Below are 115,343 nucleotides of genomic sequence, written 5' to 3'. Positions count from 1 at the left end.
GTTCAACAACTGGACCCGCTCTACGTCGACCTGACCCAGTCCAGCAGCGAGCTGCTGCGGCTGCGCAAGGAGCTGAATGCCGGGACGCTCAAGAACACCGACAGCACGCCGGTGACGCTCCTCCTGGAGGACGGCAGCCGCTACGAGCATCCCGGTTCGCTGACCTTCTCCGACGTGACGGTGGACCCGGGCACCGGCAGCTTCGCGCTGCGCGTGACGGTGCCCAACCCCGACCAGTCATTGCTGCCCGGCATGTACGTGCGCGCGCTCGTCGGCAACGGGCTGCGCCAGCAGGGCATCCTCGTTCCCCAGCAGGGCATCGCCAGGGACGCGAAGGGCAACGCCTCCGCGCTGGTGGTGGGCAAGGACGGCAAGGTCGAGCCTCGCGTCGTCCAGGCCAGCAGGACGGTGGGCGACCGGTGGCTCGTCGACAGCGGTCTGGTCGAGGGTGACCGGGTGATTGTCGAAGGCCTCCAGAAAATCCAGCCGGGGATGCCCGTCCAGGCGACGGAAGCTCCACCGGCGGTCGCGAAGCCAGGGGAATCAGAGCCCCTGGTTCCCGCGAAGACGCAGGAGTGACGGGACCTTCACATGGCACGATTCTTCATTGACCGTCCGATCTTCGCCTGGGTCCTGGCGATCATCATCATGATGGCGGGCGCGCTCTCCATCACCCAGCTCCCCATCGCGCAGTACCCCGTCATCGCGCCTCCCACCGTGACGGTGGCGGCCATCTATCCCGGTGCCTCCGCGAAGGCCATTGAGGACTCCGTCACGCAGGTCATCGAGCAGAGCCTGAAGGGACTCGATGGGTTGCTCTACATGTCGGCGACCAGCGAGTCGAACGGCACGGCGACCGTCACCCTGACGTTCAAGAACGGCACCGACCCGGACATCGCGCAGGTGCAGGTGCAGAACAAGCTGCAGCTCGCGATTCCGCTGTTGCCGCAGACGGTGCAGCAGCAGGGCATCGCGGTGAGCAAGGCCGCCTCGGGCTTCCTGCAGGTGATTGCCTTCGTCTCCGAGGACGGCAGCATGGGCGGCGACGACATCCAGGACTTCGTCGCCACGAACCTGGTGGACCCCATCGCGCGCGTCCCCGGCGTGGGCAACACCCAGGTGTTCGGCACGATGTACGCGATGCGCATCTGGCTGGACCCGAACAAGCTGGACACCTACGCGCTGACTCCGAACGACGTCATCGGCGCCATCCGGGCCCAGAACCAGCAGGTCGTGGTGGGGCAGCTCGGTGGGACGCCGTCGGTGCCGGGCCAGCAGTTGAACGCCACGGTGACGGCGCAGGACCGGCTCCAGACGCCAGAGCAGTTCCGCGACATCATCGTGCGAGGCAACGCCGACGGCTCCGTGCTCCGGCTCGGAGACGTGGCCCGGGTGGAGCTGGGGTCGGAGAACTACAGCATCATCAGTCGCTACAACGGCAAGCCCGCCACCGGCATCGCCGTGTCGCTGGCCGCCGGCGCCAACGCGCTGGACACGGCGCAGGGTGTCGCCGCGGCCCTGAAGGACCTGGAGCCGACGCTGCCCAAGGGCATGAAGGCGGTGATTCCGTTCGACACCACCCCGTTCGTGCGCGTGGCCATCATGGGGGTCATCTCGACGCTGCTCGAGGCCATCCTCCTGGTGTTCCTGGTGATGTACCTGTTCCTCCAGAACTTCCGCGCGACGCTGATTCCGACGATTGCCGTGCCCGTCGTCCTGTTGGGGACCATCGGCGTGCTCACGGCGCTGGGCTATTCGGCGAACATGTTGACGATGTTCGCGATGGTGCTTGCGATTGGCCTGCTCGTCGATGACGCCATCGTCGTCGTCGAGAACGTCGAGCGACTGATGAGCGAGGAGGGGTTGTCTCCCGTGGAGGCCACCCGCAAGTCGATGGACCAGATCACCAGCGCGCTGGTGGGCATTGGCGTCGTGCTCTCCGCGGTCTTCATTCCCATGGCGTTCCTCGGAGGGGCCACGGGCGTCATCTACCGGCAGTTCTCGGTGACCATCGTGACGTCCATGGTGCTCTCCGTGCTGGTGGCCATCGTCCTCACCCCGGCGCTCTGCGCGACGCTGCTCAAGCCGATTGCCAAGGGACACCACGTGAAGGAGACGGGGTTCTTCGGCGCGTTCAATCGCGGCTTCGACAAGGGCAATGCGGGGTACCAGCGGGTGGTGCGTGGAATCCTCTCCCGGACCAGGCGCTTCATGCTCATCTTCGTGGTGATGGTGGCGGTGATGGTGGCGCTGTTCCTGCGGCTGCCCAGCTCCTTCCTTCCCTCCGAGGACCAGGGCTTCCTGTTCGCGCTGGTGCAGACGCCCGTGGGCGCGACGCAGGAGCGCACCATGAAGGTGATTGAGCAGGTGGAGCGGCACTTCCTGGAGGACCAGAAGGACGCGGTCGCCGCGCTGTTCAGCGTGCAGGGCTTCAGCTTTGGCGGCAGTGGCCAGAACTCCGGCATCGCGTTCATCAACCTCAAGGACTGGTCCGAGCGGAAGTCGCCCGAGCTCGGCGTCAACGCCGTGGCGGGCAAGGGCATGGGGGCGCTGTCGCAGATCCAGGATGCGCTCGCGTTCGCCTTCCCGCCGCCCGCGGTGTCGGAGCTGGGCAACTCGGCGGGCTTCGTCTTCTACCTCAAGGACAACGCCGGTCAGGGCCACGAGGCGCTGACGGCCGCGCGCAATCAGTTCCTGGGCGCGGCGGCGCAGAACGGGTTGCTTGCGAACGTGCGGCCCAACGGGCAGGACGACACGCCGCAGTTCCGCATCGACGTGGATGTCGCGAAGGCCTCCGCGCTGGGGCTGGCGACGGCTGAAATCAACAACACGCTCTCGGTGGCCTGGGGTGGTCAGTACATCGACGACTTCATCGACCGGGGTCGCGTCAAGCGGGTGTTCGTCCAGTCCGACGCGCCGTTCCGCATGGTGCCCGAGGACTTCAACCGCTGGTCGGTGCGCAACATGAAGGGCGAGATGGTTCCCTTCACCTCCTTCGCCAGCTCGCGCTGGGGCTCCGGCTCTCCGCGACTGGAGCGCTTCAACGGCGTGTCGGCGATGGAGATCAACGGCGAGGCCGCTCCGGGCGTGAGCTCCGGCGTGGCGATGGCCGAGGTCGAACGGCTCGTCTCCCAGTTGCCTCCCGGCTTCGGCCTGGAGTGGGCGGGGCAGTCGTACCAGGAGCGCGCGGCGGGTGCTCAGACGCCGTTGCTCTACACGCTCTCGCTGCTGCTGGTCTTCCTGTGCCTGGCGGCGATGTATGAGAGCTGGACGATTCCCACGGCCGTGCTGCTCGTGGCGCCGCTGGGAATCCTGGGGACGGTGCTGGGAAGCGCGCTGCGGGGAATGGACCGCGACGTGTACTTCCAGGTCGCCATGCTGACGACGGTGGGACTCTCCAGCAAGAACGCCATCCTCATCGTCGAGTTCGCGAAGGAGAACCTGGACAAGGGGATGGAGTTGATTGAGGCGACGCTGACGGCGGTGCGCTCGCGTCTGCGGCCCATCCTGATGACGTCGCTGGCGTTCGGCTTCGGCGTGACGCCGTTGGCGATTGCGTCCGGCGCGGGCTCGGGCGCGCAGCGGGCCATTGGCACCGGCGTGCTCGGGGGCATGATTGTCGGCACGCTGCTGGGCATCTTCTTCGTGCCGCTGTTCTTCGTCGTCGTCCAACGGGTGTTCAGCCGACGCCAGCGCGTGTCGGATACGCCGCCCGCTGGCTGAGTTCCATGCTTCCTGGCTGGAGTCCGTCCCTGGTGGCGGGCTCCAGCCTCGGAAGTAGAGTCGGGACCTCCGCGACTTTCTCGGGTGTCGCGGGTTGAGAGGGAATGCGCTCTCTTCTCTTGCTGCTCCCCGTTGTCCTGACCTGTTCCGCCTGTGGTGAGGCGGAACCTCGCCACGTGCCCCTCTCCGAGGCGGGCGTCACGGACCCGTCGCTCGAAGCCGTGGCGACGGCGTGTGTGCCTGGAGCCTCGGTATCCTGCTCCTCGCTGGCGTCCGCCTGGGCTGGAGGGACGGCCACCTGTCGGCCCTCGGGCAATGGCTACAACGTCACCGCGTGCACTCGTGCTGGCAATCCCGCACGACGGCTGACGGAGACGGTGCGCCCGGCGCTTCGAGATGCCCGCTGGACGGATGCCCGGTGCAACCTGGGCGACGAGTTCGTCCTGGAGGTCACCTTCCCTCCGGTGCCCCCAGGTGGAGCCCTGCCGACGCAGTGGGTGCTGCGCCTCGAAGGCGGGGGCTTCTGCGCGTTCGACAGCGAGAGTCCGCTGGGGGGCTGCGGCAATCGGGGCATCGACCTGGTGTCGTCGGTGAACCTGCCCGCGGACAGGGCGCTGCGGGAGAGCGCTCCCGCGAGCCCTGATGACTTCAGTGGCGCCATCGATGTGCTCGGCCACTACTGCTCCAGTGACTTGTGGACGGGCACGGCCCTGGATGCGCCCGACATCACCTACAAGGGGACGCGGCGGGATTGGCGCTTCACGGGGGCGCACAACGTGGAGGCGATGCTCGCCGTGCTCGTCGAGCGATATGGCCTGGATGACAACAAGGCCCTGCGAGTGCTGTGGCGGGGAGGCTCGGCGGGAGGCTTTGGTGCGTTCAACAACACGCATCGCGTGGTGAGGCACCTGCCCAAGGCCGCGAAGGCGGGGCGGCTGCTTGTCTTCCCGGGTGCCGGGTACCTGCCGCTCGACTGGAATCACCCGGACTATCCCGTGCTTGGGATTGGCTCGGGGCTGGAGGCGTTCGAGGAGCTGACGAGCATCTGGAAGTCTTCGCTCACACCGTCCTGTGTGGCCGCGCGGACGCCGGGGGACCCCGTGCATCCTCCGCACGAGTGCATCAGCGGTCCGGTGCTCTACGACATCATCACCGCGCCCGTATCGGAAGGGGGCTTCGACCTGCCCACGCTCGTCTGGCAGAACCGCCAGGACCAGCTCTACATGTCGAACGCCGGGCTGCCGTATCTCTCCACGACGAATACCCCGGCGGAGCGCGCGGCGCGTACCGAGTGGGTGCAGACCATGAACCGGGCCATGGGAGTCACCGGCAGGAACGCCTCGTCGCGCATGAAGTGGCTCTACGCGCCGAGTGACCCTGTCGTGCTCCGTGCCAATGGCTCCGTCGAACCGAACGTGCACGGGGCGCAGCTCTACAGCAATGACCCGCCGACAGGTCCCACCCACTCGCTCAACTCGGTGCTCTCGCGGTTCTGGAACACGATGCTCAACTCGGCGCCTGGGCGCGGTCGTGCCACGGGAGAGGTGCACACCTTCGATTGCAACTGGGTGCCCTCTCGCGACGCCACGGGCTGCGACTGAGCCTCGCTAGAGCGCCGATGTCGAAACGACGCCCTGACACAGGCTCGTCGCGGTGAACGGAATGGCGCCGTTGGGTGGCGCCGCGCGACAAACGCGTCTCCTCGCGTATCATCCAGCGATGAGCGATAATCCGGTCTCGGACCGATACCATGCTTGCATCGCGCCCCTCGCGGCTTCCTCGGTGGCGAAAGCTGGTCGGTGCGTGCTGTCGTATGGCCACAATGGCGCCGACCTCGCCCGCGTACGACAGACTCTGACACTGCCCGCGGCAATCGAGCGCTTCTACGGGCGGGCTGATTCCATGCAGATCCGATGGCGTTTGCAACAAGGCGCCGCAATCGAGTACCTCGACCGCGAGATCGACATCGTTGGGGGAGAGGCGAACGTCCTCCCTGTTTCCACATGCGTCGACGGCATCGACGGCCGACGTGGAGCGGAACTACTCGACCCGTACGGCTCCTTTCCGGAGGCGCGTGAGTTGCTCGACCGCCTCGCGCCCTTCGATTACTGCGAGGGCGAGTTCGCGGTCTGCCTCGAAATGGAATCGGGCCGGGTCCTCGACCGGCTGCATTTCGTGCCACTCGACGGAGTCGGAGAGATCCGGCCGCTGCCCGTGGGCGTCGAGGACTATTTGCAGCGCGGCTTTGCCATGCGTTTCATACACCACTGGGTCGAGGCAGCATTCTTCGACAGTCCTGACTGGACGGCGTTCTCGAAGCACTATCTCGCGCAGGTCTTCGGTTCGGAGTAGGCGACCGATTACTCGCTCTTCGCCGGAAGTCGGGACGTGAAATCTCGTGAGATTTCCGTGTGCTGCTGCCGAAGGTCCGACGCGCAAGAATCCTTACACATATCGCGGGCGTTCGCGGCTTCAAGGTCATCGGCCACCGATGGGTGGGCGCCGACGGGCAGCTCGTCGTGCCGGTCATGGGCTTCGATGTCCCACCGAGCGTGTTGGCGGTCATCGCGGAGCGCGGAAATCTGGTCATCAGTACGCGGGCTCGGCCCACGGGGCGTCTTCCTCCAGGATGGATGTCGCGTCCTCGACGAGGTCATAGGCGCGGTCAGCCAGGATTCCGTGGGCGTAGCTGGTGGGGTGGATTTCATCCCAGAACAGATACGTGTCCGGGTTGACCGCCTTGCCCTTGGCCGTGGACGTCACGTTGGTCAGCCCATACGCGGACGGGCGCGAGGTGATGTCCAGGAAGAGGGCATACACATCCATGCCGCCGAGCGTGAGGCCCGGGAACTCCGTCCGGAGCCGGGCGAGGGACTGGGCCCACAGCGTGTTGAAGTGCTGCGAGGGCGGCTGGAGCACGGCGGTGCCCAGTCCGCCCGGAATGGACAGCGCGGCGGGCGTCTTGTGCAGCGGCGGCATGTTGACCCAGAGCACGTACTTCGCGCCGGCCCGCGCGAGCAGGCGAATCTGGGACTCGATGTTGGAGACGGCCGTGGCGGCCGTGTTCTTGAGGCCCGTGGCGTCGAAGGGGTTTGCCTGGGCCCGGTAGTTGATGTCATTGCCGCCGCCCCAGAGAACATAGAGGGCGGTGGCCGACGCGGTGGGATGCGCGGTGAGATAGCTCCGGACCTGCGTCGTCATGCCGCTGGTGACGGCGCCACCCCGGGCGTAGTTCGTCCCGCCGTCATCGGAGGCCACGAGCGGAAGGGCGAGCTGGTTCGCCAGTTGCTTTACCCAGACACCCGTAATCTGACTCCTGGGATTGGAGGTCGGGCTGCTGGTGGCGATGCCATTGTTGCCGTAGTCACTGAGGCTGTCGCCAAACACGACGAGCTGGGTCTGCGCGCCCGCGTGGACGGGGACCAACACCGTCAGGACGACGGCGGCGAGGAGAAGGCGGAACGACATCAAGGAAGACTCCAGAGCAAGGATGGAACGTCTTCCTGTTTGTCGGGAGTCCGCGAAGCAAGTTTCTTGTTAGTCTCGTATTTCGTGGTTCGAATAATTTTCTACGTCACAGCGTATTCAGCCAGTCCTGAGTGCCTCGCGGATCTCCCACTCGTAAACAGAAAGGCCGTCGCGGCGCAGGCTGGGAAGCAAGTCTCCAAAGGCATTCGCCTCCACCACGCGGTGTCCGGAGAAGTACTCCTCGAACATCAGGTCGATGCCCACGTGAAGACAGTCATGGGCGCGCGCCACCACGCGGCAGCTCTCCATCGCCGCCTTCCATTCGTTGCGCGGCACCGCTGCCTGCAACTCCGCCGGCTCCCCGCGCCAGCCGCCCAGGTGCAGGTTGGTGATGGGGCCCCGGCTCTGGCGCACCACCATGAAGGCGGGCTCTCCGCGCACCGCGAGCACCCGACAGTCGAAGTAGTCGCCGTCCAGCCGTGCCTTGGGAATCGAGCGCTCCACCTGCGAGCCCTCGCGCAGCAGGAAGTCCAGCACCTCCTCCACGCGCTCTGGCTCGGTGACTCGGCGCACCTTCAGTGAGTTGTACCAACCCGTCGGCGCCTGCTCGATGGTGGTGACCAGCGACTCACGCCCACGCTGTCTGCGGAAGATGGCCAGACACGACGCCGACGAACCGCACGACACCTTCACGAACACCTCGCGCCAGTCCTCCTCGTCCATCCGCTCGCGCAGCGACTCCACGTCCGTCACCCCGTCCAAGGGCTCCGGCACGGGCACGCCGAGCGCCGCGTACCTCCGCGAGGTGATGCGCTTGTCGAACAGGTCCGCGATGCTCGCGGTGGACTGCAACACCCTCCAGCGGGGCCGCTCCCGGAACACCGCCTCCAATTCGGAGAGGACCCGTAGGAACCCCAGGTGTCCCTGTCGCGGCGCGAGAATGCGCCCGTGGTCCTCGACGAGCGCATCCACGACGTCCGGTGCGAGCACCTGTCCGCCGTACTCCCGCGCGGCTTCATACCCGCGCTTCAGCAGCGCCTTCTCCACCTCCCAGCTCTCACCCGCGGAGTCGATGCGGACGAGGGCGTCCGTATCGGGCAGCTCCGCGAGGAGGGCAGGGCGCTTCACCAGCTCCCGCCAGGGCACCACCCTCGCGGGCGGAAGGCCCTGGCGGGCCAGCGCGTCCTGAAACAGGGTGACGCGCCGGTTCTCAGCGTTGCCGATGAGGATGAAGTCAGCCGCCGCCGTCATGCGGCGCTACTCGCCCACCGCCGCGTAACGGTATTCCTCGTCGTAGTCACGCTGGCTGCCCGCCGCCACCGTCGCGGCCAGCTTCGCCACCAGCTTCTCGCCGGCCTTGGTGAGCGTGTTCTCCGTCACGTCCAGGTGCTTGAGGTGCTTGAAGGCCGCCGCGTTGTCCGCGAGCGTCTGCGCGCCCGTGTCAGACAGACAGCCCCTGGACAGGTCCAGCTTCTCGAGCTGGGGGAGAATCTTGGCCGTGGGCAGCACCTTCGCCAGCTCGTCCGTGAACTCCGAGTTGCACAGGCCCAGCACCTTGACGTTCGCCAGACCCTTGCCGTCGAGGATGGGCTGGATGTCCTCCAGACCGCCCTCCGCGCCGTAGTTCTCCGAGCCGAACCAGACCTCCAGCTTCTCCAGCTTCGGCCACTTCGCCGCGGCGATGGACTTCACCGCGCCCAGCGGCAGGCCGCCCGTCTCCATCGTGAACTCACGCAGCTCCGGCAGGTCAATCTTGCCCAGGTCCGCGGACCCACCGCGCAGCCGCAGCGAGCGCAGGTTGGGCAGCACCTTGTAGAGCCCGGAGACGTCGTTGATATACGACCAGGAGATCTCCGTCTCGTCCGGGTACTCGAAGTCGCCGAGGAACAGGCTGCGCAGCGTCGGCAGGCTCTTCATCTTGACGATGGCCTTGATGGGCTCGTCGTAATAGTTCTCGCCCTCCATATCCACCATGCCGATGGTGAGCGATTGGAGGAACCGCGCAGACGGGTGCGCGAGCAGCTTCGCCAGCGTCTCGGCGACCTCCAGCTCGGAGTCGTAGTCCTTCTTGCCCAGCCGCGCGTCGCGGATGAAGCCCAGGTGCCACTCCACCTTGAGCTCGTCCTCGGACCACGCCTTCGCCAGTGAGCCGAGCAGCAGCGCCTTGTGCTTCTTGATGTGCGCGTTGATCTGCCGCTTGAGGTTGGAGGCCTCGGTGCCTTCGGCCTTCGACAACGCATTCTGGAAGGCGACGAGCTCGCCGCGCGGGTCGCCCTGGCTCTGGAGCCAGTCGCCGTAGACGAGGTACGCGTCCGCGTTGTCCGGGTCCTTCAAGATGGCGGCTTCAAGCTCCGGGTTGGACTTGCCCTCGACGCTCGGCGCCTCGTCGTCCCCGTCCTCGCCCCCTTCACCGTCCCCCACCAACTCGTAGCCCTTTTTCTCCTTCTCGCGGACGAGCTTGTCGTACTCCTTCTGGGCCGCTTCGGCGGAGTCGAAGGACTGCGTCTTCTCCTGGCCGTCGGTGTCGATGCGCCCCCAGTGCGTCGTGAAGGACTTTCCCTCGAGCTTGATCTCCCAGAACTTGTTGGAGCTGCCTTCCTTGAACTCATACCGCGGCATGGCCCGTCCTCTCCTGCGCCCAGCGTGGCGCTTCCCGGACCGGACGCTAGAGAAGCCCTCGCGCAAGCTCAAGCGTCGCGCCCGTCCAGGCCTCCCAAGGTGTCTCTCGGGGACTCTGCCCGGAGTCGGCTTCCTGGATTCCTGGCCCCCGTGACGCAGTCCCCGGGCCCACGACTTCGAGGCTCGGGTTCGACTCGCTCAAGTCCAGGTGATGCAGCCCCACCCGGGCCGGCAACTTTTGTGTGTCGAGTCGCGCTTGACGGGCCGCGTCGAGCAGCAGCACGTCCACCCGGGCCCGCTTCGATTGCGCCGCCGCGCCCTCCAGCACCTCGTCGAAGTCTCGTGGGGTGAGAATCTCCACGGTGCCTCGGGCGAGCCACTCGCGCAGCAGCAGCTCACACAGGCCGCGCTCGGCCTCCAGCGGGTGGGGCCCCTCGCCCTGCCAGGGGAAGGCAACGTGGAAGCGCAGGTCCTGGTCTCCAAGCCACGTGGACAGCCGGCGCACCAGGCACAGCACCAGTCCCAGGGCCAGCACGGCGCGCTGCCAGCGAACGCCCGGGTCCTTCACACGCGCGTCCGCGAGGCTCGGCGGAAGGACGAACGTCACCACGCGGCGGCGTCGCACCGCGAGGCTCTCGTCGCGGGTGTAGTAGAGCAGCTCGCCCTCGACGTAGCGCACGTCGAACAAGTCCAGCGTGGGTTCGTCCTCCATGTAGACCAGCTCGGAGGTGACCAGGTTCTCCAGGCTGCCCACGTTGGAGACGGAGGAGAACCCGCCCTGCGGAAAAGAGGCGTCGTCCTCCATCGAGGTGGGCGCGGGGCCGGTAGACACGGAGCGCGCGCGGAGGCGGGGCGGGAGGGCGCGAGAGAGGGCCTCGGCGGCTTCCACCGCCTGCTCCAACGCGAGCCGCTGTGCCTTGCCCTGGAGGTGCTCCAGGTTCTCCAGCGTGAAGGCCTCCGCGTCGCCCAGCAGGGCACTCGCGCGCCGGGCCCCGGTGCTCAGGGCCTCGTAGCCCTGGGCCAGTTGCTCCAGCGCGGGGCCGGGCTCACGCAGCGAGATGTATCCAGATGACAACAGTTCCCCAGGTGGACGTTCGAGGACTCGCCGCGCCACGGCGGGGCTCACGGAGGTGCCGGCGGTGAAGCCCAGGCGGGAGAGGAGGCGGGCCACGAGGAAGGCCACGCCTCGGGGCCGCAGCGGCTCGGGCAGGCGGGCGAGCGCGGCGGAGACGGGTTCGAGGTGAGGCTCGGCGGCGAGCCGCGCGAGGACATGGTCGTCATACGCGCGGACCGCGGCGCGCAGGCGGGGCAGGGTGTCGGGGACGGGCAGGGAGGAGGCCAGGGGGAGGCCACAGACGAGCCGTCCCAGGTCCGCCACCAGCGCGGGAGGAGGCAGCGTGGGTGTCTCCGCGAGCGTGGCCAGGAGCCAGGGCACGCTCGTGGCGAGGGCCTCCGCGTCGAGGCCTTCCTGTCGCGCCAGGGCGAGCCCGGCGCACAACCAGCGCTCCATGTCCTGGGGGCCTCGCGGCTCCGCTGCTGCCATGCGTCCTTCCTGTATCACTTTCGGACGCGCGTCACGTCAGGCCGAGCAACCGGGGCACCTTCTCCTCCAGCAAATCAATCTCCTCCCGCGTCTCTCCCAGATAGGAGAGGAGCTGGAGGTCCTGTCGCTCCACCGCGCCGCCGTGGAAGATCCAGGCGCGCGTGCGCAGCAGCCGGTAGAGCTTCACCAGCTTGCGGTCGCTGATGAACACGCCGTCCTCGCGCGTCAGCGTCTGCACCACACGGCGGAACTCTCGCAGCAGCTCGTCGCGGAAGAACAAGTCCCGGTCCTTCAGCTCGCGCCCGTCCGGTCCCATCTCCTTGCGCCCCATCATCAGCGTCAGGTAGCGGTGCGCCTTCAGGATGTCCTCCAGCGTCGCGTGCCCCTCCGCCCACGGCTTCTGGTTCATCTCGCGGTGTGTCTGCGACTCCAGGCCGGAGTCGAGCAGCTCCAGGAAGTAGCGGTCCTGCACCGGGCGGCACGCGGCCTTCAAACAGAAGCGGTCCTTGAGGGCGCCCAGCTCCGCGTGCTCGGGCAGCTCGTTCGTCGCGGCGAAGAGCACCTTGAGCTTCACCGGCTGCGGCGCGCCGTCCTGGTAGAACTTGCGCTCGTTGATGACCGTCAACAGCGCGTTGAGGATGGCCGAGCTGGCCTTGAACACCTCGTCCAGGAACACCAGCTTCGCGGTGGGCAGCTTGCCGCCCTCGCGGCGGATGTAGCGGCCCTGGCGCAGGAGGTTGATGTCGATGGGGCCGAGGACTTCCGACGGCTCGGTGAAGCGCGTGAGCAGATATTCGAAGTAGTCCTCGTTGGGGATGCGCAGCGCCTCGCGGAACTTGAGCACCAGGTCCGACTTCGCCGTGCCCGGAGGACCCACGAGCAGCAGCGGCTCCTGCGCCACCGCGGCCACCGTCATCAGGTCCACCAGCGTCTGCTTGCCCACGAAGTGTCGCCCTAGCCCCTGTCGGAACCGGTTGAGCCGCTCGCGCAGCCCCTGCGCCTCGCGTGACAGCGCGTCGAACGTCAGCGCGGAGATGGGGTCGGCGACGGGCTCCTCCCGTCGGGGAACACTGCTCATGTACGGTCCTCCAACTCCTGATGGATGCGTCGCCGCACCAGGAACTCATCCTCGTCCAACCAGCTTCGTGCCCGCTCGCTGGAGCCCTGTGCCACTTCAATGTGGCCCAGCACCAGTGAGTCCGCCAGCTCCACCACGGACAGACAGAAGTGGCTGTTGGTATTGAAGCTGTCCGTCACCGTGGCGAGCCCCTCGGACAGCCTCGCCAGTCCCGGCAACGCGATGTTCGTCGGCGTGTGCGCCAGCGCTCTCGCCAGGCTCCGCGTCAGGGCCATCCGCTCCTGGGGCGAGCCCTTCGCGGCGGCCAGCGCGTCGAAGGCCATGTTGAACACCGGCAGCGCTTCGTCCACGTGCCCGAGCATCGCCATTCCCGACGCCACTCCCAGCCGCGCCGCCAAGGGCGCCTTGGCCCGCTTGAGCAACCCGCGCGTCGCCTCCACCAGTTCGCCCGTCTCGCGAGACAGGCCCACGCGACGCAGGCCGCGCAGGCTGGCCTCCAGGATGCCTTCTCCCCACGCGGGAGACTCCGGAGCCAGGCCGGACAACACCAGCCGCAGCCGACCCGCCAGTGACGTCGCGCGGTCCGCACGGCCGAACAGCGCCGCCAGCGTGAGCGCGTCACCCAGGAGCCGGGCCTGGGACTCGCCCGGGAGCCCCTCCATCGCGGAGACCAGGTCATCCATCAGCGGCAGCGCCCTCGCGGGGGCCAGTCGAGGCAATGTCTCCAGCAATCCGCCGATGAGGCGCAGTCGCTCGGGCGCCTGCACGCGGGCTCCCGTGGCGCGCCTCACCAACTGGACCACCTCATGCGTCACCGTGGCCGCGTCGCGGATGTCTCGCAGCGCCGCGAACTCCTCGCCTCGCAAGTCCCGTGTCCCGCGCCCGAAGGCCCGGGCCGGGTCCAGTCGCTCGCTGGGTTCCAGCAGCGCCGAAGCCTGGCGCAGCCGGTCCACCTTGTACCGCTGGAAGGTGGCCAGCGCGTTGAGCTCCGCGGAGATGTCCGCCGGCAGCGGGCTCTCCAGCGGCTCGCCCTCCAGCGCTTGTGCCACGCGCGCGCCATAGGCCCGCGACAGGAAGCCGTGAATGGGCTCCTTGGGGTCGAGCGCCGCCGTGGCGGAGGCCACCAGCTCCCGCGCCCGGTCCGACTGTCCCAGTCGCGCGAGGCCACAGGCGAAGACGAGGCGGACATAGGCCTGCGTCAGCTCCGCGGGGGCTTCGACGGAGGAGCGCCGCCGCGTCGTGCGCTCGAAGCGGTCTCTCAGCGCATCGAGCTGTGACGCCAGCTTTGGCAGCGCCGAGGCATCCGCGCCACCGCGCAGGAAGCGCGGGACATCGCGCGAGAGGGAGAGCCCCCGCTGGAGCATCTCCAGCAGTCGGTCTCCCGTCCTCGCGAGGCTCAATGAGTCGCCCCCCACGAGCGTGTCCAGCGCGGCGCGCGAGAGCCACAGCGTGCGCACGTCGAGCGTGGCGTCATGGCGGTCCAACCAGCGCTGGAGCGAGGGCACATCCTTCGGGGGCGTCCGTGGCGACGTCAGCGCCCCCAGGACGAGCCCGCTCGCGAGGCCTCGCACGTCGTCCTCGGAGGGCGTCGCACGGGCCAGCAATTCGGCCTGGGAGACACCGGCGCGAGACTCCGCCTCCGCCCAACGCACTGCCAGTTCGGTGGCCGCCTCTCCCGAGGCGTTCCAGAGCGCACGCGTCCAGCACAGCGCCGCGTCGCGTCCCCGTCCCACCTGGCCATTCAGCTCGGCCATGCGCACCCAGAGCGCCTGTCGCTCGGGGGAACTGGCGGGCGCCTCCAACTCGAGGAAGGACTTCTCCGCGCGCGCGAGGGCTTCCTCGGCGGCGCTGAGCTGCGCGGGAGTGAGCGGCTCCAGGCTGGTGCCCGAGCCTCGGGACCCCGAGCGCTTCGCCGTCTCTGACAGCTCGGGCTCGACGGGCTCTGGTGGCGTGGGCTTCTGTCCCCTACGCGTGCGACGGCTGCTCCGGGTCGACGCGGTGTCCGGGTCCTCGCTCTCCTCGGTGGGCGCGGGGTTCTCCGCGCCGGGCATCCATTCTCCCTCGGTGGCTTCGAGGGCGCCGAAGTCGAACGTGGCCCCCTTCACCCACGGCTCCAGGGCCGAGGCGGCGGTGTCCACCACGTAGTCCACCCAGGATTCGAGCGGCTGGAAGGCCTGCTCCGGGATTCGCTCCGCGCGGAAGCCGCCAGCGCCCGTGGGATGCAACCAGGTGACGGTGTCCGGCACGGGCGCCAGCAGCGCGCGCAGCCGGTCTCTGCGCACGGGAGGCTCCAGCAGCCCGTCACAGGGCAGGTAGAGGTCGGAGAGCTGGGGCAGCGGCGCATAGGCCATGGCGGACAGGCCCAGCTCCGGCGGGCGCTCTCGTCCGTGGCGCGCGCGGAGGATGATGCACGGCGCGTCGGCGGGGCCCGTCACCGCGAAGCGAAGCTGCGCGAGCAGCGCTTCCGGCAATGTGTGGACCAGTGACTCCACCTGCGCGACGGCATTCTCGCGCAGCACCCAGAGGCTCGCGGCCTCCGTGCGAGCGGCACGCGTGAGCTTCAAGTGGACGGAGAGTCGCCCCGGCGCGGCCGTGGATGTCCAGTCCTCCGCGGGCTCGGGGAGCCGCAGGTCCGTGAGCTGATACAGGTCCGTCCACGGGCCATCCGGCGCCGTCAGCCACGGGCCCTCTCCGGGAATGAGCAGCACGGTGCCAGGCGCGGGGACGAGCGTGCGCGCGAGCGGATGCGCGTGGCCCAGCTCCACCCATACGGAGTGCTGCCCCGGCACCGCGGGCACGAAGGCGAGCAGGCCGCCCACGCGGTCCATCGCACCGGTGAGCGTGAAGTAGGGCGGAGCGGACGCGCGCAACAGGGCTCGCCGTCCCTGCTTCTCCTCGGCGAAGCAGACCTCCTGCCGGTCACACCCCAGGCGCAGCAGCTCACCCGCGAGCGACAGCAGCCCGTCACCATCCACGGGCATGAACAACACTGGCCCCTGGGGCGCGTTCTCGACGGGCACCCGGCGCGAGGTCAGCAGCTCCGCCCAGCACGACACGGAGTCCTCCGGGCGAGGCGCCTTCGCATCGGTCTTGATGCCGAACGTGGCCAGCTCCGCGAGCACGGCCTTCGACAAGGGGGCCTGGGAGGTGACGTGGAGCACACCTTCGGCGGACCGACGGTAGCGGGCCGGCGTGGCCTGGACTTCCGGAGGGACGAGGCGGGAGGTCAGCGCGAGGTGGAGCGCTTCCTCGGTGGGAAACACGAGCGTGGACATCAGGCCTTCTGGCTCACCTTCTCGGCGGTGCTCTCGGACGTGGACTCGGGCTCGGCGACCTGGCCGGACGGGGTGTCGCGCTGGACGATGATGCGGCCCACCTCCGAGGCCTTGAGCGCGCCCCCGGCGATGAGCTGATCCACGAGGCGGCGGTGCTCCTCCTCGTGCTCCATGGGCAGCGCGTCGGAGTCGCTCTCATACTGGATGACGACGTCCTTGCGACCCGTCTGGGGATTCACCAGGAGGCGGAGGATGAGACTAGCCATGGGCCGGCTCCTTCTGCGGCGCCACCGTGGGCGCCAGGTGGACGAATGCCTCGCGGTCCAGCACCTTGCGCTCCAGCAGCAAGTCCCGCAACGCGACCAGGTGGGCCTTCTCGCGTTGGAGGATGTCGCGAGCCCGCGCACGCTGTTCCTCCAGCAGCGTATGCACCGCGACCTCCATCGCTGTGCGCATGCCATCGGAGAGCGCATGCCGCTCAGAGTCCCGTCCGGGGGCGTCGAAGCGCCGCACGGGCATTCCATCGCCGCCCATGCCAAGCATCTCCACCAGCTCGCGAGCAATCTCCGTGGCGCGCTCCAGGTCGTGCGCGCTGCCGATGGACAGGTCGTTCAGGAGCAACGCCTCCGCCTCGCGTCCGCCGAAGAGCATGCAGATGCTGTCGAGCAACTGGCTCCGCGTGACGACGTAGCGATGCGCCGGGTCCGCGTACTGCACGAAGCCGAGCATGCCCGCCAGGTCTCCGCGAATGCTGATGCGGTCGATGGCGGGAGCGCTGGGACAGAACAGCGCGCACACGGCGTGGCCGGCCTCGTGCGTGGCCACGACCTTCTCCTCGGCGGAGGTGAGCTCCGGCCGGTCCAGGAAGTCCGTGAGGGCCTTCTCCACGTCCACCGCCTCGGTGGGCGCCTGCGTTCCCTCGCGCAGCCTGCGTCGCGCCAGGGCCCGACACAGCGCCTGGATGTGGTCGCCGGAGAAGCGCGTGCCCGTGCCCTCGACGCGGTCTCCGGTGCGCTTCACCGCGTAGTCGAGCGCGCGCTCCGTCATGCCCAGGGCCAGCTTCTGGTTGTAGATGGACAGGATGGCCCGGCGGTCCGCGCTGTTGGGGTAGGGGATGCAGAGCTGGAACTCGAAACGGCCCGGGCGCAGCAGCGCGGCGTCCAGCGACTCCACGAAGTTGGTGGTGCCCACCACGAAGACGAGCTCCTCCTTGCGGAAGCCGTCCATCTCCGTGAGGAGCTGGTTCACCATGGAGTGCTCCACGCCGGAGCCAGTGTACGTGCCGCGCGCCGCCGCGAAGGAGTCCAGCTCGTCGAAGATGATGATGCTGGGCGCGGCCTGTCGGGCCCGCACGAAAATCTGGCGGAGGTTCTCCTCGCTCTCGCCCACCCAGCGGCTCTTCAGCTCCGGGCCGCTCACCACAATCACGGCCGCGCCCAGTGACGACGCCATCGCCTTGGCGAACAGCGTCTTGCCGGTGCCCGGTGGGCCCCAGAAGATCATTCCCCGGGGCAGAAGGCCCTCCACGCGCTTCACCGCCTCCGCGTCCGTCAGCGTCTCCTTGTGCGCGAGCACGTCGAGAATCTCGCGCTGGAGTCGCTCCTTCACCTTCGCGTAGCCGCCAATCTCCGTGTGCAGGTCAATCTCCGGCACATTGAGCGAGCCGCTCAGCGTGGCCGAGCGGAGCTGCGCGAAGGCGGGGCGCGCGTCGCTGGGATAGTCCTCGCCGGTGATGGCCCCGAGCAGCCGTCGCAGCCTCACGGCATTCACTCCGGACACGTGCTTGTAGAGCGAGTACGGCTGGAGGCCCCGGCCGAACTTGCGGCACTCGCGCTGGGTGACGAGGTAGCGCAGCCGCTCGCGACTCACGCCGAGGATGCTCTCCTTGTGGGGGAACAGGTTCTCGATGACGCGCGGCAGGGGGAAGGACGGGTCCTTGAAGCCCACCCAGAGCATCTCCGGGTTTTCATACAGCAGCGGAATCACCTCGCGCGCCTCGGAGGTGAGGCCACCGCTGCTGGTGGTGAGCAGGTCGAGGTGGGGCAGCACGACGATGCGCTCACGCACCGCGCCTCGCACCGCGTCGCGGAGCTGGCCGATGAGCGTGGCCATCATGCTGGGCGCGGGCATTCCAGGGGGCGGCTCCGCGGCGGCGCGGCCGTCCAGGTAGAGGAACTGCTTGCCGTCCTTCTTCAGCCTGTCTCGCAGGCACTTGTAGAAGTACGGCGTCAGCTCCTTGTCCGCCTCCACCATGACGGGCAGGCCCCGCAGCAGCGCCTCGCACAAACGGCCCAGCTCCGCGGGATAGGCGGCCTCCACCGCCGCGAAGGGCGTCAGCTCCGTGGGCAGGGACTCCTCGGGGATGCGCTGGCTCATACGCGCACCTTGATGGTGAGCGAGCCTGTCGCCGCGTCCTCGTGGATCTCCTCCACCGTGCCCAACTGCGACGCGCGCACCTTGAGGGCCTCGCCCGTCACCTTGTTGGCGATGGAGTCCAGCTCCGACTTGAGGTCCCTCAAGCGCCCTTCCAGCCTGCGGGTGATGTCCTCGCGGAGCGACTCGGTGGCGTCCTGGGTCCGGTCCTCCAGCTTCGCGCGGGCCTTCTCTCGCGCCAGCTTCTTCGTCGCATCGGAGCCGTCCGGGGTGTGGGAGAGGACCTCGCCCGTCGCTCTCAGCTCCACCTCCTCCGCGTCCGACAGCGTGACGCTGACCTCGCCAGTCGTGACGTCCACGGCCACGCGCACGCCGTCGGCCTCGAGGCGCACCGCCACGTCACCTTCCTGCTTGAAGCCACGGTTCGCCAATTCCGCGGCGAGCAGGCCCGCCGTCTCCTCGCGAGACAGCAAGGGCAACAGCTCCAGCTTGGAGCACACGCCGTCTTCCGCCTGGACGATGCGGTTGAGGGACTCGGAGACGGAGACTCGATAGGCGCGGCTCATGGGGCGCTCTCGGCGGAAGGGAGGGGGAGGGTATCCGGAATCGTTTCGACAGGCGTCGCCAGGTCCGTGGTCAGCTCCCGCTCGCGGTCCGATGCGAGGCGGAAGCCGGGCTCACCGAAGGACGCCCACGCGGAGAGCAGCAACTGCGCGCCCTCGTAGCCGTCGTCGAAGAAGCGCACCGCGCGGTGCTCGGCGTCCCAGCGCGCCAGCCGTCCGAGCGCGCGCAGGCTCGCGCCCGCCGCCCGGCGTGCCTCGGCCTTCACACTCAGCGACGCGCGAGGAGACAGGCTCGACACCCACCGCGACGCGGGCTGGTCCACCAGGGGGCGCAGCGCGTCCAGCACGAAGCCCGCGAGGTCCCTGCGGCCCGCGCCGTCCACGGCATCGAGGAACGCGTCCAGCACTCGCTCCTGCGCGGTGCCCAGGTCGACCAGTTGCTTGGGCTCGATGAGTCGTCCCTTGGCTTCCTCCAGCCGTCGCCACCGAAGCGCCAGTTCGTCCTGGAGCGCCTCCAGCAACCATCCGCCCCCCGCGAGCAGCGGCGCGAAGCCCTCCGCGTCGAGGGCGCCGGGCGCGGCGACGAACAGGTCGGGGAACGCCAGCCGGCAGAGGATGGAGCGCTGGAACTGCGGCTGAAGGCTGACCGTGGGAGCGCAGGCCGTGCCCGCCACCAGCCGGCAGCACAGGAAGAGGAACAGCTCGTCGGCGAGCGTCGGCGGTGCGTCCACGTCCAGGGGCCGGTGGCCGGGCACCACGAGCGGCTGCTCCACGAGCCAGCGCAACGTGTGAAAGCACAGCGCGGAGAAGCGCAGCTCGGGGGCACGGTGTCGCTCCCAGAGCCGTGAGGGGCCCGACTCTCCAGGCTCGCCGGAGTCGGAGGACAGGTGACGTCGCCGGTGCGCCCCTCCGCAGCGGGCCAACGCCAGGACGGTGCCCCGGGCCAGCGTGTCGCGCAGCGAGGCGAGGGCGCCGGGGCTCAAGCGCGCGGCGATGGTGTGGCGCTCGCGCAGCAGGTCCTCCACGGGCGCGTACTGGCCCAGGCCCATGACGGCGCGCGCGAGCGTGAGCAGCCGGCGCTCGGAGGGCGAGACGCGCGTCATGGACGGAGTCGGTCCGCGAGGTCGGGCCAGCCGTTGACGATGAGCCGGCCCTCGACGAGGTGCATCTCCGCCGTGTTTGGCGCGGTGAACGTCGGGTCCTCGGGCAAGTAGCGCGGGGTGAGGAAGTGCATGATCTGGTTGCTGGAGCCAATCCACCGCCGGCGCGTCTCCGGCAGGTCCTTCTCGTAACGCCCATCCACCAACAGGTCCAGGCTGGCGAGCAACCGCTCGACGTCCGGGTTCGCCTGGGCCTTCAGCTCCGCGAGCGTGTAGCCGCTGAAGACCATGGTGCTCAAGCCGCCCGCGCGCAGGCGCTCACAGAGGTCCGCGGCGGGGCCGGGCTGGGAGAAGGGCTCGCCTCCCAGCAGCGAGAAGCCCTCGATTCCGGGCGTCGCGAGCACCCGGGCCGCGAGGGCTTCCACCGTCACGACGGTGCCACGCTCCATCGCGAACATCTCCGGGTTGCAGCACCCGGGACAGCGCAGTGGACACCCCTGGAGCCAGAGCGCGAAGCGGCGCCCCGGCCCTTCCGCCTCGGTGCGAGGAACCTGCTGGGCGACCCGGAGCACCGGGCCAGGAGAGGACGCGTCCGCGGTCGAAGACATGGGAGCCGTCCGCAGCATGCCAGGAACGGCGAGGACCGCCCATCATCCCAGCCGGGAAGGGACCTTGCCGCCGTCGCGCTGGATGCCTGGTTCCATGCGTGGAGCGCTGGAGTTCCCGGACCCGAGCACCCCGCGAAGCGAGTCCCTCATCCGTCCGCCGAGTCGCAAGTCCAACGCCCTGGCCACCGGAACGTCCGCACGGCACTTGGGACAGCGCGAGGCCTCCTCGCGAATCTTCGCACCACACCCGGCGGGACACGCGCGTCTCGAGCGCGCTTCCAGCCGGTACGCCGCGAGCCCCGCCACGCCGCATGCGAGGGTGAAAAGCAGCACGAGCGCCAGCGACAGAGGAGCCCAGAGGATGGCCACCGCCGCCAGCCCCAGGCCGACGAAGTCCTCGGTGCGCAGGAGCCAGCGCCGGGGATGCAGCACCTCTGTCTCGAGCTGGTCCACGCGCGTGTGAAGCCACTGCCGCACCGACAGCGTGGACACGGCGACGAAGGCACCCACCGCGCCCACGGCCCATGGAGGAAGCTGCTCCGTCCCCACGCCCAGCGAGGCGAGCGCCACCGTGGCGCCGCTGCCCGCGCTCAGCGCGAACTGCGCCAGGCCCAGCACCATGCGCAAGTCGCTGTCGCGCTGGGTGTACATCTCGAACGCGAGCAACGCGACGAAGGCCCCGAGCGCCTGGGGCGTCGCGAGCCACATCAGCTCCGGTGGCAGCGACAGGTAGTGGTAGTGCGCGGCGAGCGCGAGCAGCAGCAGGCTGCCTCCCGCCCGGGTGCCGGACGCGCCGCTCAGGCCGATGACCTGGGAGGCGAGGGCGAACGTGAGCATGGTTCAGCGCCCTCCCATGGGCGCGGCGAGGAAGCCCTGCGCGAGTCCCAGCGACTGGAGCACGTACAGCACCAGCAGCACCGACGCGGCGGTGAAGGTCAGCAGCATCAACATCCACCCCACCAGGAGGCCCATCTCCCAGAAGGCGACGGAGACACCGCGCGCCTCGCGCTCGGTCTGCCACGCGAGGTAGCGACGCGCGAAGAGGCCGGCGAGCGCGACCTGGCCCGCGCTGATGGCGACCTTGGCCAGCGCGCCGAAGGCCGGAATCAGCGTCAGCAATTCGAGCACGAGGACGGACAGCGCCACGAAGCAGCCCGCGGCCAGGCGCAACGTCCACCGGGAGACCAGCCGCCGCTGGGGCGTGAGGAGCTGGAGCGCGGGCGTCACCAGCGTCACGCGCAGCCACACCAACGCGGCCACCAGCAGCAGCGACGTGAGCAGGGGCACCCAACTGGCGACCAACGCGGCGAGCGCGACAAACGCCACGGCGATGCCCAGCCTCACCGTGGCCCGCTCGGAGGCGAGCTGGTGGAGGACCTCGCGGTCCGTGGGGTTTGGCAGCGTCTGCTCGGCGCACCGGGGACACGGCCGACCGCGCAGCGCGGTGCCGCCTGGAATCCGCTCGGCGCACCGGCGACAGCGCCCGCTCAAGAGCAGCGCGAGCTCGTGCTCCTCGCTCCGGGTGCTTCGAGCGGTCGCGGTCATCGTCAAAGGCATCGGCCCCCTCATCGGCGTGTCCACATCATGCCCCGGGCGCTGAAGCGAGTCAGGTACGGTGAAGGCCCCATGCCCGGTCGCCCGGCCGTCGTACTCGAAGGTCCTGTCCATGCGTTTCCAGCCAGTCCCGCTGCTGCTTCGTGACGGTCGCTCCGCCCTCGTCCGGGAGGCGACGCGAGAGGACGGGGCCGCGCTGCTCGCGCTGGAGCGCGCCCAGGTCCTGGCCCGGCACGGCGTCGTGAAGCGCCTGGACGAATTGCCCGAGGACGCGGAGGCCTTCCTGGCCCAGCGGGAGGCCGCGGGGCTGCACCGGCTGGACGGCCACGCGTTCCCCCTCGTCGTGACGGACGCGCACGGCGCGCTCCTGGGCGAGGCCTCCATCCTCCGTCAGGGCTTCCAGATGCTGCGCCACTCGGGCGTGCTGGGAATCGGCGTGCATCCGTCAGCCCAGGGACTGGGGGTCGGCCGGGCCTTGATGGACCACCTGCTCACCTGGGTGCGCACCCACCGAGACCCGGATGGGGGCGCCGTCACCCGCGTGGAGCTCCACGTCCGGGCCGACAACGCCAAGGCCCTCGCGCTCTATCGCTCTCTGGGCTTCGTCACCGAGGGCACCCAACGGGAGCACCTGCGCGTCGACGAAGGCACCTATGTCGATGGCATCCTCATGGGCCTGCTGCTCGACGCGCCGGAGGCCTGAGTCGACTTCAACCCGCTTGCTCGCTTCCGGGCCGGTGCTCTCCTGCGCCTGGCGCCGGAATGGTCGGTGGCGAATCTTCTGGCGCCGCAATTTCCCAGCAAGGCTTCATCCCTGCAGTAGAGTGCCGGAGTCATGACGCGGCCTGTGTCCGCCTACGCCCCTCGAAGCGAGCGCAAGCCGTTGTACGTGAAGGTGGTGACGCAGCCCGCCCTTCCGGGGTGCTGGGCCGTCAACATCAGCGAGACGGGTATTGGCCTCATCGCCACGCCGCGGGGCCCGCAGGAAGGGCCGCGCGAGGGCGAGTCGGTGGAGCTGTCGTTCTCCCTGCCGGACTCGAACGAGCACATCCGCGCGCGAGGGGACGTGCGCTGGCGCCACGAGTCGGGCGGCGCGGTGACGGCGCTCGGCGTCTTCTTCCACTCGTTCGAGGGCTCCGACGGGGTGAAGCTGGCGCGCTACCTGTCGATGGCACGCCTCCAGGTGGTGGTGGCGTTCGCCAGTGACGAGGAGGCGAGGGACATCCGCGCGGCGCTGGAGGGGCAGGCGGTGCCGCACTTCGCGGCCAGCGCGGAGGAGGCCCATGCGCTGCTGGCGCGCGGTGACGCGTCCGCGCTCCTGGTCTGCGGACGCGAGGAGGCTCGGGCGCTGGCGCTGGTGGAGGGGCTGGCCACCGCGAGCGCGGACGTGGAGCTGTCCGGCGCGGTGCCTCCCTCGGACCTGGCTTCGCGAATCATCTACTGCGCGCCCGCGGCCCCGGAGCGACTGGTGGCGCTGTTCAACGCGGGCCTCGTGTTCCGGACGCTCGGCGAGTCGCCCTCGCGAGAGGCCGTGCGGCAGGCGGTGCTCCAGGCCGGGCGCGAGCGCGGGGTGCGCACCGAGCAGTGGCGGATGACGCTGGAGCTGGAGCGCAACCTGCTGCGGGAGCGCGCGCTGTCACAGGCCCGGCCGCAGGAGCCGGGCGGGCGGGGCGAAGAGGACGTGGGGCTGCGCAGCGAGGCCATGCAGCGGGTGATGGAGATGGTGCGCCTGGTGGCCCCTCACCACGTGGCGGTGCTGCTCCAGGGCGAGACGGGCACGGGCAAGGAGGTGCTCGCGCGCATCCTCCACCGGCACAGCGGACGGGAGGAGCTGCCGCTGGTGGTGCAGGACTGCGGCGCGCTCACGGAGACGCTGCTGGAGAGCGAGCTGTTCGGCCACGTGAAGGGCGCCTTCACCAACGCGGTGGCGGACCACCCGGGCCTGTTCGTCCTGGCCAACGGCGGCACCATCTTCCTGGACGAAATCGAGAACACGACGCCCAACCTCCAGGCGAAGCTGCTGCGCATCCTGGAGACCGGCGACGTGCGTCCGGTGGGCGGCACCCAGGTGCGGCACGTGGACGTGCGCGTCCTGGCCGCCAGCAACAAGGACCTGGGCGAGGAGGTGCGCGCCGGACGCTTCCGCGCGGACCTCTTCTATCGCCTCAACAGCTTCACCATCGACATCCCCCCGCTGCGGGAGCGGCCCGAGGACGTGCCGGAGCTGGCGCGCTACTTCCTCCAGGTGTTCAACCGGGGCCTTCGCCGCACCGCCAGCGGCATGTCCCAGGACGTGGAGGACCTGCTGCGCGCCTACCCCTGGCCGGGCAACGTGCGCGAGCTGCGCAACGTGCTGGAGCGCGCCGTGCTGCTGTCGCGTCCGGGAGAGGTGGTGTCGCGTCGCCTGCTGCCCCCGTCGCTGGTGACGGTGTCCCCGGTGCGCAACGAGATGGCGGGAGACGGCTCCTTGCGAGCGCGCCTGGAGCGGGTGGAGCGCGAACTCATCCGCGAGGCCCTGGAGCGCCACGGCGGCGTGCTGCGCCGGGCGGCCGTGGCGCTGGGCATGGACCCCGTGACGCTGGGCCGCAGGGCCCGGCGCCACGGGTTGTGGAAGGCGGACTGAGTCCCGCCATCCCTAGTGGGCGCGCACCCATTGGAGGATGGGCTGCCACACGCGCTGGCGGGCCGTGTTCGCCAGGAACAGGTCCGCGTGCCCGAAGTCGAGCGCGCGCGACGACGTCGGCAGGTCGCGCACGACGAGCGACGTGACGTCGGTGCTGCCCAGGAGCGTCGCGGAGTGCACGCCGTACTCACCCACCCCGCCGCCCGCGCCCACGTACAGCACCGGCACCTTCACGCTCTTGAGGTGGTCGTCGTAGGGCACGTTCAGCCCGCACGTCCACGCCTCCGACTCCACCACCTCGTTGAGGCTCTGGTAGGGCGCCGCGCGCTGGGCGTACTCGTAGAGGTAGGGCTCGGACGTGTACTTCAGGCTGCCCGGCAGGCCCGACGCGTCGGGGATGCCCGCCATCAGGTGGTAGCCCGGGGTGAGCGGCTGGAGCGGCGCCAGCAGCGCGTAGGTGGCCGCCGCGGAGACGATGGCGGCGCGCCGGTTGGAGGGACGGCCGGTGCCCGGGCCGAAGACGTCATCCGGCAGCAGCGGGGAGGGCGCGTCCGGCGCCGTGGCGGCGAACATTCCGATGTACTGGAGGGTGATGCCGGGCGCGGAGCCCAGGAGGCCGCCCTCCGTGACGCCCGAGTCGCGCCGGGCCTTCAACGCCGTGTGACGCTCACACGCCCACTGCTGCTGCTGCGCGAACTGGGGCGCATGGCGCACCGCCATGTCCACGGGGATGAAGCCGTCCACCTGCCGCAAGAGCTTGGGCAGCCGCGCCTCCGAGTTGAGATAGGCATAGGCCACCATCGTCCCCCGGCTCCACGAGAGCAGGTTCATCGAACCCAGGTTGCCGCCCGCGAGCCGCAGCGTCCGCGCCAGCAAGAGGCCCGTGCCCACATCCTTCGCGTGCGTGCCCAGGTTCCACCCCGCCATGAAACCGAAGTCCGTCGTGCCCGCCGGCACCCCGACCCACCGCATGTCGATGCCCCACACGTCCACGCCCTCCTGGGCCAGGTACGCGGCGATGGACTGGTTCACCGGCACGTACGCGGAGTCGACGCTGGAGAGGAACGCCGCCTCGAAGCCCCACGCATCGCCATGCACCATGAACACCGCCCGGCTCGCCCTGGCGGGCACCCACGGCGCGCGCTCCTTCACCACCCGGTGCACCGTGATGGTGTCGTGCACCCCAGGACCTACCTTCAGCTCGAAGCGGTAGTGCGCCACATCGCCAAACACATGCTGGCGTGAAGCCTGCTGGGTGGAGGCCGTGCTGGCCACCCCGTCCAGCGCGGAGGCACCCGACACCAGCGCCGCCGTCGCGCTGTCGCGTAAGTCCTCCGAGGCCTCAGGCGACTCGGAAATTCCACAACCCAACGACAACAATGTCAGGCCAACAAACAGGCTGAACCACGAACGCATAGGGACCTCGAATCGAAGAAGAGAGGGTTCGGAGGAAGGCGCGTGTTGACTGGCCTTGGGACCCGCCCCGCTGTGTCACCCGCAGAGCAGAATCCGCGCCAGACATTGAACACATGAATCCCTTGGAGTGTCGTCTATCCCTGGACTCCACGCTTGTTGTCCACTGTGAAGCACCCGTCTGACATGCCCTGCCAGGTGTGGCGCCGATGACCCCGCTTCACGACTGAAGCAGGGGCATCACGGCTGTGCCGCCAGAGGTCCTGGCGCGGTGGTGCGGGCCCGTTCGAACCGAGTCACGCGCTGGAGGACGTGGGGAGTGCCGTGCTTTGGACAACGTCCTGGGGGGAGGGGAGAGTGCTGAACACCCGGGGTCGCGGTGGCCTCCCGGGGACGGAACGCCGGGTCCACATCCAGGTGTCCCCGCCGGGCGGTGGGCGGCGCGTCCGACGAGCCGCTCGACGCCCCGCGGGCAGAAAGTGGAGGCGTCATGGTGGAGCCCCGTTTCGAGCGCAACCTGGGCGTCATCAGCTCGGAAGTGATGGCGCGGCTGGCCCGCACGCACGTCGTCGTCGCCGGGGTGGGGGGCGCCGGAGGCCAGTGCGCGGTGGACCTGGCGCGGCTGGGCCTGGGGTGCCTGACGCTGGCGGACTTCGACATCTACGAGCGCCACAACATGAACCGGCAGGTGGGCTGCTTCGAGAGCACGCTGGGCCAGTCCAAGGTGGACGTGGTGGCGCGGATGTGCCTGGACATCCACCCGGCGCTGCGGCTGCGGCGGGTGGAGGCGGGTATCACCGAGGCCAACGTGGACGACGTGCTGGCGGGCGGCGAAGTCCTGCCACCGGTGGACTTCGTGGTGGAGGTCATCGACATCGCGGGCGCGGGCGCGAAGCAGGCGCTCCACCGCGCGTGTCGTGAGCGCGGCGTGCCGGCGATGACAGGGCTGATGCTGGGGTTTGGCGCCGCGCTGCATGTCTTCCAACCGGATGCGCCGCTGTACGAGCAGCTCTACATCCTCCCGGATGGCCGCGTGGACCTGCCGGCCATCATTCCCCACCTGGGGAGTTATCTGTTGCAGGACGCCATGGACGCGTGCTTCGCGGGACGAGGGCACGCCCCCACGTGCGTCGTCGGAGCGACGACGGCCGCGGGGATGATGGTGAGCGAGCTGATGCGCGGGGTGATGCTCGGCGCGCGCGCGATGGTGTCCTGGCCGGAGTACCTGTACGTGGACCTGTTCGACCACCGCTACGTGCGAGCGGCCGTCAGTCCGACGAAGCAGCCAGCGCGTCAGCCCATGTGAGTCAGGCTCGGGGCCGACGCGCCGCGCCTGCCAGGCTCACACCACGCCGCGCCTGCGCGCCTCCTCGATGACCTTCGAGCCATCCACGCCCAGGCTGTCGGAGAGCAGCGGAGCGACCTGCTCGGCGCGCTGGTGCACGCGCTGGAGCGTCTCGTCGTGGGTGCGCGTGACGATGTTGATGCCGGCGATGATGACGCGCTGGAGGTTGTACTGCAGGTCGTTGCCCTCGACGATGGCGTGAATCTGGGTGAAGAGCGGGCGCGCGTCGGTCTGGAAGGCGGACAGGTTGTTGCGCTGTTCGCTGTTGGGCACCGCGGACTTCGAGGACAGGCTCGCCACCAGCACCAGGGGCGGTTTGAGTCGCTCGTGCGTCTCGCGCATCTGCTGGAAGACGGCGTGGAGGTCTTCCCGGTTGGGTGGGGACTCCCAGCGCAGGAAGAAGACCCTGTCGATGATGGCGGTCTTGTAGACGGGTGACGTCATGGCGAACTGCCGCTCCTTCGCAGGACCGTTGCCCCCGGGGCCGTTTCACCGCGTGCTGCCATGCGGTGCCGGGCGGTCTGCCAGGGCATCCTGGGTTCGCCGCGTCACGGCGGAAGCCTCCCCAAAGGGCGGGCATCGCCGGGCGGACAGAGGCCTCCCCTCCAGGCGTCACCGACTGTCCGCGCCAAAGCAAAAGCCCCCGCCGGAGCAGGGGCTTTAGGGGTACTGGGCGAGGCTCCCCTCAAGTGAGGAGAGGAGCCTCGCGGGACGTCAGTTGCCGGAGATCTTCTTCTCCTCCACCTGGGTGGCCGCGATGGCCTCCTCGGTGAAGACGATGGGCCGCCACTGCTTGTTGGAGAACAGCTCCGTCTGGTCGAAGAAGTACGGCGACGCGGGGTCGCTGGACTCGCTGTAGGTCAGCACCGCGCGGCCATTGATGCCCGTGGGGGTGAACTCCATGGCCATGATGAAGCTGCTGCCGTTGTTGACGTTGTAGCCGGTGCTGGTGAGGTTGGTGCGGGAGTTGAGCGGCGTGCCGCGCACCGCGCTGAAGTCGGAGTCGGGCGTGGTGGACTTGAGCGTGCCCCACGAGACGACGTTCGCCGTGCCGTCGTAGGCGCCGCCGCCGTGGATGGGAATCTTCCGGCCGTTCACGCGGGTGGTGTACTGCGACTCACCCAGCGGCGCGTCCACGGGGATGCCGGCGACCTGGAGGCGGTACACCGCCGCGGCCAGGGCGAGCATCGACGGGTCCGAGCCCGTCTGGGGCTCGGCGACCAGCGTGTGCGGCGTGGCGATGGGCTGCGCCACGTCGAAGGGCACCGCGAACGGCGTGCCGGTGCTGGACGGGGAGCCGGGGCCGTTGGAGAGGGCGGCCATGCTGAAGTGGCCGCTGAACTCGCGCCACAGGGCCGCGCCCTTGCTGCCCACGTCGTAGCGCATGTCCCAGGCGGCCAGCGCCGCGCAGCCCGCGCGGATGTCCACCACGGTGGTGTTGTAGAGCACCGTCGTCTTGCCCGTGCAGCGCGCGACGACCTGGTCCCTCAAGAGCTCCGCCATCATGCCGCGGTTGCCGAGGATGGCGTTCTCCAGCTCCGCGGTGGTGAACTTGTTGTCCGAGCCGGACGCGCCGTTCTGCTCCATCAGCAGCACGGCGTTCATGCGCGTGCGCGGCGACTGGCCCACGTCCTCCAGGCCATGCAGCGGCGAGTAGCCGGTGAGCGGCGCGTTCGGGTTGGCCAGCCAGTAGCTGTCGTTCGCGTTGAAGACGAAGTCGCGGCGGGCCAGCTTGGGAACGCCGCTGAAGGGCACCAGGCCGGGCCCGCGGGCACCGGCGGCGTCACGCCACTCGTTCTCCGGGTTGCTGCCGTCGAGCAGCACCAGGCCCATGCCCTGCCAGATGGCGGTGGTCGTCGGGTCCAGGCCGCCGGAGGCCGCGCGCCACGTGCCGATGGCGGTGGGGGTGAGGTTGGGGGTGGGCGTCGCGTCCGTGTACCAGACGTTGCCGGCCCGGTCCGCCGCCATGGTGTTGACCCAGGGGATGCCCTGGATGTTGGCATAGACGTTCTGGAACTCCTCCAGGTTCTTGGCCCGGTTCATCCCGACGAACTGGGTGACGAGCTGGGTGTTGTCCAGGTTGGCGTCGCGGTAGCTGAGCACCGTCTGCTGGGTCCACTCGGCGGTGCCGGGGATGACGATGATGGGGCCGTAGTGGCTGCTGTAGAAGCGCTGGGTGATGTTGGTCACCGAGCCCTCCGGCAGCTTCACCAGGATGGTGATGTCGCGGGAGCTCATGGCCCGCTCCTCGGTGCCGTACTTGTACCGGGTGGGGTTGCCGGGCACGAGCTGCAGCCCGTAGAGCGTCATGCGCTGGCCGGAGGAGAACGTGTGCGTCCACGCCACGTTCTCGTTGAAGCCGATGAGCACCGCGGGCACGCCCAGGAGGCCCACGCCGTACACGTTGAGCTGGCCGGGCACGGTGAGCTGGCTCTCCCAGAGCTTCAGCTCGCCTTCCCAGGGGAAGTGCGGGTTGGCCACCACCATGCCGTGGCCGGACGCGGAGCGCTCCGCGCCAATGGCCCAGCCGTTGCTGCCGACCTGGCTGAAGTCCGGACGCTCCACCTTCCAACTGCCCGGGACGGGGCGGCCCTCGGAGCCCGCGCCGGGGATGGGCGGGGTGGCCGCGGCGATGGCGAGGATGAGCTGGTAGCTGCTGGCCGCGAGGCCCACGCTGATGTCGTAGGCGAGCAGGTCCACGCCCTGGATGGGCTTGACCCAGGGGGCGTTGGTGCAGGGCGCGGGGAGCTGCGCCGCGGGCGTCTCCGACAGGTACTTGTTGAAGCCCGCCGCGTAGCCGTTGAACATCTCCTGGATGTCGGCCGGCAGGGTGGGGAAGGCCGCCTGGGCCTTCTCCTGGAGCTGGAGGACGCGGTAGCCGAAGTCGCTGCCCGCGTAGGTGTTGCCGGGGCCCGGCCCCAGGTAGCGCGCGCGCTCACCGCGGACCTTGATGATCTGATCCGACAGGATGCAGACGTGGTCCTTCGCGAACGCGTAGCCTTGCCCGTACGACAGGCTGCCCATGTCGTTGGCGATGATGTGCGGGATTCCGTGCGACGTGCGCCGGATGGTGGCCTCGTACTTCGGAGGGCCTTCTTCCACGGGTGGCGTCACCGGGCCGCCGTCATCATCCTCACCACATGCGGTGGCGAAGACGAGGCTCAGTCCGGCGAGAAGGGGGAGGTGCCAGCGGGAGCGCCCGGACTTCCAGGTCGCCCCCCGCGAAGAGGACACGGAATGGTTTGGAGGCATGGATGACAATGAGCGTAGGAAGGGGCTGATCCGCACGTCAAAAGTTTTCTGAGGTTTGACTTTTCCTGGGAGCCTGGAGTCAGACGCACCGCGGCACGAAACGCCGCAGTGAGGGACGGGCAGTGAGGATTCACTGTGCTAGGAGAGCGCGAATATGACGACCGAGCAGCCGCGTGCCCGCCGCCCGCGCCGCCACTTCTCGATGATTCGCACCTTCGTGCTCGCCGACTTCGTGACGCTCGGCAACGGCTTCGCGGGAGCGGGGACCATCCTCGCCGCGATGCAGTACCTGGCCACGTGGCGTGTGGGCTTCCTGTGGGTGGCCTTCGCGTTGATGCCGGTGGCGCTGGTGATGGATGTCCTGGACGGGAGAATCGCCCGGTGGCGCTACAAGAAGTCGCCGCTGGGGGCCGACCTGGACTCCCTGGCGGACGTCATCTCCTTCGGCATGGCGCCCGCGGCGCTGGCCTTCGCGGTGGGGATGCGGGGGGCGCTGGACGTGGCGGTGCTCCTGTACTTCGTCGCGTGCGGCATCAGCCGGCTGGCGCGCTTCAACGTCACGTCGGCGGAGCTGGCGGACGCGACGGGGAAGGTGAAGTACTTCGAGGGGACGCCCATTCCCACCAGCCTGGCGCTGGTGATGGTGCTGGCGGCGGCCACGTGGATGGGGCGCATTGGCGACACCCTGCTGGGTGGGGCGTGGGACGTGGGGCCGGTGGTGCTTCATCCCCTGGTGCTGCTGTATGCGGCCAGCGGCAGTGCCATGATCAGCAAGACGCTGCGAATCCCGAAGATTTGAAAGTGAACGGGGCGGCCCCCCCTGACACCGGGATTGCCCTTCGTGGGTGGTTGCCCGCCCACGGGTGGGTGCCTAGCTTGGCCAACTGATCCGCTCCAGTGCCTCGTTCGAGGCTTGCGGGGCGGAACCGGGCGATGGGCGTGGGGAAGGGGTGGAGGCCATGACGGGGCGCTGGGGCATTTGGGCCCTCGCGGTGTTGGGGCTGGTGGCTGCCGCGGGGTGTGCTGATCGTGAACGGTCGTCCCTCGCGGACGGTCGGCTGACGGCGACTCCGGGCGGGATGGACTTCGAGAAGGTCGCCCTCTTCGATGCGCGCGAGACGGAAATCTCGCTGCGCAACGTGGGCCGGGCCCCTGTCGATGTGAACGAGGTCTGGGTGGAGGGCCCGGAAGGGGCCTACCGGGCGGAGTTCACGCACGAGGGGCCACACAGCCTGGCGCCTGGCAGCGCGTGCGCCCTGCGCGTGCGCTTCGCGCCCATGAAGGCGGGCGGCCAGGATGCGTTCCTCGTCGTGCGCTCGGACACGCGCATCGAGCCGCTGATGCGCATCCCCCTGGCGGGCCTGGGCATCGACGCGTGGGCTCGGGTGTCGCCCCGCATGCTCGACTTCGGGCGGATTGAAGCGGACTCGACGAAGACGCTGGTGCTGACCTTGGAGAACCCCACGGAGCTGCCCGTGGAGGTGACGCCCCGCCTGGTCGGCGCGGACCGGGCGGAGTTCGTCGCGGGCCCCGTCGTCGTGGCCCCGGGCGGTAGCGCGGAGCTGCCCCTGACGTTCAACCCCGTGCGCGTGGGCCGCAAGCAGGTGGCGCTGGCGGTGACGCCGTGCCGGGGCTGCGCGGATGTGACGGTGCAGGTGGCCGCGGAGGCGCTGGAGCAGGCCGTCATCGCCGAGCCGCCCGTGCTGGACTTCGCGGCGGTGCCGGTGGACCGAGAGGCCTTCCGCGAGTCTCGCATCCACAACATCAGCACCGAGCCGATGACCGTCACGCGGCTCACGCTCGACGGGCTGGATGCCTCCTTCTCCCAGGCGAACGCGGGCTTCCCGCTGGTGCTCCAGCCCGGCGAGGTGCGCGGCTTCCAGTTCCGCTACAGCCCCGGCCACATGGGCCCCGCGGACGACATGGCCCGCTATCACGTGGTGAGCAAGCGGCACCCCACCACCGACGTGAAGCTCAGGGGCTTCGGCGGCGCGTCGGAGCTGTGCGTGTCGCCGATGACCTACGACTTCGGCACCCAGCCCCTGGGCTCGAAGACGCGCGTCATCGTCAACGTGAAGAACTGTGGCTCCTCCAACGCGGGAGCGCTCACGCTGGAGTCGCTGGCGTGGCAGCCGGACCCCTCGGGCGCGCTCCAGTTCAACAACACCCCGCTGGCCATGCCGCTCACGCTGCAGCCGGGGCAGGAGGTCAACATCTCCGTCTTCTACGAGCCCATGCGTCCGGGCGCGGCGACGGGCGTGCTGGTGCTGACGACGAACGCGTACTCGGCCGCCACGGTGGAGCTGGACTTCCAGGGCACCGCGCAGGAGCACGCGCCCTGCGACCTCACGGTGACGCCGCTCGCGCTGGACTTCGGCACGGTGCCTCCGGGCCGGGGCGCGGTGCTGGGCGTGAAGCTGGAGAACAAGGGCACGGACCTGTGCCCGGTGAAGAACATCCAACTTCGCGACAACGGCGGCGGCAGCTTCCGCATGCCGGGTGGGGACCTCTTCGGCGTCATCATCTACCCGGGGGACTGGTTCAGCTTCCAGGTGGCCTTCCAGGCGCCTCATGACGGCGGAGACTTCACGGGCATGCTCCAGGTGGAGCAGATGGACCCCGTCAATCCCGTCATCTTGGTGCCGCTCCTGGCCCACTCGCAGGCGACGTGTCTGATGGCGTCGCCCTGGTACGTGGACTGGGGCGTGGCGCGGCGCGACTGTCCGCCCGAGCCGCGCGAGGTGAACTACCTCAACGCGTGCACCATGCCGGTGACGGTGTCCAACGTGTGGATTGGCCCGGGCACGACGGACGGCGAGTTCACCCTGGGCGGGGTGCCCGCGCCCATGCCCTTCACGCTGCAGCCCGGCGACGCCTTCACGGTGGACCTGGACTACGCCGCGCAGGTGTACGGCATGAACCTGTCGCCGCTCTACGTGAGCTCCAGTGATTTGCCCGCGCCGCTCTTGGTGCCGCTCATCGGCGAGTCCTCCAAGCGCACGGACAAGACGGACACCTTCACCCAGCAGGACGTGAGCAAGGTGGACGTCCTCTTCGTCGTGGACAACACGGCGTCCATGGTGGAGGAGCACCCGCGCCTGGTGTCCGCCATCCCCTCGTTCGTGGACGCGGCGCGCGCCAAGCAGGTGGACATGCACGTGGCCGTCACCACGACGGGAATCACCCAGGTGGCGGCGACGTGCCCCGGCGGCGCGCAGGGCGGCGAGGCGGGGCGCTTCTTCCCCGTGGACAACGCGCGGCCTCGCATCCTCACCAACGGCATGCCCAACCTGACGGCGCTGCTCCAGCAGAACGTGCAGGTGGGGCAGTGCGCCCAGGTGGAGCAGGGCTTCGAGGCGATGCGCCGCGCGCTGTCTCCGCCGCTGGTGAACAACGCGGATGATCCCCGCACGCCGGCGGCGCAGGACGGCAACCTGGGCTTCCTGCGTGACTCGGCGGCCCTGGTCGTCGTGTTCGTGGGCGACGAGGATGACCACTCGCCGGACGCGGTGGATACCTACGTGCAGTGGGCGCAGCAGCGCAAAGGGCAGAACCAGCCCCAGCGCGCGACGTTCTACGCCATTGCCCCCACGGCGACGGCGTGCGGAACGGCGGGCGGCACCGGCACGCGCTACGCGGAGGCGACGGCGCGCACCGGTGGCGAGGTGATGAACGTCTGCGCGGCCAACTACGGGCCGCTCCTGGCCGCGGTGGCCAACAAGGCCTTCTCCGCGCAGGACCGCTTCCCGCTCAGCGACGCTCCGGAGCCGGGGAGCGTGACGGTGACGGTGGACGGCGCCCCGGTGACGACGGGCTGGCGCTACGACGCCCCCACCAACAGCGTCATCTTCACCCACGTGCCCGCGCCAGGCGCCAAGGTGGCCATCTCCTACCGTCGCTCCTGCGACGCGGGCTGAAGCAGGGGAGCAGGCGCGTCGTGTGCGCCAGTCGAAGGGCCGGTCATCCGGCCCTCGACGTTCATGTCGGTCCCGGGTGCTACAGGTCTGGCTCCGCCTGTGCGGATGACCAGAAAATTGGAGGGCTCCTCACGGTGTGTACCCTGAGGTCGTACCCGCGCCCGCCGAGGAGGCACCCGGTGATGTCCCCAGACTCCGAAAACACGAAGACGACGAGCGTGGCTCGCTCTTCCCCGGCGCGCGCCCCGGGCCTGCGGGTGATTCAGGGCGAGGGCCGCCGACAGCAAGAGCCGCTCGCTTCCCGGGATGCCGTCGCCCGCGCGTTGATGGAGGCGGGAGCGGACATGCTCCTGCGACGGATCACGCCGGCCCGAGCCCAGGAAATCGAGCGTAAGGTGGACCGGGTCCTGGACCTGTTCGACAGGGTGGATGCGGCCCCGGTGCTGATGCCGGTGCTCAAGCGCCACCTGGACGAACTGGAGGCGCTGATGCGGGAGTCGCGCGAGGTCCGCGCCGCCCGGCGGTAACCACGGAGGGGGGCACGGGTTCCGCCGTGTCTACAAGGGTTTGACCCCCCTGTCGTGTGCGCTTACGCTCGGGGCTTCGCCGCGCCCGGATTCCGGAAGGCCACGGGCCGTGGGTTTTCCCCGTGGGTGGGGTGCGGTCGGGTCGCCGTGACCATTGAAACGTATGGCAGGTACCAGCTCCTGAAGCGACTCGCCATGGGCGGGATGGCGCAGTTGTATCTCGCGCGCCAGCCAGGTCCGGAGGGCTTCGAGAAGCTGGTGGTGGTGAAGCGAATCCTTCCGCACCTCGCGGAGAACGACGACTTCGTGAAGATGTTCCTGGATGAGGCGCGCATCGCCGCGCGGCTCAACCACGCCAACGTCGTGCAGATTTTCGACCTGGGCGCGCAGGACGACTCGTTCTTCATCGCCATGGAGTACATCCATGGCGAGGACATGCGGCGGGTGTGGAAGCAGTCGGAGGCCATGGGGCAGCCCATCCCCGTGCCGCTGGTGTGTCGCATCCTCATCGAGGCGTGCTCGGGCCTGGACTACGCGCACAAGCGCACGGACCCGACGACGGGCAAGCCGCTGGACATCGTCCACCGCGACGTGTCCCCGCAGAACATCCTCGTCACGTTCGAGGGCGGGGTGAAGGTGGTGGACTTCGGTATCGCCAAGGCGGCGGACCAGGCCACCGTCACGCGCTCGGGCGTGTTGAAGGGGAAGTATTCGTACATGTCGCCGGAGCAGGCGGCGGGGCAGCGCGTGGACCGGCGCTCGGACATCTTCGCCCTGGGCGTGGTGCTGTACGAACTGCTCACCAGCACGCGCCTGTTCAAGCGCCCCAGCGACATCCAGACGCTGGCCGCGGTGGCGGAGTGCAAGGTGGTGCCGCCGTCGCAGGCGTCCCCGCGCGTGCCGCAGGACCTGGATGCCATCGTCCTCAAGGCGCTCTCGAAGGACCCGGCGGACCGCTACCAGGAGGCGGCCCACCTTCAGCTCGCGCTGGAGGACTGGCTGACGGAGCGGCGGCTGCCCTCGTCGACGGCCCACGTCGGCGCGTACATGAAGGAGATCTACGCGGAGCGGCTGGCGTCGGAGGCGCGCTCGGGAGAGCTGCTGACGGAGGACTCGGACCCTGTTTCGGGCTCCGGGCGCCAGGATGCGAGCTCGCGGCGGTCGGGGCTTCGGCCCGCGCTGCCGCGCTCCACCGGGGCGCAGGAGGGGGAGACGGCGGCGCTGCGGCCTCGCGGCACGGGCAAGACGGGCCGCATCGAACTGGAGTCCCCCAGCGGCCGGCTGACGGGCCAGCGCCGTCAGGTGGACCCGGCGCCGCCGGAGCGCTCCTCGCGCTCGGGACTGGGCGCGGTGCAGGCGCCGCCTCAGGTGGAGGAGGACGCGCCGACGATGGACGGCCGCGCCGCCTCACGGGCGACGCTGACGGACGTGAAGATCGCCACGGAGCCGAAGCCGGCCGAGGGACGGGCCGCCTCGCGCGTGGCGAACCCGCAAGCGCGGGAGCAGGAGTCGCACGGCCCGGAGGGGCGCGCCGTCACGCGGCCGATGCCCGCCGTCACGCACCATGTGGAAGAGGACGCGCCGACGCTGGCGATGCCGGAGATGGCGGGCCCCCTGCCGCGCCCGTCACGGCTGTCGTTGCCCCTGCCTCGGGGAGCCGAGGAACTGGAGGAGCAGGAGGAGGACGCGCCCACGTTGTCGCTGGGCATGTCGCGACCGGGCCGCAAGAAGGGCGCGGCCGGGCGCCAGGCGGAGGCGTCGCCCCCGGCTTCCCGGCTGGGGTGGTGGATTCCCACGGTGGGGTTGGGCCTGGTGGTGCTGGTGCTGCTGTGGGGCTGGCTGAAGCCGGGGTCCGCCGTGCAGGCGCCGGCGCGGTTGGAGTCCGTGCCCGTCGGGGCGCGAGTCATGTTCGACGGGCAGGAGCTGGCGGATCGCACGCCGGTGACGCTGCCCGGGATGCCCGAGGGGCGCTATTCGCTGGTGTTGTCGCACGAGGGCTACCAGGAGCTGAGGACGGAGCTGGAGGTCCAGGCGACGGGGCCGGTGCCGCTGGGCGTGCTGCGGCTGGTGCCGGTGGCGCAGCAGGCTCCGGTGGAGAAGACGGCGCCGGTCCAGGTGCCCGTGGAGCCGGTGGCCGTGGCGAAGGTGCGGTTGCGCGTGGAGGCGCAGCCCGCGCAGGCCGTCGTCTTCGTGGATGGGCGGCAGCAGGGCGCGGCGCCGGTGATGCTGGAGGCCGAGCCGGGCGTGGCGCTGGCCGTCCGGGTGGAGGCCGCGAAGCACCAGTCGAGCGAGCGCACGGTGACGGTGGGCTCGGGGCCGGAGCAGGTGGAGCGCTTCACGCTGAATCCGGAGGCTCGGGTGGTGGCTCCCACGCCGCCGCCGTCGCGTCCTCCGAGGCCGGAGCCTCGCGCGGAGACTCGCACGGCGAAGGTCCGCTTCGCGGTGCGGCCCTGGGCGGAGGTGACGTGCGGAGGCAAGAAGCTGGGGGAGACGCCCTTCGAGGCGGTGGAGCTGCGCGTCGGGACCTATGACTGCAAATTCTTCAATCCCGACCTCAAGAAGACGCTCAGTCGACGTATCGAGGTGAAGGCCATCGACCTCAACGTGGTGAGCGTGAAGTTCGAATAGCGCATGTTCCCGAAGCCCATGACGCTCGTCGCCGGTGCGCAGATCGGCAAGTACGTCGTCCGCCGCAAGCTCGCGGAGGGCGGGATGGCGGAGATCTACCTGTGCACCGCGCGCGGGGTGGAGGGTTTCGAGAAGGAAGTCGTCATCAAGCGGGTGCGTGCCTTCCTCGCGAGCGACCCGGAGTTCGTGGAGATGTTCATCGCGGAGGCGCGGCTGGCCTCGCGGCTGAACCACGAGAACGTGGTGCAGATTTTCGACTTCGACAAGCACGAGAACACGTACTACCTGGCGATGGAGTACGTGCGTGGCTGCTCCTTGTGGGAGCTGCGGCGCAAGTCCAAGGAGCTGATGGACCCGGTGCCGCCGGTGCTGGTGGCGCACCTGGGCGCGGAGGTGGCCCGAGGGCTTCACTACGCGCACCGCCTGAAGGTGAACGGGCAGCCGCTGGACCTGGTGCACCGGGACGTCACGCCGCACAACGTGCTGCTGTCGTATGACGGCGCGGTGAAGCTGACGGACTTCGGCATCGCGAAGGCGGGCAAGAAGCTGACGCAGCCCGGGGTGCTCAAGGGCAAGTTCGCGTACATGGCCCCGGAGCAGGCGCGCGGAGAGGCGGTGGACGCGCGCACGGACCTCTTCGCCCTGGGCGTGGTGCTGTGGGAGATGGTGACGGGCGGGCGGTTGTTCGACGGGGACTCCGAAGTCGCGGTGCTGCGCGCGGTACAGTTCAGCGTCATTCCGCCGCCGGCCCGGCTCAATCCGGAGGTGCCCCCGGAGCTGGACGCGGTGGTGATGCGCGCGTTGGAGCGCGACCCCGCCGCGCGGTTCCAGACGGCGGGTGAGCTGGAGCGGGCGCTGGCCCAGTGCGTGCTGAAGCACGCGAAGTCGGTGGATGACACGGACCTGGGTGCCTTCATGCGGCGCCTGTTTCCCGGGAGCCTCACGCAGGCGATGCCCGCGGTGCAGGAGCGCACGCACGTCGTCGACGGGGCACCGGTCCCCGATGACGATGATGAAGAGGACCTGGTGCCTCCGCCGCGAAGGGACCCCACGGCGGTGATGCGGGCGGGGCGCGCGGGGATGGCGCCGCCGTCGTCACCGGATGAGGACGTGGATGCGTCCACCTTCGTGCTCCCGCGTCGGGGGGAGGACGTGGAGGCGCTGTCCGTGCCGCTGCCGCCCATGGCCACGCCGATGATGCCGTTGCCCGCGGTGGCTTCGTCCCCCGTGCCGCGCGCGAATGCGCCGCTGCCGCCGCTGGCCGCGCCCATGGCCTCCGTGCGGCCGAGCCGCCCGGAGGGGACGCCCGCGGTGGCTTCACCGGAGGAGAGGCCGCGTTCCGACATCACGCCCGCCGCGCCCACGAAGACGCCGAGCCGTTCGAGTGGCCTGGCGCCCGTGTCGAGGGAGGGCGCCGCCGGGGCTTCGCCTCGAGAGGCCGAGTCCGAGCGCTCGTCGATGCCAGGGGGGGATGCCGCGCGTAATGTCATCGAGGCGGAGGAGCGCGCTGCCGGGTTGGCTCGGTCCTCGACGTCTGAGGCGGATGCCTCGCATGGTGCCTCCGAAGTGGAAGGGCGCGCTGCCGGGTTGTCGCGGTCCTCGAGTCATGGGGAGGAGCCGGGGCAGGGGGCTGACGAACCGTCGCAGCGCGGCGCGGTGGTGGGCTCCTCGGCTCATTCAGAGGGAACGTCACCTGACGTGGAGGCGGTAGACGGCGCCAGGTCGATGCGGCTCACCGCCGCGTCGGAAGCTCCAGCCTCGACGCGCGGCTCCGAGGACCGTGACGCCGGGATGGCCTCCAATGTCCGCGATGCGAGCGCGCGGCCGCACGTGCCCGGCGCGCGAGAGGGCGGCCCTCAGTCACTCTCGGGCAGCGAGGTCCCCACCGTCACCGAGTCCTCGCCTGGACAGCCGAAGCGCTCGGGATGGCTCAGGCCGCGTCGCATGGTAGGCGCGACGATGGCCCTCGGATTCCTGCTCATCGTGGGCGCCGGGGTGATGAATGGGCTCCGCTCCGACCAGTCCGCGGAGACGCCGAGTCCCACCCACGCACCGCCGACCGTCGCATCGACGCCGACTGACGCTCCCGCCACCGCCCGGCCTTCGGCACCCGCCGCCGGCTCCGTCGGAAGTGTCGTGAAGGAGACGAAAGACACGGCGCCCGCTCAGCCCGAGCCGCGCCCTGTCTCCCCGGGCAGCACTCCCTCCGCCGCGAACCCCGAGCCGGAGCCCTCCGATTCGGACGCGGAGGTGGATGGGCTGAAGCGGGAGGCCGTCCTCGGCACGGCACCGAAGTCAGTCGACGCTCCATCGGACCTCGCGCCGCGAGCCGCCGCCGCGACAGGCCTGCTCCAGCTCCGGGCAACCCCGTACGCGACGGTGTTCCTGGACGGCCGCCGCCTGGGTGAAGTCTCGGGCCGCGCCTCGTACAAGCTGGCTCCGGGTACCTACAAGCTCCTCTTCCAGCATCCCTCGGGAGAGAAGCGCTACGACGTCACCATCACCGCCGGCGCCACGGTGACGCGCGAGTTCCGCCCGCCGCGCGGCCGCTGACCCCGCGCCACCTCGGCGCATCCCCCGTCTCACTGCTACTCCCGCGCTGACACCCGCGCGGCGCCCCCTGGGGCTCCGCCGTGCGCGCGGACCCGGGTTCCATCACACCCCGGGCACCACCACACGCCAGCGCTCCGGGTCTTCCTTCACCCCGTGGTGAGGCCGCGCCGTGCCGCCTGGCGCGTGGCGCGCGCGCCCGTTTTCGAAGCGTGAACCGGCCGACACCGCAACGGACCTGTAGCGGTCTTCCTTGACACCGAAGGCCCATTTCTGGCACTCAGTGTCCTCCTCTGAGTAGCTTATATTCAATGGAATCGATGGACCTGCTGGCTCCCGACGAGATTGCTCGGATTGAGCGCGAGAACGCGGGAGGACTCCCCGCGAGCGCCATTCTGGAAATCTTTCGTCCGCGGGGCGTGCGTCTGTCGGAGGCGACCTTCCGCAAGTACGTCCAGGCGGGGTTGCTACCGAGGAGTCGCCGGGTGGGGCGGAAGGGGAAGCACCAGGGGAGCCTGGGGCTCTACCCGGTGGAGGCAGTGCGCCGCATCAACGTCATCAAGAAGATGATGGCGGAGGGGCACACCCTCGAGGACATCAAGAAGTCCTTCGTGTTCCACAGCAATCACATCGACCAGGTGGAGCGGGACCTCGGCGGTCTATTCGACGGGCTGCGGGACGAGTTGGGAGAGCGGGCCTTCGGGGGGGAGCACCGACGTTCGCTCGAAGCACAGTTGGCAACGCTGCGGCAAAGAGCGCAGGATCTGGTCCGGGACGTGGCCCGGCTGGGCAGCGCAGTCACCGCACGCGAAGACGAAACGATGAGTTCGCAATAAGATGCCGGCCCTGGAGCCGGTGGACCCGGTTAGACTGGCCTCACGTGGAGGGGACATGTCGGAAGTGAAGCAAGTGGAGGAGGGCGGAGACCAGGCGCAAGAGGACCTGAGCCAGGAGCGCCGACGGTCCAAGACGATGTCGCGCAAGGAGATGGCGCGTGATTTGCGCCGTCGACGTCTCACGGGTCAGGTGGACCCGGAAGAGGCGGACCTGCTCAAGCAGATGGACGACACGCGTCCGCGCACCCGCGCCGACTGCGTCAACGGTCCTCGCCCGTGCATGTTCGTCTCCTGCAAGCACAACCTCTATCTGGATGTGAATCCGGAGACGGGGTCCATCAAGCTGAACTTCCCGGACAAGGAAATCTGGGAGCTCGAGCACACCTGCGCCCTGGACGTGGCGGAGAAGGGTGGAATCACGCTCGAGGAGGTGGGGGAGATCATGAACCTCACCCGCGAGCGCATCCGCCAGGTGGAGACGCGCGGGTTGATGAAGCTGCGCGAGGCCACCGAGGCCGAGCCGCCTGTTTCGGCCCGCAAGCCGATGTGACTGGCGGCTCGCCGCCGCCGACGGAGCGCCGACGTGTTGCGTTGACACCCCAGGGGGTGGTTGCTACTACCGCCGCTTCCCGCACACCGAGGCGCACACGTGCTGGCTCTCCTCAGCGTTTCCGATAAGCGAGGTCTGGTTCCCTTCGCCCAGGGGCTGGTTGGCCTGGGCTACCGCCTGCTGTCGACGGGTGGCACGCTGGAGGCGCTCAAGGGCGCTGGCATCGCCGCCACGCAGGTGTCCGAGCACACACACAGTCCGGAGATTCTCGGCGGCCGTGTGAAGACGCTCCACCCGCGCATCCATGGCGGCATCCTCGGTCGCCTGGAGCTGGAGGCGGACCGCGAGGAGATGAAGGCTCACGGCATCGAGCCCATCTCGCTGGTCGCCGTGAATCTCTATCCGTTCCGCCAGACGGTGGCCTCGGGCGCGGAAGAGGCGGAGGTCATCGAGCAGATTGATATCGGCGGGCCGGCGATGGTGCGCGCCTCCGCGAAGAACTTCCGGCACGTGGCCGTCGTCGTGGACCCGGACGACTATCCCGCGGTGCTCGCGGAACTGGAGCAGCACAAGGCGGTGGGCGAGACCACCCGGCGCAAGCTGATGCGCAAGGCGTTCGCGCACACGGCGGCCTACGACGCCTCCATCTCCGCGTGGCTGTCCGCCGAGGCGGGCGACCCCTTCCCCGGAGAGCTGTCGCTGTCGTTCCGCAAGGCGCAGGACCTGCGCTACGGGGAGAACCCGCACCAGCGCGGCGCCTTCTACCGCGAGCACTCGGCGCCCTCGGAGCCGACGGTGGGCTTCGCGCGGGTGCTCCAGGGCAAGGAGCTTTCGTACAACAACATCCTGGACCTGGATGCCGCGCTGGGCCTGGTGCTCGAGTTCCCCGAGCGTCCCGCCGCCGTCATCATCAAGCACAACACGCCGTGTGGCGTGGCGGTGGATGACGCGCTGGTGAAGGCGTACCGCACGGCGCGGGCGGTGGATGAGACGTCCGCGTTCGGCGGCATCGTCGCGTTCAACCGCGAGGTGGACGAGGCCACGGCCCAGGCCATGGCGGAGACGTTCCTGGAGGCGGTCATCGCGCCGTCGTATTCGCAGGCGGCGCTCCAGGTGCTCGCGGCGAAGAAGAACCTGCGGCTCCTGGAGGCGGGGGCGTCGCTGGCCTCGCCGACCGTCCGGCCGAGGGCCCAGCTCGATGGCCGGAGCGTGTCCGGAGGCCTGCTCCTGATGGACCGGGACGCGGTGGAGCCGGAGCTGAGCTGGAAGGTGGTGTCCAAACGAGCACCCACACCGGACGAGGAGCGGGCCCTCCGCTTCGCCTGGAAGGTGTGCAAGCACGTCAAGAGCAACGCCATCGTCTTCGCCTCTGGGAGCCAACTGCTGGCCCAGGGCGGCGGACAGACGAATCGAGTGGATTCGGTCCGAATCGCGATGCAGCGCGGCGGGCAGGCCCTCCAGGGGGCCGCCGTGGCGTCGGATGCCTTCTTCCCCTTCCGGGACGGCCTGGACGAGGCGGCCCGGGCGGGTGCGACCTGTGTCATCCAGCCTGGCGGCTCTGTTCGGGATGCGGAGGTCATTTCGGCCGCCGACGAACATGGGATGGCCATGGTGGTGACCGGAGTGCGACACTTCCGGCACTGACTCATGCGCATCGTCTGCCAGAAATGCGCGGCCGCCTATGCCATCGATGATCGACTGATCACGGCAAAGGGTGTCCGCGCGCAATGTCCTCGTTGCCGGAACTTGCAGCTCGTCCGGCGCGATCCTTCGGCCGTGCCCTCTGGGGACGCTCCGGCCGCACCGCCGCGTCCCTCGGCGCCCACCCCCGCGTCGTCAGCGCCACCTCCGGCGGATGACCTGTTCGGCGACTTCGGCAATCCGCCCGCGGAACAACCTCCCGCCCCACAGGCCCGGCCCGCGAAAGCCGCGGCGCCGGAAGCGGACCTGTTCGCGGACTTCGGCGCGCTGCCGTCGCCGACTCCCGCCACGGCGCCCCCGGTGGATCCATTCGCGGAGCTGGGGCCGCCGCCAGGGCCTCCCTCGGCGGGAGGAGATCCGCTGCTCGACTTCCTCGGCCCCGCGCCCGCGGCGCCGCCCGCTCCCGTCGCGCGCATCTCCTCGGAGCCCGGCGCGGTGCCGGTCTCCGTGAAGCCTCCGACTCCGGCGGCTCCGCCGCGCACGGCTCCCGCGCCCGCACCGGCGCCCGCCGTGGTCGCCGCGCCCAAGCCCGCGACCATGGGCTGCCGCAACTGCGACAAGCCGCTGACGGATGCGTTCGACCAGGCGCTCGGCATCTGCGACGACTGTCGTCAGCGCGAGCCCGCGGGCGGACCCGCGCCCAAGGCGGAAGCCCCGGTTCCCGTCACCGCGCCCGGGAATGTGGACTTCCTGCCCCCGCTCTCGTCGCCGGATGAGGGTGGCGCGGACTTGCTGGAGCTGATGCCCCGGGATGGCTCGGGCCCGCGCGCCGCGCCGGGCGTGACTGGCGCGGCGCCTTCGCTGGGCACGGAGCCCCGGAGCAATCCCCGCGCGGCGGCGGGAGGGGCTCGAACCACCACGTCCTCCAGCCTCCGCTCCGGTTCCGCGGAGAAGCAGGGTGGGCGTGGTTCCCCGGGTGGAGGCCGCTGGGCCCTGGTGGGTGGGCTGACGTTGCTCGTCGTCGGCACGGGGGTGGGCGGCTTCTTCTTCGTGAAGCACCAGGAAGCGGAGCGCCGTCGGACGGAGGTGGTTCCGGTCGCTGCGATTCCCGAGGCCGTGCAGGCGGTGCTGCCTCGGTGGAAGCTGAAGTACCTGGAGCTGGAGGGCACCGGCGCGGAGCGGCTCGCGGAGGGTCAGAAGCAGCTCGCCCGTGACGAGCGCTTCGCCTATGCGGAAGCGGAGGAGTCCTTCCAGCAGGCGCTGCTCCTGGACCCGCGCAGCGACGAGGCCATCGCCGGCTATGTCCAGGCGCTGGCGCTGGGACGAGGCGCCGGGCTGGACGACTCCACCTTCGCGGAGGCGAGCGCGCTGGTCGAGGCCTCGGAGTCTCGCGCGGGGCGCACCCCGCTGCTGCTGCTGGCTCACGCCAACCTGCTCCTGACGCGCTCACGGCAGGCGGAGCCGCTCAAGCAGGCCAAGGAACTGGCGGACGAGTCGCTCAATCAGGCGCAGGCGACGGACGCGCAGAAGGCCGAGGCCCACCTGGTGCTGGGCCGGTGTTTCCTGTCGTCCTCGGGGGCGCTGGCGCGCAATCACTTCGACTCCGCGGAGAAGCTGGCGCCCGAGCTCAAGCGCATCCAGTACTACCGCGCGCTCGCGCACGAGTCGGCCGGCGAGTACTCGCTCGCGCTGGACACGCTGCGCAAGCGACTGAAGGCGGACCCCAGGGACTGGGACAGCCTGTCGGCCACCTCGCGCATCTACCAGGAGGTGGGTGAGCCGGGCGAGGCGCGCAAGCTGTACGAGGCGCGCGTGAAGGCGGACCCCGGGGAGCTGCGGGCGCTGCTGCCGCTCGCGGTGTTGCGCTACCAGTCCGAGGGCAATCCCGCCGCGGGCGTGCGCGAGCTGCGCGCGCTCTTGAAGGCCCGCGAGCGCCATGGCGACCGCGACGTGGCGGAGGTGCTCGTGCACCTGGCCGCCGCGGAGCGCGCCGCGGGCAACAGCGAGGCGGGAGTGAAGTTCGCGGAGGAGGCGCTCGGGTTGGCGAAGGAGCTGCCCGAGGCACACCTCCAGGTCTTCCTCGTCGCCCTGGAGCAGCGCGACGCGGCGAATGCCCGCAAGCACCTGGAGGGCTTCAAGGGACGGCTGGAAGACCGCGCCCTGGAGATGGTGCTGGAAGGCCGCGTGCTGCTGCTGGAGAAGAAGCCCGCGGAGGCGCTGGAGCGCTTCCAGGAGGCGGTGTCGCGGGATGAGCGCAGGCTGGACGCGCAGCTCCTGGCGGGCGTGGCGGCGGCGGGGGCGAAGCGGCGCGAGGATGCGTTCCGCGCGCTGAACCTGGCGCTGCGCGCGGACCCGATGCGGCTGGAGCCTCGGCCCCTGGTGACGCGCTTCTGGATGCGGCCGTCGGAGACGGTGAAGGGCGTGGAGGACGTCATCCTCTCGCTCGCGGTGAACGCGGACGACCCGGGGCCGTACCTCTACGAGGGCCTGCTGCGCTTCCACCAGGGAGAGCTCGACGCGGCGGACCGGCACTTCCGGGACGTGCTGGAGTCGGACGCGAACAATGCGGGTGCGCTGGCGTACCGGGCGCTCATCGCGCTGCGACGAGGGAACCTGAACGAGGCGCGTGCGCTGTCGACGCGCGCGGTGTCCGCGGGGCGGCAGTTGCCCGTGGCGCATCTGGCCCAGGGGCTGGTGCTGGCGGAGAGCCGTCAGGTGGAACCCGCGAAGCGCTCCTTGCGTGAGGCGCTGGGGCTGTCTCCCACGCTGCTGTCGGCCAAGGCGCGGCTCGCGGAGCTGGAGGCGCCGCAGCGTCGTGACGGCGCGCGTGCTCAGTTGGTGAGCGTGGTGGGGTTGGACCCCGCGTACCTCCCGGCCAAGCGGATGCTCTACCTGTTGGAACGGTGAGGTGGATGTGAAGGTCCTGTTGCTGGGTTCCGGAGGCCGTGAACACGCGCTGGCGTGGAAGCTCTCCCAGAGTCCCCGGCTCACGCGGTTGTTGTGCGCCCCGGGCAACCCGGGCACGGCGAAGCTCGCGACCAACGTGCCCGTGAAGGCCGACGCGCCGGACGAGGTCGTGGCGCTCGCCCGGCGGGAGCGGGTGGACCTGGTGGTGGTGGGGCCGGAGGCACCGCTGGTGGCGGGCGTGGCGGACGCGCTGGCGAAGGCGGGCATCCCCTGCTTCGGGCCGGTGGCGGGCGCGGCGCTCATCGAGGGCTCCAAGGCCTTCGCCAAGGAGATCATGGCCGAGGCGGGCGTTCCCACCGCGGCCTTCAAAACCTTCACCGACGCCGCCGAGGCGGAGGCCTACGCGGTGGCGCAGGGCCGCATCGTCGTCAAGGCGGACGGGCTGGCCGCGGGCAAGGGCGTCATCGTCGCGCACGACGTGGACTCCGCGCGCGAGGCGGTGCGAGCGGTGGCGGCGCTGGGCTCGTCGGGGCAGCGCATGGTGCTGGAGGAACTGCTGGAGGGCGAGGAGGTCTCCGCCATGGCGCTCTGTGACGGCGAGCGCTACGTCATGCTGCCGCTGTCTCAGGACCACAAGCGCGTGGGAGATGGAGACACCGGCCCCAACACCGGCGGCATGGGGGCCTACAGTCCCGCGCCGTTTCTCGACGAGGCGCAGCTGGCGGAGGTGGGGGAGAGCGTCATCGCCCCCACGCTGGCGGTGCTTCGCCGTCGTGGGCTTCCCTTCAAGGGCGTGCTGTACGCGGGGCTGATGCTCACGCGCGGCGGGCCCAAGGTGCTGGAATTCAACGCGCGCTTCGGAGACCCGGAGACGCAGGTGTTGATGATGCAGTTGGGCGAGGACCTGCTGCCGCTGGTGGATGCGTGCGCGCGCGGCCAGTTGGAGCCGCGTGTGCTGGTGACGGCGCCGGGCGCCTCGGTGGGCGTGGTGCTGGCGGCGCAGGGCTATCCGGACGCGCCTCGCAAGGGGCAGCGCATCGACGGGCTGGACGCGGTGCCGACGGACGCCACGGTGTTCGTCGCGGGCGCGGAGGCGCGGGACGGCGCGCTGGTGACGAGCGGCGGGCGGGTGCTGACGGTGTGCGCGCGGGGCGAGGACCTGTCGCGCGCGCGGGAGCGGGCGTACGCGGCGGTGGAGGCGGTGCGCTTCGAGGGCATGCACTTCCGTCATGACATCGGCGCGAAGGGGATGAAGGCCGCGCCGTGACGCGCATCTCCCGCTATCTCCTCAGTGAGCTGCTGGTCCCCCTCGGTGTGTGGGTGGCCTTCATGTTCCTGCTGCTGTTCGTGATGCAGTTCCTGCGAGGCACGGACGTGCTCCTGGGCTCGTCGGTGACGGTGCTGGACCTGGGTCGGCTGGTGGCCTACCTCACGCCGCACTTCCTGATGATGGCGCTGCCCATTGCGTTCCTGCTCGCCATCCTGCTGGGGCTCGGGCGACTGGGAGAGGACCGCGAGCTGACGGCGCTCCAGGCGCTGGGTGTGGGCCCCACGCGCCTGCTCTTCGCTCCGATGGGCGTGGCGGTGGCGCTCAGCGTGTTGATGCTCATCATCACCTCCACCGCGCAACCCTGGGGCCTCACGGGCGTGAAGGAGCTGGTGAGCGAGGTCATCCGGAAGAACGTCGTCGGCGACGTGAAGTCCGGCACCTTCTACGAGGACCTGAGTGACTTGACGCTGTACGCGGAGCAGGTGTCCTCCCAGGATGGCAAGTGGACGAACGTGCTGTTGCACGATGACCGCGAGGCGAACTCACCCCTGCTGGTGCTGGCGCACCGGGGCCAGGTGGGCACGTCCAGCGGTGGAGAGGTGCTGCGCTTCGCCCTGGAGGATGGCGAGGTGCACCGCTCCGGTCGCGCGTCCGAGGACTACAGCGTCATCCACTTCGACCGGGCGGAGATCAGCGTGGGCGTGGGCGCGTCCATGGGCAAGCGGGGCCGCTTCACCTCCGCCAAGGAGGAGCTGACGCCGTCGGAGCTGCTCCAGGCCGCGAGCGAGGCGGAGGCGAGTGGTGGGGATGCGCGCGGCTTCAGGATGGCGCTGCACAGCCGCCTGGGGGGCGCGCTGGCGCCCATCGCCTTCGCGTTGCTCGGCACGCCGCTGGCCATCGGTCGCCGACAGGCGGGCCGCGCGTGGGGCTATCTCCTGACGCTGGGCGGTTACGTCCTGTACTACCTCTTGAGCCGCGCCTTCGAGCAGCTGGGCCAGCAGGGCAAGCTGCCGGCGCCGCTGGCGGGACAATTGGCGAACGTCATCTTCATGCTGGTGGGCGCGGTGGCCCTGTACCGGGTGAGCCGCTCGGGGACGGTCCGGTGAGACTGACGCTCTTCGGGTACGTGCTGAAGACGTACATCCGCTTCGCGCTGGGCATCCTCGGCGGGCTGGTGCTCGTCTTCGTGGTGGTGGACTTCGTCGACCGCGCGAAGACGTACACGGGGCCGGGCTGGGTGATGGATGCGGCGAAGCTCTACGGCTACAAGGCGCTGATGGCGGTGCAGCAGCTCGGGCCCGCCGCGCTGCTGCTGGCCGCGGGCACGACGGTGTCCGCGTTGCGCAAGCAGGGCGAGGTGACGGCCATCCGCGCGCTGACCTTCGGTCCCACGGCGCTGTACGCACCCGTGCTGGCCTTCGGACTCATGGCGTGCACGGGGCTCATCGCCTTCGACGAAGTCATCGCGACGCACGCGGGACGGCGCGTCGATGAAATCACCACACAGCGCTTCAATCGCTGGGGCGACTGGCGCTTCTACTACACGCCGAAGCAATGGTTCCGACGCGGCGACCACATCTTCTTCCTCCGCGCGGGCAGCGCGCAGGAGGGCTTCCAGGACGTGTCCATCTTCACCCTGTCGCGGGAGTTCAAGCTGGAGCGGCGGCTGGACGCATCGCGGATGGAGTGGCTGGACGGGACGCGCTGGCGGCTGACGGAGGTGGTGGAGCGCTCCTTCGCCGGAGAGAAGCACACGTCGGTGAAGAGCCTGGAAAGCGCCGAGTACGAGCTGGGCATCGCCGCCTCGGCCTTCCGCATCCGGCCAGGACGCCCGGAGCAGATGCGGGTGAGGGAGTTGCGCGAGCAGATTGTCGCGCGCCGCGAGGTGGGTCTGGCGACGAAGCAGTTCCAGCTCGCGCTGCACAATCGCTTCGCCTATCCGCTCGCGGCGCTGCCGGCGGCGCTCCTGGGGGTGGGGTTGGCGCTGCGCACCAATCGCCGGGGGCACCTCACCGCCGCCATCGTCGAGGGCCTGCTTGTCGCCGTGGCGATGTGGGGGTTGATGATGGTGTGCCGCACGTTGGTGCTCACCGAGCGATTGACCCCCCTGGTGGCGGCGTGGACTCCCCCCGTCCTGCTGGTGCTGGCGGCAGGGGCGCTGTGGCTGCGTCGCGAGGGCTTCCTCCACCTGCCCCGCCGTTGGCTCGCGGTGAGGTAGCGTGAGTCCATCCATGGACCATCCCTCCCAGCCCCGGCTGGAGATCTTCCTTCGTCGCGCCGTGGCTGGAGTCCTGCTCGTCTGGGCGGTGGGCCTGGTGCTGGCCGAAGTCGTGTTGCAGGTGGCCGCGTCCGCGGCGGTGCTGCTGGCACTGGTGCTGGCGGCGCGGCGTCAGCTGAAGCTGGCCTCCGACGTGCGCGCCTACGTGCTGGCCAGCGTGGCGCTGTGTGCGTGGCAGGTGGTGTCCCCCGGGCTGGCGCTGCTGACGGGCGCGGCGAGCGGGTGGCCTCGAAGCTCGCGCTACGGACAAGTCCTGGACTCGGTGGCGGGCGCCGCCGTGGCGTGCGTGGGCTCGGTGGGCGTGCCGTGGCTGGCGCTCGCGAGCACGGTGGCGGCGGGGTGGTTGTTCGACGCTGCGCTGGGCATGTTCCAGAACCGGGTGCGCTGGCCGTGGGAGCCCTTCGCGTTCCTCAAGCTGAATCCGGGCCGGCTGCACGAGAACTTCGGCACGGAGGCCTCTCCGCGCTACGCGGCCGGGGGCATCTTCTTCCACCGGCTGCGCTTCGCGCATGGCGCGATCGCCGCGCTGGGCCCCGCGCTCGCGGTGCTGGGCAGCTCCGAGGTGGCTCGGCGGCGCATGCTGGCGGGCGCGGTGGTGCTGGGTCTGCTGGTGTCCATCTACAACGCCTTCGCCCGCGCGGCGCTGGGCGCGGCGCTGCTGGTCAGCGTGGTGGCGCTGCTGCTGCTGGTGAGTGGCCTTGCGCGCAAGGCGGGCCTGGCGCTCATCGCGGTGCTGGTGGTGGTCGTCCTCACGTCACCTGCGTGGCGCGCGCGCCTGGAGAAGGCCGTGGGCAACATCTACGGCGGGGAGCGCGAGCTGGCCATGAAGGTGGGCTGGAGCCTGGTGCGCGAGCATCCGCTCCTGGGCGTGGGCTTCGGCAACCACAAGGCCGCCGTCCTCGCGAGGCAGGGGGAGTCTGGCATCACCGACTTGCTGGCCACCGACTCGCACAACCTCTGGTTGACGGTGTGGGCCGAGACGGGGCTGGTGGGCCTGCTGCTGACGCTGGCGGTGCACGGCCTGCTGGGCTGGGCTCTCATCCGTCGCTACCGCGCGGGCTCGCTGGCCGCCACGGGCGCGCTCTTGTCCTTCGTGGGCTTCCACATCCTCGCGATGGTGCACTACCTGCCGTTCCACTCCAGCGTGCACCTCTCCTTCGCCCTCATCTGGGGCCTGGGGCTGTGCGAGGGCAGTGACGTGCTGCGCGGGCGTCCGGCGCCGCGCTAGCGGGCCTGCGCTCCCTCCGGTTCAGCGAGGAGGCAGCGGGCGCGACTCGAGCACGCGCCGGTACACGGCAACCGTCTTGCGCGCGCATTCGTCCCAGGTGAAGCGCGCGGCGCGCTCCCGACCCAGCTCCACCAGCTCCGTGCGCAGGCCGTCGTCTCGAAGCACCCGCAGTGTCGCCTCGCGCCAGGCCACCGCGTCGTCCGGTGGGAGCCTCAGCGCCGCGCCGCCCACCACTTCCGGGAGCGCCGTCGCGTCCGCGGCCAGCACGGGACAGCCCGCCGCCATCGCCTCCAACGCGGGCAGCCCGAAGCCCTCGTACTTCGACGGCAGGAGCAGCGCCGCCGCCGCCCCGTAGAAGAGCGCCATCTCCGATTCGGGCAGCTCCTCCAAATCAATCACGTTCTCGTGCAGCCCCAATTCGTGCGCCACCGCGCCCTTGCCCGCGAGCAGGACGATGGGCACCGGCAGGTCCGCCGCGAAGTGCCGCAAGAGCTCCAGGTTCTTGAAGGGCTTCGCGTTGCCCACCGCCGCCACGTAGCGCGCGGGCAGCTCCTGTCGCTCCCGGAACTCGCGGGCCTCCGCGGCCGAGGGCGGCTGGAAGCGCGAGTCCACGCCATTGGGAATCACCTGCAGCCGGTAGGGCGACAGCTTGAGGTGCTTCGCCAATTCCTCGCGGGAGAATTCGGACACCGTCACCAGCGCGGAGGCCCGCCGGGCGCGAGGCCCCACCACCACGCGGTAGTACAGGCTCTGCGCGGGCGAGTACTGGTGCGAAAGCGCCATGTGGTTGGCGTCATGCAGCGTGGCCACCAGCGGGCCGCTCCAGAACAGGGGCAGGGCGAACGACGTGGCGTGGAAGACGTCGGGCGACAGCCGCGCCAGGTCCGCCGCCAGCGCGGGTTGCTCCACGGGGGAGAGGAACCCCGCGAGCGCGCGGTGCATGGGCAGGCGAGGCGCGAGCGCTCCCAGGTCCGAGGGCAGGCCCTCGGGGGGCACCAGCGCGGAGAAGCGCAGGTCCGGAGCGAGCGCGGGGACTCGCCGCGCCAGCTCGAGCGCATAGCGGGCAATCCCGTGCAGCCGGCCGCGCACCATGCGCAGGTCGAGGAGGACATGAGCCACGTCTCCCGCGTACCACACGCGCGGCCTTCATGGGGGCGGGCAGGCACCCGCTTCGTGTTGCTGTCGGCAGTTGCTGTCGGCAGGAGGCACGCCCGATGCTAGAAGGCCGGCATCGTGAAGGTCGCCCTGGTCCACGACTGGCTCGTCACCCACCGCGGGGGGGAGCGTGTGCTCGACGCGCTCTGCGAAGCGCTGCCCGACGCGGACATCTACACGCTCATCCACCGGCCTGGCAGCCAGTCCCCGGCCATCGAATCCCGCCGCATCTTCACGTCCTTCCTCCAGCGGATTCCGGGCATCCACGAGCGCTACCGCCACTTCCTGCCCCTGATGCCCCGGGCCATCGAAGCGCTGCGCCTCCAGGACGACTACGACGTCGTGCTCTCCTCCAGTCACTGCGTGGCCAAGGGCCTGCCCGTGCCGTCGGGGGTGCCCCACCTGAGCTACGTGCACGCGCCCATGCGGTACATGTGGGACTTGTTCGACGACTACTTCGGCCCCGGGCGTGCCCGTCTGCCGGTGCGCGCGGCGGCCCATGTCGTGCGCCCCTGGCTCCAGCGGTGGGACCGCGCCTCGGCCCAGCGCGTGGACCACTTCGTCGCCAACAGCCACCACGTCGCCGGCAAGCTCCAGCGCTTCTGGGGCCGCGACGCCACCGTCGTCCATCCCCCCGTGGACCTGGAGCGCTTCACCCGGTTGCCCCTGGAGGGCGGAGGGCAGGGCGGCTACTTCCTGTGGCTCGGCGCCTTCGCCCCCTACAAGCGGCTGGACATCGCGGTGGAGGCGTTCCGCGCGCTGGGCGCTCCGTTGTGGGTGGTGGGCACGGGCCAGGAGGCCGCGCGCCTCGCGTCAGTGGCTCCCTCTCCGCACGTGCGGTTCCTCGGCAACGTCTCCGACGACGCGCTCCCGTCCCTGTACCGGGATGCTCGCGCGCTCATCTTCACGCCCGAGGAGGACTTCGGAATCACGCCGCTGGAATCCCAGGCCACCGGCCGCCCCGTCATCGCCTTCGGAAGGGGCGGGGCGTTGGAGACGGTGAACAGCCGCACGGGACTCTTCTTCTCGGAGCAGACACCTGCCTCGCTGATGGACGCCGTGCGGCGCTTCGAGACGTGGGAGGTCGGCTTCAAGCCGGAGGATGCCCGCTCGCAGGCCGAGCGCTTCGGACGGGCTGTCTTCCAGCGCGCCATGTTGTCGGAGGTGGAGTCCGTCCTCAGGGTGTCGAGGAAATCCCCACGTCTCGCCACGGCGGTGTGACGCCGCTGTCATCCCGGGCCCGGTCTTTCACCGTCACGTCCTGTCCACCTCCTGTCACTGTCCCCCGGCGGCAGGGGTAACTCGTTGGTTTCACGGGATTTTCCGTGTTACGACGCCTGCGAGTCAGAGGGAGTCGGGCGGGACGCGTGCTCGTTGTGCCGGGGTGCGAGTCTTGCAAAGGGGTGGCGCCCCGTTGACCAGGTTACAGGAGTCCAGGCGTGTTCAGTCGTCTCCAGCGCTTCTACACGTCCATCAAAGTCTTCGCGGACATGGTGATGCTCGCTGTGGCGTTCGCCTTGGCGTACGTCACGCGGTTCTCCGGCATCGTCCCCGTCACGGAGGGAGTCCCTCCCTGGGAGGACTCGCTCGTCTCGCTGCTGATGGTGCTCGTCATCTTCCCGGCGGCCTTCAAGCAGTCGCGGCTGTACGCCACGAACCGCTCCCGGACGAACACGGGGGAGGTGTTCGAGGTCTTCAAGTCCACCATCACCGCGACGCTCATCCTGGTGGCGGCCACGTACTTCGCGCGGGAGCGGTACTCGCGCCTCACGCTGGTCATCTTCGTCGTCTATGCCTTCGTGCTGGTGACGTGCAGCCGGTTGGCGTTCCGCTACGTGCTGAGTGAAATCCGGCGCAGGGGACACAACCTCAAGTCCATCCTCGTCATCGGCGCGGGAGAGCTGGGCCAGCGCGTCGTGGAGACGGTGGAGGGCCACCGGGAGCTGGGCTTCCGGGTGACGGGCCTCTTGTCGCTGCGGCCGGAGAAGGTGGGCCAGTACGTCAACGGGGTGCGCATCATCGGCCACGTGGACGACGTGGAGCGCGTGCTGGACGCGCAGCCGGTGGACCAGGTCATCCTCGCGCTGCCGCTGCAGGACCAGGCGCACGTGAAGCGGCTGATGGAGCAACTGGCGCTGCGCACGGTGGACGTCAGGGTGGTGCCGGACCTCTACCAGTACATCACCCTGTACGGCGGGCTGGAGGAGTTCGGCGGCCTGCCCATCATCCGCCTCCAGGGCGACCCGATGGAGGGCTGGAGCCGGGTCTCCAAGCGCGCCTTCGACATCCTCTTCTCGCTGCTCGCCATCCTCGTCACCGCGCCGCTCATGGCGGCCACGGCGCTGGCGGTGCGACTGTCCAGCCGCGGGCCGCTGCTGTACCGACAGGAGCGCATGGGGATGGATGGCCGCACCTTCCACATCCTCAAGTTCCGCACCATGCGCGTGGACGCGGAGCACTCCGGCGCGATGATGGCGCGCAAGGATGACCCGCGCCGCACCGTCATCGGCACCGTGCTGCGCAAGTACTCGCTGGACGAGCTGCCGCAGTTCTTCAACGTGCTGACGGGCGACATGAGCCTCGTGGGCCCGCGCCCCGAACGCCCTGTCTTCATCGAGGAGTTCAAGCGGCAGATTCCTCGCTACCACCTGCGGCACAAGGTGAAGGCGGGCATCACCGGCTGGGCGCAGATCAACGGCCTGCGCGGTCAGACGTGCATCGAGAAGCGCATCGAATACGACCTGTACTACATCGAGAACTGGTCGCTCTTGATGGACCTGAAGATTCTCGTGCGCACCGCGCTGGGCGGCTTCCTGTCGAAGAACGCCTACTGAGCGAGCAGGCGTGCCCGGGCCACGGATTTCCGTGGCCCAGGCCCCGTGTCCGGCACGGTTTTCCGTGAGCCCGACGCGAAGTGGAACGCGGCCTCTACTGGATGTTCCAGACGACGGTGCCGGTGCACGTCGTATTGCTGTAGCAGCCGGCGCGAACCTGCACGGCGCCGGACGTGGTGGCGGTGAAGCTCATGCTGGAGCCGCGTCCGCCGCACGCGTCGTCATTCCCCGCGGCCTGGGTGGCGCCGGTGAAGAGGCGCAGGTACGTGTCTCCGGTGAAGGTCGCTCCCGAGGCGCCGCAGGTGCCCACGGTGAGGACCTGGCCCGCGGTGACGCTGATGTCGCGGTTGGTGGTCGCCTGCTGGGCGTGGTTGGTGTTGCTCCCGCTGAAGGTGAACGAGCCGGACTTCGCGGGCGGAGGCGGCAGGGAGGAGAGCTCCCAGACGACGGTGCCGCCGCAGCTCGCGCTCGAGTAGCAGCCGGCGCGCACCTCGTACTCGCCCGCGGTGGTGGCGGTGAGGGTGATGCTGGAGCCTCGTCCTCCGCATGCGTCGTCGTTGGCGGCGATGGAGGCCCCCGAGGGATTGAAGAGGCGCAGGTACGTGTCCCCTGTCGTCTTCGCGCCCGTCAGGCCACAGGTGGCCACGGTGAGCAGTTGGCCGGCGGCGAGGGTCAGCTTCTTGTTGGTGGTGTTCTGCTGCGCGCTGTTGGTGTTGGTGGCCGTGAACACGAAGGAGTTGGCAGGCGGAGGAGGCTCCTCCGGGGGCGGCTCGCCGTTGCCGTTGGGGTCGGGGCACCCCGCGGTGGGGAGCGCGCACGTGGGCAGGAGAGCGCCCAGATGACTGACGACGGCCTGGATGGGAACGCCTCGGTTGGGGCAGTTGGCGCAGTGGTGCAGCGAGACGACCAGGTGGTCCGAGTAGCCGACCACCGGCGAGCCCGAGGAGCCGCCCTGCGTGTCCGCGTAGTAGCCCACGTCGTTGGGACCGCCGGCCTGGCAGGCTGCTTCGTTCAGGCTGTAGACCTCCGCGAAGCCCGACTCGTCGCGCGAGTCCGTCGAGGTGACGGCGATCTTCTTGCCGTAGCCCGCCGGGTGCTGGGGAACGTAGATGCGCTCGTTCACCACCGCGCCCGCGCCGCGAAGCTGGAGGTAGCCGAAGCTGCGCGTTGGATTCACCGCGAGCCGCACCATCGCGTAGTCGCGAGGCGCGTCCGCCTGGACCAGCGTGCCGCCAGCGATGACGTGGCCCGGACAGCCGAACCAGCTCCCGCAGCTCGTGGCACAGGTGGCGCCCTCGGCCATGAATTCGAAGTCGGTGTTCTGCGCATCGCTGGCGGTGCCGATGCAGTGCTGGTTCGTGAGCACGTGGCCCTGGCTTCCCACCAGCCAACCGGTGCACGCGCTGGAGCCGCCGATGAGCAGGCGCGCGACGGGACGGGCGCGGCCGTAGAGGGTCGGCTCGCTGGTGGCGTAGCAGGGCGCCCAGCCGGTGTCGTCCGGGCCGCACACGGCCTTGTCCAGCTCGGACGTGAAGCCCTTCTCCGCGTTGGTGTAGCCGCGCGCGAAGCGGTCGATGGTGTAGCCGTGTCGGTTCAGGATGCCTTGGCGCGCCTCGGAGTCCTTGCCGTGCAGCTCGATGATGGCCGTGTCACCGGGGATGTGCACGGCCCAGAAGCCGTCGCGCGCACCCGGGTGCGTTCCGTCATACCGCCGCGAGCGCGTGCCGTCCGGCGAGCGCACCACGACGAAGTCTCCTTCCTCCAGCTCCAGCCGCTCGAAGTGCGCGGCGATGTACGCGGCCCCCTCGTGGGTGATGACGTCGGTGTGGAGCGGCCCGCTCCGCGCGCGCAGTGAGGTCGACGCATAGGGATGCGCCGACTCGAATCGCCGGTACACGTCCTCGCCGACCTTCGTGGCGCGCTGGGAGGCGGGGGAGGCCGCCACCTCGCACACGGGGGCCGAGGCCAGCGCGGTCGGCACGCCGGATATCAGCGCGACGACGAGACCTGCGAGCTGGATTCGTTTCATCTGTTCTCCTGCGGGAATGGGACTGCGCAGCTCAGGCTGCACCGCCGGTTATACCGACCCTCTCCGTGGGCCCCGCGTCGCTGTTGTTAACTCGGTTGCAGGAACGAGAGGATGTGTGGGGCGGGTGGCGTTTGTGCTGGGGAAGGGTTGGGGATGCGGAAAGGACACCGCCTCGCGGGGAGGGCGGCCGGCGGAGGCCCGTCTGATTTCACACGGAGCGCGATTGTTGCCGCCGGGTTGTGTGCGAGCCGCCGGGGGGCCGGGCCGAAAATGACGCAAGGAGAGGCGGGGAGTCGGCCCCGAGTGGGGGCGAAGCCGTCTAGACTCCGGGGGGCATGGCGGAAAAGCTCGGAGCGATACTGGTCCGTAAGGGCCTCCTCACGCAGGCGCAGCTCGACGAGGCCCTGAAGGCCCAGCTCATCTACGGTGGGCGGCTGGGCTCCATCCTCGTCGAGCTGGAGTTCCTGGACATCGACACCCTGGCGATGGTGCTGGGGGAGCAGACGCGCTACCCGGTGGCCCAGGAGGCCGACTTCGAGGCCGTCACCGACGCGACGCTGACGTTGCTGCCGGCGGCGCTCGCGGAGAAGCACCTGGCCTTCCCGTTGGCCCAGGAGGGGCGCCGGCTGAAGGTGGCGATGGCGAGCCCCTTCGAAATCCAGCACACGGACGCGCTGGGGTTCATCACGGGCCTGCGCATCCTGCCGCACATCACTCCCGAGCTGCGGCTGTTCCAATACCAGGCGCAGCGCTACGGCATCCGCCGCGAGTCGCGCTCCATGAGCATGGGCATGGCGCGGCGCGCGGCGCAGCCTCGGGGCGCGGCGGCTCCTCCGGCACCGGCGCGCGGCGGGGTGATGGTTCCTCTGCCCGACGTGGCTCCGCCTCCGGCGCCCGTGCGTGCGGAGCCGGGGACGGAGGGAATCTTCGGGGGGCTGGCGCCCGGACAGTTCCTGAGCGACGACGCCGAGGACGTGGCGGCGGAGGACGTGCAGTGGAGCGCGTCGAGCGCGCCCGTGGCGGGGAATCCGGGTGATGGGTTGGTGCCTGGTGGGAGCGCTCGGCCCGATGCAGGGCCTCCGGTGCTGGCGCCCGCGGGGGCGGCGAAGCCCTCGGGGCCACCTCAGCTCGCCTCCGTGGACGCGGCGCGAGGGATGACGCGACCGGAGGGGCCGCCCCGGCTCGCGCCGGCGGGGCCTCCTCGGTTGGCGCCCCCCGTGATGTCTCCCTCGCAGGACGCTCCGGAGGAGATTGAACCCGAGGAGGAGTTCGAGGCGGCGGAGGAGATAGACCCCACCGAGGAACTGGAGTTGGTCGATTCCGAGGAGGAGGTGCTCGAGGGCGTCATGGAGGAGGTGGTGGAGCCTCCCGCGCCGCGCAGCCCGGTGTTCGCGGGCCCGGGAGCCTCGGTGGCGGACGGGGCCGGGGGGAGTCCCACGCAGCCGCCGGGAATGGTGTCGCGGCAGTGGTCTCCGCACCAACCGCCTGGGTTGAATCGGGCGCCAGGGGCGGGTGGTGGAGCGCCGCCTCCGCCTGGAAGCGCCGGAGCGAGGCCTCCTCCGTCGGTCGTGGGGCCGCCGGGTCTGGCTGGGGCGGTTCGGCCTGGCGTCGGTGATGCGTCGGTCGTGGGGGCATCGAGTGGGCCTGGTGCATCGCGACCCGGCGTCGGTGATGCGTCGGTTGTCGGGGCTTCGGTTGTGTCTGGAGCGCCATCACTGGTGCCATCGGGTGCGCCTGCGAATGCCGGGGCCGCTCGGCCTGGGCAGTCCTTCGAGCAGGCTGCGCCCGTGTCGGGCGCGGTGCCTCCGGGGATGGTCGGCCCTGGTGGCAGGCCGCCTTCGGGGACGGGGGTGCCCTCGGTCCCGCAAGGCCCAGGTGCGAGGCCTCCTCCAGGAGCGGCCATGGCGCCGGCTCCAGGGCCGCAGGGAACGATGCCTCCGGCTGCGCGTCCACCGTCGGCCATGGGGACTCCTGTTGCCGCGGGACCCGTGCCGCCCGGAATGGTGAGCACGCGGCCTTCGAGTGCTGGCATGCCCCCGGTGCAGGGGTCGGTTCCGCCGGGAATGGCGGGGGCACGGCCTCCGTCGAGCGCGGGGATGCCGCCGGTGCAGGGCGCTTCGGGTCCTGCTGGTGCCCCCGTGGGGCCTGGGCCTCAGGGGCCCGTGCCGCCAGGGATGATGGGAGCACGGCCTCCGTCGAGCGCGGGGATGCCACCAGCACCGGGACTCACGAGCGCTCCTGGTGTGTCGGGTCCGCAAGGTTCCGTGCCGCCAGGGATGATGGGAGCACGGCCTCCGTCGAGCGCGGGGATGCCGTCGGTGCAGGGCCCTCCGGGGCCTGCTGGCGTGGGTGCTCCTGTGGGGCAAGGCCCGGTTCCTCCAGGGATGGCGGGGGCTCGTCTTCCGCCTGGTGCTCCCGTTGTTCCTGGTGGGCCGCCAGGGTTGGTTGGCGCGCAGGTTCCGCCAGGCATGCTGGGCGCGCGTCCTCCGTCGAGCACGGGCATACCGAGCGCACCGGGTGCTGTTGGCTCGAGTGGTCCCATGGCGTCGGGACCTCAAGGTCCTGTGCCGCCGGGGATGATGGGGACGCGGCCTCCGTCGAGCGCGGGAATGATTCCCTCGGTGCCGGGGCCGCAGGGGCCTGTTCCTCCGGGGATGGCGCGGCCTCTCTCGGGGCCAGGACCGCAAGGCGCGGTGCCGCCTGGCATACGGCCTTCGAGTTCGGGGCTGCCCGCGGTATCGGGTCCTCCTGGCGCGGTGCCTCCAGGGATGGCGGGAGCGAGGCCTCCCTCGGGAACGGGCCTTCCCGTCGCACCAGGTCCGCAGGGAGGACCTCCTGGGGCGAATGTGGCAGCGGGAGGGCGCCCGGCCTCGGCGGGGAGTGGTCCCATGGGGCAGCCACCTCCGGGCATGCAGCGTCCGCCGCAGGCTGGAGCTCCACCGCTCATGCAAGCGGGAGCCGTGCCTCAGGCTGGCGGCGCTGGGTTTCAACCGCCGGGCATGGCGCCGAAGGGCGTGCCTCCTGCAACGGGGGCGTCACCTGCGGCGGTGGCTCAGCCCAACACGGCACCGACGCCCCCGCGCGGGACCGACGTCGTCATTCCGGTGCCTCCCGGTGAGAGTTCTCTGCTCGATGCCGAGCGGCCTGGCGAATCGCGACTGGCAACGGAGTCTGTTCCTCGGGTGGAGGACACGACGTCTGGCCTCGCATCCGTCGCGGGTGAAGGAGCGGTCGGCCTTCCGTCGCCCTCTGGCTCGGACGCCAGACTTGCCGGGACGCGCGAAGTCCGCGTGACGGACGCGCCCGGGTCTTGGAGCGCGCTGAGTGAGGGAAGTTCATTCGCTGCCGCCGCGGCGGTTGTCGCCGAGCGTGAAGGCAGTGCGGCGAGCGTGACGACGGGAGCATCAGCGTCTCCGAGCGTCGCGAGCGAAGTGGGTGCGCCCGAGGTCGCTGCATCGGCGGTTGCGCCGCGCGAGGACAACAAGGTCACGTCCACGTCGTGGAGCATCACCCGTGAAACGAGTGCGGATGAACTTGAAGCGCTGGCGGTTGCCGCGCGTGAAGCCGTGAAGAAGGCGTCCACGTCGTGGAGCATCGCGAGTGAAGCGGGTGCGGTTGATGCCGGCGCGTCGGTGGGTGCCTCGCGCGAAGCCGCGAAGCCCGCGTCCCCCATGTGGAGCATCATCCGTGAAGCGGGTGCGGCCGATGCCCCCGCGCCGAGGATTGCCGCGCGTGACGGCGGGGCGGAGGCGGCGACGTCAGGGAACATCGCCAGTGAGGCGGGCGCGCTCGATGTCGATGCCTCGATGGTTGCCTCGCCTGACGGCGTGACGGACGCGCCCTCCTCGGGGAGCCTCGCGAGCGAAGCCGCGCTACTCGATGTCGCGTCGTCAGTGCCCGCCACGACCGAAGGTTCTACCCCAGTCGTCGCGGCCGAGGCCTTCGTGTCGTCGGATGGCAGCGAGGGGCCTGCAACAGAAGGTGCTTTCGGGCTGCCAGAAGGGGTGCACGGAAGCGCTGCGTTCGAGAAGCCCGTCTCGACCGCATCCGCGACTGCACTCCCCGCCACCGAGCAGCACGTGGTGGTCGCGAATCCAGAAGTCCTGACGCCCGCGCTGGCTCATGAGGCAACCGCGGCGTCGGTCGCGAGTGACGCTCTCTCTCAGGCCGGTTTGCTCGCCGCCCCGGTGCCCCTCGCGACCTCAACCGAAGTCACCAGGTCCGAGACCGCGTCAACTCGCGGCGTGGATTCCTCCGAGACCACCCCGTCACGTGATGTCCTGGTCCCCACCGTCGAGACAGTCGCCGCCAGTGCGACCACAGGTGCCGTACCCGAAGAGCCCACCACGCTGCTGATTGCTTCGACCGAAGCGCCTCCATCCCAGACCGCGACCTTCGAGCCCGGCGCGTCGACCGGAGACGCCAGCGAGCACGTCTCGTCCGAGACAGCAGGGACCTCGTCCGACGTCGTGCTCGTCGCTCCTCAAGTGTCGCCCGAAGTCGCGGCCTCCGAAGGCGCGGCGCCCAGGGCTCCGGAACCAGACACCTCCACCGAACCGGCGTCCGCGCACGCAGGGCCACCGTCGGCAGTGGAGCAGGGCGAGGGACCGCTTCCATCAGGTCCACGAGGCTCGACGTCCACGGACCCTTGGGGCATGGCGGACTCGTCCGACGCGAATCCCTCCCCATCGAGCGAGCAGTCTCCCTCCGCCACGGAGGCGACGAGCGTCGCCTACCTGGACCTGGGCCTCGAATCAGCCTCGACGCTCGATGTCAGTCCCACGGGCTCCGTGGACTCCTCTCACGGCGCGCAAGACTCCAGCTCCACAATCGAGGGTGAGCCCTGGAAGCTCGTGAGGTCCGTGCCGAGCAACACGGGCCGTGCCCACGAACAGCACGAGCCCCCCACGTCGGACGCTGCCCTTCAGCCGAAGGTCATCACGGGCGATGAGGATATCAGCGAGTCGCTCGAGCTGGAGGCCGCCGGCAGCATGCTCGCGTCGCATGGCGAGCCGTCTTCACACGTCGGAGCCACGACTCAGCGCGGTGCCGACACATCGCTCACCACGGTGCTCCCCGATTCCGCGAGCAAGCCTTCCTCTGTCGCCGCCAGTGATTTGGAGACACCCGACCTCCAGCATTCCAGTGACCCCAGAGGCACGGAGTCCGGCTCCACCGCACGAGACGACGCCTCAAAAGAAGCCGGACCGTCATCCACCATCGCCATGGAGTCACAGGTGTCCACGGAGGCCACCGTCGTCTCACTGGACGCGGTCCGTGCGGCGAACGCGGAGTCCTCGGGGGCCCTCATCCCTGGGCCATCCGAGTCCGTGGAGCCCGTGCCCTCCACGCCGGCACTTCGTCCCGTTGCCACGCGGCGCGCGCCCATCGAGCTTGATGACCTGCCCGCCACGGATGACTCGCCCATGCAACTCGCCTCGACCTGGGAGTTCGTGGGGTGGCAGGGCACCGATGGCAGCGGCACCATCGGTCATGTCGCGGAGAACACGTGGGATGACCGCGCGGTGGACCTCGACGGCGCGGTGCCTCGCGCGGCGCCGGCGGGAGCCTCCTCGAGTGAACTGCCCCTCGCCTCCGCCTGGGACTTCATCCAGCAGCCCTGGCAGCCCCAGGCCCGCGAGCAGTCGGAGGCGCTGACCGCGCTCCTGGCCGCGTCGGATGCTCCCACGGGGACGGGAAGCGAGGGCCCTACGGTGTCGGCGGAGCAGGTGCTCACGGCCCTGGAGGACGTGGGAACACAGGGCGTGCTCGGCAAGGTGCTGCTCGCGTACTGCGCCGGACGCTTCCAGCGGGCCTTCCTGCTGGGCGAGAGCTTCGGGCTCGTGCGCGTCGGGCATGCCTGGGGACCGGGAAGCGACAGCCCCCAGGTCTCCGCGCTCAAGGTGGACCTGGAGGCGCCCTCGCTCCTGATGTCCTCGCTGGGGCAGCTCGGGCCCAGCAGCTTCGACACGCCATCCTGCGTCCAGGACGAGGCCATCTTCTCCGCGCTCGGTGGCCCGTCGTCGCGCCTGCTCGTCATGCCCATCCGCGCTCGCGGGCGCCCCGTGGCCTTCGTCATCGCGGACTCGGGTGGCGAGCCCGTGGCCACCACGACGCTCGATGAATTGACGCGCGTGTCCGCCAAGGCGTCGGAGGTCTACGACCGTCTCCCCGCGTCACGCGCGGACTGAGCTTCGCGGTAGCGCCGCGCGAGGTCCGTCATCCACGGGCCTCGCGCTCACCCCCGCCACTCCCGACGAAGCGTTCATCCCGACACCGGGGCCCGCCGGCCATTGACCGGGGCGCGGGCTTCGCGCGGACGGGCGGCGAAAGACGGCGAGGGCCCCGGAACCATCGGCTCCGGAGCCCTCGTCACCGCGGATGTTCGTCTTCCGCGCTCAGCTGCAGCCGCTGGTGGCGCCGCAGTTGCCGCACTTATAGCAGGCGCCGCTGCGCACCATGATGGCGCCGCAGGTGTGGCAGGGCGGGGCGTCCGCCTGGTTGAGCCACGTCGCGCGGGTGTTCTGCGCGGGGAGCGACAGCGAGGCCACCTGCGCGGGCAGCGCGGGCTTCGTCGCCGGCGCGTCCGCCGGAGCGAGGATGGCGTCCTCCACCGCGTCCTCGTTCGGCAGGAACTTCAGCTCCAGCCACCGGAAGATGTAGTCGGTGATGGACTTGGCGATGGGGATGGCGGGGTTGCCCGTGAAGCCGCTCGGCTCGAAGCGCGTGTGGCTCAGCTTGTCGACCATCACCTTGAGCGGCACGCCGTACTGGAGCGCCAGGGAGATGCTGGTGGCGAAGCTGTCCATCAGCCCGCTGACCACCGAGCCCTCCTTCGCCATGACGATGAACAGCTCGCCCGGCGCCCCGTCCTCATACATGCCCACCGTGAGGTAACCCTCATGGCCGCCAATGGAGAACTTGTGGGTGATGGAGCGCCGCTCGTCCGGCAGCCGGCGCCGCACCGCGCGAGGCTCGGGCTTCACCGCGGGCTCGACGACGGCGGCGGCCACCGGGGCCTTGCGCGTGTCCTTCACCGACTCCTTCGACGTGTTCAACGGCTGCGTGCGCTTGCACCCGTCACGGTACACGGCCACCGCCTTCAGGCCGCGCTTCCACGACTCCATGTAGGCCTTCTCGATGTCCCCCACCGTGGAGTCCGACGGCATGTTCACCGTCTTGGAGATGGCGCCGGAGAGGAACGGCTGGCAGGCCTCCATCATCTGGATGTGGCCCATCCAGTGGATGCTGCGCGAGCCGTTCGCCGGCTTGAACGCGCAGTCGAACACCGACAGGTGTTCGGCCTTCAGATGGGGAGCGCCTTCAATCGTGTCCGCCTTGTCCAGGGCGCTGATGATGTCCTGCGCCTGCGTCTGCGGATAACCCAGCTTCTCCAGCGCCTGCGGCACCGTCTGGTTGACGATCTTCAACATCCCGCCGCCCACCAGCTTCTTGTACTTGATGAGCGCGATGTCGGGTTCGATGCCCGTGGTGTCGCAGTCCATCATGAAGCCGATGGTCCCCGTGGGCGCCAGCACCGTCACCTGGCTGTTGCGGAAGCCGTGCACCTCGCCGAGCGCCAGCGCCGCGTCCCACGCCGCCTTCTGCGCCGCGTGCAGCTCCGACGTCACACCCTGCGAGGGGACGTTGTACGCCGCCTTGCGGTGCTTGCGGATGACACCCAGCATCGGCTCCGCGTTCTTCGCGTAGCCGGCGAACGGGCCCTGCTTCTCCGCCATGCGCGCGCTCATCGCGTACGCCTCGCCACACATCAGCGAGGTGATGGCCGCCGCGTAGTTGCGGCCCGCGTCGGAGTCATACGGCAGGCCGGACGCCATCAGCAGCGCGCCCAGGTTCGCGAAGCCCAGTCCCAGCGGCCGGTAGTCGTGGCTGTTCTTGCCGATGCGCTCGGTGGGGTAGCGCGAGAAGCCGACGATGATCTCCTGCGCGAGCAGGAGCACGTCCACCGCGTGCTTGAAGGCGGGCACGTCGAAGTCGCCGGCGATGTCGCGGAAGTGCATCAGGTTCAGCGACGCCAGGTTGCACGCCGAATCGTCCAGGAACATGTACTCCGAGCACGGGTTGGACGCGTTGATGCGCGCCGTGCCCGAGCACGTGTGCCAGTGGTTCACCGTCGTGTCGAACTGCATCCCCGGGTCGCCGCACAGGTGCGCGGCCTCGGCGATTTCGCGGAACACGGCCCGCGCCCGCAGGGTCTCCAGCGGCTGGCCATCCTTCACCGCGCGCGTCTGCCACGGCCCGTCGCTGACGACGGCCTTCATGAAGTCGTCGGTGACGCGCACCGAGTTGTTCGAGTTCTGGAAGAACACCGACGAGTACGCCTCGCCGTTGAAGGACGGGTCATACCCGGCCTCGATGAGCGCCCAGGCCTTCTTCTCCTCGTGGGACTTGCACCGGATGAACTCGAGCACGTCCGGGTGGTCCGCGTTGAGGATGACCATCTTCGCCGCGCGGCGCGTCTTGCCGCCGCTCTTGATGACCCCGGCGAAGGCGTCGAAGCCGCGCATGAACGACACCGGACCGGACGCGGTGCCACCGCCGGCCAACAGCTCCTTGCTTCCCCGGATGCTGGACAGGTTGCTGCCCGTGCCGCTGCCGTACTTGAAGAGCATGCCCTCCGTGCGCGCCAGCGTGAGGATGGACTCCATGGAGTCATCCACGCTGTTGATGAAACACGCCGAGCACTGCGGCTGCGCCTCCACGCCCACGTTGAACCAGACAGGCGAGTTGAACGACGCCTTCTGCCGCAGGAGCAGGTGCGTCAGCTCCGCGTGGAACGTCTCCCGGGCCGCCTCGGTGGAGAAGTAGCCCCCCTCCACGCCCCAGCGCGCCAGGGTGTCCACCACGCGCGCCACCAGCTTGCGCACGCTCGTCTCGCGCTCCGCCGTCCCCGGCGTGCCGCGGAAATACTTCGACGCCACGACGTTCGTCGCCAGCATCGACCAGGAGCGGGGGACCTCGATGTTCTTCTGCTCGAAGACCGCCTTGCCATCCTCACCGGTGATGCTCGCGCTGCGGTACTCCCACGCGAGCTCGTCCGCCGGGTCCACCCCAGGCGTCGTGAAGTAGCGCTCCACGCTCAGCCCCGTCGCGGCGACCTTCACCTTGCCGCGCCCGGCCCGCCGCTCCTTCCCGCTCACCATGGGCTTCGCACTCAGCTCCTTCTCCATGTCGCCACCCTCCGAATTCACTCTGGGTTGGAATGCAAAATTTTGCGAAACGCTAAGGGCGCGAGATTCCGAAGGTTCCAGGGACGTCACACGGACTGGCGTGGACGACTCCGGAGTGGACTCGCGAAGCGTTTCGTGGCGGGGCAGGGGCCCCGGACTCCAGATGGGGAGATTGCCTGGCCGCTGGCCGGGCGGCCGGATCAATACGTGTTTAGGCGCGAGTGATCAAGAACCGGACTGACCCTATTAGTAGTGCTGGGAAGTGTCGCACACACTGCTAAATGGGGCTCTGCAGGCGAGCCTCGGTGCGGGGGAAAGGCGTAGCGGCCTGTAGCACGCGCGACCGCGAGGGCGAGATCTAAGGCCGCCGTCGCGCCATGTAAATAGGGGCTCTACCTTTACTGATAACAACTGGCGAGACATGTAGCGTCACTCCGGCGCAAACGAGCGTGATCACTGGGGGACGTTTGCTGAAAGTCTGTGCATCAGCCCTGTAGCTCGCTAGGGGCGGAGGTCCGATTCGTCATCTGGCCGCCTGTTCGGTGCGTTGTCCGGCGGACAGGTGGGGGTCGATTTCGGCGGACCGGCGCGTTAGGAGGCGCTCATGCCTCCTCCGTTCCAGAGCCACGTCTTTGTCTGCACCAACCGCCGCCCGGATGGGAATCCGAAGGGATGCTGCGCCTCCAAGGGCGCGGAGGAGGTGCGCGCGGCCTTCAAGGCGGAGCTGGACAAGCGCGGGGTGAAGGGGCGGATGCGCGCCAACGCGGCCGGGTGCCTCGACACCTGCTCCTTCGGCGTCTCCGTGGTCGTCTACCCGGAGGGCACCTGGTACGGCGGAGTGAAGGTGGAGGACGTGCCCGAAATCGTCGAGGAGCACCTCATGAATGGCCGCCCGGTGGCGCGGCTGGTGATGCCCTTCGCGCGAAAGGAGAAGGCGGAGAGTTGACGACTGTCGGCTCCCCGCCCTCGGGTGTCGCGAAGCTGGCTCAGGGCGACGTGATTGCGGACCTGCTCCGCTTCAGCGCACGAACTCCCACGCGTCGCCCCAGTGGCTGCCCGTGCCCGGCGCGTAGTACGGCGCGGAGCCCTGGCACCAGCCCGAGTAGGGGAAGGGCTTGCAGCGGTAGACGCTCCCGTTCGTCCCCTGGACGAGCGTTCCCGCCACGTAGTTGGAGATGCCATTCGGATACGTGTACTCCGCCGGGTCTCCACCGCCGCCGCCCGAGGGCTTCTCGATGTCCAACTGGAAGCTGTCGCTCGCCTCGCGCGAGTAGACGCGGTTGCCGGTGGCGCTGTTGACGGGGTTGACGACGCCGGTCGACTGCAGCTCACCCACCTGCACGCGGCTGGAGCTGGCGTTCACCCGCTGGGCCAGCAGGTACATCCACGTGGCCGCGGGCGTGGCCGAGTCGAGCTGGAGCGGGTGCGTCTCCGCGTCACTCCCGCCACTGTTGAACAGGCGCAGCGTCACCTTGCTCCGGGCCGGCAGGTCCTCGCGGGCCTGCACCGCGCCCAGCTCCTTCCATGACGTGGGCGGCGGCGGCGTGTTGCTGAACTTCACGTCGCTGCACGAGTAGAAGGCCTCCGGGCTGTCAGCGCGCTGCCAGATGGCATAGATGACGTGCTGCCCCGTGCGGCCCTGGGGGAAGGGACACGTGAAGCGGTAGCGGTTGTTCGACTGCAGCGCGTTCCCCGTCAGCGTGCAGAAGGGGGTGGCTTCCAGGTCGCTCCACTTCAGCGGCAGCGCCGGGTTGTAGCCCTCCTTCGTGACGTACAGGTGGAAGTAGGCCGTCGCGTGCAGCGCCGTCGCGTGGAAGATGAACTCGAAGCGGTTGCTGGCGTCGGGGGCGATGAGGGGCGCGGGCCAGTCCGTGCGCGCCAGGTCCAGGCCCTTGTGGCTCTCGTTGGCGGCGCTGCACAGCTTGCCGTCGGCGATGAGCTCACGGTGCCGGCCGTTGGCCGCGCCCTGCCGCACGCCGTTCCAATCATAGAGCGCCTGCGTGCCTCCGGATTGGATGGCGGCCTTGCACGCCGCGGACTTGGGCGACTCGGGACCCTCCTTGAAGCAGCTGTAGACGCGGCTGAGGGGGACCTCCATGGAGCCGTGCGCTGACGCCAGACTGGCGGACAGCAGGGACAGCACGACGAGTGATGACGCGAGGGGCCTGAACATTGTGGGTTTCCTCCGGTGCGGATGGATGGAGGAAGGAAGGCCGGAAATCGGGTCAACGCTTTGAAAACGAAAAAGCGGCGACGCGGTCCGCAGAGGGAACGCGCCGCCGCTTGCCCGGCGTTCGGCTGGAACTGTCGACTGGCCGACTACCGGCGGCGACCCATCAGCCGGAGGATGGCGAGGAACAGGTTGATGAAGTCCAGGTACAGCGTCAGCGCGCCGACGATGCTCACCGTGGCGGCGCTGCTGTAGCCGCTGTTGGCGTGCATCTCCCGCAGCTTCTGCGTGTCGTACGCCGTCAGGCCCGCGAAGACGAGGACGGAGGCGCAGGCGACGACGAAGGACATCATGTCACTGCGCATGAAGATGTTGACGACGCTCGCCAGCACCACGCCGATGAGGCCCATGAAGAGGAAGGTGCCCCACGCGCTCAGGTCCTTCTTGGTGATGGTGCCGTAGAGGGCCATGGCGCCGTAGACGCCCGCCGTCAGGAAGAACGCCTGCGCGATGCTGCCCGCCGTGTAGACGAGGAAGAGGATGGCGAACGTCATCCCCGTGAGCGCCGAGTAGCCGAGGAACATCGTCGCGGCCACCGGGCCGGACAGGCGCGGCGCGAGGAACGACAGCGCGAGCACCGCGCCCACCTGAGCGATCATGAAGCCCAGGCGCCAGTCGATGACCGTGCGCAAGAGCGTCTCGTTGCTCAGCGTCAGCAGGGCCATCACGCCCGTGACGAGCAGCCCCGCGAACATCCACCCATGTACACGCGTCATGAACGCGCGCTTCGACTCCTGCACCAGCACGGAGTGGGCCGAGTCGCTCTCGGCCGTCTGCCATCCGGAAGTTTCCCAGGCCATGAATCGTATCCTTTCGCGCCGGAGCTCCCGCCCGGCGGCGGCACTGCTTATAGCGTCTTCGTCCGGGGCGTGCCCGGACCCCGTTGGAACCTTCCCTTAAATCGCCTTCCACGCGAGCAAAAGCTTCGAGGCGACCTCGGTGGTGATGAGGGGCAACACGCCGCCGCCGCCCACGATATTCACGATTTCCGCCATGGAGCCCCGGCACACGCCCCCCCAGGCAGGCTGCTTCGCCAGCCCCACCGAGGCATATGCCGAGTAGTCGACGAAGAACGAGGTGGGAAGCACCGTCCCGTTCGGCTCGCAGAGCAGGTGGTCCTCCGGAGGCGAGTCGACAATCTGCTGCACCACGAAGCCACCACCCGTCGTGTCCGACGCGGCGCGAGCACACAGCTCCGGCCAGGCGAGCAGCTCGCCATACGCGGCCGTCACCCGCTCCGAGTAGGGCACCGTGCCCTCCGAGCGACCGAGGAATACCGCCTTGCCGCCGTAGTCCCAGGCCCGCTTGAGCACGAAGCGGGCGGGCGTCCGCGCGACTTCGGCGACCAGGTCGTCCAGTCGCCCACCATCCGGACCCGTGGCGGGCCCAGCGCGGAAGACCCGCGTCCACGGCACGGAGGTCCGCACCGCCTCCAGCTCGTCGTCGGTGAGGCCGGCGGCCTGGGCGAGCGCGGGCTCCGCGAGCGCATGTGAGAGCCGGGCGAACGTCGACTTCGCCTCCACCTGCGACGCGGGTGGGTTGAGGAACACGGCCTTCTTGCCGGGCACGGTGGAGAGGAAGTCCTCCACCCACGGAGACGGCGACTGCTCCAGCCGCCGCACGAAGAGGTGGCGGTAGACGAGGTCGTACTTCTTGCCGCGCACCTCGAAGGCGTCGTCGCCGGAGACCTCGTCCGGATGGACCACGTCCGCGTCGGCGCCCATTTCACGGAAGCGCTCGCACAGCCAGCGCAGCTCGGAGATCTGCGCGTCGTTGCGGCGGCACAGCAGGGCCACCGTGTCGGGGAACTTTCCGGGCCGCTCGGCGGCGTAGCCATCCAGGAGCGCGCGGTACAGCGCCAGTGCGTTGCTGCCGTTGAGGGCCAGCAGCGAGGCCAGCGCCTTCTCCGGGTAGCGGAAGTGCCGGGCCACCACCTCGATGAACGAGCGGGCCGCGATGTCCGAGTAGCCCTGCATGGCCGGAATGGTCGCGTTGACTTCCAGCGCCCAGGGCTTGCCGCCCGACACGAAGTAGTCGACGCGCGTCGTGGCCAGCCGCTCGGACTGCCGCCAGGTGCGCTCCGCGAGCGTGCGCTCGAGCGGGGACAGCGCGCCCAGGAGCTCGTGTGCGTCGGGTCCGTCGAGCGTGGCGCGCGCCATCTTCACCGTGGCGGAGGACAGGCGCGCGGACAGCTCCGCGCGGCGGCGGATCTCCGCGGCATCCAGGATGACGGGCGTGGCGGTGATGGGGATGGGCCGGGTGGTGCCATCCAACTGCGTCACCGCCAACCCCCGCTTGTAGGCGAGCTGTGACAGCTCGGGCGCGAAGTGGCGTGCCTGGTGTCGCAGCACGTCGATGAGCTCTTGCACGGGTCTTTCTGTCCCTCGGCTTGCCCGGGACTCGCCCGGGAGCCGGTGAACCTATTCCCGGCGGCCCCCACCGTCCATCCGCGCGAATCCCCACGTCCCGCCCCAGGGCACGCCTCCTCGAGGTCTTGGCCGCCCGAGGCCTCGTCCATCACACCTGCCGTGTGTGTCCGCCTGGGGTGCGTCGTGCCGGCCGGAGGCGTGCGCTCACCTGGTCCGCCCATGGCCTGACATCGTCCCACCGCGCCGCGTGCGCTGGCATGTGTGTCATTCCATGTGACTTGCACGCGCGCTCCGTCTGGCTTACAACCGCATTGCGTTTACCGCTGGAAATCCCTCCCCCGTGAGCCGCTCCCTCCCTCCAACGTCTTCGTGTCTCGCCCGGTCTCGCCTGCTGGCGCTGCCGCTCGTGGCCGTGTGTGCGCTGGCGTACATGGGGAACGTGCTGCACTTCGCCCTGGTCCAGCACGCGACGTGCTTGGAGCACGGAGAGGTGGTCCACGTGGAGGAGGGTGGCTCGCACCTGGCGCCCGTCGTGGAGGAGTCCTTCGACGACGTGCGGCTGGCGTCCCGTGAGGATGCGCCCGCGAGTCATGGCGCCGAGGCGCATTGTCTTCACATGTTGATCCGCCGAGAGGCCCCGCCTCCGGTGGAGGGCACGTCTGTCCTTGCGCGCGTGCCCACCCGTTCCTCGCCGGCGCTGGCGGTGTTCCGCTTCCAAGCGGAGCCTGTCGCCCGGTTGCACCTGGCCCCCAAGGCCTCTCCGCCTCGCGCCTGAGACACCACCCAGGGTACGCGTCCGTCGCTCCCGGCACAGTCATGCCGTGAGTAGGCCGCGGTCCGTGGCCTCTGACTGACGTCCGGTTCCGCGAAAATGGAGCCGTGCGCCAGCCACCGCGCGACGCGCCGCCGGATGGCTCGTTTCCCCTGCGTGCACGCTCTCGCCCCCCGTGTCGCGCGCGTTCCGCGCGATTCCCACCCCGCCCCCGGTGTCCGTTCTGGCTCCGCCTCCCTGGGCGGGGTTCGTGGCGGCGTTGGTGGCTGGGGACCTGATGTCCATCCACGTGGAGCTACACACATGAACAAGAAGCTTCTGGCCGCCCTCCTGATGTCCACCGCGCTCCTGTCCGCCGCCTGCGGCGATGATGACGAGGCGCCCGAGGAGAATGTCGACGTCGAGGGGTGCGAGCACCTGCGCGAGGGCCCGGCCGTCGCCGTCCTCGCCACCCTCACGGGCACGCCTCCGACGGTGGCCAACAACCACCGCCGCTACGACATCACGCTGGTGGACGGCACGGGCGGCCGCTCTGGCTCGGTGTCGTTCGCCGCGTCGGAGGCCACGGACTACGTCTTCTTCACCAGCGCGGACGTCCCCGTGTCCATCACCGACAGCAGCGGCGCGGCGGTGGAGATCGAGGAGAGCACCAAGAGCTCCGAGACCTGCACCGAAATCAAGGGGCGGCACATCGTCCCGCTGACGGTCGGCACGCACACCCTCACCTTCGGTCCCACGTCGGCGGCGTCCGTCAACCTCGTCATCGAGGAGGCGTCGCACGAGGGCCACGAGCACTAGCCGCGAGCCCGGGGCGCGTTGCCCCGGCGCTTCACCCCGAATCCGGGGTCGGCCCTGGCGCCGGCCCCTCCTGGAGACGAAGAACATGGGAGCCTTTCAGCAGTTCCTGACCGAGAAGCAGATTGCCTCCGACACGCTGCTGCGCCTGTCGCGCCAGTTGGAGGCCCAGGCCGACACCGACCGCGCCTTGAAGCGCAAGCGCTCCGACAAGCGGCGCGACAAGGACACGCAGGGCAAGAGCTACGCGGAGCTGTCACTGGCCAAGCCGAAGAGTGGCAGGGGCGTGAGCGAGCAGCAGCTCCAGGCGGCGCTCGCGGACCTGCCGCTGCCGCGTCGCGTGCGCGGCAAGCTGGTGCGGGCCGTCAACGCGGTGCTCACCAAGAAGGGGAGTGGCGCGGTGGACCCCAAGGCGCTGTTCGGTGACGCGGCCGTTCGCGCCGGCCCCGCGAAGAAGTCCGCGAGCTGAGTCGGGAGGCCCACGTGTCATTCGCCAAAGCCCCACCGATTCTTCCTCGAGACGTCCTCCGGGACGCGGACCGTTTGTTCGACGTCTCCATGTGGTGCCTCGGGCAGGACGTGCGCTGCCCGGAGGGCAACCTCCTCATGCGTCGCGGCCTGGTCCGCCACGCGCGGCCCGAGGGGGTGGAAGGTCAAAGCGCGTACTGCGTCGCGTTGCCGGACGGAGGTCGGCTGTCGCTGTGGGGCTTCGGCGCGTTGTGCGAGTGCGGTCAGGCCGTCTTCGTCCCACGAGACGGCTTCACCCCTCGCTGGTTGGAGCGTGCTCCGGAGGGCCCCGCATATCGGGCCTGTGAGCTGGGCACGTGGCGGGCTCCCGCCAGTGTGGAGGAGCGGCGCGAGGTCCGTCGGAGCCTGACGGGGCTCGCCGAGTGGTTCGCCGGGCACGAGGACTGGGTGGCCCGGGAAGTAGGGCTCGAGTGGAGGCGCGCCTGCGTGGCGGCTCGGCGCAAGGCGCCTCCTGTTCCACCGGAGACGCTGGCCGCCGCGTGGTGGCGGCTCGGCACGCGCATCCGCTCTCTGGATTTGGGTTTCAACGGCTGTGGCGCCTCGGGTTCCGAGGCACTGGGAGGACATCATGCTGTCGCGACTGCTGCGCAACGATGAGCCATCCGTCTACGTCCAGGCCGCATGGGAGGACGTCGAGGACGAGGCGCTTCCTCGTCCCTTGCTCCGTGAGGGGCTGGGTACATCTCACCTGAAGGTGAGCACGCGGGTGCCGCAGGCCCAGGCCTGGTTCGACCAGGGCTTGAGCCTGCTGCATCTGGGCTGGGGGCCGGAGGCGCGTCGCTCCTTCGCGGAGGCTGCCCGGTTGGACCCGGAGCTGGCCATGGCGTGGTGGGGCCTGGCGCTGACGCGAGGGCCTGGAGCGCGCTTCGCCAAGGCTCGGGCGGAGGCGATGACGCGCGCGCTCGCGCTGAGCGCGGGCCTGCCCGACGTGGAGCAGCGCTACATCGTCGCGGCCAGCCTGCTCGCGGAGAAGGGGCCTTCCAACGGGCGCCATGCCTTCGTGAGGGAGATGGAGGGGCTGGTCGACCGCTACCCCGAGGACGCGGAGGCAAGGCTGTTGCTGGCCGGTTTCCTCGCGGACGGGTACGAGCCGGACGGTCGCCCCGGACAGGGACAGCCCTACGCGCAGGCGCTGCTGAGGGAGTTGTTGCGCACGCATCCGGACCACGCGGGTGTCCACTTCGCGTGGGTGTGCACCATGCTCCCGAGCCTCCGGCCCGAGGCGGCGAGGGAGAGCGCGCTGCGGCTCCCGAAGCTCGCGCCTGGAGCCAGCTTCGCGCTGCTGGTGTCGGGGCGTCTGCTGGGCCGGCTGGGCGAGACGGATGCGGCCTACCGTGTGCTGGAGGCCGCGGTGGAAGCGGACGACGCGTACCTCGCGGCCGAGTCGCTGCCCACCGTCTTCGCGCCCTGCGCGGAGCTGGCCATGCGGCTCTTGAGCCAGGGTTGCGCGGAGGCGGGGCAGTACAGCGACGCGCAGACGTGGGCGCGGCGGCTGCGTCAGCGCGTGGAGTCCGCGGGCGGCGAGGCCCAGGCCGTGCTCTTCGCGGCGACCACGCTGGTGTCCACGCACCTGCGCTTCGGGTTCTGCCGTGCGGCGGCGGACGTGTCGCTGGAGCTCGCCGGCGAGCTGACCGTCGCCGAGCAGTCGCTGCGCGACGGGGTCCGGTTGTACACGCGGGGCATCAACGCGCTGGACGCGGGGCGACTGCCGGACGCGGAGCGCGCGTGCGCATCGCTCGAGCTGCTGCAGCCCGTGTTGTCCGAGGTGCGTCGCTCCGAGAACCGCGCCCTGTGCCCGCGCGATGTCTCCCGGGTGCTGGAGGTCGCGGAGAGCGAGTTGCGCGGCGCGCTGGAGTCGCGTCGTGGAGATGGCGGTCGCGCGGAGGCCACGTTGATTCGGGCGTGGCGCATGGAGCGCCGGCTTCGCGCGTCGGGCCCGGCGTCGTTCTCCCGGCCCGCGCGGGAGACGCTGGCTCGTGCCCGCATGCGGGGTGAGCGCGAGGAGAAGGCGTTGGAGCTGGCCCGGGCCCTCGTCGAGGAGCGCCCTGGTTGTGGCCACTTCCGGCTGCTGCTGGCCGAAGCGCGCGCGGCGCTGGGAGAGCGCGTGCTGGCGGTGCAGGACTTCAACGCGTTCCTCGACCGATGGCGTGACGCGGACTCGCACCTGCCGGAGCTGCGGCGCGCGAGGACGTACATCGACGGACGGGGCCGTGTCCTGCGCCTGGTCCACACGTCCGAGGCGCCGCTCCCGGTGCCTCCTGACTTCCGTCCCCTGGAGAAGGTGTCCTGTTGAGTTCTTTGGAACGAAGTCTCGCCGCGCCCTCGCGTTGGGATGGGGTGGGGCAGTTGCTCTCCGCGCTGTGTGTCGTCCACTGCGTGGTGCTTCCCGCCGTGCTTGGGCTCCTGCCCGCCGCGGCGGCGCGGTGGCTGAGCGGGGAACAGACGCATCAGGGGTTGCTGGCGCTGGCCCTGATGGGAGCGCTCGCGGCCTTCATTCCGGGATGGAGACTGCACCGTCGCCGGGTGGTGCCGGTGCTCGCCGTCAGCGGACTGACGATGCTGGCATCGGGGGCGTTCCTGGTGCCGGAGGGCGAGGGCTGGGAGCTGGGGCTCAATCTGGGGGGCGGGCTGTTGATGGCGGTGGCACACGGGCGCAACCGGGCCCTGTGCCGCGAGTGTTGCCCGCCCGAAGTCCACTGAGCGGAAGCGTCGGGCCTGGGGCGTCCGATGCGCCCACCGCTTGACGGGCCGGAGTCGTTCGCGCGAGGAGAGGGGGCATGCCCACCTTCCGTCTCACGCAGGACCAGGCCGCGTTGCTCGTCGTGGACATCCAGGAGCGCCTGTGCGCGGCCATGGACCGCGACGCGTTGGACAGGATGCTCGCGCGCACCAGCGCCGCCGTCGAAGGCGCCCGGGCGCTCGGCCTCCCCGTCATCATCACCGAGCAGTATCCCCAGGGCCTGGGGCCCACGCACTCGCTGCTGCGGCTGAAGCTGGGGAGCTTCAAGGCGGTGGAGAAGCTGGAGTTCAGCGCCGCCGTGCCGGACGTGCTCGCGCTGCTGGGGACTCGCAAGCAGGTGTTGCTGGCCGGCATGGAGACGCACATCTGTGTCTTCCAGACGGTGCGCGACCTGGCGGAGCGGGGCTACACGCCGGTTTTGCTGGCGGACGCGGTGATGTCGCGTTCGACGGAGGACCGGCGGGTGGGGTTGGACCTGTGCCGCGATGCGGGGGCGACGGTGGCCACGGTGGAGGCCGCGCTGTTCGATTTGCTCGGGCGCGCAGGCACGCCCGAGTTCAAGAAGGTCTCCGCCGCGGTCCGCTGACGCCTAGAACATGGGAGGTTTTTCTCCATCCCGGCGTGGCGGCAGCGGGGGGCGAATGGGGAGAGGCGCCTCCTGCTGCTTGGAGATGGCGGGGAGGGAAGGTGTCAGCGCTCCGACGTAGATCATGCCGTGGACGCCTTCGGACGTCGGCGATTCGAAGGACGTGATGGACGGCGACAGGCCGGGGAGTGCCGCCACCCGGCCCGAGGGCGTCGAGCCGATGAGCCCGCACTGGAGCTTCCCCTCGCGATCCAGGTCGCAGCCCCAGCGCGTTCCCTGGGCGTAGCTCATCTCCAGCACGACGAGGTGTCGGGACTTCAAGAGATGCGCCATGGGCGTGAAGTCCTGGTCCCAGGGAGTGCCGGCGATGGTGCGCGTATGCGTGTTGCCGGCGAGGATGACCTGGACTTCGGCCCGTTGTGCCTCGCGGCGCTGGTTCCAGAAAGCGGCCTGCAGACCATCGCGTTTGCTTCCGCCAGCCAGGTCGGTGTCATACGCCAGGAGCGTCACGCTCAGCCCGGCCATGCGCATGGCGCGGACACGGTCGATGAGGTCCAGGATGGCGCGGCTGCTGCGGCCATCCTGGTAGGGCCGTTGCCAGAAGCGCCCTTCCAGGAGCGCATCCTGGTCGGAAGGAGCGCCCGCGCTCGCGAGGTAGCGGTCCACCCGTTCCTGCTCGGTGCGGGGAATGGACAACCCCAGTGCCACGGGTAGCCCCGCCTCGGCGACCTGGCACACCAACTCGCCCACCACCGCGGGAGCTTCACGCGAGCCGAGTTGTTCGCCCACCAGCAGCGTCAGTCCAAGGTCCAGTACTTCCGGGAGCCCGCGCATGGCTTCGCCGCAGGGGCCTGCTTCGGACGCCTCGTCTTTCCACCGCGTGAGGTAGAAGTCCGAGTCGCGCACGGCCTTGGGGCGCGGCTCCTCTCGCACGTTGCCGCTCACCACCTCCAACGAGGGGGTCGACTCCAGTCGCAGCGTCAACTCCCGCTCGAGGTCCAGGTCGCGCGTGCCGTTCGTCAGCGTGCGCAACTCGATGCGTTCGCCGCGCGCCATTCGGAGCGGTGGCCCCTGGTCGTTGAAGGGGCTCACGTCGTGGAGGACATAATAGATGTATTCGATTCTCCACCAGTTATCGACCTGGTTGACGTCGTTGCCCATCGCGTTGAAGGTCATCCGGAAGATGCGGACGACGGATTGCCGTGGGCCCACGGAGATGCCCGTCACCACGAAGCGCACGTAGCGGTCGTTCCCCGTGTCGCCCCTGTCGTGGGTCTTCCACTTCGTGAGGAACTGGGTCGGATCCGTCGTCTCCTCGATGGCGTATCCTCGAGCGGTGAACAGCTGCCGGGTGACGGCCAGTGCTTCTTCCAGGGGCTTCTGGAAGACGTGCTCGAACTTCGGCGTCTCGGACTCCACGGTGCGGGGCCCATGCGCGCAGCCCACGCAGGTGGCCCAGAACAGCCAGCACATCGCCAAGGCACGGAAGCTCATGTCGCGATCCCCTCCGGAAGCGCCTCGTCGCTATCGAGGCTGCTTCCGGTAACGCGATGTCACCGGACCCATATCGAGCCGGGTGGGAACCTCGTTCACCGTGCGCGCCGCGCGAGTTGGATGAGTGCGCGCGCACCCATGGCCAGGCCCACCAGCATCGCGGCGACCACGGTCTGCGAGCCACCCACCGGGAAGTCGAAGAAGTAGGCGAACATGTAGCCGCCCACGCCGGAGACGATGCCCGCGAGCGTGGCCACGAAGAAGGTCCACGGCAGTCGCAAGTCCAACATCAGCGCGGCGATGGCGGACAGCGTGGAGAAGGCGAACACCGGCAGCGCGCCGAGCGCCCGGGCGCACACGCCCACCATGACGCCGATGGACACCATCAGCACGCCATCCAACAGTCGGACGGGCAGGCCCTGCACCAGCGCGCCGATGCGGTCGAAGCTCGCGAAGGTGATGCCCCGGTACCACCACAGGTGGATGACCATGACCAGGATGCTGGCGATGGCCACGGTGCGAAGTTGCTCGGGTGTCACCAGCACGGCGGTGCCGAAGAGGATGCCCTGGATGTCGTGGGACTCCTGGGCGATGCGGTCGCCCACCAGCACGGCCGCGCCACCTGACAGGGCATAGGCGAGGCCCAGCAGGCTCTCCCGAGTCAGCCGCAGCCGGGTGGGGTCCATCATCAGCAGCAGCGTCGCCAGGAGCGCGAGCGCGGTGGCGCCGATGACGGGCTCCACCTCGAAGCCCAGGTGGATGCCCATGTAGAAGGCCAGTGCCACGCCCAGGCCCGCGGACTGGGCCACCGCGGCGCTGACGAACACCATGCGCCGCAGCACCACGTAGACGCTCAGGAAGCCGAGCACGCCGCCGGCCATGAGGGCGCACAGCAGCGGGTCCCGGAACAACTCGAACCCCTCGATGAACTGCTGCCACTGGGATGGTTCAGCGAGCATCGGATCCACGGTGGGGTCCCTCGGGGGCGCGGTGGCAGTACTCGTCGCCGTACTGGCGACGGAAGGCGGGGTGACAGAACACGGTGCGCGCGTCGCCCACGACGAAGGCGGACGTCTCCCGGTCCACGAAGAGCAACACGTCCGCGTGCTCGGCGGCGACCTCCAGGTCGTGGCACACCACCACCACGCCCAGTCCTCGTTGGCGCGCGAGCAAGCACAGCCGCTGCATCGTCTCGCGCTCCGCCACCGCGTCCATGGCGGCGGTGGGCTCGTCGAGCAGCACCATGTCCGCCTCGGTGGCGATGAGCCGGGCCAGGAGCGTGCGCTGCTTCTGGCCCTCGGACAGCTCGCGGTAGGGCCTGTTCGCGATGGCCTTGGCCCCGGCGGTCTCCAGGGCCACCTCCACCGCGTCGCGGTCCGCCTTGCGAGCGAACGGCCACAGGAAGCTCCAGTTGCGCAGCCGTCCCCAGGCGGTCAGCTCCCGCGCCCGCAGCGGCAGCAGCGAGTCGATGCCGGACGTCTGCGGCACATAGGCGCTGCGCATCTCCGGATGGCCTCGGGCGATGGTGCCCGACACGGGGTCGATCATCCCGAGCAGCGTCTTGAACCACGTGCTCTTGCCGGAGCCGTTGCGGCCCACGACGGCGACGAACTGGCCACGGCGGATGACCATGTTGATGGGCGGCAACATGGCCTTGTCGTTGTATCCGATGACCAGCTCCGTGCAGGTGAGCAGCGGCTCGCCGAAGGTGAAGGTCGGCGGTACTGCGTGGCTCGCGGCGTCCGGGCTCACGGGTTCATCGGTCTTCACGTCGCACCTCCGCTTGGGGCTTCAATGCCGCGAGCTCCTCGAACAGGGCCTTGCGCGCCGCCTCGTTGGAGACGGTTCCCAGGTCCAGCACGCCATCCGCGCCGGGCGTCAACGCGGCCCAGTCCAGGCCGTCGAATACGGTGGGGGGAACCTCGAGCGTCAGCGCCAGCTTCACGCGGGGCTTGTGCTCACGGTCCGATGGCACGTCCACCTCGCCCGCCAACGTGAAGAGCGGCGTGGCCTCCTCGCCCTCCGCGCCACCCTCGGACACCACCGTCATGCGGAACGGTGTCTCCGCGAGTCGTGGCGTGGCGCGCGAGTCCCGCACGACGCCCGTCAGCGTCACCGACGTCACTTCCCAGACGCCTCGGGAGATGGCGGTGCGAGACAGCTCGCAGTCCGGCTCGCACTCCACCGGCGTGGTCTCCGGGGTCAGCAAGTTGAACTCGCCGTCCACGTGCAGCGCGGCGACGAGCGTGGAGGAGGAGCCACCTCCGCCCAGCTCGGCTTCGATGTCCTCGTAGTCCACGAGCGCGCCACCGTCGCTGTGACAGTGGCCGTTGTGGCACAGGCTGTAACCCGGTGGCGGATTGGCGGGGTCGAACGTCGTCGGCCCTCCGCCTCCCGCGCCACCCACCAGCTCCACGTGGGAGATGCCCAGCGCGGCCGAGCCCAGGCTCACCTGATAGTCCGACGCGAGGCGCTGGAAGCCATTGCCCGCGTTGCGCGAGGCCACGGGCACGTAGCTGGCGGTGACGGTGGGCTCCAGCACCGCGAAGCCCTCACCCGAGTCCAGCGCGCAGCCGGACAGCAGCAAGAAGGGGAGCAGCAGTCGGGTCCGCATGACTCAGCCGCCCTTTCCGCCGGCGAGCCCCTTCTCCAGGCTGCCGACCAGCTCGTTGATGTGCTGGACGTACGTCTCACCCGAGCGGAAGTCCGTGCCGCCATGGAGGATGACGAGCGGCGCCGGAATCATGCCCGCGAGCATCTTCGCCTCCCGGTCGTTGTAGTAGCTCTCGATGAGCACCATGCGGGCCTTGCGCTGCCGGGCGAGCACGAGGACTCCGGCCACGTGGGACGGATTGGGTGGGATTCCCGGCTTGGGCTCGAGGAACGCGATGGGCTCGAAGCCCAGCCAGTCCGCGAGATACGCCGTCGTCCGGTGGAACGCGATGATGGGCGCGCCGCGCAGGCCGGCCAGCCGCTTCTCCCAGCCGACGCGCGCGGCATCCAGCTCGGCGGTCAGCTTCGCCGCGTTGGCGCGGTAGGTCGCCGCGTTCTTCGCGTCGAGCTGCGCCAGTCGCTCGGCGATGCCGCGAGCCACCGCCGCGCCCTGTCGCGGGTCATAGAGGTAGTGGGGGTTGCCGCCGGGGTGCACGTCGCCCTCGCTGCGGTCCACCTTGGTGGCGGGGACCTCCAGCAGGCGGACGAACTGCGAGGCATTGAGGAAGCCGGGGTTTCCCACCTGGATGCGCGGGTTGCGCGAGCCCGTCTGGAGGTTCGGCAGCCAGCCGATCTCCAAATCCAGGCCCACGCTGATGAGCAGGTCCGCGTTCCTCAGCGCGAGCGCGAGGCTGGGCTTCGCGTCCACGCGGTGCGGGTCCTGGCTTCCCAGCGCCATGGACTGCACCTGGACCAGCTCTCCGCCCACCGCCTTGGTGATGGCGGCGAGGTCCGGAAGGGTGGTGACGACATTGACGGCCGCGCGCGCGGGTGCGGCGGCGAAGAGGCAGAGGGCGGCGCACAGGGCCGCGACGAAACGAAAGTGGCGCATGGGGCAGGGCTCCCGTGAAAGAGGTTCAGAACGCATGGGCGCCGTGGGCGCCCGTCACCAGTTCGAGCGCGAGGAAGACGGAGTAGTCCGCCTCATCGCGCCAACGGGCCCGGTCTCTCGCGGCCTGCACGCGCAGGCGGGAGAACTCGGTGGGCCAGAAGGTGAGGTTGGCGGAGATCCGGTCCCGGTTCTTGGTCCACTCCGGGTCCAGCGGATCCAACGCCACCTCGCCGCCTTCGCCCTTCGCCGGCGTGCCCAGTTCGTAGCGCGCGGCGGCGGCCCAGCGCTGGGAGAAGCGCCACGCGAGCTGGGCATAGGTGTTGATGTCTGTCAGCACGTCGTCGGGCACCTGCCGTCGCCGGTACAGGGCCTCCACCTGGAGGGTGACGAGCGTGTTGCTGGCCTCGGTGATGGGCCGGTAGCGCAGGTACACGTCGGTGCCGAAGACATCCGTGCGGTTGCGATAGCCGGTGGGATTGGGGCCGGTGGCGGCGGACAGTCCCCACATCAAGGACAGGTCATCCGACAGGGGGAAGAACTGCTTGAGGATGCCCGTGGCCTGGAGGTCCATCGGTGAGAGGACGCGGTCATTCGACGCGCCCAGGAAGCTGCGCGCGGTGGCTTCTCCCGTGGCATCGGTGAGGCTTCCGGTCAGCTCCACGTACCAGGGCAGCGGCGTCAGCCAGGACAACTCCACGCCCAGGCCACGGTTGCCCTCCGCGCCGAAGACGCGGCTCATGGCGAAGGGTTGATCCACGAAGTCCCACGCGTGCGGGTGCGTGGCATTCAGCCGACCGAAGCGCGTGAGGAACTGGCCCGCGCGCACCTGGAGGCTGCCAGGGAGTGCCAGCGTGGTGCCGTAGGCCTCCTCGATTTCGACGCCGAACTGGCTGTAGACGATGTTCGCGTCGAAGCGGAAGTACGGGTCCACCACCGAGCCGATGGACAGCTCCAACTGCTGGAGGTTGAAGCCGTTGCGCGTGGGGTCGTGCGCACCGCCCTGGAGCGGCTCCTTGGACGTGAAGGCCGCGGCGGCGATATCCAGGATGAAGCTCATGTCCAGGAAGTTGGTGCCGCTGGTCCCTCCTGGAATCGACAGCGGCAGGCCGCCTCCGGGCGTGGAGTCCGGCGCGGAGGACGTGCCGGCGGGAACCCCCTGCTGGGTGTCGCCACCGAAGGCCTTCTCGATTTCGGCCATCTCCTCGGGCGTGAGGCCCGCGGGGACTTCTTCGGGTGGACCCGCGTCGGCGCCGACTTCCGACTCGGGGACTCCCGCATCGGGAGGAAGGGGAGGAGAGGATTCCTGCGCCGAGGCGGACGCCGCGGAGAACAGGGCTGCGATGGACACGGCGATGAAGGCGCCGTGCAGACGAACGAAGACGGATGACACCGGGAATGCTCCTCGAAACCGGGACGCACGCGTACGCGTGCACCTCACTGCGAGACCTGACCACACCTGCTGGACGCGACTCAGGCGTGCGCGGGTGGCGAGGACTTGGGCGCGGTGTCGAGGACGGAGAGCGGAGGGGCGACGCGCGGAGGCGCGGTGGAGGGACGGCTGACCGCGAGCCGGGGCAGCGTCCACGACGACGGCGAGGTGAAGAACAGCTCGTCCCGCGTGCTCGACGTCAGCAGCGGGCACGCCTCATGGGTCAGCCGTGTCGCGTCGGGGTTCGACGAGGGGAGGGCGGACAGCTGCGCCAGCTTCTCGGGCGCAAGCCGTGCCTGGATGGAGCCGGTGCCCCGGGCCGTCTCCTCGAACGTCTGATGCTCGGGGCAGAAGCGGTGGGCGTGCGCCTCCCGGACGTGGAGCAGGGCCCCCAGCGGCTGCAACGCCCACAGCGCGACGAGCAGCGTCGCGATGCCACGGACGAAGGTATGTGCGCGCTGGATCATCGGAAGAGAGGACGGTTCAGGTGCTCTACTGACGGCACCTGGGAGAGTCAAGGCAGGCTAGCACGGCGGTGGGACGGACACCTCTGTCACCGCATTCACCGGGATGGTCCTCGGTGCCCGGGCGGTTGGAGACACCTGTATGGATGAAGGACAGCCGGACGGACGATTCATTCCGGTGGCTCGGCTCGCCGCGTTGGACGCACGCGGTCGCGCCGTGGTCCAGGTGGGAGACACCCGGGTGGCGCTCGTCCGGGTGGACGGGCGGCTCCATGCCTTGAGCGACACCTGTCCTCACCGAGGCGGCTCGCTGCACGAGGGGGAGCTGGACGGGCACCTGCTCCATTGTCCCTTGCACGCCTGGCCCTTCGATGTGCGGACGGGGCGCTGCCCCTGGCGTCCCGACGCGAGCGTTCGCATCTACGAGGTTCGGGTGCGAGGTGAGGAGATCCTCGTCGCGGCATCGGATAGCGTCCCTCCCGCTGAACGCCCGCCCCTGTAGGAGTCCTTGCCCCCGTGACTTCGTCCAAAGCTCGCACCCGCAATGCCCCCGTCCCGCCGCCCGCCACAAGCGTGCCGGACCCCGCCGCCATGGCTCGCGCGGTGGAGGCCTTCCTGCACGCCGCCGGGCTGCCGTTGGACGACGCGAACCTGGTGGACACCCCGCAGCGCGTGGCCGACGCCTGGAGCCGTGAGTTCCTGGATGGCTACGCGAAGACGCCCGAGGAGGTGCTGGGCAAGACGTTCCCCACGCCGAAGGGCTCATCGCGAGAGCTGGTGGTCGTCACTCACCTGCGCTTCGTCTCCATGTGCCCGCACCACCTGCTGCCGGTGACGGGGCTCGCGCATGTCGCGTATGTGCCGGGCAAGCGGATGGCGGGCTTCGGCAGGCTGTCCTCGCTGGTGGACTGCTTCGCGCACCGGCTCATCCTCCAGGAGGACCTGGCGCGTCAGGTGGCCAGCTCCCTGGCCCGCGTGCTCGGCAGTCCCGCCACCGCGTGCATCATCGAAGCGGAGCAGTCGTGCTTGCGCATGCGAGGCGCCAGACAGCACGACGCCATCACCCACGCGGAGGCCTATGAGGGTGAGCTGCGGCGGGATGGCTCGCTCCGCCGCGAGCTGTGGGCACGCCTGGGGACGCGGCGATGAGTGGCCCTTCCGCGCGGACGGACCGCGTGGAGCCGGAGCGGGTGGAGCGGGTGTGTGAAGCCCTCGCGAGCATCCTCGTGGAGGGGCAACTGCGGCGCGACGCGGACACGCTCGCGGCCTATGGGCGGGATGAGTCCGACAGCGGCGTCTTCCCACCGGACGTGGTGGTGTTTCCGGAGAGCACCGCCCAGGTGTCCGCCATCTTCAAGGCCTGCGTGGCGCACGGGGTACCCTTCACGCCGTGTGGCGCGCGCAGCGGGAAGAGCGGGGGCTCGCTGCCCCTGAACGGTGGCGTGGCGGTCAGCCTGGAGCGGATGAATCGCATCCACTCCATCTCCGCGGAGGACCTCACGGCGGTGGTGGGACCGGGCGTGGTGACGGGCGACCTGATGAAGGCCGTGGAGGCACAGGGCCTCTTCTATCCACCGGATCCGAACTCCTGGGAGTTCTGCACGCTGGGCGGCAACGTCGCGGAGAACGCGGGCGGTCCTCGCGCGCTCAAGTACGGCGTCACGCGCGACTATGTCATCGGCCTGGAGTGGGTGCTTCCGGATGGAGAGGTGCTGCGGGTCGGCCGCCGGACAATCAAAGGCGTGGCCGGCTATGACCTCGTGGGCCTCTTCGTGGGGTCCGAAGGGACGCTCGGGGTCGCCACCGAAATCACGCTGCAGCTCATTCCGCTGCCACGAAAAGTGCTGACCGCCCTGGTCGTCTTTCCGTCCGTGCTGGACGCGGCACGGGGCGTCTCCGCCGTGCTGGCCGCGGGCATCCTTCCGCGCTGCCTGGAGCTCATCGACGACGTGGCCCTGCGCGCGGTGGACGGCCGGGGCTTCCAGTTCCCCGAAGGGGCGGGCTCGGCCGTCATCGCCGAGGTCGACGGGTACAATGAAGAGGGGCTGTTGGAGGAGCTGTCACGGCTCGGCGACATCTGCGCACAGCAGGGTGCCACGCAGACCCTCGTCGCCCGGGACGAGGGCCAGCGGGAGAAGCTGTGGGCCGTGCGGCGGGTCATCTCCCCGGCGCTGCGCGCGCTCAAGCCCCACAAGATTTCGGAGGACATCGTCGTCCCCCGTTCGAAAATTCCCGAAATCATCTCGCGCCTGAAATCGATGGGCGAAGAGCTGGGACTCACCGTGGCCACCTACGGCCACGCGGGCGACGGAAACCTCCACGCCAACATCCTCTATGAAGGGCCGCACCAGCGCGCCCTGGTGGATGAAGCCCTGCGCCGCATGTTGGTGATGACGGTGGAACTGGGCGGCACGATCACAGGCGAGCATGGTGTGGGCCTCGCGAAGCGGGAATTTCTCGCGCTGGAACAAGGCCCCGCGCTGCTCGAACTGCAGCGGCGGCTCAAGGCCTTCTTCGACCCATCAGGGCTGCTCAATCCCGAGAAAATCTTCCCCGCGCTCAAGCGTTCTACGTGAGTAGCCGTAGCGTGACCATCGCCGGGGGAGTTCGCGCTCCTCAACCATGCAAGTCAGCGGAAGCGCGAGCCTCTCGTCGGCCACGGACTGGCGTTCGACAGTCGAAATGACTTTCGGCGATGGAATGAGAAACCCTTTCGCTCGTTGGGCGTCCTAGAGACAGGTGGACGCGAGTCGGCGGGGACAGCGCGTCCGGCATCGAACGGAGGACGGGAAATCATGGCCAACTCGACGAAGTTTGCGGCGGAGGGCCTGTCGCAATACCTGCGTCACCTGGGGGGACATCACCAACTGACGCGCGAGCAGGAATACGAGCTCGCGGGTCGTGCTCGCAAGGGCGATGAGTCCGCGCGACAGACGCTCGCGACCTCCAATCTGGCCTTCGTTGTCGCCGTGGCGAAGAAGTTCGCCAATCGCGGCGCGCGCCTGGATGACCTCATCCAGGAAGGCAACGTGGGCTTGATGAAGGCGATTGAGCACTTCGACCCGAAGAAGAACGTGCGCTTCGCGACGTATGCGGTGTGGTGGATTCGCGCCTACATCACCCGCTACCTGAAGGACAACCGCAGCCAGGTCCGCGGTGGCGAGGCCGAGCGGGGCAGCATGGTGGACTTCTCGCTCGACGCCTCCATCGACGAGGAAGGGGAGACCACCTTCCTGGATCGCCTGGAGGACAACGGGCCGTCGCCCCAGGACGTGTTCCTCTCCAATGAGCAGGACACGGAGATCCAGGACGCGCTCACCAAGGTGCGCAAGCGGATTGGCGACCTGGGCTGGGACATCCTCACGGAGCGCCTGACGCAGGACAAGCCGCTGACCCTGGAGGAGCTGGGACAGCGGTGGGGCGTGTCGCGCGAGCGTGTGCGCCAGGTGGAGCTCAAGACGAAGACGTTCCTGGAGCGCTACCTGTCCGCCTTCAACGAGAACGAGGAGCAGGCCGCCGCCGACGCGGCGTGAGCCGACCTCCTCCTCCCCACCTGGGGAGATGTGCGGACTGAGCGGGACTGGCGGGGTCTTCCACCCTTGCCGGCCCCGCTCTTGTTTTTTGCCCGAAAGGCTGCCTGCGTGGTTTGCGTGCGGCCGAGCGTGCGTGGTAAGCCCACCGCCCATGCGCCTGATTTTACTTGCCTTGTGCATGCTCGTTGCCTCTTCGGCACGGGCGGCGGACGCCGAGGTGTTGACCCGCCTGGATGACCTGCACGCCAGGCGTGCGGACGCCGCGGTGGTGAAGGAGCTGGAGGCGGAGTTCAAGAAGACGCTGGCGGCGACGCCGGACGACTTCGAGGTGCTGTGGCGCCAGGCACGCCTCCTCCAGTGGCAGGCGGACGGGGCTGGCAGCGAGAAGCTCAAGAAGGTGCTCGGACGCCAGACGTGGGACGTCGCCGAGAGGGCCCTCAAGCTGGCCCCCGCCCGGGTGGAGGGCCACTACTACGCGGCGACGGGCATCGGCGCCTACTCTCAAGCAGTGGGGGTGGTGAAGGCGCTGGGCGAGGGGCTGGAGGGCAAGTTCAATGAGCGCGCGGACGCGGCCATCAAGATTGATCCGGCCTTCAACTGGAGCGCTCCGTTGCTGGTGAAGGGCCGCTACTTCTACGAGCTGCCCTGGCCGAAGCGAGATTTGAAGAAGTCCGCCGAGTATTACGAGAAGGCCATCAAGAAGAACCCGGAGATGCTGCGCGCGCATTACTTCCTCGCCGAGACGCTCCTCAAGGACGACAAGGCCAAGGAGGCGCGTGACGCCATCCAGAAGGTGAAGCAGGGAAGCGTCGCGTATGACCCTCCAGAGGGTCAGCGCATCCAGGAGTGGGCGAAGAAGGTCGAAGCCGACATCGAGGAGGAGCTCAAGTGAGAGCAGAGAATCAGGTAGCACCTTCGGCGTCGGCCGCCGGAGCGCAAGAGGGAAACCTGGTCCAGTTGCTGATCCAGCGCGCGCAGAACGCCTCCAAGGCGGGTGTGACGCACAAGAAGGACGGCCGCTGGCAGGACGTGACGTTCGGCCAGGTGCTGGACGACGTGAAGGCGCTGTCCGCGGGCCTGGTGGCCCAGGGCGTGAAGCCTGGAGACCGGGTGGCGCTGTTCGCCAACACCAGCCTCCAGTGGATCATCGCGGACCTGGCCATCACCGCGGCGCAGGCGATCACCGTGCCCATCTACTCGTCCAACCTTCCGGACGAGTTCCGCTATGTCATCAAGCACTCGGAGACGTCGTTCGTCTTCGTGGACAATGACGAGAAGGATGCCAAGCAGGCGGGCCGGCTGACGCGCGTTCGGCAGAAGCTGGCCGAGTGTCCCACCGTCACCAAGGTCATCGTGTTCGAGGGCGCGGTGGCGGGCGGCCAGGAAGTCTCCCTGGCGGACGTCATGGCCCAGGGCCGCGAGGCGCACCAGGCCAACCCGGGCGCCTTCGAGGAGCGCGTGGCCTCCGTGAAGTCGGAGGACACCAACTGCCTCATCTACACCTCCGGCACCACGGGTGATCCGAAGGGCGCCATCCTCACCCACGGCAACTGGACGTACCAGGCGCACGCGGTGCAGGCCATCGGCATGATGGAGCCGACGGACGCCGTCATGCTGTTCCTGCCGCTGGCGCACGTCTTCGCCCAGGTGGTGAAGGCGGCGTGGCTGAGCATGGGCTTCCGGCTCATCGTCGCGGAGTCGGTGGACAAGCTGATGGCGAACATCGTGGAGACGCGTCCCACGGTGCTGCCGTCGGTGCCGCGCGTCTTCGAGAAGGTCTACAACACCGTGGTGTCCAACGGCACGTCGGCTCCGGGCCTCAAGGGCCGGCTGACCCGCTGGGCCTTCAAGCTCTTCGACGAGTACGTGGATGCGATGCAGCAGGGCCGGCCGTACGACACGTTCGCCTTCACCCTGGCGAAGAAGCTGGTGTTCACCAAGGTGCGCGGCACCCTGGACGAGAAGCTGGGCGGCAACATGCGCCTGTTCGTCTCCGGTGGCGCGCCGCTGTCCCGGAAGATCGGCTACTTCTTCGACCTGCTCGGCTTCAAGGTGGTGGAGGGCTACGGCCTGACGGAGACGGCCGCTCCCACCAACGCCAACCGCCCGAACAAGATCAAGATTGGCTCCGTGGGGCCAGCGATGCCGGGCACCGAGGTGAAGATCGCCGCGGATGGAGAGGTGCTCGCCCGTGGCCCCTGCATCATGAAGGGCTACTACAAGAACGACACGGCCACCGCCGAGGTCATCGAGCCGGACGGCTGGTTCCACACGGGTGACATCGGCGAGCTGGATGCCGACGGCTACCTGCGCATCACCGACCGCAAGAAGGACATCATCGTCACGGCGGGCGGGAAGAACGTGGCGCCTCAGAACATCGAGAACACGCTCAAGACGTTCCCCATCCTGAGCCAGGCCATGGTGTACGGCGACAAGCGCCCGTACCTGGTGGCCCTCATCACCGTGGCGGAAGACGCGGCCAAGAAGCTGCTGGAGGAGAAGGGCGCCCCGGTGGGCAGCTACGCGGACAACGCGAAGCGGCCCGAGGTCCACGCGGCGGTGAAGGCGGTGCTGGACAAGATGAACGCGGATTCGCCGCCGTACGCCACCATCAAGCGCTTCACGGTGATGCCCGCGGACTTCACCCAGGAGTCCGGTGAGCTGACGCCCACCCTGAAGGTCAAGCGCAAGGTCTGCAGCACGAAGTACAAGGCGCAGATCGACGCCATGTACGACAACGTGGCCGTCATCGACTGAGCGTTCGGCTCCTCGCCCCCGGTGCGGTCGACCGGGGGTGTGCCCCGCAATGTCAACGCCCGCTCGGCCCCATGAAGATGGGGTGGAGCGGGCGTCGTGCTTTCCGGCGGGAACTCCCCGGAGCGGGACTACGCGTGGGTGCTGGGCGTGGAGGACTTCACGTCCTTGTCCACGTTGCCGCCGCCGGCGAGCGTCCCGGTGCCCTTCTTGTCGGCGCCGGGGGTACCGGTCTCCTCCTCACCGCCGAAGCCGCGCTTGAAGTTGCGAATCGCGCTGCCCAGGGACGAGCCGAGCTGCGGCAGCCGCGTGGCCCCGAAGAGGAGCAGCAGCACAAACAGGATGAGAAGAAGTTCCATCGGCTTCAGCCCCAGCATCACGGCTCCTTCGCGAAAACGGGGCGAGCATAGCGGGGGGAGACGTGGACCGCCAGCAAGAGCGGAGGCCTCATGCCTGGAGGGCCGCTGGAGTGCCAAGCATGGCGCCTGGCACCGCGGTGAGGGTGATGAAGAGGGCGCTACCGGACGGATCCGTCTCCACGCCCACGCTTCCCCCGTGCGCCTCCACCTCCTGGCGGGCCAGGTAGACGCGCAGGGGATCCTCCAGCTTCTTCTCGCGGAAGGCCCGCTCCTCGCGGCGGAAGACGACGGAGGCGTCCTCGTCGGAGAGGGGGACGCCCTCCCGGCGCACCTCCACCCGCACCCTGGGCGCCCCTGGGTAGATGCGCAGGTAGATGACCTCGCCGGGCTGGGAGCGGGAGAGCTGGTACAGGATGAAGGCCTCCACGGCATGTTGGATTCGCGCTCCGTCCACGGCCACATCGGGCGGGGCCACGCGCGGGTCCAGGTCCAGGACGAGCGCCACGTTGGCCGCGGTGGCCGCCGCGCGCTGGCGCTCCACGGCCGCGTCCAGCAGGGGGATGAGCGACTGGCGCTCCGGCTCACAGGCGAGCGAGCCCAGGTCGGCGCGGCTGGAGTCGAAGAAGTCCTGCGAGAAGGACAGCGAGCGGTCCGCGTTGCGAAGAATCGTCTCCAGCCCGCGTTGCACCTTGGGCTCCAGCGGGTTGCGGCCGTTGAGCAGCAGCGCGGCATAGGAGCGGATGTTGGCCAGTGAGCCGCGCAAGTCGTGGGATGCCATGCCCAGGTAGCGCACCCTGCGGCGCGCGTCGGACTCGTTCCAGCTCACCGGGAAGGTCCACAGGAGCCGCCCTCCGTCGCCCAGGAACTCTTCTCCCGCGAGGACGACGAGGTCTCCCTGCTCCCAGACGCGCATGTCGCCGGCGCGGCGGTGGAAGCCCGCGGCGCCCAGCAGGGCCTCCACGGACGTGGCGCCCTGAGGCAACTCCTGGATGCCCAGATGCTCGAGGACCAGGCCGCCCAGCAGGCGTGGAGGCCCTTGCGTGGGGACGAGGACGAGGCCAGGCGCTTCCGCCGTGCTGCCAGCTCCCATCTCCCCAGGGCTCCTCACGTTTTCCACCTCCTGTCCAGCAGGTCACGGAAAGGGTGGGGCGTCACTGTCGGTTTTGCAACGTGCACCCCGCTCGTATGCGGGGAGCGCACTTTCTTGCGCCGCTGCATGGGAGGATGGTGGAAGAATCCCCAGCGTCGCACCGAGGGAGACTGCCCTGACTCCGCCTAACACACAGCCTGATGGTGCCCCCGTCGTCCTCGTCGTGGACGACGACCCTGACATCCTCGAAGCCCTCTCCGAAATCCTGGAGGCCGAGGGGTTCGTCATCCGTCGTGCCCGCAACGGGAAGGAGGCGCTGGAGCGCCTCGAGCCTGATCCACCCCACCTCATCCTGCTGGACTTGATGATGCCGGTGATGGACGGCTGGGAGTTCGCCCAGCGCATGCGCCAGAAGCCGCCGGCCATCGCGGGCATCCCCCTCATCGTCCTCAGCGCGGACCGCAACGTGGGCAGCAAGGCCCAGGACATTGGCGCCGTGGGCCACCTGGCCAAGCCCTTCGAACTGAATGACTTGCTGGAGATGGTGCGCCGCTCGCTGAACCCGTCCACGGTGAGCAGCACCAGCGCGTGATGAACACCTCGTATCGCGCTGCTTGACCTGTCAGGGGGGCGCCATTACGGTCCCCTCCACCCGTCTTGATTCTTCAATCAACGACCAGGCCAAGGAGCGCGTCATGACCGCGAAGGACATCATCGAGACCCAGATTCCGGAAGTTCTCACCGCGAAGCCGGAGCTGGCGAAGGACATCAACGCCATCATCCACTTCGACATCTCCGGCGAGGGTGGCGGGAAGTGGACGCTGGACCTGACCAAGGCCGACGGCTGGGTCACCTCGGGCATCGAGGGCGCGTCCAAGATGACCATCCTGGTGAGCAACGAAGACTTCGTGAAGATCCGCGAGAAGAAGCTCAACGCCCAGATGGCGGCCATGCAGGGCAAGCTGAAGTTCAAGCCCATGGACATGGGCCTCGCGATGAAGCTGGCGAAGCTGCTGTCGTAGTTCCCTCGGAGCGCGGGGGGGAGCCCTGGCGCTGACCCTCGCTCCGACTCGCGCGGCGCGTTCCCACCTCGGGGGCGCGCCGCACGTCGTTTCAGGCCCCCCTCGTCTCGTTCGACTCCTGGAGAACCGCCATGTCGTCGCTGCCACTCACGGGTCTTCGCGTGCTGGATTTGTCGCGCCTGTTGCCCGGCCCCTACGCCACGCTGGTGCTCGCGGACCTGGGCGCCACGGTGGTGAAGGTGGAGGAGCCGGAGGGCGGAGACTACGTCCGGGCGATGCCGCCCTCGCGCGACGACGTGGGCGCGCTGTTCTACGGCCTCAACCGGAACAAGCGCTCACTCACGCTGAACCTCAAGACGCCCGAGGGGCGCGACGCGCTCAAGCGACTGGCGCGCACGCACGACGTGCTGGTGGAGAGCTTCCGGCCCGGTGTCATGGACAAGCTGGGCGTGGGCGAGTCGGTGCTGCGGGCGGAGAACCCCCGGCTCATCTACTGCGCCATCTCCGGCTATGGGCAGACGGGGCCGGATCGGCTCAAGGCGGGGCATGACCTGAACTACGTGGCCCGCGCGGGTCTCCTGGGCTACGGCGGTGAGGCGGGTGGGGCTCCGGCCTTTCCCGGCGTGCAGATGGGAGACATCGGCGGAGGGAGTCTCTTCGCGCTGGTGGGAATCCTCGCCGCGCTGCATGAGCGCGAGCGCACGGGGAAGGGCCGCCTCGTCGACGTGTCCATGACGGACGGGGCCACGGCCTTCCTGCACATGCACCTGGCCGCGCGGCTCTTCATGGGCGAGCAGGGGGCCCCGCTGGAGCGCGGACGCGAGGCGCTCAATGGCGGCTACGCGTGCTACGGCCTGTACCGCACGGCCGATGACCGGTGGCTGGCGGTGGGCGCGCTGGAACCCAAGTTCTTCGCGGGGGTGTGCGAGCGGCTGGGAAGGCCGGAGCTGCTCGAGGACGCCTATATGCCGGGCGAGGCGGGCGCGCGGGTGAAGGCGGAGCTGACGCGCCTGTTCGCGGAGCAGCCGCTGGCGTACTGGGCGGAGAAGTTCGCGGGCTCCGACCTGTGCGTGGAGCCGGTGGCGGAAGGGGACGAGGTGTTGGCGGACGCGCAGCTTCGCGCGAGGGGCCTCTTCGTCGAGGCTGAGGATGCGCGACTGGGCCGCAAGGTGACGCACCTGCTCACCCCGCTGCGCATGGGGCCGACGCCGCTGCGCGAGCCTCCCGAGCTGGGCCAGCACTCGCGTGAGGTGCTCGTGGAAGCGGGCTTCACGGAGGAGGAGATGGCGCGACTCGGCGTCTGAGTCAGTCGCCCGATGTTCCTGAACGAGTCAGGGGCAGCGCGGAAGCAGGCAAGGCGCCCGGAACTCGTCGCCACCTGCTTGGCGAGTCGGGCTGGCCTGCGGAGAGGGTGTCGGAGCTGCTCGTGATGGAGTCCGTCCGGAGGATGGGCGACTCCAGAGCGCTTCACCGTGCGCCGCGTGGCAGGTGTCACCCACCAGGTCCAACGCGAGCTGTCGATTCCGTGTGGCGACGGACGCGGGGGCCGCGAGCAGTCCCGTCTCGTCCATCCTCCGCAGCGTGTTCTCCAGATATCCGCGCGCCCGTTCCACGGTCTCTTGCTGGACGGCGGTGGGGCGCCAGCCGGTGTCGTCGCGGAAGCGTCCGAGTGTCTCGAGGAAGTGCCCCTGGAACTTCAGCATCTGCGCCAGTACCAATTCGCGCTGCGTGGGTACCGAGGCCCAGGCCGTCTCGTACTGCCGCATCTCCGAGTCCAGTCGGTACAGCAGCACGTCCACCTGCGCCGCCAGCCGTTGCTTCCACGCCGCGCGCACGGTCGGGTGGCGCGCCCAGCCCGCCACGGCCTGGAAGTAGTGCAGGCCCCCGCAGGGGTGCGCGTAGATGCCCTGGCCCCGCTTGGGCACCTCGTGTCGCCCTGCCTTCATGCCCGAAGCGAGCTCGGCCTGCTCCGCCTCCAGCGTGGCGAGCGCGCGCTCCATCACCGCGTTCACGCCCACCTGTCGCCCCGTGCCATCGCGGAACGTGTCACCGGGACGAGAGGCCAGCGAGAGGACATCGAGCATCCAGGCACTCTCGGCCGAGGCCACCTGGTCCATCCGGAAGTCGCGCTTCACGTCCTCCACCAGCTCGCGCAGCGTCACCGTGCCCCATGACGCCGTGAAGCGCTGGGACAGCGGCAGCCCCGCGGCCAGCAACGTCTTCACCTGAAGGGCGGGGTGGGGCTCCACCGGGGTGCTGTTGTCGGAGGTGAATGGTTCGAAGAAGAGGTCGGCCCCCTTCGAGGGCGCGTCTTCGAGCGCGGGCGTCCGGCGCAGGAAGTCGGACACCACCACGTCGGAGGCGAGCCGGCCGTCGCTCGCGCGGAAGGCGCGGCCTTCCAGCACGACACCATGCGCGAGTGCCCATGGATGGTGCGCATCCGAGGCCCAGGCGCGGCACCGTCCGGCCAGCTCCTGGCCTGTCGGTGTGGCACCCGCCGCCGTCGTCGCGAGCACGGAGATGACGAGGAGCAGTGGCTTCTGGAAACAACGGAGCGCGCGCCGGGCGGAATTCGCCACCGGCGCGCGCTCTTGCATCCTAGACCGCCTGTTCGGAGGTGGTGCCTCCGAGCCGCTTCAGCATCCGCTCCAGCAGGCCGAAGAGGGCCTCCTGGTCATCGGGCGGAAGCAGGTCCAGCATGCGTCGCAGGCCCTGGTCGACGCTGCGACTGATGAGGTTGAAGAGCTTGGCGCCCTCCTGGGTGAGCTGCGCGACGACGGCGCGCCGGTCCTCGGCGTCCCGCGTGCGCTCCACCAGCTTCATGGCCTCCAGCCGGTCCACCACTCCGGTGATGGTCTTCTTGGTGATGCCGACACGCTGGGCAAGGACTCCCACGTGTGTGGGGCCGTCATTGCCCAGCCACATCAGCGCGTGGATCTGCGTGGGGGTGAGCTGATTGCTCTCGCAGATGCCATGGAGCGGGTCTCGCAAGGAGCGGTACCGCCCGAGCTGGATGATGAGCTCGTGCAGCCGCCGTGACGCGGGCGTGGGAGCGTCTCCCTCGGCCTCGGAGGGCAGGGTGTCGCCCTCCTCGGTGAGCTCGAGCTCCTCCTCGCCTGCGCCGGACGGCTGCACGCGGAGGGCCGGTCTGTTGGCCGGCACTCGCATCAGGCCGTCTCCACTCGCGCGGCGGCCGCCACCGCGGGCTTCTCGCCGTGAACCGCGTGCGGCGTGCCGTGGTCCGGGGCGGTGCCCGGGCCCTTGCGCCGCTTGAACTTCTCGGTGAGCTGATCCAGCAGCGAGTACACCACCGGCACCACGCCGAGCGTCAGCACGGTGGAGGTGATGAGGCCGCCGATGATGGTGATGGCCATGGGCGCGCGCGTCTCCGCGCCATCACCCCGGGCGATGGCCACCGGAATCATGCCGGCGATCATCGCGATGGTCGTCATGAGAATCGGACGCAGACGAACCGGAGCCGCGCCCAGCAGGGCCTCCGTGGCGCTCTTGCCTTCCTCACGCAACTGCAGCGTGAAGTCGACCAGGAGGATGCCGTTCTTCACCACCAGACCCATGAGCATGATGACGCCGATGAGGGCGAACATCGACATGGCCTGGCCGGTGACGAGCAGCGCGCCGATGGCGCCGATGAAGGCGAAGGGCAGCGACAACATGATGGTGAACGGGTGGACGAGGCTCTCGAACTGCGCCGCCAGGATCATGTACACGAGGATGATGCCGAGCAGCAGCGCGGCGCCGAACGAGGCCACCGCCTTGCCCATCTCCTTCGCGTTGCCCTCGAAGTCGTAGATGATCCCCTTGGGCACTTCCTTCTCCGCCGTCGTGTTCATGAAGGCCACGGCGTCACCCAACTGGTAGCCGGAGGCCAGATTGGCGAGCAGGGTGATCTGCCGCTTCTGGGACTCACGGTCGATCTGCACCGGGCCATCCGCCGGAGTGACGGAGGCCAGGTTGCGCAGCTCCACGAGCTGCCCGCTGGGAGCACGCACCGTGAGCTTGCCGAGTGCATCGGCGGAGGCCAGGGTCTCCGGCGGCAGCCGCAGCTTCACCTCGTACGTCTCGCCGCCCTCGCGGTAGTCCGCGAACTTGTCGCGGCCGAGGAAGGCGCGCAGCGTGGAGCCCAGTGAGGCGGCCGGGACGCCGAGGCTGGCGGCGCGCTCGCGGTCCACCACCACGTCGTACTGGGGCTTGCCGGAGCGGTACGTGGAGTCGATGTCCACCAGACCCTTGTTGGTCCTCATCGCCACCTTCATCTTCTCCGAGGTGGTGATGAGCTCCTGCCAGTTGTCGCCGCGAAGGTTGAACTGCACCTGCTGCGAGCGTGAACCACCGCCGGCGATGCCGGTGACGTCCTGCACCGTGACGGACACGCCCGGACGGGGCTTGATGGCGCCGCGAAGATACGTCTTGAGCTCTCCCTGGGGATAGCTGCGCTCCTTGATGGGAACCAGGTTGATGAGCAGCTCGCCCTTGTGCACTTCCTCCTGCACGCCGCCGCCGACGGTGGCGAAGGTGGAGGCGATGCCGGGCAGCCCGCGCACCTGCGCGTCGAGCTGGTCGATCTCCGCCTGCGTCTCGCCGAGCGTCGAGCCGATGGGGAGCTCCACCGCCAGCTTGATGTTCCCGTTGTCGGACTCCGGGATGAACGTGAACTTGAGGAAGCGGGCCAGGCCGAAGGTCGCGAAGAGCACCACCACCGCCACCACCATCGTCACCAGGCGGCGACGGAGGATGGTCGCCAGGATCTTCCGGTAGCCGTTCTCCATGCCCACCAGCACCTTCTCCACCGCCGCGGACACGCCCGTGGGCTGACCGTGGTGGCGCAGCATGCGCGAGGACAGCATGGGCGTGAGCGTCATGGACACGGCGTAGGAGATGAGCGTCGCCACCGCCACCGTGACACCGAACTGGTAGAAGAACATGCCCATGATGCCGTCCATGAACGCCACGGGGATGAACACCGCGACGATGGCCAGCGTCACCGCGAGCACGGCGAGGGCAATCTGCCCGGCGCCGTCCAGCGCGGCCTGCATGGGCGTCTTTCCCTCTTCCATGTGACGGACGATGTTCTCGATGACCACGATGGCGTCGTCGATGAGCAGACCGATGGAGAGCGTCAGCGCCAGCATCGTGATCATGTTGAAGGTGAAGCCCAGCGCCGCCATCACCGCGAACGTTCCGACGACGGACACCGGCAGGGCCACGGCCGCGACGATGGTGGAGTTCAGGTTGCGCAGGAACAGCAGCACGATGACCACGGCGAGGATGCCGCCGAGCACCATGTCGAACTGCACCGAGGCGATGGACGAGCGGATGAAGCGCGCGTTGTCCGACACCATGTCCACGGTGATTCCCTCGGGCAGCCGGCTGTTGATCTCGCTCAGGGATTCCTTGACGAGCGAGGCCACCTGCACCGTGTTGGAGCCGGACTGCTTGCGCACCACCAGCGCCACCGCGCTGCGGTCGCCGTTCTTCGCGGCGCCACGCGCTTCCTCGGGGCCGTCCACCACGTCGGCGATGTCCCGCACGCGCACCGGCGCGCCGTTGGGGCTGGCGATGATGATGTTGCGGATTTCATCCACGCTCTTCGCCTCGGACGTCAGGCGCAGCACGCGCTCGCGACCGCCGTCCATGGTGCGGCCACCCGGGACGTCCAGGCTCTGCGCGCGCACCGCCTGGCTCACGTCGCTGATGGCCAGCCCGAAGCCGCGCAGGCGGTCCGGGTCGACGACGAGCTGGATCTCCCGCTCACGGCCGCCGATGACGTCGATGCTGCCCACGCCCTTCTGGCGCTGCAGCGCGGGCTTGATGATGTCCTCCGCCGTGCGCGTCAGCTCTTCAATCGGGAGCGCGCCGGACAGCGACAGGGTGATGATGGGGGCCGCGCCGATGTCGAACTTCTCGACGACGGGCGTGTCGATTTCATCCGGCAGCTTGCTCAGCGTGGCCTGCACGCGATCACGCACGTCCTGCGCGGCCACGTCCACCTTGCTGGCCAGGGTGAAGCGCACGACGATTTGCGACACGCTCTCCATGTTGATGGAGCGCAGCTGCTCCACGCCGTTGAGCGTGTTGAGCGCCTCTTCCAGCGGATCACTGACGTTCTTCTCGATGGTCTCCGGGTCAGCGCCGGGGAGCACCGTCGTCACGGTGACGACAGGGAAGTCGACGTCGGGGAACTGATCGACGCCGATGCGCGGGTACGCGTTGATGCCGAACACGACCACCGCCATCATCAACATGGCGGTGAAGATGGGTCGTGAAATGAATGTCTTGAGAGGGCTCATTCAGGAGCTCCAAAGGTAAGGGGGAGGGCAGGCGTCACTGCACAACGCGGACGGCCGTGCCCTCCTTCACGTCCAGGGAAGAGTCGGCGAGCACGCGCTCGTCGGCGGCCAGGCCCTGGAGAATGCGGACGTAGCCAGGGAGCACGCGCTCCACGCGCACGTCGCGCTTGCGCACGGTGCCGTCCTGCACCACCCACACGAAGCCCTGCTGGCCTCGCGAGCTGACGGCCTGCGTCGGCAGGAAGAGGCCCTTGTCGTCGGACTGGCCCGCCACGTTGGAGAAGTCCAGGTCCACCAGCGCGCCCGGGCGCAGCGGCGACGCCGTCTCACCCACCACGTCCGCCAGCACCTCCACCGTGCGGTTGGTGGTGTCGACGGTGGAACCCACCATGGAGACCGTCACCTCGAAGCGCATGCCGCTGGGGCTCACCGTGCCCTGCGTCTTGGTGCCCGGCTTGACCTTGTCCACCACGGACTCGGGGACCAGCGCGCGCACTTCCAGGCCGCTGGTGTCCACCAGCGTGAAGACGGACGTGGGCGGCGTCATCGCCACCGTGTCGCCCAGGCTCTTCATTCGCGCGGTGATGACCCCGTCGAAGGGGGCGAGAATCGACATGTCCCGCAGGTTCTCCTCCGCCATGCGCAACGTGGCGGCGGCCTGGGCGGCCTGGGCGGCGGCCTGCTTCGTGCCGATCTCCGCCTGATCCAACCCCGCCGCGGCGATGCCACCCGACTCCGCCACCTTGCGGGTGCGCTCCAGGTTGTTCGTCGCCAGCTGCAGCGCCGCGTCCGCCGCCGCCTTCACCGCGCGCGCCTGCTCCACGCCGATGGCGACGTTGGACGTGTCCAGCACGGCCAGGACCTGGCCCTTCTTCACCTTGTCGCCCACCTTCACCAGCATCTTCGCGATGGTGCCGGTCGCCTGGGGGCTCAGCGTCGCCTCCTGCTTGGAGCGGACCTGACCCGTCACGCGCGTCACGCTGGCCTCCAGCTCCGTCGCCGGAGCAATGGCCTTCACGCCCAGCGCCGACGAGCCCTGCTGCGCCGGAAGGGCCGGCGCGGCGCCACCCTTGCCGCAGCCCGTCATCATCACCGCCGCCAGCACCGCGGCCACCCACATGCGTCGAATCACGGTCGTCCTGCTCCTGCCAGCTCGCGGGCCCCGGACCCCTCCAGGGCACTCCACGCCGGCTCAAACCTTTGGAAATTCTGCGGCCCGGAAACTACAGTCCCTGAACTGTCTGTCAAGGGGATACTCCGCGATGCGGACTATCTCCCGCCGGGCCTACTTAATGCCCGCCTGCCTGGCAAGCAGGACTTTCTTCGAGGGCTGCACCAGAGGGCGGGGCGCTGGTTCGCCCTCGACGTCCGCTCTGGAGCCCATCGGATACCGCGCTGCGTCAGCATACCTCAACCACCCCGGTGATGGCACGCCGCGTCACGCGCGGGGCACTGGCGGTCCTTGTTGCTTCTCGGAGGCGCCTGTTATTGATTCGAAAATCAATCTTGTTGTCCCCCCGCCAATGAGGAGAGTGCATGCCGAACCCGTTCACCGAGGAGCACGAGGCCTTCCGCAGGACGGTGCGAGCCTTCGTCGAGAAGGAGATGGCGCCGTACGGGTTGGAGTGGGACCGGGCCGGCATCTTCCCGCGTGAGCTGTTCAAGAAGTGCGCGGAGCTGGGCTTCCTCGGCATCAACCATGACCCGAAGTTCGGCGGCAGCGGGCTGGACTACTGGTACGTGACGGCGTTCTGCGAGGAGCTGAGCTACAGCCGCAACGCGGGCGTGAACATGGCGCTGCTGGTGCAGAGCCAGATGGCCACGCCCATCATCAACGAGATTGGCACCGACGAGCAGAAGCGGGAGTTCCTGGAGCCCGCGCTCAAGGGCGAGAAGATCGCCGCGCTGGGCGTGAGCGAGCCGGGGTGCGGCTCGGACGTGGCGAGCATCAAGACGACGGCGCGCCGGGACGGGGATGACTACGTCATCAACGGCTCGAAGATGTGGATCACCAACGGCACGCGCGCGGACTTCATCACCCTGGCGGTGCGCACCGGTGGTGAGGGCTACGGCGGCATCTCCCTGGTGACGTTCCCCACGGACGTGAAGGGGTTTGGCGTCTCCAAGAAGCTGGACAAGATTGGCAACCTGTCCTCGGACACGGCCATCCTCTACTTCGAGGACTGCCGCATCCCCGCCCGCTACGTGCTGGGCGAGGAGAACGAGGGCTTCTACCACATCATGACGAACTTCCAGGGCGAGCGCCTGGTCGGCGCCATCACCACCGTGGCCGGCATGGAGCGGATGATGGAGGACGCCATCCAGTACGGCAACGAGCGCGAGGCGTTCGGCCGGCCGCTGATGAAGTTCCAGGTGTGGCGCCACAAGTTCGTGGAGCACCTGACGGCCATCGAAGCGGCGAAGCGGCTGACGTACCACGCGGTGGACCTCTTCGACCGGAAGGAGAGCCCCGTGAAGGAGGTCTCCATGGCGAAGCTGTTCGCGGGCGACCTGGCCCAGCGCGTGGCCTACGACACGCAGCAGTTCTTCGGCGGCATGGGCTACATCGAGGAGACGCCCATCGCCCGCATGTGGCGCGACGTGCGCCTCATCACCATCGGCGGCGGGACCTCCGAGGTGATGAAGGAGATCATCTCGAAGCTCTACGGCTTCTAGCGCCGCGCATGGCGGGCGGGTCTGAAGAGGCCCGCCCGTCGTCGTTCCACCGCCGCACGCGCCCGCGACGAGCCGGGGCCTACCGGATGCCCTGCTGCTGTTGCGCGTAGGTGCCGCTGAACTGCTCCTCCTCGAGCACCTGGATGGCCGCGCTGCCCGCCGCCGCCGCGCCAGCGCCCACGGGCGTGCCCTCCGCGGGACGCGGCTGACACACGCACCCGGCGGAGCTGCGGATGACGACCACCGCGCCCAGGTCCATGTCCAGGTCGGTGCAGATCTGCTTGCACTCGGTGGCCCGCTCCTTGGGCACGGCGTAGTTGGTGGCCCCGATGGTGGTGCAGCCAGTCAGGCACAGCAGCGCGGACAGGACGAGGAGGTTCCGGTTCATCTCCCGCCGTTTAGCATGGGCCGCGCGGTCGGCTAGGGTGTCGCCCTGGAGGTGGTGATGGCACCCGTGATTCCGGCGAGCGTGGCGTGGTACGTGACGGGCCGTTTCTACCTGTCGTCGGAGGACTCGACGCTCCAGGACCTGGGCTTCTTCCTCCACCTGGAGGGACTGCACGGGCCGCTGCTCGAGGACCCCACCGGGAAGGTGGCCGAGGCCACCGCGCTCCTGACCTTCCGCTCCACGCCGTTCAAGTCCGTGTCCGTCGACAACGGAGGGCTGTCGCTGAGCGTGGACCCCGTGGGGGACTTCACCGTCTACCTCAAGGAGCCGGGCCACGCGCGGGCCCACTTCGACGACCCGGCGTCGTTCTCCGAAGGGCGTCCCATCGCCACGTTCCGCCGGGCAAGCCTCGTCGTGGGCGGCGCGTTCAGCGGGCCCGCGAGCACCGGCCGCTCGCTGTCGATGAACGTCTTCACGGCCCGCCTCGTGTGGAGCACCGCCTTCGAGCTGCACGGCGAGCGCTACGACTTGAAGGACCTGCTGCCCCACGGAATCACGCAGTGGGGCGAGTCCGGTCCCCTCGCGCTGGCGAGTCCGCCGCCGGGCTTCTCCAAGGTCGTCCCGTTCGTGGGTTCGGCGGTGGCCGTGGGCCCGGGACTCGCGCGCTGAATCGCCGCGTCAGCGCTTCCTGAACAGGGCCTCCGCGGCGCTCATCATCGCGTCGCGGCTGGCCTTCGCGTGCAGGCCGCCTTCGCCTACCTGGAACAGCTCGCAGAAGTTGGCGCCGTCCTTGTCGGAGGGCACTTCGGCGAAGGGCTCCTTGCACTCCTTGGCGACGCTCGGTTCGAAGTGCCGACAGTTGCGGCACGAGCGCACGTCCTCTTCACAGTGCGGACAGGTGTCGCCGCGTCCCACCTGATTGCCGATGATGTCGAGCGTGTGTCCACAGTGCGCACAGCCGGGCATGGCCACCTCCGCGAGAGCAGGGGCGCCATTGTGCCAGCGCGCGAAGGTCCTCGGGAGTCCTACCGTTGAAGGCTGGACACGAGTGCTCCCGTGGGCTCCGAGGGAGCGGCCGACGGGGGCGGGGTGGGGCGCAAATCGCCCAGGGCATCCAGGAGCTGGTCATCCAGGCGGTTGAGCAGGAACAGGACGTAGGCGCCCACCAGGGCCATGGCCGCGGCCAGGACACCGAGCATCATGCCCCGCTCCCACAGGTGGGCCTTCTCCAGCACGCCGCGCCGCTCGGCGAAGGTCTTGAGCTGGGCGTCCGCGGCCTTGCCGTCCAGCCGGTTCGCGTACTCCTCGGCCTGGGCGGTGCCGCGTTCCATCAGCCACTGGCCCTGGACCTGGAGTGCGTCCGCCCGGGTGTAGCAGTAGACCGCTCCACCCGCCGACAACAGGGTGAAACACAGCGCAGCCGTCAAGCCCCGGGTGCCCATCGCAACGTCCTCCGGAATCGCCATTGCGCGGGCCTGCACACCCACGACTGCTCCGGCTTCCCGAAGACAGTAGCGGATGGTAGGGAGCCCCTCTGACATGGGCAAGCCCTACCGTCCTAAAGACCACTATTTCCAGAAAGCCAAGCAGGAGGGCCTGCGGGCTCGCTCCGCCTTCAAGGTGGACGAGCTCATCAAGCGCTTCCCCATGGTGAAGAAGGGCCACGTGGTCCTCGACCTGGGGGCCGCGCCCGGAGGGTTCCTCCAGATTCTCGCGGAGGCCGTGGGCACGTCGGGCCAGGTGATTGGCGTGGACATCGTCGCCATCCGTCCCTTCATGCAGCGGCACGTGCGCACCGCGGTGCTGGACGTGCTCGCGGACGACTTCGACGCGAAGCTGACGGCGCTGCATGACGGTCCGTTCGACGCCGTGATTTCCGACATGGCGCCGAAGACGAGCGGCATCAAGGCCACCGACGAGGCGCGCAGTCTGCGGCTGGCGGGCAAGGCGCTGGAGCTGGCCGCGACGCGCGGTCGGCCGGGCTCGTCCTTCGTGGCGAAGGTGTTCATGGGGGGCGACTTCGAGGACTTCCGCAACCAGGTGCGCGCCCTCTTCGAGGAGGTGAAGGTGGTTCGCCCAGAAGCAACGCGCGGCGCCAGCATGGAGGTCTATCTGGTGGGCCTGCGTCTCAAGGCGCCGGGGGGCGAGGCGGGAGCGACACCCACTTCCTGAGGAGCATTGTGGAACGCTCGGTCGGCCTCATGTGTCTAGAGTGCCGACCATGCACCACACCCTCCGGACCTGGACATCCGCTGTCGCGCTGGCGCTCTTGTCCCTGTTGCTGCTCGCCACGCCCGTGGCCCGAGCGGCGCAGGCCAAGGCGCTCTCTTCGTGGAAGGACATCGACGCGCTGGTGTCGAACCAGAAGGTGGAGGCCGCCGCGCAGGCCGCGGAGGCCCGCCTCAATCAGGCGCGCAACGGCGCGGACGAGTCCGAGTGGACGCGCGCGCTGATTCGCACCGTGCAGCTGCGCTCGGCGCTGCACGGCTACGAGACGACGGTGCGCTTCCTTCGCGAGCAGCCCTGGCCGAAGGGGGCGCTGGCTCGCGCGACGCTGAACCTCTACTACGCCAACGCGCTCGTCACCTATGCGCAGGTGTACAGCTGGGAGGTGCGCAAGCGCGAGCTGGTGGCGTCCACGGGGCCGGTGGACCTGAAGGCGTGGACGTACGAGCAGATCCTCACCGAGGCGCAGCGCGCGTACGAGGACGTCTGGAAGCAGCGGCAGTCGCTGGGCGCGGAGCCGGTGAAGGTGCTGTCCGAGTACGTCGAGCCGAACACCTATCCCGCGGGCATCCGCTCCACGCTGCGCGACGCCGTCTCGTACCTGTGGGTGGGGCTGTTGGCGGACAGCACGCACTGGCGGGCGGAGCAGGCCAACGAGGTGTTCCGGTTGGACCTGGGCTCGCTGCTGGAGGGCTCTCCCACGGTGGACCTGACGGATGCCAACATCCACCCGTTGGTGAAGGTGGCCGCGGTGCTGGGGGATTTGGAGGCGTGGCACCGGACGGGCGGGCGGCGTGAGGCGGCGCTGGAGGCGCGGATGCGGCGCTACGAGGTGCTGTTCCAGCACTTCTCCGAGGCGGAGGACCGCGCGCGCATCCGTCAGCACCTGGCCGCGTACCTGAATGCGTTCCGGGATGTGCCCTGGTGGTCCATGGGGCAGGGCCTGCTCGCGGAGCAGGAGAACGCAGCGGGCCACGCGGTGCGCGCGCATGGTCTGGCGAAGGCCTGCATGCAGGCCTACCCGAAGTCGCTGGGGGCCTCGCGTTGCCGCACGCTGGCGGAGTCGCTGGAGGCGCCGGATTTCCGCGTCACCTCCATGCAATCGGATGGCGCGGACCGCCGCTCCATCGAGGTGACCCACCGCAACGTGCCGGTGCTCTACTTCCGCGCGTTCGTGCTCGACGTCGAGGCGCGGCTGAAGAAGGTGGAGGACTACAACGTCCTGCCCTACGGCGACGAGCTGATGCGCTACGTCCGGGGCCGCAAGCCCGCGGCGACGTGGTCCACGCAGCTCCCCGCGACGCCCGACTTCCAACTGCACCGCACCTACGTCACGCCTCCGCTGAAGGAGAAGGGCACGTACGTCATCATGTCCTCCGCGCACGAGGACTTCCGCGAGAAGGGCAACCGCATCGAGGCCACCTTCCTGGCCGTGACGCCGTGGGTGGCCCTCACCCGGAACGCGGAGGGCACGTCGGTGGAGGCGCGCATCCTGATGGGCGAGACGGGCAAGCCCGCCTCGGAAGTGTTGGTGAGGCTCATCCAGATGGACTACCGCTCGGGCTTCCGCGAGGCGGCCCGTGCCCGGACCAACCCCCAGGGCGACGTGTCCTTTCCCGCGCTGCCGGGACAGGGCTATCGCACGTACCTGATGGTGGTGGGCGAGGGACGCGGGGCCTTGCTGCTTCCCAATGGCCTGGCCTTCTACAACCGCGTCTCGCCCAGCGAGCAGACGTCATCCCTGGTCTTCACGGACCGGAGCGTCTACCGGCCGTTGCAGAAGGTGCAGTGGAAGGTGGTGGCCTACTCGGGGCGAGGAGACCAGGCGCGCTACCAGACGCAGGGGCAGCAGGGCCTGGTGGTGAGGTTGATCGACCCGAACCACCAGGAGGTGGAGCGGCGTCAGGTGCGCACCAATGACTTCGGCTCCGTGGCGGGCGAGTTCACCGTCCCCACCGGCCGACTGCTGGGCGTGTGGACGGTGCAGGTGGAGTCCGGGGGCTCATCCTCGATTCGCGTGGAGGAGTACAAGCGGCCGACCTTCGAGGTGACGCTGAAGGACCCGGACGCGCCGCTGCGGTTGAACCGCCCGGCCACCTTCAAGGGCGAGGCGCGCTACTACTTCGGGCTGCCCGTGGCGTCGGGCACGGTGCGCTGGCGCGCGTACCGTGAGCCGGTGCTGCCCTGGTGGTGGTGGTACGACTCCAGCTTCATCTCGCGGCAGCGGCAGCTCGTGGCCGCGGGCTCGTCGTCGGTGGAGGAGGATGGCGGCTTCAAGGTGACCTTCACCCCGGAGGCGGATGAGCGCTCCGCGCGTACGCCGGGCCTCACGTGGCGCTACCTCGTGGAGGCGGATGCCACGGACGAAGGGGGCGAGACGCGCTCGGCCAGTCGGGGCTTCCGCCTGGGGTTCGTCGCGGTGGAGGCGCGCGTGGACACGGACACGGGCTTCCTGCGCGAAGGCACGCAGGCCGAGGTCCAGTTGGTGCGCTCCACGCTGAACGGCGCGCCGCAGCCCGGTGCGGGACGCTGGCGACTGGTGGCGTTGAAGCAGCCCGCGCAGCCGTTGATGCCGGCGGATGAGCCGCAGCCCAAGCCTCCGTTCATGGAGGCGGACCCGGACGCGGTGAGCACGCCGACTCCGGGCGATGCGCTCCAGCCGAGGTGGCTGCAGAACTACAATCCGCAGTCCGTGCTGGCGCGCTGGGCGGATGGCGCGGAGCAGACGAAGGGCACCGTACAGCACGGCGCGGACGGCGTCGCCCGCGTGAAGCTGCCGTCGCTGAAGGCGGGCGCCTACCGGCTGCACTACGAGACGACGGACGCCTTCGGGCAGCCGTTCACCGTGGCGCGTGAGCTGCTCGTCGCGGGCGACCGCGCGCCCGTCTCGCTGGCGTCGACGCTGGTGGCGGAGAGGTCGAGCGTGCGCGTCGGTGAAGTGGCTCGCCTGCTGGCCATCTCCGGCTTCGAGGGCCAGCCGATGCTGCTGGACCTGTATCAGGGGGACACGCGCGTCCTGCGCAAGTCGCTGGTGGGCGGCCAGACGCCCGCGGTGGTGGAGGTGCCGGTGACGGAGGCGCTGCGTGGAGGTTTTACCGCCGTGCTGACGCTCGTGCGCGACTGGCAGTGGGTCCGCTTCTCCGAGAACGTGTTTGTCCCGTGGGACAACAAGGAGCTGAGCCTGGAGTTCGCCACCTTCCGCGACAAGATCCGCCCGGGCGCGAAGGAGACCTTCCGCGTGACGGTGAAGGGCCCCAAAGGCGCGAAGGTGGAGGCGGGCGCGGCCGAGCTGCTCGCGTATATGTACGACCAGTCGTTGGACCTGTTCGCGCCGCACTCGCCGCCGAGTGTCTCGTCGCTCTACCCGCCGCGCATGTCATCGGTGGATCTCCAGTCGTCCCTGGCGGTGGGACAGACGCAGTGGCTCGTGTCCCATGGCTACGGCGCGGTCTACCAGTGGGAGCCCCCGTCGTCGGACCGACTCAAGTTCGAGGACAACTACGGCCTGGGTGGCCCCGGGTACAGGCGCTACCGGAATGGGAACACCCGGTCCATGGAGTCCTTCGGCGGTGTCTCCGCGCCGCGTCCCGCGCCGGTGGCTCGCTCTGAATCGAGGGCGATGCGGGAGTCCGATGCGGCGCCGCCGCCTCCTCCTGGCGCGCCGCCGATGGAGGAGAAGGCCAAGGCCTCGGACAAGCTGCAGGCTCAGGCTGGCGGCCCCGCGCAGGCCGAGGCCGCCCCGGCCGCGCTGCGCTCCAACTTCGCCGAGACGGCGTTCTGGGTGCCGCAGCTCCTCACGGGGGCTGACGGGTCCGCGACGTTGGAGTTCACCGTGCCGGACTCGGTGACGGCGTGGAGCGTGTGGGTCCACGGCCTGACGCGTGACCTGGAAGGTGGCTCGGTGCAGCGCACCACCCGCAGCGTGAAGGAGTTGATGGTGCGGCCCTACGTGCCGCGCTTCCTGCGCGAGGGAGACCGCGCGGTGCTGGAGGTGGTGGTGAACAATGCGTCGGAGCAGGCGCGTCAGGGCACGCTCACGCTGGACATCATCGACCCGGAGACGAAGAAGAGCCTGCTGTCGGAGTTCGGAGTGAAGGGAGCGTCGCAGAACTTCACGGTGGCGCCGGGGAAGGGGACGAACCTGCGCTTCCCGCTCACCACGCCCGCGCGCGTGGGCACCGTGGCCTTCCGCGTGGAGGCCCGTGCGGGCAACTTGAGCGATGGCGAGCTGCGGCCGTTGCCCGTGCTGCCAGGCCGCATGCATCTGGCGCAGTCGCGCTTCGTCACGTTGAAGGGGCCCGGCTCCAAGACGATGCGCTTCGACGACTTGAAGAAGGGGGGAGACCCGACGCGAGTGAACGAGCAGCTCGTCGTCACCGTGGATACGCAGTTGTTCTACGCGGCGCTCCAGTCGCTGCCGTACCTGGTGAACTACCCCTACGAGTGCTCGGAGCAGACGCTCAACCGCTTCGTGTCCTCCGGCATCCTCGCCAGTCTCTACGCGAAGTATCCGGCCGTGGCGAAGATGGCGAAGGAGATGAGCCAGCGTCCCACGCGCTTCGAGACGTGGGACTCGGTGGACCCGAACCGGAAGATGACGCTGGAGGAGACGCCCTGGCTGGAGATGGCCAAGGGCGGCGCGGATTCGGACCAGGACCTGGTGAAGGTGTTGGACCCGAAGGTGGCCCGCGCGGAGCGCGACGCGGCCATGGGCAAGCTGCGCAAGGCGCAGACGTCCAGCGGTGGTTTCCCCTGGTGGCCGGGTGGTCCGCCGTCACCGTACATGACGCTCTACATCGTCCACGGCCTGTCGCGCGCCATGGAGTACGGAGTGGAGGTGCCGCAGGACATGACGCGCGACGCGTGGGGCTACCTGGCCCGGCACTACCGCGAGGAGTACGCGCCGAAGCTGGCGAAGAAGGGCCAGAGCTGGGAGTTCATCACCTTCCTCAACTACGTGGCCTCCGCATACCCGGATGCGAGCTACACGGGCGAGGCGCTGACCGCGGACGAGCGCAAGGAGATGCTCGCGTTCAGCTTCACGCATTGGAAGAAGCACTCGCCCTATCTCAAGGGCTACCTGGCGCTGACGCTGAAGCGCGCGGGACGCCAGACGGATGCGCTGAAGGTCTGGGACAGTGTGATGGACTCGGCGAAGACGACGGAGGAGCTGGGCACGTACTGGGCCCCCGAGGACCGGAGCTGGCTCTGGTACAACGACACCACGGAGACGCAGGCCTTCGCCCTGCGCGTGCTGACGGAGCTGAAGCCGAAGGACGAGCGGCGTGAGGGGCTGGTGCAGTGGTTGCTCCTCGACAAGAAGCTCAACCACTGGAAGTCCACGCGCGCCACGGCCGAGGCGCTCTACGCGCTGGTGAAATACCTGGAGGCGGAAGGCGCGCTGGGCATCCGTGAGGACGCGAAGGTGACGGTGGGCCCGCGCGTGGTCCAGATGGAGTTCGCTCCGGACGTGTACACGGGGAAGAAGAACCAGGTGGTGGTGCCGGGGCCGGAGCTCCAGCCGGAGACGATGAGCTCCGTGGTGGTGGAGAAGACGACGAAGGGCTTCGCCTTCGCCTCGGCCACGTGGCACTTCTCCACGGAAAAGCTGCCGGACGAGGACCGGGGAGACTTCTTCCAGGTCTCCCGTCGCTACTTCCGCCGCGAACGCGAGGGCCGCGAGGCCGTGCTCCAGCCGCTCGCCGAAGGGACGGTGCTCAATCCAGGTGATGAGGTGGAGGTGCAGATTTCGCTGCGCACGAAGCACGCGGCGGAGTACGTCCACTTGAGAGACCCACGCGCGGCGGGCCTGGAGCCGGAGAACGCGCAGTCCCGCCACAAGTATGACCTGGGCATCGTCTGGTACGAGGAGACGCGCGACTCGGGCACCAACTTCTTCTTCGAGTGGCTGCCCGCGGGTGAGTACACCTTCAAGTACCGGGTGCGCGCGAACATGGCGGGCACCTTCCGTGTGGGGCCGGCCACCGTGCAGTCCATGTACGCGCCGGAGTTCACCGCGTACTCGACGGGCGCGATGCTCACCGTGGGGCCGGCGAAGTAGCGAGGACGCAGCGGCGGCAGGCGGAGTTTCGATTCAGGGCCCGACTCGGATGCACGAGCGGGCCCTGGTCGTTTTCGGGGGGCGCGTCACACCCTGGCTTTGCTTCGACGCGGTGGCTCGCGCTTCGTCTGCCTCGGCGGGTGCGGAGGAGGGAAGGGCAAGCCCGGTATGCATGTGCCCCCTACGGCAAGGAGAAGGGCTCGTGCTCACTCGCCGCAGGTGGCGGCGTCGTCGGTGGGGTGGAGCGTGGCGATGCCGTAGGTGCCGTTGCGCGTGCCGCACCAGACCTGCCAGCGCGTGCCGCCCAGGTCCTTCGCGCTGTAGACGCCGCCTTCCTTCTTCGCGCCGTCACGGGCGCAGCACCGTGCGAAGGCCCGCGTGCCAATCGACATCAGGCCCACCGCGTCCGGTGATTCGGAGAAGCCGCCAATTCGCTTCTCCCCACAAGACCAGGGAGCCACGCCCTGGAACCGGATGAGGTACTGGTCCTGCGTCTTCGCGGAGCCGCCGCGCGCCGGGCCGCCGTAGCAGAGCTTTCCCTCGGCCTCGAGCTGCGCATAACGCGGCAGGAAGTGCAGGCCGCCGATGGGGCCTCGGTCCCAATCATCTCCGCAGAACACGTGCGTGAAGGCGTTGCGCGGGCCCGTGCTCACCCACAGGCTGGTCAGCCAGTCGATGTTCGCCTGCTTCTTGCCCGGACGCCCCGCCGCGGACAGGGCCAGTTGGAGGCGCGGGTCATCGTAGTAACGGGTGATGAAGCGCCGCACGTCGTTCGCGCTCACGCTCACATCCGGGCGCGCGGGGCACAACGCGAGCACTTCCTTGTCCATCGCGGACAGCGTGGGGCGCTTGTCGAAGAGCGGCTTCCTGGAGCACGTCGTCGCGCAGCCCGTGGCGGCCTTCCACGTCACCGCCACCGTCGAGGGGGGCGCGCTCGCGGCCGGGGCAGCTCCCTCGTAACGCGGGGCCGCGCCGCTGGGCGCAGAGACGACGACGGGCTCGGCACTCTCCTCGTCCGACTCATCCGCGCGGGCCGCGAACATCTGCTCGCGTGCCTTCGCGCGCTGCGCCGCGTCCGCCCGGTCCGCCGCCGCCAGCAACGTCGAACTCGGCGCCGCCTGCACCGTGGTCTCCTGGGCGCCCTCGCACAACACCCAGCCCTCGGTGGAGACGCCGCGCAGCTTGCACCAGGCCCTGCCGGGTCCGCCCTTCTTGAGCAGGGGATATGTCGTCCCGGCCTCCACCGTGAAGACGACCTTGGACGACTCCGGCTGCTCCACCGCGTCCACGGAGACGTCGGACACGAACGCGCCGGGACCCGCCAGCGCGGGAAGGGCGGTCAGCAGCAGGCCGAGGCTCAGGGCGGGAAAACGCATGGCGCGTGACTCTATCCCAATCCCACCCCGCCCCTCGAAACAGGGGCGGGTGGAGGGCTCCTCGGGCTCCAGGGACGGAGGGCCGCCCCCGGGAATTCACGCCAGCTTGACGCGGGCGGCCTTCAACTTGCCCACCTGCACGGTGTACTCGCCGGGGCCCAGGTCCGCCTTGACGTCCTGAACCTTCTCGCCGTTCACCTTGACGCCACCCTGGGTGATCATCTTCCGCCCCTCGGTCGACGAGGCCACCAGCTTCGCCTCGGCCAGCAACTTCGTCACCGGCATCGTCGCCGCGCCGGCCAAGGACAGCTCCACCTGAGGCAACTCATCCGCTGAGAGCTCCTTCTTGGCGAAGCGCTTCTCGAAGTCCTCCTCCGCCTTGCGGCCCGCCTCGGCGCCGTGGAATCGCGCCGTCATCTCCCGCGCGAAGCCCACCTTGGCGGCCTTGGGGTGCACCTCGCCGCAGGCGACCTTGGCCTGCAGCTCCCCCAGCTCGGTGAGCGTCAGAGACGACAGGAGCTGGTAGTAGCGCCACATCAGGTCGTCGGTGATGCTCATCAGCTTGCCGAACATCATGTCCGGCGCCTCGCTGACGCCCACGTAGTTGTCCAGGCTCTTGGACATCTTGTCGCCGACGATCTTGCCGTCGACGAGCGTCGCGTTGAGGCCCTCCAGGATGGGGCCCGTCATGATGACCTGGGGCGCCAGGTTCTCCTCGCGCATCAGTTGCCGGCCCACCAGCAGGTTGAAGAGCTGGTCCGTCGCGCCCAGCTCCACGTCCGACTTCAGCGCCACGGAGTCGTAGCCCTGCAGGAGCGGGTAGAGCATCTCGTGGATGGCGATGGAGACCTGCTCCCGGAAGCGCTTCTTGAAGTCGTCCCGCTCCAGCATCCGCTGCAGCGAGTAGCGCGACGCCAGGCGGATCATCCCCTCGGTGCCGAGCTTGTCCAACCACTCGGAGTTGAAGCGCACCGTCGTCTTCGCCTCGTCGAGCACCTTGAAGACCTGCTGCTTGTACGTCTCCGCGTTGGCCTTCACCTCGTCGCGGGTGAGGGCGGGGCGCGTGGCGTTGCGGCCCGTGGGGTCTCCAATCAGCGCGGTGAAGTCGCCGATGAGGAACACCACCGAGTGCCCGAAGTCCTGGAAGCGGCGCATGCGCGTGAGCAGCAGCGAGTGCCCCAGGTGCAGGTCCGGCCGGCTCGGGTCGAACCCCGCCTTGATGACCAGGGGCTTGCCCGAGTCATACGAGTACTTGAGCTTCTTCTTCAGGTCCTCGGGCGAGTGGAGATCCACCGTGCCTCGGGTGACTTCTTCGAACTGCTCCTCGGGGGTCGCCTTGCGCAGCGCGTCCGGATTCATGGGCGGCGGACCTTAGCCGAAAGCGGGCCTGCGCGAACGGCCCTTCCACCGCGACTTTCAGGTGCCCGGAAGGTGCACTCGGACACGCTCGATGCTCTTGCCGCGTCCGGAGGCATCGTCGATGTCCACCACCACACCCTGGAGATAGACGAGCCGCTCGGCGACTTCATAGGGCGCGTGCTTCTGCCCCAGGAACCGCGCCAGGGACTGCTCCTTCTTCATCCCGATGACCGAGTCGAGCGGGCCGCACATGCCCACGTCGGTGATGAAGGCCGTGCCGCCGGGGAGGATGCGCTCATCCGCCGTCTGCACGTGGGTATGGGTGCCCACGACGACGGACACCCGCCCGTCCAGGTGCGCCCCCATGGCGTTCTTCTCGCTGGAGGCCTCGCAGTGCATGTCCACGAGGATGCACGGCGTGCGCGCGCGCAATTCCTCCACCAGCCCCTGCACCACCTCGAAGGGGTTGTCGTGCGCGCGCATGAAGACGCGGCCCTCCAGGTTGATGACGCCCAGCGCGCGCCCGTCCGGGAGCGTCACCACGCCATGGCCTCGTCCTGGAGTGTCCTTGGGGTAGTTGGCCGGCCGCAGCAGCTTGTCCGGATGGGCCGTCACCCAGGGGATGATGGCCTTCTTGGACCAGAAGTGGTTGCCGCTGGTCAGCAGATTCACTCCCGCGGAGAGCAGGGTGTCGGCCGTCTCCGGAGAGATGCCGGCACCCTGGTCGCTGTTCTCCGCGTTGGCGATGGTGATGTCCACGCCATGGGTGGCCTTCAGACGTGGCAGGAGCGCTCGGACGGCCTGAAGCCCCGGACGACCCACCACGTCTCCCATGAACAGGACCTTCACGTATTCAGGAAGCTCGGCCACGTACTCGGGAAGTTCGCCTCGCGGGACAGGCCGCGGCAGGACTCGGACTCCGTGACGATGAGGTCCATGTCCACGTCGTCCCCTGTCGTAGGCAGGGACTCGACGAGCTGATCACTGAAGGCCAACCCCACCCGGCGACTGCGATCATCCGCCGAGCGCAGGGTGGCGTCGTAGTAGCCGCCTCCGCGTCCCAGGCGCTTGCCGTCCCGAGTGAAGCCCAGACCGGGAACGACGAAGAGGTGGATATCCTTCACATCGACCAGGTCCGCGCTGTTTGTCGGCTCCCGGACACCCAGCCGCCCAGGCTCCAGCTCCGCCTCGGACTTGATGGCCCGGAAGGAGAGGATGCGCCCGTGCACATGGGACAGCGGGTAACAGACGATCTTCCCGTCTTGCAGCGCCGCGATGAGGATGTCCCGAGTGGGCACCTCACCCCTGATGGGCGCGTAGAGCGCCACTGTCTTCGCATTTTGGTAATACTGGGTCGCCAGGAACCGAGACTGCACCTTGAGACCCCGCGAATCGACGATTTCAGGCGTCATCGCCTTGCGGCGCGCCGTCAATTCGTCTCGCTGAGTCTGCTTCCTCGCCGCCGCCGCCTCTTCCACCACAGTCTCGCTCACCGCCGCCGCTCCGCAGAAAAAGTCCCCCGCCGCATGGCCGTGTGCCCAGCGTCCATTGAACCCTAAAAGCCAGGTGGGGACCGAAATCATGCCTCCGCAGGCTTCCCTCATCCCTCGTGAGAGGGGAGGGCTTGCACATGGAAGCCGAAACGGACCCCGGAACGGACGTATCGGTTCGAATTTCTGCTGAGCATCACGCGCCCCGCAGGGGACAGCCCTTGAAACAAAGCTACAGTGCCACCAAGGCCTCGAAATAACTGAGAAATCTCGCGACCACCTTCTGAAATGATAAGGATGGGAAGCGTCGCGGTCAAGGCATCCTCGCGCGTTTACAAGGCAAGCACGGCCCCCCTATGATGGGAGCCCCCCACACCCCGCACATGCCGCTCTCGCTTCTAAACAAGGCACTCGTGACGGCTCTTTCCGTCACCTCCGGCCTCGCCTGGGCGGGACCGAAGCTCGCAGGCCCCTATGTGGGGGATACCTACGGGCAGGTCGACCTGCACATGGAGGGCGAGCGCCTGGTTGGCACGTCCGCCGGTTCTGGAGGTGGCTGCAAGTTCCCTCCGGGCACCGAGGTCCTCTCCGGTGAGTTCCAGGGCAACGTCCTGGTCGCCACGATGCAGGTGTGCCTGTCCGGGGTGCCTGAGTGCGTGGGCGCCCGGAGCTTCCCGGTGCTGGCCATCTACAACCCGCAGACCTCGGTGCTCACCGGGCGCTTCCGGCTCCCGTCGGGGTGTCACTCGCCCGGCTTGAAGGACTCGCAGCTGCTCCTGCGGGGCCAGGGTGGGGTGCCGGACGAGCGGGAGGACGAGGCGCTGAAGGAGTCCGCGACCGAGGCCGAGGAGGGCGAGCCGGAGCCCGCCGCCGCGCCGGCGGCAGAGGCCGCCGCGGCACCCAAGGGCGGCGCGGAGGCAAAGGCCGCCCAGGCCCAGCCCCCCATGGTGACGACGGGCCATGTGAGCGAGGGGCTCAAGTGGCTCGCGTTGAGCAAGTGGGAGATTGCCCGCCCGCGCTTCGAGGCCGCGCTCAAGGAAGATGGGCGCAGCGTGGATGCGCTGGTGGGAATGGCCGCCTGCAGCCTGGGGGCGAACAACGCCAGCAAGGCGCTGGAGTGGCTGGGCCGGATTTCGCCGGTGCCCGCTGGACGTCCGGATGTCTACGCGTGGCAGGCGTACGCGCACAACATGGTGGGCAACAAGGGCCGCGTCGCGCCCCTGCTGAGAAGGGCGCTGGACCAGGGCTGGACGCCCGAGGAGCCCAAGGCCTGGGAGCGCGCGCTGGTGAATGCGCTGGGGAGTGACATCGAGCAGGTGAAGAACCGCAAGCGCGCGCCGGTGGGATCCGGAAGCACGAGCCCGTGACTCAGACGCCCTCGCCCCCCAAGACCCAGCGGGTCTTCGGCCACTACGAGATTCTCTCCGTGCTGGGCAAGGGCGGCATGGCGGAGGTGTACCGGGCGCGGGTGTTGTCCGGGTCTCGCGAGGGTTGGACCGTCGCGCTCAAGCGGCTCTTGCCGGCGCTGACGGCGGATCCCGAGTCGGTGTCGCTGTTCTCGCGCGAGGCGCAGCTCTCCAAGCAACTGCACCACCCCAACATCGTGACGGTGCTGGATGCTGGTGAGCTGGAGGGCATCTACTTCATCGTCATGGAGCTGGTGGATGGCCGG

The 115,343-nt window shown here is 69.4% G+C and carries 88 protein-coding genes and 1 other RNA gene (2 of these 89 only partly in view); 46 read left to right on the top strand and 43 right to left on the bottom strand.

What is annotated here, in order from left to right; all coding sequences use genetic code 11:
• From G4D83_RS16370 to G4D83_RS16355, 4 genes are all read left to right on the top strand, one after another.
• A protein-coding gene (locus G4D83_RS16370; protein WP_163865689.1) for an efflux RND transporter periplasmic adaptor subunit crosses the window boundary here: on the top strand, positions 1 to 579 show its end. It extends 615 nt beyond the left edge of the window; 579 of the gene's 1,194 nt are visible here — the last part of the coding sequence; its start codon lies beyond the left edge, outside the window; it ends in the stop codon at positions 577 to 579.
• Positions 580 to 591: 12 nt separating this feature from the next.
• Positions 592 to 3,723: an efflux RND transporter permease subunit gene (locus G4D83_RS16365; protein ID WP_163865688.1), complete on the top strand. Its 3,132-nt coding sequence runs from the start codon at positions 592 to 594 to the stop codon at positions 3,721 to 3,723.
• A 104-nt stretch (positions 3,724 to 3,827) separates the two neighbouring features.
• Positions 3,828 to 5,324 (top strand): pectin acetylesterase-family hydrolase, encoded by a 1,497-nt coding sequence (locus tag G4D83_RS16360; protein ID WP_163865687.1) that lies wholly within the window; start codon positions 3,828 to 3,830, stop codon positions 5,322 to 5,324.
• 61 nt (positions 5,325 to 5,385) lie between these two features.
• Positions 5,386 to 6,075, top strand: coding sequence for a hypothetical protein (locus tag G4D83_RS16355; protein WP_163865686.1), 690 nt, complete (start codon positions 5,386 to 5,388; stop codon positions 6,073 to 6,075).
• Between the two features lie 237 nt (positions 6,076 to 6,312).
• Here the strand turns inward: G4D83_RS16355 and G4D83_RS16350 are convergent, their stop codons facing one another.
• The 13 genes from G4D83_RS16350 to G4D83_RS16290 form a co-directional block, all read right to left on the bottom strand.
• Positions 6,313 to 7,191, bottom strand: coding sequence for an SGNH/GDSL hydrolase family protein (locus G4D83_RS16350; protein WP_163865685.1), 879 nt, complete (start codon positions 7,189 to 7,191; stop codon positions 6,313 to 6,315).
• A 117-nt stretch (positions 7,192 to 7,308) separates the two neighbouring features.
• Complete coding sequence (locus G4D83_RS16345; protein ID WP_163865684.1) at positions 7,309 to 8,442, bottom strand: STM4014 family protein; 1,134 nt, start codon at positions 8,440 to 8,442, stop codon at positions 7,309 to 7,311.
• A gap of 6 nt (positions 8,443 to 8,448) precedes the next feature.
• The gene (locus G4D83_RS16340) at positions 8,449 to 9,810 is read right to left on the bottom strand and encodes a WGR domain-containing protein (protein WP_163865683.1); all 1,362 of its coding nucleotides are present in this window, start codon (positions 9,808 to 9,810) and stop codon (positions 8,449 to 8,451) included.
• A 46-nt stretch (positions 9,811 to 9,856) separates the two neighbouring features.
• A complete protein-coding gene (locus tag G4D83_RS16335; RefSeq protein ID WP_163865682.1) occupies positions 9,857 to 11,353 on the bottom strand; it encodes a hypothetical protein in 1,497 nt (498 codons plus the stop codon).
• Positions 11,354 to 11,384: 31 nt separating this feature from the next.
• Positions 11,385 to 12,431 (bottom strand): AAA family ATPase, encoded by a 1,047-nt coding sequence (locus G4D83_RS16330; protein WP_163865681.1) that lies wholly within the window; start codon positions 12,429 to 12,431, stop codon positions 11,385 to 11,387.
• Positions 12,428 to 15,706: a hypothetical protein gene (locus G4D83_RS16325; protein WP_163865680.1), complete on the bottom strand. Its 3,279-nt coding sequence runs from the start codon at positions 15,704 to 15,706 to the stop codon at positions 12,428 to 12,430. Before G4D83_RS16325 ends, G4D83_RS16330 begins: the two co-directional genes overlap by 4 nt.
• Positions 15,706 to 15,972 (bottom strand): hypothetical protein, encoded by a 267-nt coding sequence (locus G4D83_RS16320; protein ID WP_163865679.1) that lies wholly within the window; start codon positions 15,970 to 15,972, stop codon positions 15,706 to 15,708. The genes G4D83_RS16325 and G4D83_RS16320 overlap by 1 nt, the downstream gene beginning before the upstream one ends.
• Positions 15,965 to 18,082: an AAA family ATPase gene (locus G4D83_RS16315; protein WP_163865678.1), complete on the bottom strand. Its 2,118-nt coding sequence runs from the start codon at positions 18,080 to 18,082 to the stop codon at positions 15,965 to 15,967. Before G4D83_RS16315 ends, G4D83_RS16320 begins: the two co-directional genes overlap by 8 nt.
• Complete coding sequence (locus G4D83_RS16310) at positions 18,079 to 18,645, bottom strand: hypothetical protein (RefSeq protein ID WP_163865677.1); 567 nt, start codon at positions 18,643 to 18,645, stop codon at positions 18,079 to 18,081. Before G4D83_RS16310 ends, G4D83_RS16315 begins: the two co-directional genes overlap by 4 nt.
• Entirely contained in the window at positions 18,642 to 19,745 is a 1,104-nt protein-coding gene (locus tag G4D83_RS16305) for a hypothetical protein (RefSeq protein WP_163865676.1), read from the bottom strand. Before G4D83_RS16305 ends, G4D83_RS16310 begins: the two co-directional genes overlap by 4 nt.
• Complete coding sequence (locus tag G4D83_RS16300; RefSeq protein WP_163865675.1) at positions 19,742 to 20,350, bottom strand: 4Fe-4S single cluster domain-containing protein; 609 nt, start codon at positions 20,348 to 20,350, stop codon at positions 19,742 to 19,744. Before G4D83_RS16300 ends, G4D83_RS16305 begins: the two co-directional genes overlap by 4 nt.
• Positions 20,351 to 20,392: 42 nt before the next feature.
• Complete coding sequence (locus tag G4D83_RS16295; protein ID WP_163865674.1) at positions 20,393 to 21,187, bottom strand: DUF4126 domain-containing protein; 795 nt, start codon at positions 21,185 to 21,187, stop codon at positions 20,393 to 20,395.
• A gap of 3 nt (positions 21,188 to 21,190) precedes the next feature.
• On the bottom strand, positions 21,191 to 21,907 hold the full coding sequence (locus tag G4D83_RS16290; protein ID WP_163865673.1) for a hypothetical protein: 717 nt from the start codon (positions 21,905 to 21,907) through the stop codon (positions 21,191 to 21,193).
• Positions 21,908 to 22,016: 109 nt separating this feature from the next.
• Between G4D83_RS16290 and G4D83_RS16285 the strand changes: the two genes are divergently transcribed.
• Both G4D83_RS16285 and G4D83_RS16280 read left to right on the top strand, forming a co-directional pair.
• Positions 22,017 to 22,607: a GNAT family N-acetyltransferase gene (locus G4D83_RS16285; protein WP_163865672.1), complete on the top strand. Its 591-nt coding sequence runs from the start codon at positions 22,017 to 22,019 to the stop codon at positions 22,605 to 22,607.
• A gap of 132 nt (positions 22,608 to 22,739) precedes the next feature.
• Entirely contained in the window at positions 22,740 to 24,527 is a 1,788-nt protein-coding gene (locus tag G4D83_RS16280) for a sigma 54-interacting transcriptional regulator (RefSeq protein WP_205522645.1), read from the top strand.
• A 12-nt stretch (positions 24,528 to 24,539) separates the two neighbouring features.
• On the opposite strand, the gene G4D83_RS16275 is transcribed toward G4D83_RS16280, so the two are convergent.
• A complete protein-coding gene (locus G4D83_RS16275) occupies positions 24,540 to 25,943 on the bottom strand; it encodes a hypothetical protein (protein WP_163865671.1) in 1,404 nt (467 codons plus the stop codon).
• Positions 25,944 to 26,430: 487 nt separating this feature from the next.
• Here G4D83_RS16275 and G4D83_RS16270 point away from each other — a divergent pair, with 487 nt between their 5' ends.
• Positions 26,431 to 27,246 carry a ThiF family adenylyltransferase gene (locus tag G4D83_RS16270; protein WP_163865670.1) on the top strand — a complete coding sequence of 272 codons (816 nt, stop codon included), beginning with the start codon at positions 26,431 to 26,433 and terminating at the stop codon, positions 27,244 to 27,246.
• Positions 27,247 to 27,282: 36 nt separating this feature from the next.
• On the opposite strand, the gene G4D83_RS16265 is transcribed toward G4D83_RS16270, so the two are convergent.
• Together G4D83_RS16265 and G4D83_RS16260 are read right to left on the bottom strand one after the other, a co-directional pair.
• Positions 27,283 to 27,729: a DofA protein gene (locus tag G4D83_RS16265; protein WP_163865669.1), complete on the bottom strand. Its 447-nt coding sequence runs from the start codon at positions 27,727 to 27,729 to the stop codon at positions 27,283 to 27,285.
• A 270-nt stretch (positions 27,730 to 27,999) separates the two neighbouring features.
• Positions 28,000 to 30,399 carry a penicillin acylase family protein gene (locus tag G4D83_RS16260; protein ID WP_275902375.1) on the bottom strand — a complete coding sequence of 800 codons (2,400 nt, stop codon included), beginning with the start codon at positions 30,397 to 30,399 and terminating at the stop codon, positions 28,000 to 28,002.
• Between the two features lie 292 nt (positions 30,400 to 30,691).
• Here G4D83_RS16260 and pssA point away from each other — a divergent pair, with 292 nt between their 5' ends.
• From pssA to G4D83_RS16195, 13 genes are all read left to right on the top strand, one after another.
• Positions 30,692 to 31,336 carry a CDP-diacylglycerol--serine O-phosphatidyltransferase gene (gene pssA, locus G4D83_RS16255; protein ID WP_141643788.1) on the top strand — a complete coding sequence of 215 codons (645 nt, stop codon included), beginning with the start codon at positions 30,692 to 30,694 and terminating at the stop codon, positions 31,334 to 31,336.
• A 160-nt stretch (positions 31,337 to 31,496) separates the two neighbouring features.
• Positions 31,497 to 34,454 (top strand): choice-of-anchor D domain-containing protein, encoded by a 2,958-nt coding sequence (locus G4D83_RS16250; protein WP_163865667.1) that lies wholly within the window; start codon positions 31,497 to 31,499, stop codon positions 34,452 to 34,454.
• A 182-nt stretch (positions 34,455 to 34,636) separates the two neighbouring features.
• A complete protein-coding gene (locus G4D83_RS16245; RefSeq protein ID WP_217911100.1) occupies positions 34,637 to 34,981 on the top strand; it encodes a hypothetical protein in 345 nt (114 codons plus the stop codon).
• 147 nt (positions 34,982 to 35,128) lie between these two features.
• Positions 35,129 to 37,609: a serine/threonine-protein kinase gene (locus G4D83_RS16240; protein ID WP_240356355.1), complete on the top strand. Its 2,481-nt coding sequence runs from the start codon at positions 35,129 to 35,131 to the stop codon at positions 37,607 to 37,609.
• A gap of 18 nt (positions 37,610 to 37,627) precedes the next feature.
• On the top strand, positions 37,628 to 40,162 hold the full coding sequence (locus tag G4D83_RS16235; RefSeq protein WP_163865870.1) for a serine/threonine-protein kinase: 2,535 nt from the start codon (positions 37,628 to 37,630) through the stop codon (positions 40,160 to 40,162).
• A 308-nt stretch (positions 40,163 to 40,470) separates the two neighbouring features.
• Positions 40,471 to 40,995, top strand: coding sequence for a MerR family transcriptional regulator (locus G4D83_RS16230; RefSeq protein WP_163865665.1), 525 nt, complete (start codon positions 40,471 to 40,473; stop codon positions 40,993 to 40,995).
• 55 nt (positions 40,996 to 41,050) lie between these two features.
• A complete protein-coding gene (locus tag G4D83_RS16225) occupies positions 41,051 to 41,545 on the top strand; it encodes a sigma factor-like helix-turn-helix DNA-binding protein (RefSeq protein ID WP_163865664.1) in 495 nt (164 codons plus the stop codon).
• A gap of 99 nt (positions 41,546 to 41,644) precedes the next feature.
• A complete protein-coding gene (gene purH, locus G4D83_RS16220; protein WP_163865663.1) occupies positions 41,645 to 43,189 on the top strand; it encodes a bifunctional phosphoribosylaminoimidazolecarboxamide formyltransferase/IMP cyclohydrolase in 1,545 nt (514 codons plus the stop codon).
• A 3-nt stretch (positions 43,190 to 43,192) separates the two neighbouring features.
• Complete coding sequence (locus G4D83_RS16215) at positions 43,193 to 46,093, top strand: zinc-ribbon domain-containing protein (RefSeq protein WP_163865662.1); 2,901 nt, start codon at positions 43,193 to 43,195, stop codon at positions 46,091 to 46,093.
• A gap of 1 nt (position 46,094) precedes the next feature.
• A complete protein-coding gene (gene purD / locus G4D83_RS16210; protein WP_163865661.1) occupies positions 46,095 to 47,360 on the top strand; it encodes a phosphoribosylamine--glycine ligase in 1,266 nt (421 codons plus the stop codon).
• Complete coding sequence (locus tag G4D83_RS16205; protein WP_163865660.1) at positions 47,357 to 48,469, top strand: LptF/LptG family permease; 1,113 nt, start codon at positions 47,357 to 47,359, stop codon at positions 48,467 to 48,469. The genes purD and G4D83_RS16205 overlap by 4 nt, the downstream gene beginning before the upstream one ends.
• The gene (locus G4D83_RS16200) at positions 48,466 to 49,581 is read left to right on the top strand and encodes an LptF/LptG family permease (RefSeq protein ID WP_163865659.1); all 1,116 of its coding nucleotides are present in this window, start codon (positions 48,466 to 48,468) and stop codon (positions 49,579 to 49,581) included. Before G4D83_RS16205 ends, G4D83_RS16200 begins: the two co-directional genes overlap by 4 nt.
• A 13-nt stretch (positions 49,582 to 49,594) precedes the next feature.
• Positions 49,595 to 50,869, top strand: a complete 1,275-nt coding sequence (locus G4D83_RS16195; RefSeq protein ID WP_163865658.1) for an O-antigen ligase family protein — start codon at positions 49,595 to 49,597, stop codon at positions 50,867 to 50,869.
• A gap of 21 nt (positions 50,870 to 50,890) precedes the next feature.
• On the opposite strand, the gene G4D83_RS16190 is transcribed toward G4D83_RS16195, so the two are convergent.
• Positions 50,891 to 52,006: a glycosyltransferase family 4 protein gene (locus tag G4D83_RS16190; protein ID WP_163865657.1), complete on the bottom strand. Its 1,116-nt coding sequence runs from the start codon at positions 52,004 to 52,006 to the stop codon at positions 50,891 to 50,893.
• 96 nt (positions 52,007 to 52,102) lie between these two features.
• Between G4D83_RS16190 and G4D83_RS16185 the strand changes: the two genes are divergently transcribed.
• Both G4D83_RS16185 and G4D83_RS16180 read left to right on the top strand, forming a co-directional pair.
• Positions 52,103 to 53,245 carry a glycosyltransferase gene (locus G4D83_RS16185; protein ID WP_163865656.1) on the top strand — a complete coding sequence of 381 codons (1,143 nt, stop codon included), beginning with the start codon at positions 52,103 to 52,105 and terminating at the stop codon, positions 53,243 to 53,245.
• Positions 53,246 to 53,463: 218 nt separating this feature from the next.
• Complete coding sequence (locus tag G4D83_RS16180; protein WP_163865655.1) at positions 53,464 to 54,858, top strand: undecaprenyl-phosphate glucose phosphotransferase; 1,395 nt, start codon at positions 53,464 to 53,466, stop codon at positions 54,856 to 54,858.
• 94 nt (positions 54,859 to 54,952) lie between these two features.
• Here G4D83_RS16180 and G4D83_RS16175 read toward each other — a convergent pair whose 3' ends face one another.
• Positions 54,953 to 56,887, bottom strand: a complete 1,935-nt coding sequence (locus tag G4D83_RS16175; RefSeq protein ID WP_163865654.1) for a serine protease — start codon at positions 56,885 to 56,887, stop codon at positions 54,953 to 54,955.
• 335 nt (positions 56,888 to 57,222) lie between these two features.
• Here G4D83_RS16175 and G4D83_RS46830 point away from each other — a divergent pair, with 335 nt between their 5' ends.
• Positions 57,223 to 63,078: a GspE/PulE/PilB domain-containing protein gene (locus tag G4D83_RS46830; protein WP_163865653.1), complete on the top strand. Its 5,856-nt coding sequence runs from the start codon at positions 57,223 to 57,225 to the stop codon at positions 63,076 to 63,078.
• A gap of 207 nt (positions 63,079 to 63,285) precedes the next feature.
• Here G4D83_RS46830 and G4D83_RS16165 read toward each other — a convergent pair whose 3' ends face one another.
• Entirely contained in the window at positions 63,286 to 66,078 is a 2,793-nt protein-coding gene (locus G4D83_RS16165; RefSeq protein WP_163865652.1) for a vitamin B12-dependent ribonucleotide reductase, read from the bottom strand.
• 604 nt (positions 66,079 to 66,682) lie between these two features.
• On the opposite strand from G4D83_RS16165, the gene G4D83_RS16160 reads away from it, so the two are divergent.
• Positions 66,683 to 67,024 (top strand): (2Fe-2S) ferredoxin domain-containing protein, encoded by a 342-nt coding sequence (locus G4D83_RS16160; protein ID WP_163865651.1) that lies wholly within the window; start codon positions 66,683 to 66,685, stop codon positions 67,022 to 67,024.
• Between the two features lie 72 nt (positions 67,025 to 67,096).
• On the opposite strand, the gene G4D83_RS16155 is transcribed toward G4D83_RS16160, so the two are convergent.
• The 3 genes from G4D83_RS16155 to G4D83_RS16145 form a co-directional block, all read right to left on the bottom strand.
• Positions 67,097 to 68,251, bottom strand: a complete 1,155-nt coding sequence (locus tag G4D83_RS16155; RefSeq protein WP_163865650.1) for a lytic polysaccharide monooxygenase — start codon at positions 68,249 to 68,251, stop codon at positions 67,097 to 67,099.
• Positions 68,252 to 68,397: 146 nt separating this feature from the next.
• A complete protein-coding gene (locus tag G4D83_RS16150) occupies positions 68,398 to 69,108 on the bottom strand; it encodes a Bax inhibitor-1/YccA family protein (RefSeq protein WP_163865649.1) in 711 nt (236 codons plus the stop codon).
• Between the two features lie 96 nt (positions 69,109 to 69,204).
• The gene (locus G4D83_RS16145) at positions 69,205 to 70,677 is read right to left on the bottom strand and encodes a hypothetical protein (protein ID WP_163865648.1); all 1,473 of its coding nucleotides are present in this window, start codon (positions 70,675 to 70,677) and stop codon (positions 69,205 to 69,207) included.
• A 340-nt stretch (positions 70,678 to 71,017) separates the two neighbouring features.
• On the opposite strand from G4D83_RS16145, the gene G4D83_RS16140 reads away from it, so the two are divergent.
• The 7 genes from G4D83_RS16140 (at position 71,018) to G4D83_RS16110 (ending at position 76,098) form a co-directional block, all read left to right on the top strand.
• Positions 71,018 to 71,452: a hypothetical protein gene (locus G4D83_RS16140; protein ID WP_163865647.1), complete on the top strand. Its 435-nt coding sequence runs from the start codon at positions 71,018 to 71,020 to the stop codon at positions 71,450 to 71,452.
• A 300-nt stretch (positions 71,453 to 71,752) separates the two neighbouring features.
• Entirely contained in the window at positions 71,753 to 72,247 is a 495-nt protein-coding gene (locus G4D83_RS16135) for a hypothetical protein (protein ID WP_163865646.1), read from the top strand.
• Positions 72,248 to 72,332: 85 nt separating this feature from the next.
• Positions 72,333 to 72,713: a hypothetical protein gene (locus G4D83_RS16130; RefSeq protein ID WP_163865645.1), complete on the top strand. Its 381-nt coding sequence runs from the start codon at positions 72,333 to 72,335 to the stop codon at positions 72,711 to 72,713.
• A gap of 14 nt (positions 72,714 to 72,727) precedes the next feature.
• Positions 72,728 to 73,369 (top strand): hypothetical protein, encoded by a 642-nt coding sequence (locus tag G4D83_RS16125; RefSeq protein ID WP_163865644.1) that lies wholly within the window; start codon positions 72,728 to 72,730, stop codon positions 73,367 to 73,369.
• Complete coding sequence (locus G4D83_RS16120; protein ID WP_163865643.1) at positions 73,341 to 75,065, top strand: tetratricopeptide repeat protein; 1,725 nt, start codon at positions 73,341 to 73,343, stop codon at positions 75,063 to 75,065. Before G4D83_RS16125 ends, G4D83_RS16120 begins: the two co-directional genes overlap by 29 nt.
• Positions 75,062 to 75,472, top strand: a complete 411-nt coding sequence (locus G4D83_RS16115; protein ID WP_163865642.1) for a MerC domain-containing protein — start codon at positions 75,062 to 75,064, stop codon at positions 75,470 to 75,472. The genes G4D83_RS16120 and G4D83_RS16115 overlap by 4 nt, the downstream gene beginning before the upstream one ends.
• Positions 75,473 to 75,549: 77 nt before the next feature.
• The gene (locus tag G4D83_RS16110; protein WP_163865641.1) at positions 75,550 to 76,098 is read left to right on the top strand and encodes an isochorismatase family protein; all 549 of its coding nucleotides are present in this window, start codon (positions 75,550 to 75,552) and stop codon (positions 76,096 to 76,098) included.
• A gap of 3 nt (positions 76,099 to 76,101) precedes the next feature.
• Here the strand turns inward: G4D83_RS16110 and G4D83_RS16105 are convergent, their stop codons facing one another.
• The 7 genes from G4D83_RS16105 to G4D83_RS16075 all read right to left on the bottom strand — a co-directional run bounded on the left by G4D83_RS16105 (position 76,102) and on the right by G4D83_RS16075 (position 83,032).
• Positions 76,102 to 77,592 (bottom strand): hypothetical protein, encoded by a 1,491-nt coding sequence (locus tag G4D83_RS16105; protein WP_163865640.1) that lies wholly within the window; start codon positions 77,590 to 77,592, stop codon positions 76,102 to 76,104.
• Between the two features lie 95 nt (positions 77,593 to 77,687).
• Positions 77,688 to 78,560, bottom strand: coding sequence for a metal ABC transporter permease (locus G4D83_RS16100; protein WP_163865639.1), 873 nt, complete (start codon positions 78,558 to 78,560; stop codon positions 77,688 to 77,690).
• Entirely contained in the window at positions 78,541 to 79,362 is an 822-nt protein-coding gene (locus tag G4D83_RS16095; RefSeq protein WP_163865638.1) for a metal ABC transporter ATP-binding protein, read from the bottom strand. The genes G4D83_RS16100 and G4D83_RS16095 overlap by 20 nt, the downstream gene beginning before the upstream one ends.
• Complete coding sequence (locus G4D83_RS16090; protein ID WP_163865637.1) at positions 79,349 to 80,206, bottom strand: hypothetical protein; 858 nt, start codon at positions 80,204 to 80,206, stop codon at positions 79,349 to 79,351. The genes G4D83_RS16095 and G4D83_RS16090 overlap by 14 nt, the downstream gene beginning before the upstream one ends.
• A 3-nt stretch (positions 80,207 to 80,209) precedes the next feature.
• Positions 80,210 to 81,136, bottom strand: coding sequence for a metal ABC transporter substrate-binding protein (locus tag G4D83_RS16085; RefSeq protein ID WP_163865636.1), 927 nt, complete (start codon positions 81,134 to 81,136; stop codon positions 80,210 to 80,212).
• 25 nt (positions 81,137 to 81,161) lie between these two features.
• Positions 81,162 to 82,526: a zinc-regulated TonB-dependent outer membrane receptor gene (locus tag G4D83_RS16080; protein WP_163865635.1), complete on the bottom strand. Its 1,365-nt coding sequence runs from the start codon at positions 82,524 to 82,526 to the stop codon at positions 81,162 to 81,164.
• Positions 82,527 to 82,606: 80 nt separating this feature from the next.
• Entirely contained in the window at positions 82,607 to 83,032 is a 426-nt protein-coding gene (locus G4D83_RS16075; protein ID WP_163865634.1) for a hypothetical protein, read from the bottom strand.
• Positions 83,033 to 83,171: 139 nt separating this feature from the next.
• Here G4D83_RS16075 and G4D83_RS16070 point away from each other — a divergent pair, with 139 nt between their 5' ends.
• From G4D83_RS16070 to G4D83_RS16045, 6 genes are all read left to right on the top strand, one after another.
• Positions 83,172 to 83,531, top strand: a complete 360-nt coding sequence (locus tag G4D83_RS16070; protein WP_163865633.1) for a Rieske (2Fe-2S) protein — start codon at positions 83,172 to 83,174, stop codon at positions 83,529 to 83,531.
• Between the two features lie 89 nt (positions 83,532 to 83,620).
• Positions 83,621 to 84,178, top strand: a complete 558-nt coding sequence (gene folE / locus G4D83_RS16065; protein ID WP_217911073.1) for a GTP cyclohydrolase I — start codon at positions 83,621 to 83,623, stop codon at positions 84,176 to 84,178.
• Positions 84,175 to 85,605, top strand: a complete 1,431-nt coding sequence (locus G4D83_RS16060) for an FAD-binding oxidoreductase (RefSeq protein WP_163865631.1) — start codon at positions 84,175 to 84,177, stop codon at positions 85,603 to 85,605. The genes folE and G4D83_RS16060 overlap by 4 nt, the downstream gene beginning before the upstream one ends.
• A 219-nt stretch (positions 85,606 to 85,824) precedes the next feature.
• Positions 85,825 to 86,562 carry a sigma-70 family RNA polymerase sigma factor gene (locus G4D83_RS16055; protein WP_163865630.1) on the top strand — a complete coding sequence of 246 codons (738 nt, stop codon included), beginning with the start codon at positions 85,825 to 85,827 and terminating at the stop codon, positions 86,560 to 86,562.
• Positions 86,563 to 86,713: 151 nt separating this feature from the next.
• A complete protein-coding gene (locus G4D83_RS16050; RefSeq protein ID WP_176433484.1) occupies positions 86,714 to 87,454 on the top strand; it encodes a tetratricopeptide repeat protein in 741 nt (246 codons plus the stop codon).
• Entirely contained in the window at positions 87,451 to 89,319 is a 1,869-nt protein-coding gene (locus G4D83_RS16045; RefSeq protein WP_163865628.1) for an AMP-dependent synthetase/ligase, read from the top strand. The genes G4D83_RS16050 and G4D83_RS16045 overlap by 4 nt, the downstream gene beginning before the upstream one ends.
• Positions 89,320 to 89,447: 128 nt before the next feature.
• Here the strand turns inward: G4D83_RS16045 and tatA are convergent, their stop codons facing one another.
• Complete coding sequence (tatA, locus tag G4D83_RS16040; RefSeq protein WP_420826639.1) at positions 89,448 to 89,675, bottom strand: twin-arginine translocase TatA/TatE family subunit; 228 nt, start codon at positions 89,673 to 89,675, stop codon at positions 89,448 to 89,450.
• A gap of 88 nt (positions 89,676 to 89,763) precedes the next feature.
• Positions 89,764 to 90,792 carry a sensor histidine kinase gene (locus G4D83_RS16035; protein WP_163865627.1) on the bottom strand — a complete coding sequence of 343 codons (1,029 nt, stop codon included), beginning with the start codon at positions 90,790 to 90,792 and terminating at the stop codon, positions 89,764 to 89,766.
• 196 nt (positions 90,793 to 90,988) lie between these two features.
• Here G4D83_RS16035 and G4D83_RS16030 point away from each other — a divergent pair, with 196 nt between their 5' ends.
• The 3 genes from G4D83_RS16030 to G4D83_RS16020 all read left to right on the top strand — a co-directional run bounded on the left by G4D83_RS16030 (position 90,989) and on the right by G4D83_RS16020 (position 93,091).
• On the top strand, positions 90,989 to 91,357 hold the full coding sequence (locus tag G4D83_RS16030; RefSeq protein ID WP_176433487.1) for a response regulator: 369 nt from the start codon (positions 90,989 to 90,991) through the stop codon (positions 91,355 to 91,357).
• A 103-nt stretch (positions 91,358 to 91,460) separates the two neighbouring features.
• Entirely contained in the window at positions 91,461 to 91,787 is a 327-nt protein-coding gene (locus G4D83_RS16025) for an SCP2 sterol-binding domain-containing protein (RefSeq protein WP_163865626.1), read from the top strand.
• Positions 91,788 to 91,918: 131 nt separating this feature from the next.
• Positions 91,919 to 93,091 carry a CaiB/BaiF CoA transferase family protein gene (locus G4D83_RS16020; RefSeq protein ID WP_163865625.1) on the top strand — a complete coding sequence of 391 codons (1,173 nt, stop codon included), beginning with the start codon at positions 91,919 to 91,921 and terminating at the stop codon, positions 93,089 to 93,091.
• A 27-nt stretch (positions 93,092 to 93,118) separates the two neighbouring features.
• Here the strand turns inward: G4D83_RS16020 and G4D83_RS16015 are convergent, their stop codons facing one another.
• From G4D83_RS16015 to G4D83_RS16000, 4 genes are read right to left on the bottom strand one after another with little or no spacing between them, the layout of a single operon-like run.
• Complete coding sequence (locus tag G4D83_RS16015) at positions 93,119 to 94,366, bottom strand: hypothetical protein (RefSeq protein ID WP_240356352.1); 1,248 nt, start codon at positions 94,364 to 94,366, stop codon at positions 93,119 to 93,121.
• Between the two features lie 19 nt (positions 94,367 to 94,385).
• Positions 94,386 to 94,955 carry a MarR family winged helix-turn-helix transcriptional regulator gene (locus G4D83_RS16010; RefSeq protein ID WP_163865624.1) on the bottom strand — a complete coding sequence of 190 codons (570 nt, stop codon included), beginning with the start codon at positions 94,953 to 94,955 and terminating at the stop codon, positions 94,386 to 94,388.
• The gene (locus G4D83_RS16005) at positions 94,955 to 98,095 is read right to left on the bottom strand and encodes an efflux RND transporter permease subunit (protein WP_163865623.1); all 3,141 of its coding nucleotides are present in this window, start codon (positions 98,093 to 98,095) and stop codon (positions 94,955 to 94,957) included. Before G4D83_RS16005 ends, G4D83_RS16010 begins: the two co-directional genes overlap by 1 nt.
• Before the next feature lie 34 nt (positions 98,096 to 98,129).
• Positions 98,130 to 99,227, bottom strand: coding sequence for an efflux RND transporter periplasmic adaptor subunit (locus tag G4D83_RS16000; protein ID WP_240356351.1), 1,098 nt, complete (start codon positions 99,225 to 99,227; stop codon positions 98,130 to 98,132).
• 404 nt (positions 99,228 to 99,631) lie between these two features.
• Between G4D83_RS16000 and G4D83_RS15995 the strand changes: the two genes are divergently transcribed.
• The gene (locus G4D83_RS15995) at positions 99,632 to 100,771 is read left to right on the top strand and encodes an acyl-CoA dehydrogenase family protein (protein WP_163865622.1); all 1,140 of its coding nucleotides are present in this window, start codon (positions 99,632 to 99,634) and stop codon (positions 100,769 to 100,771) included.
• A 79-nt stretch (positions 100,772 to 100,850) separates the two neighbouring features.
• On the opposite strand, the gene G4D83_RS15990 is transcribed toward G4D83_RS15995, so the two are convergent.
• On the bottom strand, positions 100,851 to 101,159 hold the full coding sequence (locus G4D83_RS15990; RefSeq protein WP_163865621.1) for a hypothetical protein: 309 nt from the start codon (positions 101,157 to 101,159) through the stop codon (positions 100,851 to 100,853).
• A 57-nt stretch (positions 101,160 to 101,216) separates the two neighbouring features.
• Between G4D83_RS15990 and G4D83_RS15985 the strand changes: the two genes are divergently transcribed.
• Positions 101,217 to 101,828: a hypothetical protein gene (locus tag G4D83_RS15985; protein ID WP_163865620.1), complete on the top strand. Its 612-nt coding sequence runs from the start codon at positions 101,217 to 101,219 to the stop codon at positions 101,826 to 101,828.
• Positions 101,829 to 101,837: 9 nt separating this feature from the next.
• Here the strand turns inward: G4D83_RS15985 and G4D83_RS15980 are convergent, their stop codons facing one another.
• Both G4D83_RS15980 and G4D83_RS15975 read right to left on the bottom strand, forming a co-directional pair.
• On the bottom strand, positions 101,838 to 102,125 hold the full coding sequence (locus tag G4D83_RS15980; protein ID WP_163865619.1) for a hypothetical protein: 288 nt from the start codon (positions 102,123 to 102,125) through the stop codon (positions 101,838 to 101,840).
• A 59-nt stretch (positions 102,126 to 102,184) separates the two neighbouring features.
• Positions 102,185 to 102,601, bottom strand: a complete 417-nt coding sequence (locus G4D83_RS15975; protein ID WP_163865618.1) for a hypothetical protein — start codon at positions 102,599 to 102,601, stop codon at positions 102,185 to 102,187.
• A 76-nt stretch (positions 102,602 to 102,677) separates the two neighbouring features.
• On the opposite strand from G4D83_RS15975, the gene G4D83_RS15970 reads away from it, so the two are divergent.
• Both G4D83_RS15970 and G4D83_RS15965 read left to right on the top strand, forming a co-directional pair.
• On the top strand, positions 102,678 to 103,331 hold the full coding sequence (locus G4D83_RS15970; protein WP_163865617.1) for an SAM-dependent methyltransferase: 654 nt from the start codon (positions 102,678 to 102,680) through the stop codon (positions 103,329 to 103,331).
• A 49-nt stretch (positions 103,332 to 103,380) separates the two neighbouring features.
• Entirely contained in the window at positions 103,381 to 109,446 is a 6,066-nt protein-coding gene (locus G4D83_RS15965; protein WP_163865616.1) for an alpha-2-macroglobulin family protein, read from the top strand.
• A gap of 206 nt (positions 109,447 to 109,652) precedes the next feature.
• On the opposite strand, the gene G4D83_RS15960 is transcribed toward G4D83_RS15965, so the two are convergent.
• From G4D83_RS15960 to ssrS, 5 genes are all read right to left on the bottom strand, one after another.
• Complete coding sequence (locus G4D83_RS15960; RefSeq protein WP_163865615.1) at positions 109,653 to 110,822, bottom strand: EndoU domain-containing protein; 1,170 nt, start codon at positions 110,820 to 110,822, stop codon at positions 109,653 to 109,655.
• A 96-nt stretch (positions 110,823 to 110,918) separates the two neighbouring features.
• The gene (gene tyrS, locus G4D83_RS15955; protein WP_163865614.1) at positions 110,919 to 112,181 is read right to left on the bottom strand and encodes a tyrosine--tRNA ligase; all 1,263 of its coding nucleotides are present in this window, start codon (positions 112,179 to 112,181) and stop codon (positions 110,919 to 110,921) included.
• A gap of 57 nt (positions 112,182 to 112,238) precedes the next feature.
• Complete coding sequence (locus G4D83_RS15950) at positions 112,239 to 113,030, bottom strand: TIGR00282 family metallophosphoesterase (protein WP_163865866.1); 792 nt, start codon at positions 113,028 to 113,030, stop codon at positions 112,239 to 112,241.
• Positions 113,027 to 113,674 (bottom strand): 5-formyltetrahydrofolate cyclo-ligase, encoded by a 648-nt coding sequence (locus G4D83_RS15945; protein ID WP_163865613.1) that lies wholly within the window; start codon positions 113,672 to 113,674, stop codon positions 113,027 to 113,029. Before G4D83_RS15945 ends, G4D83_RS15950 begins: the two co-directional genes overlap by 4 nt.
• 19 nt (positions 113,675 to 113,693) lie before the next feature.
• Positions 113,694 to 113,888: non-coding RNA, 6S RNA (gene ssrS / locus G4D83_RS15940), on the bottom strand.
• 196 nt (positions 113,889 to 114,084) lie between these two features.
• On the opposite strand from ssrS, the gene G4D83_RS15935 reads away from it, so the two are divergent.
• Positions 114,085 to 115,038: a tetratricopeptide repeat protein gene (locus G4D83_RS15935; RefSeq protein ID WP_163865612.1), complete on the top strand. Its 954-nt coding sequence runs from the start codon at positions 114,085 to 114,087 to the stop codon at positions 115,036 to 115,038.
• Positions 115,035 to 115,343: the start of a serine/threonine-protein kinase gene (locus G4D83_RS15930; protein WP_163865611.1), read on the top strand. It continues 684 nt past the right edge of the window; only the first 309 of its 993 coding nucleotides appear in the window; it begins with the start codon at positions 115,035 to 115,037; its stop codon lies off the right edge, out of view. Before G4D83_RS15935 ends, G4D83_RS15930 begins: the two co-directional genes overlap by 4 nt.

The sequence above is a fragment of the Myxococcus eversor genome, assembly GCF_010894455.1.
GTDB classification, from domain to species: domain Bacteria; phylum Myxococcota; class Myxococcia; order Myxococcales; family Myxococcaceae; genus Myxococcus; species Myxococcus eversor.
Note: the sequence above shows the minus strand (reverse complement) of the source record. Positions and strands in the feature narration are given on the sequence as shown.

Excerpts from the sequence above, each read along its gene's own strand:
- G4D83_RS16365 (WP_163865688.1), top strand. The coding sequence starts at position 592 with ATGGCACGATTCTTCATTGACCGTCCGATCTTCGCCTGGGTCCTGGCG.
- G4D83_RS16360 (WP_163865687.1), top strand. The coding sequence starts at position 3,828 with ATGCGCTCTCTTCTCTTGCTGCTCCCCGTTGTCCTGACCTGTTCCGCC.
- G4D83_RS16355 (WP_163865686.1), top strand. The coding sequence starts at position 5,386 with ATGGCGCCGTTGGGTGGCGCCGCGCGACAAACGCGTCTCCTCGCGTAT.
- G4D83_RS16350 (WP_163865685.1), bottom strand. The coding sequence starts at position 7,191 with ATGTCGTTCCGCCTTCTCCTCGCCGCCGTCGTCCTGACGGTGTTGGTC.
- G4D83_RS16345 (WP_163865684.1), bottom strand. The coding sequence starts at position 8,442 with ATGACGGCGGCGGCTGACTTCATCCTCATCGGCAACGCTGAGAACCGG.
- G4D83_RS16340 (WP_163865683.1), bottom strand. The coding sequence starts at position 9,810 with ATGCCGCGGTATGAGTTCAAGGAAGGCAGCTCCAACAAGTTCTGGGAG.
- G4D83_RS16335 (WP_163865682.1), bottom strand. The coding sequence starts at position 11,353 with ATGGCAGCAGCGGAGCCGCGAGGCCCCCAGGACATGGAGCGCTGGTTG.
- G4D83_RS16330 (WP_163865681.1), bottom strand. The coding sequence starts at position 12,431 with ATGAGCAGTGTTCCCCGACGGGAGGAGCCCGTCGCCGACCCCATCTCC.
- G4D83_RS16325 (WP_163865680.1), bottom strand. The coding sequence starts at position 15,706 with ATGTCCACGCTCGTGTTTCCCACCGAGGAAGCGCTCCACCTCGCGCTG.
- G4D83_RS16320 (WP_163865679.1), bottom strand. The coding sequence starts at position 15,972 with ATGGCTAGTCTCATCCTCCGCCTCCTGGTGAATCCCCAGACGGGTCGC.
- G4D83_RS16315 (WP_163865678.1), bottom strand. The coding sequence starts at position 18,082 with ATGAGCCAGCGCATCCCCGAGGAGTCCCTGCCCACGGAGCTGACGCCC.
- G4D83_RS16310 (WP_163865677.1), bottom strand. The coding sequence starts at position 18,645 with ATGAGCCGCGCCTATCGAGTCTCCGTCTCCGAGTCCCTCAACCGCATC.
- G4D83_RS16305 (WP_163865676.1), bottom strand. The coding sequence starts at position 19,745 with ATGACGCGCGTCTCGCCCTCCGAGCGCCGGCTGCTCACGCTCGCGCGC.
- G4D83_RS16300 (WP_163865675.1), bottom strand. The coding sequence starts at position 20,350 with ATGTCTTCGACCGCGGACGCGTCCTCTCCTGGCCCGGTGCTCCGGGTC.
- G4D83_RS16295 (WP_163865674.1), bottom strand. The coding sequence starts at position 21,187 with ATGCTCACGTTCGCCCTCGCCTCCCAGGTCATCGGCCTGAGCGGCGCG.
- G4D83_RS16290 (WP_163865673.1), bottom strand. The coding sequence starts at position 21,907 with ATGCCTTTGACGATGACCGCGACCGCTCGAAGCACCCGGAGCGAGGAG.
- G4D83_RS16285 (WP_163865672.1), top strand. The coding sequence starts at position 22,017 with ATGCGTTTCCAGCCAGTCCCGCTGCTGCTTCGTGACGGTCGCTCCGCC.
- G4D83_RS16280 (WP_205522645.1), top strand. The coding sequence starts at position 22,740 with ATGACGCGGCCTGTGTCCGCCTACGCCCCTCGAAGCGAGCGCAAGCCG.
- G4D83_RS16275 (WP_163865671.1), bottom strand. The coding sequence starts at position 25,943 with ATGCGTTCGTGGTTCAGCCTGTTTGTTGGCCTGACATTGTTGTCGTTG.
- G4D83_RS16270 (WP_163865670.1), top strand. The coding sequence starts at position 26,431 with ATGGTGGAGCCCCGTTTCGAGCGCAACCTGGGCGTCATCAGCTCGGAA.
- G4D83_RS16265 (WP_163865669.1), bottom strand. The coding sequence starts at position 27,729 with ATGACGTCACCCGTCTACAAGACCGCCATCATCGACAGGGTCTTCTTC.
- pssA (WP_141643788.1), top strand. The coding sequence starts at position 30,692 with ATGACGACCGAGCAGCCGCGTGCCCGCCGCCCGCGCCGCCACTTCTCG.
- G4D83_RS16250 (WP_163865667.1), top strand. The coding sequence starts at position 31,497 with ATGACGGGGCGCTGGGGCATTTGGGCCCTCGCGGTGTTGGGGCTGGTG.
- G4D83_RS16245 (WP_217911100.1), top strand. The coding sequence starts at position 34,637 with ATGTCCCCAGACTCCGAAAACACGAAGACGACGAGCGTGGCTCGCTCT.
- G4D83_RS16235 (WP_163865870.1), top strand. The coding sequence starts at position 37,628 with ATGACGCTCGTCGCCGGTGCGCAGATCGGCAAGTACGTCGTCCGCCGC.
- G4D83_RS16230 (WP_163865665.1), top strand. The coding sequence starts at position 40,471 with ATGGAATCGATGGACCTGCTGGCTCCCGACGAGATTGCTCGGATTGAG.
- G4D83_RS16225 (WP_163865664.1), top strand. The coding sequence starts at position 41,051 with ATGTCGGAAGTGAAGCAAGTGGAGGAGGGCGGAGACCAGGCGCAAGAG.
- G4D83_RS16215 (WP_163865662.1), top strand. The coding sequence starts at position 43,193 with ATGCGCATCGTCTGCCAGAAATGCGCGGCCGCCTATGCCATCGATGAT.
- G4D83_RS16195 (WP_163865658.1), top strand. The coding sequence starts at position 49,595 with ATGGACCATCCCTCCCAGCCCCGGCTGGAGATCTTCCTTCGTCGCGCC.
- G4D83_RS16175 (WP_163865654.1), bottom strand. The coding sequence starts at position 56,887 with ATGAAACGAATCCAGCTCGCAGGTCTCGTCGTCGCGCTGATATCCGGC.
- G4D83_RS46830 (WP_163865653.1), top strand. The coding sequence starts at position 57,223 with ATGGCGGAAAAGCTCGGAGCGATACTGGTCCGTAAGGGCCTCCTCACG.
- G4D83_RS16165 (WP_163865652.1), bottom strand. The coding sequence starts at position 66,078 with ATGGAGAAGGAGCTGAGTGCGAAGCCCATGGTGAGCGGGAAGGAGCGG.
- G4D83_RS16160 (WP_163865651.1), top strand. The coding sequence starts at position 66,683 with ATGCCTCCTCCGTTCCAGAGCCACGTCTTTGTCTGCACCAACCGCCGC.
- G4D83_RS16155 (WP_163865650.1), bottom strand. The coding sequence starts at position 68,251 with ATGTTCAGGCCCCTCGCGTCATCACTCGTCGTGCTGTCCCTGCTGTCC.
- G4D83_RS16150 (WP_163865649.1), bottom strand. The coding sequence starts at position 69,108 with ATGGCCTGGGAAACTTCCGGATGGCAGACGGCCGAGAGCGACTCGGCC.
- G4D83_RS16135 (WP_163865646.1), top strand. The coding sequence starts at position 71,753 with ATGAACAAGAAGCTTCTGGCCGCCCTCCTGATGTCCACCGCGCTCCTG.
- G4D83_RS16130 (WP_163865645.1), top strand. The coding sequence starts at position 72,333 with ATGGGAGCCTTTCAGCAGTTCCTGACCGAGAAGCAGATTGCCTCCGAC.
- G4D83_RS16120 (WP_163865643.1), top strand. The coding sequence starts at position 73,341 with ATGCTGTCGCGACTGCTGCGCAACGATGAGCCATCCGTCTACGTCCAG.
- G4D83_RS16110 (WP_163865641.1), top strand. The coding sequence starts at position 75,550 with ATGCCCACCTTCCGTCTCACGCAGGACCAGGCCGCGTTGCTCGTCGTG.
- G4D83_RS16105 (WP_163865640.1), bottom strand. The coding sequence starts at position 77,592 with ATGAGCTTCCGTGCCTTGGCGATGTGCTGGCTGTTCTGGGCCACCTGC.
- G4D83_RS16090 (WP_163865637.1), bottom strand. The coding sequence starts at position 80,206 with ATGCGGACCCGACTGCTGCTCCCCTTCTTGCTGCTGTCCGGCTGCGCG.
- G4D83_RS16085 (WP_163865636.1), bottom strand. The coding sequence starts at position 81,136 with ATGCGCCACTTTCGTTTCGTCGCGGCCCTGTGCGCCGCCCTCTGCCTC.
- G4D83_RS16075 (WP_163865634.1), bottom strand. The coding sequence starts at position 83,032 with ATGATCCAGCGCGCACATACCTTCGTCCGTGGCATCGCGACGCTGCTC.
- G4D83_RS16070 (WP_163865633.1), top strand. The coding sequence starts at position 83,172 with ATGGATGAAGGACAGCCGGACGGACGATTCATTCCGGTGGCTCGGCTC.
- folE (WP_217911073.1), top strand. The coding sequence starts at position 83,621 with ATGGCTCGCGCGGTGGAGGCCTTCCTGCACGCCGCCGGGCTGCCGTTG.
- G4D83_RS16060 (WP_163865631.1), top strand. The coding sequence starts at position 84,175 with ATGAGTGGCCCTTCCGCGCGGACGGACCGCGTGGAGCCGGAGCGGGTG.
- G4D83_RS16055 (WP_163865630.1), top strand. The coding sequence starts at position 85,825 with ATGGCCAACTCGACGAAGTTTGCGGCGGAGGGCCTGTCGCAATACCTG.
- G4D83_RS16050 (WP_176433484.1), top strand. The coding sequence starts at position 86,714 with ATGCGCCTGATTTTACTTGCCTTGTGCATGCTCGTTGCCTCTTCGGCA.
- tatA (WP_420826639.1), bottom strand. The coding sequence starts at position 89,675 with ATGGAACTTCTTCTCATCCTGTTTGTGCTGCTGCTCCTCTTCGGGGCC.
- G4D83_RS16025 (WP_163865626.1), top strand. The coding sequence starts at position 91,461 with ATGACCGCGAAGGACATCATCGAGACCCAGATTCCGGAAGTTCTCACC.
- G4D83_RS16020 (WP_163865625.1), top strand. The coding sequence starts at position 91,919 with ATGTCGTCGCTGCCACTCACGGGTCTTCGCGTGCTGGATTTGTCGCGC.
- G4D83_RS16010 (WP_163865624.1), bottom strand. The coding sequence starts at position 94,955 with ATGCGAGTGCCGGCCAACAGACCGGCCCTCCGCGTGCAGCCGTCCGGC.
- G4D83_RS16005 (WP_163865623.1), bottom strand. The coding sequence starts at position 98,095 with ATGAGCCCTCTCAAGACATTCATTTCACGACCCATCTTCACCGCCATG.
- G4D83_RS15995 (WP_163865622.1), top strand. The coding sequence starts at position 99,632 with ATGCCGAACCCGTTCACCGAGGAGCACGAGGCCTTCCGCAGGACGGTG.
- G4D83_RS15990 (WP_163865621.1), bottom strand. The coding sequence starts at position 101,159 with ATGAACCGGAACCTCCTCGTCCTGTCCGCGCTGCTGTGCCTGACTGGC.
- G4D83_RS15985 (WP_163865620.1), top strand. The coding sequence starts at position 101,217 with ATGGCACCCGTGATTCCGGCGAGCGTGGCGTGGTACGTGACGGGCCGT.
- G4D83_RS15980 (WP_163865619.1), bottom strand. The coding sequence starts at position 102,125 with ATGCCCGGCTGTGCGCACTGTGGACACACGCTCGACATCATCGGCAAT.
- G4D83_RS15975 (WP_163865618.1), bottom strand. The coding sequence starts at position 102,601 with ATGGGCACCCGGGGCTTGACGGCTGCGCTGTGTTTCACCCTGTTGTCG.
- G4D83_RS15970 (WP_163865617.1), top strand. The coding sequence starts at position 102,678 with ATGGTAGGGAGCCCCTCTGACATGGGCAAGCCCTACCGTCCTAAAGAC.
- G4D83_RS15965 (WP_163865616.1), top strand. The coding sequence starts at position 103,381 with ATGCACCACACCCTCCGGACCTGGACATCCGCTGTCGCGCTGGCGCTC.
- G4D83_RS15960 (WP_163865615.1), bottom strand. The coding sequence starts at position 110,822 with ATGCGTTTTCCCGCCCTGAGCCTCGGCCTGCTGCTGACCGCCCTTCCC.
- tyrS (WP_163865614.1), bottom strand. The coding sequence starts at position 112,181 with ATGAATCCGGACGCGCTGCGCAAGGCGACCCCCGAGGAGCAGTTCGAA.